The sequence below is a fragment of the Candidatus Nitrospira allomarina genome, assembly GCF_032050975.1.
GTDB classification, from domain to species: Bacteria; Nitrospirota; Nitrospiria; order Nitrospirales; family UBA8639; genus Nitrospira_E; species Nitrospira_E allomarina.
Genome location: NZ_CP116967.1, coordinates 3978900 through 4094242, shown reverse-complemented (window position 1 = coordinate 4094242; position 115343 = coordinate 3978900). Strand labels below are relative to the sequence as shown.

At 52.6% G+C, this 115343-nt stretch carries 73 protein-coding genes, 1 pseudogene and 1 riboswitch (2 of these 75 cut by a window edge); of the genes and pseudogenes, 31 read left to right on the top strand and 43 right to left on the bottom strand.

Annotation, left to right across the window (positions count from 1 at the left end):
* On the bottom strand, positions 1-219 hold the 5' end (the start) of the coding sequence (locus PP769_RS17920; RefSeq protein ID WP_312642811.1) for a hypothetical protein. The gene continues 1521 nt to the left of window position 1, outside the view; the window shows 219 of its 1740 coding nt (coding positions 1-219); its start codon is at positions 217-219; the stop codon falls past the left edge of the window.
* A gap of 206 nt (positions 220-425) precedes the next feature.
* Positions 426-515: riboswitch (cyclic di-GMP riboswitch) on the bottom strand.
* A 475-nt stretch (positions 516-990) separates the two neighbouring features.
* On the opposite strand from PP769_RS17920, the gene PP769_RS17915 reads away from it, so the two are divergent.
* A complete protein-coding gene (locus PP769_RS17915; RefSeq protein ID WP_312642809.1) occupies positions 991-1683 on the top strand; it encodes a glycerophosphodiester phosphodiesterase in 693 nt (230 codons plus the stop codon).
* A gap of 44 nt (positions 1684-1727) precedes the next feature.
* Here PP769_RS17915 and PP769_RS17910 read toward each other — a convergent pair whose 3' ends face one another.
* Positions 1728-2537 (bottom strand): dioxygenase family protein, encoded by an 810-nt coding sequence (locus tag PP769_RS17910; RefSeq protein WP_312642807.1) that lies wholly within the window; start codon positions 2535-2537, stop codon positions 1728-1730.
* 309 nt (positions 2538-2846) lie between these two features.
* On the opposite strand from PP769_RS17910, the gene PP769_RS17905 reads away from it, so the two are divergent.
* Positions 2847-3287 carry an HIT family protein gene (locus PP769_RS17905; protein ID WP_376753386.1) on the top strand — a complete coding sequence of 147 codons (441 nt, stop codon included), beginning with the start codon at positions 2847-2849 and terminating at the stop codon, positions 3285-3287.
* Between the two features lie 56 nt (positions 3288-3343).
* On the opposite strand, the gene PP769_RS17900 is transcribed toward PP769_RS17905, so the two are convergent.
* The 7 genes from PP769_RS17900 to PP769_RS17870 all read right to left on the bottom strand — a co-directional run bounded on the left by PP769_RS17900 (position 3344) and on the right by PP769_RS17870 (position 11608).
* Positions 3344-3715 carry a hypothetical protein gene (locus tag PP769_RS17900; RefSeq protein WP_312642803.1) on the bottom strand — a complete coding sequence of 124 codons (372 nt, stop codon included), beginning with the start codon at positions 3713-3715 and terminating at the stop codon, positions 3344-3346.
* Between the two features lie 355 nt (positions 3716-4070).
* Positions 4071-4517, bottom strand: a complete 447-nt coding sequence (locus PP769_RS17895) for a Spy/CpxP family protein refolding chaperone (RefSeq protein WP_312642801.1) — start codon at positions 4515-4517, stop codon at positions 4071-4073.
* A 105-nt stretch (positions 4518-4622) separates the two neighbouring features.
* Positions 4623-5180, bottom strand: coding sequence for an ankyrin repeat domain-containing protein (locus tag PP769_RS17890; RefSeq protein ID WP_312642799.1), 558 nt, complete (start codon positions 5178-5180; stop codon positions 4623-4625).
* A 30-nt stretch (positions 5181-5210) separates the two neighbouring features.
* A complete protein-coding gene (locus PP769_RS17885; protein WP_312642793.1) occupies positions 5211-6581 on the bottom strand; it encodes a BamA/TamA family outer membrane protein in 1371 nt (456 codons plus the stop codon).
* Positions 6582-6614: 33 nt separating this feature from the next.
* Positions 6615-8888 carry an LTA synthase family protein gene (locus PP769_RS17880; protein WP_312642791.1) on the bottom strand — a complete coding sequence of 758 codons (2274 nt, stop codon included), beginning with the start codon at positions 8886-8888 and terminating at the stop codon, positions 6615-6617.
* Positions 8889-10522: 1634 nt separating this feature from the next.
* Complete coding sequence (locus tag PP769_RS17875) at positions 10523-10909, bottom strand: SET domain-containing protein (RefSeq protein WP_312642789.1); 387 nt, start codon at positions 10907-10909, stop codon at positions 10523-10525.
* A 267-nt stretch (positions 10910-11176) separates the two neighbouring features.
* Entirely contained in the window at positions 11177-11608 is a 432-nt protein-coding gene (locus PP769_RS17870; protein ID WP_312642787.1) for a hypothetical protein, read from the bottom strand.
* Positions 11609-11788: 180 nt separating this feature from the next.
* Between PP769_RS17870 and PP769_RS17865 the strand changes: the two genes are divergently transcribed.
* Positions 11789-12760: a DUF2891 family protein gene (locus PP769_RS17865; protein ID WP_312642785.1), complete on the top strand. Its 972-nt coding sequence runs from the start codon at positions 11789-11791 to the stop codon at positions 12758-12760.
* 36 nt (positions 12761-12796) lie between these two features.
* Here the strand turns inward: PP769_RS17865 and PP769_RS17860 are convergent, their stop codons facing one another.
* The 4 genes from PP769_RS17860 to PP769_RS17845 form a co-directional block, all read right to left on the bottom strand.
* Positions 12797-13681: a CoB--CoM heterodisulfide reductase iron-sulfur subunit B family protein gene (locus PP769_RS17860; protein WP_312642783.1), complete on the bottom strand. Its 885-nt coding sequence runs from the start codon at positions 13679-13681 to the stop codon at positions 12797-12799.
* 82 nt (positions 13682-13763) lie between these two features.
* Entirely contained in the window at positions 13764-14723 is a 960-nt protein-coding gene (locus PP769_RS17855; protein ID WP_312642781.1) for a succinate dehydrogenase/fumarate reductase iron-sulfur subunit, read from the bottom strand.
* A 115-nt stretch (positions 14724-14838) separates the two neighbouring features.
* On the bottom strand, positions 14839-16554 hold the full coding sequence (locus PP769_RS17850) for an FAD-binding protein (protein ID WP_312642779.1): 1716 nt from the start codon (positions 16552-16554) through the stop codon (positions 14839-14841).
* A 70-nt stretch (positions 16555-16624) separates the two neighbouring features.
* A complete protein-coding gene (locus PP769_RS17845) occupies positions 16625-17764 on the bottom strand; it encodes a citrate synthase (RefSeq protein ID WP_312642777.1) in 1140 nt (379 codons plus the stop codon).
* A gap of 191 nt (positions 17765-17955) precedes the next feature.
* On the opposite strand from PP769_RS17845, the gene PP769_RS17840 reads away from it, so the two are divergent.
* From PP769_RS17840 to PP769_RS17830, 3 genes are all read left to right on the top strand, one after another.
* A complete protein-coding gene (locus PP769_RS17840) occupies positions 17956-18555 on the top strand; it encodes a Spy/CpxP family protein refolding chaperone (protein ID WP_312642775.1) in 600 nt (199 codons plus the stop codon).
* A gap of 390 nt (positions 18556-18945) precedes the next feature.
* Positions 18946-19290, top strand: a complete 345-nt coding sequence (locus PP769_RS17835) for a hypothetical protein (protein WP_312642772.1) — start codon at positions 18946-18948, stop codon at positions 19288-19290.
* 237 nt (positions 19291-19527) lie between these two features.
* Entirely contained in the window at positions 19528-19695 is a 168-nt protein-coding gene (locus PP769_RS17830; protein WP_312642770.1) for a hypothetical protein, read from the top strand.
* 40 nt (positions 19696-19735) lie between these two features.
* Here PP769_RS17830 and lipA read toward each other — a convergent pair whose 3' ends face one another.
* The 6 genes from lipA to PP769_RS17800 all read right to left on the bottom strand — a co-directional run bounded on the left by lipA (position 19736) and on the right by PP769_RS17800 (position 40329).
* Positions 19736-20641 (bottom strand): lipoyl synthase, encoded by a 906-nt coding sequence (gene lipA / locus PP769_RS17825; RefSeq protein WP_312642768.1) that lies wholly within the window; start codon positions 20639-20641, stop codon positions 19736-19738.
* Between the two features lie 215 nt (positions 20642-20856).
* Complete coding sequence (locus PP769_RS17820; RefSeq protein ID WP_312642766.1) at positions 20857-21126, bottom strand: hypothetical protein; 270 nt, start codon at positions 21124-21126, stop codon at positions 20857-20859.
* A gap of 246 nt (positions 21127-21372) precedes the next feature.
* Positions 21373-23205, bottom strand: a complete 1833-nt coding sequence (locus PP769_RS17815) for a putative bifunctional diguanylate cyclase/phosphodiesterase (RefSeq protein ID WP_312642763.1) — start codon at positions 23203-23205, stop codon at positions 21373-21375.
* 235 nt (positions 23206-23440) lie between these two features.
* Positions 23441-25981: a hybrid sensor histidine kinase/response regulator gene (locus PP769_RS17810; RefSeq protein WP_312642760.1), complete on the bottom strand. Its 2541-nt coding sequence runs from the start codon at positions 25979-25981 to the stop codon at positions 23441-23443.
* Positions 25978-31824, bottom strand: coding sequence for a DUF4347 domain-containing protein (locus tag PP769_RS17805; protein WP_312642758.1), 5847 nt, complete (start codon positions 31822-31824; stop codon positions 25978-25980). Before PP769_RS17805 ends, PP769_RS17810 begins: the two co-directional genes overlap by 4 nt.
* A 579-nt stretch (positions 31825-32403) precedes the next feature.
* Positions 32404-40329 (bottom strand): DUF2341 domain-containing protein, encoded by a 7926-nt coding sequence (locus PP769_RS17800; RefSeq protein WP_312642756.1) that lies wholly within the window; start codon positions 40327-40329, stop codon positions 32404-32406.
* A gap of 770 nt (positions 40330-41099) precedes the next feature.
* Between PP769_RS17800 and PP769_RS17795 the strand changes: the two genes are divergently transcribed.
* Genes PP769_RS17795 through PP769_RS17780 form a run of 4 tightly spaced genes read left to right on the top strand, consistent with a single transcriptional unit; the run spans position 41100 to position 47356 of the window.
* Positions 41100-42878, top strand: coding sequence for a TolC family protein (locus tag PP769_RS17795; RefSeq protein WP_312642754.1), 1779 nt, complete (start codon positions 41100-41102; stop codon positions 42876-42878).
* Positions 42875-43732 carry an efflux RND transporter periplasmic adaptor subunit gene (locus tag PP769_RS17790; protein ID WP_312642751.1) on the top strand — a complete coding sequence of 286 codons (858 nt, stop codon included), beginning with the start codon at positions 42875-42877 and terminating at the stop codon, positions 43730-43732. Before PP769_RS17795 ends, PP769_RS17790 begins: the two co-directional genes overlap by 4 nt.
* A 48-nt stretch (positions 43733-43780) precedes the next feature.
* Positions 43781-45226: an efflux RND transporter periplasmic adaptor subunit gene (locus PP769_RS17785; protein ID WP_312642749.1), complete on the top strand. Its 1446-nt coding sequence runs from the start codon at positions 43781-43783 to the stop codon at positions 45224-45226.
* Positions 45227-47356: a site-2 protease family protein gene (locus PP769_RS17780; protein WP_312642747.1), complete on the top strand. Its 2130-nt coding sequence runs from the start codon at positions 45227-45229 to the stop codon at positions 47354-47356.
* A gap of 200 nt (positions 47357-47556) precedes the next feature.
* On the opposite strand, the gene PP769_RS17775 is transcribed toward PP769_RS17780, so the two are convergent.
* Both PP769_RS17775 and PP769_RS17770 read right to left on the bottom strand, forming a co-directional pair.
* Positions 47557-47814, bottom strand: coding sequence for a type II toxin-antitoxin system VapC family toxin (locus PP769_RS17775; RefSeq protein ID WP_312642745.1), 258 nt, complete (start codon positions 47812-47814; stop codon positions 47557-47559).
* A 79-nt stretch (positions 47815-47893) separates the two neighbouring features.
* On the bottom strand, positions 47894-48049 hold the full coding sequence (locus PP769_RS17770) for an AbrB/MazE/SpoVT family DNA-binding domain-containing protein (RefSeq protein WP_312642743.1): 156 nt from the start codon (positions 48047-48049) through the stop codon (positions 47894-47896).
* Positions 48050-48390: 341 nt separating this feature from the next.
* Here PP769_RS17770 and PP769_RS17765 point away from each other — a divergent pair, with 341 nt between their 5' ends.
* Positions 48391-55989, top strand: a complete 7599-nt coding sequence (locus PP769_RS17765; protein ID WP_312642741.1) for a DUF4347 domain-containing protein — start codon at positions 48391-48393, stop codon at positions 55987-55989.
* Between the two features lie 155 nt (positions 55990-56144).
* On the opposite strand, the gene PP769_RS17760 is transcribed toward PP769_RS17765, so the two are convergent.
* A complete protein-coding gene (locus PP769_RS17760; RefSeq protein WP_312642739.1) occupies positions 56145-57059 on the bottom strand; it encodes a CpaE/TadZ family protein in 915 nt (304 codons plus the stop codon).
* Between the two features lie 498 nt (positions 57060-57557).
* Between PP769_RS17760 and PP769_RS17755 the strand changes: the two genes are divergently transcribed.
* Together PP769_RS17755 and PP769_RS17750 are read left to right on the top strand one after the other, a co-directional pair.
* Positions 57558-72026, top strand: coding sequence for a tandem-95 repeat protein (locus PP769_RS17755; RefSeq protein ID WP_312642737.1), 14469 nt, complete (start codon positions 57558-57560; stop codon positions 72024-72026).
* Positions 72023-73537 (top strand): GGDEF domain-containing protein, encoded by a 1515-nt coding sequence (locus PP769_RS17750; protein WP_312642734.1) that lies wholly within the window; start codon positions 72023-72025, stop codon positions 73535-73537. The genes PP769_RS17755 and PP769_RS17750 overlap by 4 nt, the downstream gene beginning before the upstream one ends.
* A gap of 248 nt (positions 73538-73785) precedes the next feature.
* On the opposite strand, the gene PP769_RS17745 is transcribed toward PP769_RS17750, so the two are convergent.
* The 4 genes from PP769_RS17745 to PP769_RS17730 form a co-directional block, all read right to left on the bottom strand.
* Positions 73786-74505: a TIGR04255 family protein gene (locus tag PP769_RS17745; protein ID WP_312642728.1), complete on the bottom strand. Its 720-nt coding sequence runs from the start codon at positions 74503-74505 to the stop codon at positions 73786-73788.
* Between the two features lie 85 nt (positions 74506-74590).
* A complete protein-coding gene (locus PP769_RS17740) occupies positions 74591-75457 on the bottom strand; it encodes an HDOD domain-containing protein (protein WP_312642726.1) in 867 nt (288 codons plus the stop codon).
* A gap of 250 nt (positions 75458-75707) precedes the next feature.
* On the bottom strand, positions 75708-77105 hold the full coding sequence (locus tag PP769_RS17735; RefSeq protein WP_312642724.1) for a DUF3422 family protein: 1398 nt from the start codon (positions 77103-77105) through the stop codon (positions 75708-75710).
* 175 nt (positions 77106-77280) lie between these two features.
* Positions 77281-78219 carry a YheT family hydrolase gene (locus tag PP769_RS17730; protein ID WP_312642722.1) on the bottom strand — a complete coding sequence of 313 codons (939 nt, stop codon included), beginning with the start codon at positions 78217-78219 and terminating at the stop codon, positions 77281-77283.
* A 335-nt stretch (positions 78220-78554) separates the two neighbouring features.
* Here PP769_RS17730 and PP769_RS17725 point away from each other — a divergent pair, with 335 nt between their 5' ends.
* Positions 78555-79097 (top strand): c-type cytochrome, encoded by a 543-nt coding sequence (locus PP769_RS17725; RefSeq protein WP_312642720.1) that lies wholly within the window; start codon positions 78555-78557, stop codon positions 79095-79097.
* Between the two features lie 151 nt (positions 79098-79248).
* Here the strand turns inward: PP769_RS17725 and PP769_RS17720 are convergent, their stop codons facing one another.
* Both PP769_RS17720 and PP769_RS17715 read right to left on the bottom strand, forming a co-directional pair.
* Positions 79249-79779, bottom strand: coding sequence for an outer membrane beta-barrel protein (locus PP769_RS17720; RefSeq protein ID WP_312642718.1), 531 nt, complete (start codon positions 79777-79779; stop codon positions 79249-79251).
* A gap of 289 nt (positions 79780-80068) precedes the next feature.
* Complete coding sequence (locus tag PP769_RS17715) at positions 80069-80335, bottom strand: hypothetical protein (RefSeq protein WP_312642716.1); 267 nt, start codon at positions 80333-80335, stop codon at positions 80069-80071.
* A 446-nt stretch (positions 80336-80781) separates the two neighbouring features.
* On the opposite strand from PP769_RS17715, the gene PP769_RS17710 reads away from it, so the two are divergent.
* Together PP769_RS17710 and PP769_RS17705 are read left to right on the top strand one after the other, a co-directional pair.
* Positions 80782-81459: a hypothetical protein gene (locus tag PP769_RS17710; RefSeq protein WP_312642715.1), complete on the top strand. Its 678-nt coding sequence runs from the start codon at positions 80782-80784 to the stop codon at positions 81457-81459.
* A 647-nt stretch (positions 81460-82106) separates the two neighbouring features.
* Entirely contained in the window at positions 82107-83795 is a 1689-nt protein-coding gene (locus PP769_RS17705; RefSeq protein ID WP_312642713.1) for a glutamine--tRNA ligase/YqeY domain fusion protein, read from the top strand.
* Positions 83796-83814: 19 nt separating this feature from the next.
* Here PP769_RS17705 and PP769_RS17700 read toward each other — a convergent pair whose 3' ends face one another.
* Positions 83815-84441 carry a pseudouridine synthase gene (locus PP769_RS17700; protein WP_312642710.1) on the bottom strand — a complete coding sequence of 209 codons (627 nt, stop codon included), beginning with the start codon at positions 84439-84441 and terminating at the stop codon, positions 83815-83817.
* 909 nt (positions 84442-85350) lie between these two features.
* Here PP769_RS17700 and PP769_RS17695 point away from each other — a divergent pair.
* The 4 genes from PP769_RS17695 (at position 85351) to PP769_RS17680 (ending at position 91046) form a co-directional block, all read left to right on the top strand.
* Positions 85351-86091 carry a hypothetical protein gene (locus PP769_RS17695; RefSeq protein WP_312642708.1) on the top strand — a complete coding sequence of 247 codons (741 nt, stop codon included), beginning with the start codon at positions 85351-85353 and terminating at the stop codon, positions 86089-86091.
* Between the two features lie 111 nt (positions 86092-86202).
* Positions 86203-88788, top strand: coding sequence for a BREX system ATP-binding domain-containing protein (locus PP769_RS17690; RefSeq protein ID WP_312642705.1), 2586 nt, complete (start codon positions 86203-86205; stop codon positions 88786-88788).
* 282 nt (positions 88789-89070) lie between these two features.
* Positions 89071-90342: a hypothetical protein gene (locus PP769_RS17685; protein ID WP_312642703.1), complete on the top strand. Its 1272-nt coding sequence runs from the start codon at positions 89071-89073 to the stop codon at positions 90340-90342.
* A gap of 299 nt (positions 90343-90641) precedes the next feature.
* On the top strand, positions 90642-91046 hold the full coding sequence (locus PP769_RS17680) for a response regulator (protein WP_312642701.1): 405 nt from the start codon (positions 90642-90644) through the stop codon (positions 91044-91046).
* Positions 91047-91100: 54 nt separating this feature from the next.
* On the opposite strand, the gene PP769_RS17675 is transcribed toward PP769_RS17680, so the two are convergent.
* Positions 91101-91568: a helix-turn-helix domain-containing protein gene (locus PP769_RS17675; protein ID WP_312642699.1), complete on the bottom strand. Its 468-nt coding sequence runs from the start codon at positions 91566-91568 to the stop codon at positions 91101-91103.
* 96 nt (positions 91569-91664) lie between these two features.
* Here PP769_RS17675 and PP769_RS17670 point away from each other — a divergent pair, with 96 nt between their 5' ends.
* Complete coding sequence (locus PP769_RS17670) at positions 91665-92180, top strand: methylated-DNA--[protein]-cysteine S-methyltransferase (RefSeq protein ID WP_312642697.1); 516 nt, start codon at positions 91665-91667, stop codon at positions 92178-92180.
* A gap of 246 nt (positions 92181-92426) precedes the next feature.
* On the opposite strand, the gene PP769_RS17665 is transcribed toward PP769_RS17670, so the two are convergent.
* Complete coding sequence (locus PP769_RS17665; protein ID WP_312642695.1) at positions 92427-92996, bottom strand: NUDIX hydrolase; 570 nt, start codon at positions 92994-92996, stop codon at positions 92427-92429.
* Between the two features lie 315 nt (positions 92997-93311).
* Here PP769_RS17665 and ettA point away from each other — a divergent pair, with 315 nt between their 5' ends.
* The 4 genes from ettA (at position 93312) to PP769_RS17645 (ending at position 96155) form a co-directional block, all read left to right on the top strand.
* Positions 93312-94997 carry an energy-dependent translational throttle protein EttA gene (ettA, locus tag PP769_RS17660; RefSeq protein WP_312642693.1) on the top strand — a complete coding sequence of 562 codons (1686 nt, stop codon included), beginning with the start codon at positions 93312-93314 and terminating at the stop codon, positions 94995-94997.
* 10 nt (positions 94998-95007) lie between these two features.
* Positions 95008-95280, top strand: a complete 273-nt coding sequence (locus PP769_RS17655) for a hypothetical protein (protein ID WP_312642691.1) — start codon at positions 95008-95010, stop codon at positions 95278-95280.
* Positions 95273-95725, top strand: coding sequence for a hypothetical protein (locus tag PP769_RS17650; RefSeq protein ID WP_312642689.1), 453 nt, complete (start codon positions 95273-95275; stop codon positions 95723-95725). The genes PP769_RS17655 and PP769_RS17650 overlap by 8 nt, the downstream gene beginning before the upstream one ends.
* An 85-nt stretch (positions 95726-95810) precedes the next feature.
* Positions 95811-96155 (top strand): hypothetical protein, encoded by a 345-nt coding sequence (locus tag PP769_RS17645; RefSeq protein WP_312642687.1) that lies wholly within the window; start codon positions 95811-95813, stop codon positions 96153-96155.
* A gap of 382 nt (positions 96156-96537) precedes the next feature.
* Here PP769_RS17645 and PP769_RS17640 read toward each other — a convergent pair whose 3' ends face one another.
* Positions 96538-97173: a peroxiredoxin gene (locus PP769_RS17640; protein ID WP_312642685.1), complete on the bottom strand. Its 636-nt coding sequence runs from the start codon at positions 97171-97173 to the stop codon at positions 96538-96540.
* A gap of 250 nt (positions 97174-97423) precedes the next feature.
* Here PP769_RS17640 and purE point away from each other — a divergent pair, with 250 nt between their 5' ends.
* A complete protein-coding gene (purE, locus tag PP769_RS17635; protein WP_312642683.1) occupies positions 97424-97912 on the top strand; it encodes a 5-(carboxyamino)imidazole ribonucleotide mutase in 489 nt (162 codons plus the stop codon).
* Positions 97913-98089: 177 nt separating this feature from the next.
* Here the strand turns inward: purE and PP769_RS17630 are convergent, their stop codons facing one another.
* Both PP769_RS17630 and PP769_RS17625 read right to left on the bottom strand, forming a co-directional pair.
* Positions 98090-98332: a DUF1653 domain-containing protein gene (locus PP769_RS17630; RefSeq protein WP_312642681.1), complete on the bottom strand. Its 243-nt coding sequence runs from the start codon at positions 98330-98332 to the stop codon at positions 98090-98092.
* Positions 98333-98451: 119 nt separating this feature from the next.
* The gene (locus tag PP769_RS17625) at positions 98452-98964 is read right to left on the bottom strand and encodes a TrmH family RNA methyltransferase (RefSeq protein ID WP_312642680.1); all 513 of its coding nucleotides are present in this window, start codon (positions 98962-98964) and stop codon (positions 98452-98454) included.
* Positions 98965-99442: 478 nt separating this feature from the next.
* Between PP769_RS17625 and PP769_RS17620 the strand changes: the two genes are divergently transcribed.
* Positions 99443-100600 carry a GGDEF domain-containing protein gene (locus PP769_RS17620; RefSeq protein WP_312642677.1) on the top strand — a complete coding sequence of 386 codons (1158 nt, stop codon included), beginning with the start codon at positions 99443-99445 and terminating at the stop codon, positions 100598-100600.
* Between the two features lie 26 nt (positions 100601-100626).
* On the opposite strand, the gene PP769_RS17615 is transcribed toward PP769_RS17620, so the two are convergent.
* Positions 100627-101613, bottom strand: a complete 987-nt coding sequence (locus tag PP769_RS17615; protein WP_312642675.1) for an HDOD domain-containing protein — start codon at positions 101611-101613, stop codon at positions 100627-100629.
* 185 nt (positions 101614-101798) lie between these two features.
* The gene (locus PP769_RS17610) at positions 101799-103637 is read right to left on the bottom strand and encodes a TonB-dependent receptor (protein ID WP_312642673.1); all 1839 of its coding nucleotides are present in this window, start codon (positions 103635-103637) and stop codon (positions 101799-101801) included.
* Between the two features lie 242 nt (positions 103638-103879).
* On the opposite strand from PP769_RS17610, the gene PP769_RS17605 reads away from it, so the two are divergent.
* Positions 103880-105226: a POT family MFS transporter gene (locus PP769_RS17605; protein ID WP_312642666.1), complete on the top strand. Its 1347-nt coding sequence runs from the start codon at positions 103880-103882 to the stop codon at positions 105224-105226.
* A gap of 230 nt (positions 105227-105456) precedes the next feature.
* Here PP769_RS17605 and PP769_RS17600 read toward each other — a convergent pair whose 3' ends face one another.
* From PP769_RS17600 to PP769_RS17580, 5 genes and pseudogenes are all read right to left on the bottom strand, one after another.
* A complete protein-coding gene (locus PP769_RS17600; RefSeq protein ID WP_312642663.1) occupies positions 105457-106230 on the bottom strand; it encodes a DUF6445 family protein in 774 nt (257 codons plus the stop codon).
* Between the two features lie 996 nt (positions 106231-107226).
* The gene (locus PP769_RS17595) at positions 107227-107556 is read right to left on the bottom strand and encodes a hypothetical protein (protein ID WP_312642661.1); all 330 of its coding nucleotides are present in this window, start codon (positions 107554-107556) and stop codon (positions 107227-107229) included.
* 347 nt (positions 107557-107903) lie between these two features.
* Positions 107904-108851 (bottom strand): UDP-3-O-acyl-N-acetylglucosamine deacetylase, encoded by a 948-nt coding sequence (lpxC, locus tag PP769_RS17590; protein WP_312642659.1) that lies wholly within the window; start codon positions 108849-108851, stop codon positions 107904-107906.
* Between the two features lie 702 nt (positions 108852-109553).
* Positions 109554-110264 (bottom strand): annotated as a pseudogene (locus PP769_RS19850) (sigma-70 family RNA polymerase sigma factor); the annotation flags it as partial.
* A gap of 852 nt (positions 110265-111116) precedes the next feature.
* Positions 111117-111806 (bottom strand): potassium channel family protein, encoded by a 690-nt coding sequence (locus PP769_RS17580; protein ID WP_312642654.1) that lies wholly within the window; start codon positions 111804-111806, stop codon positions 111117-111119.
* 359 nt (positions 111807-112165) lie between these two features.
* On the opposite strand from PP769_RS17580, the gene PP769_RS17575 reads away from it, so the two are divergent.
* The 3 genes from PP769_RS17575 to PP769_RS17565 are packed head-to-tail and all read left to right on the top strand — an operon-like array spanning position 112166 to position 114352.
* Positions 112166-113065, top strand: coding sequence for a tRNA (adenine-N1)-methyltransferase (locus PP769_RS17575; RefSeq protein ID WP_312642652.1), 900 nt, complete (start codon positions 112166-112168; stop codon positions 113063-113065).
* A gap of 34 nt (positions 113066-113099) precedes the next feature.
* Positions 113100-113474, top strand: a complete 375-nt coding sequence (locus tag PP769_RS17570) for a response regulator transcription factor (protein WP_312642650.1) — start codon at positions 113100-113102, stop codon at positions 113472-113474.
* The gene (locus PP769_RS17565) at positions 113474-114352 is read left to right on the top strand and encodes an HD-GYP domain-containing protein (protein ID WP_312642648.1); all 879 of its coding nucleotides are present in this window, start codon (positions 113474-113476) and stop codon (positions 114350-114352) included. Before PP769_RS17570 ends, PP769_RS17565 begins: the two co-directional genes overlap by 1 nt.
* Positions 114353-114378: 26 nt before the next feature.
* Here PP769_RS17565 and PP769_RS17560 read toward each other — a convergent pair whose 3' ends face one another.
* Positions 114379-114798, bottom strand: coding sequence for a rhodanese-like domain-containing protein (locus PP769_RS17560; protein WP_312642643.1), 420 nt, complete (start codon positions 114796-114798; stop codon positions 114379-114381).
* 310 nt (positions 114799-115108) lie between these two features.
* Positions 115109-115343: the 3' end of an orotate phosphoribosyltransferase gene (gene pyrE, locus PP769_RS17555; protein WP_312642635.1), read on the bottom strand. It continues 341 nt past the right edge of the window; 235 of the gene's 576 nt are visible here — the last part of the coding sequence; the start codon falls outside the window, past its right edge; its stop codon occupies positions 115109-115111.

The window sequence follows — 115343 nt, the reverse complement described above, 5'->3', positions numbered from 1 at the left end:
TACTCGTGCCCGGTGGATTAACGGAAAGGGATTCTTAAAGGAGTTCAAAGCTCTCCTCAAAGAGAGAACGTGTTGTCGAAGTAAGCGAAGTTCGTCCTCGGTTTCGGTCGCAGCGACAGAGGGAGGTGGCGCTTGTGAAATGGCATGCGTTCGAATCGACACATGCGCCAAAGAAATAGGAGAAAACCCAGTTGCGAAAATATCATTGCTGACTTGCACGAACCGCTCCCCTTATGCATCGTGCTCCACCGGCCGAATGTCCCGGGCGAATGAGAAGACGGCCGTGAACTTTCCTCGGCGCAAAGTCCTGGATTCATTTGAGAAAGCCAAAAGGGGAAAGGATGCTCGACAGGCGCGCCAGGAACGCTGGCTACGGGCAGAAGAAAAGACATATGGTAGATGTTACCATGCGTTTTCTCGAACTTTTCGGCAATCCCGCTGCCATAAAGCATTTCACCCCTTAGGCCGGTAACTTTGCGCCCTCATCTTTTCAGACGAGGTTTCCTTTGTCGATTTTCTGGTACCTTTATCGGCATGATTCAAAAACCCTTTCCAAATCATCGCAGATCCTAATACAAGTTCATTTAAGTTAAGGTTAAGCGAAGGATCGCCAGAAAGTTCGGCATACACTTGTTTGAGGTTTTTGCCTTTTTTTGGCCAAATTTCTCAGTTGTCGGTGCGGAGAAATCCATTAAGATGAAAGGTATGACTCGCGGCGAAACTGAAATAAGCGCCCCGCCAGTCCAATTTACTGTCCAAGTTCTGAAACGATTTTCACCAGGAGCTGGTAATGTCATTACAAACTGATACAGATGATCAAACTAAGAAAGTAGATAGGAGATAAGTATGGATCATACTAGTAACGAAAGTGTAAAAAGGTGGCATGGTGGGTTGGTGGGGACAGCGTCAATTTCAGCATGGGCACTTCCATGGTCATAGCTCAGCAAGCTGCGGGATACAGTTCCTTCAACACCTCCAAATGATCCGCTTATGACCCAAGAAAGGGATCACATTCGAATGCCTCTTCGGATCGGACATCGAGGTGCGTCGGGCCATGCGCCTGAGAATACGCTGGCTGCTCTGGAGCTCGCGATCAAATATGGTGTCGATATGGTCGAGTTTGATATCCGGCGATCGGGAGATGGAGCCCTGGTGCTCCTTCATGATGATTCGGTTGACCGGACGACAAACGGGGAGGGAAAAATTGAGGAGTTATCGCGAAGCGTACTTCGGGAATTGGATGTGGGAGGGGACGAGAGGGTTCCTCTTCTGGAAGAAGCCCTCGTCTGTCTCAGTGGACGGGCCGGTGCCATGATTGAGCTGAAAGTGAAGGGAATCGCCGCGGATGTTTGTGCGAAAGTGGAGGCAACTGACTTTCATGGGACAGTGATTTATGCCTCGTTTTTTCATGAGGAATTGCTGACGGTGAGAAGATTAATGGGAGATGCTCTCACGTTGGCGCTAATCGAGGACGCGCCCATACATTCAACGGCCTTTGCCATCGAAGCTCAAGCAACTCATGCGGGATTGGCGTTGAATGTTGTGACGCCTGCGCTGGTGCAGGCGCTTCAGGCGAAAGATATCAAGGTGTTTGTCTATACAATTGACGAGCCTGAGGAAATTGCACGGATGAAGGGATTGGGGGTTGATGGAATTATTTCTAACTTTCCCGACCGGATCTAGCCGGTCTTGCGCTAAAAAGCCATTTCAGAAAAACCCTGGTTCTTCTAGTCTGGCACCAGAAAATCGTAGTGACCGATCAAGCCATCTGATACCTCTCCCGATGCATCCGGTGCATAGTCCACAATTACCCTTTCTAAATCGATTGTGGTGAGCCCGGCATCCAGAATGACCACATCCATTGGCAGTAATTTCTGGTTCAGTTCATTATTGGGGATTTGGTCGCCCCGGAAATAGAGCTGTGTGACCAGTTTCGGATGCTCTGGAGGGAACAGTTGAAAGTGCAGGTGGGAAGGGCGGTACAGTCCGGCTTCCAGGTCAATGGGGTAAAAGCCGGGAACAATGGTTTTGAACCAATAGTCTCCCTGCTCATTGGTGACTGCTCGTCCCCAGTATTGAAAATATCCGTCGTAGGTGCGGTGAATGATTTCTCCGGTCGTGGGATGGGGAAATTTCAACATACTGTCATCCTCTTTGTGGTTATACCGGCCGGAGGCTGAAGCACTCCACATGATGATCGCAGTGCGAGGAATCGCCTTTCCGGTTTTTGCGCTCAGGACTTTTCCTCTCAGATAGATGACCTGTCCCTTGGCTTTTCCCCTGCGGCCTTTGACAAACGTGAGATCCTGATCGTTCGCCTGACTTATGGGAATGCCGATCCCGTGATTTTCGCGAATGGCATCTATCGGGTCTCCCTCGTCGGGGAAAAATGGCCCCAGGGATTGACGTGGAGTTGGTTCCTTGAGAATTTCTGCAAGGCTGGATGAGCTAATAAAGCCTCCAGCTAACAAGCCGAAGAGGCCCATACCCCGCTTTAACAGGGTTCTTCTAGACAAGTTATGAGGTTCTATTATCATATAAATTCCTTCTCCAAATATGGAAGTGGCAAGGGTATGCCAACCCTAAGGCTGATGGCGGATGGGTGACAACTCCGGACAGTGGATGGACCATTCGCTTCCTCGGTCATTTTTTCATATATTCTCCGTACTTTCAAACACCATATGATGCAGGATGTAGCCTTTCAAGATGAAGGGAATGTGCGGTATGTTGTCCCAGAATAACAGAAGGTGTCATGGGTTCAATCGGCTTTGTCTTTTCCGTGTGGTGTCCCTGATATCTTTTCTCTCTATTGGTGAATTCTTAATCCCCTCGTTTTTTCTGTTGCCGTGACTGACCCATCTTGTAAGATATGTGTTGGAGCATGGCCGTTCAAGGATCATTTTCTTGTCGATTGTGGCCTGACCAGAGCGTTTGTGTTTGAGGACCAGTTTTTTTCGGGCTGGACCGTATTGGTGTTGAAAGACCATGCTTCCGAACTGTTTGATTTATCCGAAGTTGCGCGCGGGATGTTGATGGAGGAAGTCACCCACGTGGCGCAGATACTGAGACAGGTATTTGATGCCAAGAAGATCAACTATGAACTGCTCGGGAATCAGGTGCCTCACATTCACTGGCATCTGATTCCAAGGCTCAAGACCGATCCCGATCCGTTGAAACCGGTGTGGTGTGTGCCGCATGAGCCTGTCCGGCTTTCCGCTGAACAGCTGGCCGAACGGGTCCACCTTCTTCGATCGGTTTTGTGCATCGATCCCAATCAACCCCTCTAGGATGCTCAGCCTAGCGAGCATGAATTTCAGCTCACCTCGTGGCGCTTTCCGTGTGGTTACCCTGTTGTTTTTCCGTCCTCAGTTGCTTTGAAATCTTCGTTTGGAGTGGAAGAGGAAGAGGCGGATTCCGGTTCCAGTGAATCGATGAGAAAACGCGGGGGCGCCGGGGGACTCGTTTCGAACTGTGTATATTGGCAGGGAGGAATGTCATCCTTTAGCCGCCTTAGGAGCGTGGGGACTTTCATCTTGGGAGGAACATCACACAACCAGACGTGCATACCGGTTTCCAATTCTTCAAAGTGTCGTTTTAGAGTAAATCCTGGTTTTTCCATGAAATAGGCAGAAAGAAACCCCGTGATGCCCTGTACCACCCAGGGATGCTCTTTCACATATCGATAGCTGACCCGAATCTCTACCACCTCAAGCATGCCTTAATCTCCCTGTGCTGTCGAATAAATCCTGTTTGGAAAGTCATACCCTAACAATAATGGCCTCTATTGGGAAATTGAGAAGAGCCATTGGGAATTTTTTTCTGCCTTGTCAGACATGCTTGGCCTTATTTCTTCATTTGAGCCCCTCTCTTTTACGGATGGATAGTGGTGGGGATAACAGAGGGGTACACCTTTTATTATCGGGGGAATCGTCTAAAGGAGAGACAGTTTATGGTCTGCGGTTAATTTTGCGAGGAAGGATGGGAAGCAGAAGCATGCCGAAGGGATAGGGACGGAGGGACGGATATGCACCGGTTAGTGAATAGATCCGCCCTCCATTCTCAATTAAGGCTTAATCGTGCTTTTCGCCCTTGCCGTGCTTGCCTTTTTTGTCACAATCCTTGCCATGCTTTTCTTTGTATTCCTTCATCTTTTCCTGCCGTTCTTCTTGCATTTCTTTCCATTTCGCTTGTTGTTCCGGCGTCAGTTCGGCCTCAATTTTTCCCATGGCCTGTTGGCGCATCTCTTTCATTTGTTGGTGAAGCCCTTCCATCTTCTGGTGCTTTTCCTCAATGATGGGAAGGATTTTGTCCTGTTGCTCCTGCGTGAGCGACAGCTTCTGCGTGAGTTTCTCCAGCATGGATTTTGGATCATGTCCGTAACCATGCCCGTCTCCATCTGCCCAGGCTGCTCCGGCACCAAAAATCAACGCGCTGCTGAACAATCCGGCGATCATTAGTCGGCACAGCCATGGTTGTTGACCGGCTTGGGTAATCTGGTGTTCGAGTGAATGCTTCATACCTACCTCCTAGATTAAGAAATGATACACAGGGTGAACGGTTATGGGAAAACTATCCAGTATATCAGATCCGAAAGAAGTTGTGTGGTGGGTTTCCAATGATGATTAACAGACGTGTTGAGAAGATGCGGATATGAGAGCGTTATTTGTGACGAAATCCTGGGGTATGCAGGGCAGGGGATGGCGGCTTGCTACCGTTTGCCATTCAGCTTGTTTCAATAGAGGAATGATTGCCGTATATCCCAATTCCTCCGCCATGACCCACGGACTTTCCAAAAACCAGGTAGATGGCTCAGCGACCGCGCCTTTTTCAAGGAGGAGGCGAACGATTTGCATGTTGCCTTTAAATGCTGCGGCATGCAGGGGAGTCCACCCTGTCAAATCCTTCGCGTTGACGTCAGCTCCCCTTTCAATAAGTGCGCTGACCGTGTCCACATGACCGAATGCGGCCGCGACCATAAGTGCGTGGGTCCTAACAATGGGAAAGGTGGTGTTGACATCGATACCATCCTTGAGGAGGGCCAACACTTTTTCCGTGTCGCCGTTGGTGGCAGCGTTAAAATACGACAAGGAGCATCCCGAAAAAATTAAGGCCATGAACAGGTAGGCAAGGCGATAGACGTATCTGTTCATGATGGGTCCTGTGGCTGGATGTCTATTCATGCCCAATCGCTCAAGAAAGCATTGACCACCTTAAAAGGGATAATCCAATCCGGCATACACATTGACTCCATCCTTCCCATACGCCACATCAACCCGACCCACGATATGGGGGCGGGCTAGGAATCGGAATCCTATCCCAGGATTGACCTGAGGATGGAGGATGGTGTTGCTGATAAAATGGGATCCTACTCGACCGATATCGATGAATGGCGCAACTTGGAAGTCCAGAAGATATCCGAAGATTTTTTGTTGTCGAATCAGCACCCGTTCCTCCAGATTGATTACCAGGGCGGTGGAATCGATGAATCGGCTCCTTCCGAAGGCTCGAAGGGAATCCTCTCCTCCCAAGGTTGGGCGTTCATAAAAGGGCGGTGTTCCCCCATTAACAGTGTCTGCGTACAAATGGGATACAAAAACCAGACGGTTATGGAAATGTGGGACAAGATGGCGGGCATCAATGGTGGTTCGCCACCAGTCCGTCACAGGTTGTTGTTTGAAATTCTGATTCCATTCGACGGACACGTTCAAATAGGTTCCCTGCGTGGAGATTAATTGGCGGTCCCTTGTGTCATAACGAAAAGTCAGTTTATGTCCCAGAATATCTGCTCCGCCAATGCCGTTACTGTTTGGGAAATCCTCTTGAATGTCTGGCAGCGTATTGATGATTCCGTCGTCGACGCGTACCTGGTGGTACCGCTCACTCCACATTAGGGCGATATCCTGAGCCAAATGGATCCCGGCAGTGAGATCCACCAGAATTTCCTTTGACGTATAAGAGGTTTCATCGGATTCATTCGTTTGACTTCCGATTCCGAAAAATCGTCTGAAGGGATTTTTAAACCAGGAGGCCCGTCCCGCCAGGATATAACGCCCCCCTCCTGCCCCAACATTTTTGTAAGACAGATCGATATCACGCTGAACTTTGGTGGAGTAGGACAGGATCGCACTGTATTGCGTGGTATCAGAAGGATATCCATAGTAGTTCAAGGTCAATGTTTCACCGATATACTTATTATGCAAATATTGGGGAGCAATAATGTCTTCTAAATGGCCGTTCGCATTTGATCGGAGCATCGGGACGAGAAATCCGTAATAGGCCCCTTCATTGCGGCTGTAGGCGAAAGCCGGGACGGGAAACACCGTAAATTTTCCCTTGGTCGCAAGAGACCTGATCGCTTCCTCTTTGGCTTTTTCCTGTTTCGCTTCCCCTCTTTGTCCTTCCGTACCCTGTACGGGAAAATCCGGGTCGTGCTTGAATCGTTCCTGCCGCTTTTGAGAGGCCCGGTCGGGATCAGGAGCGTTTTGCCCCAGGGAGGTTTCTGGGTAAACACCCGCTCCGCACATCACAAAAATCACGAAGGTAACGATCTTGTTGAAAGACCCGGAAAATTGTCGGCGCATGGTTCATGGTTTTCGGATGAATAGTCATGATGTTCATTCAGATTGAAGAGAATGGGGTTCACCACGAGTCAAATCAGGGATGCGAGTTGTAGATTCGGCAATCAAGGCTCCGGGTGGGGTGAAGGATGAGTTGAATTTCCCCCACGACCAGATCCGATTGTGTTCGATGAGAGTATTGGCGGTGAGGTAGAGACCGATCATGGAACGGTAAGCGTGCGCCGCATCCATTTCATCAAGGGAGGGGTGCGTGACAGGTGTCTGCAGATCCAGATCGGTATGGTTGAGCAATCCCGTATCAAATGCATACCACCAGATCCCTTGATGATCGGCTATTCCAATCGCATCATCATACATATTGCTGAGGTACGCCAGGTTATCCGACAAACAGTTCCTGATAAGGAGGCAAGTTAAATCCCTTCCCATAAAAGGGGTGCGGTTCGGGGTCAGACCAGTGAGGGACAATATCGTCGGTGCGATATCTACCTGACTACCAACGGTTGTCACGGTGTGGGGCATGATCTGGAGTTGTGTTCTGAGTGCCTCATCCATCCAGATGAACAGAGGGGTCGAAAAATGTCCTGCCACGCGTTCGCCTTCCGTGAAGCCTACAGATTCATGTCGGCCATGGTCTCCCAGGACGAAAAGTATGGTGTTGGTCAACAGTCCGTCACGTTTGAGATGGGTAAACACCCGCGAAAATTCAAGATCAAAATGCCGAAGAGCCGCCAGATAGGGATCGGGCTGATCTGTTAATGCCCGAACTTCAGGGTGCCGCAAGGGAATCGTAAAAGGATGATGAGTCCCGGTTGTGAGGGCAGCAAGGAAATAGGGGGCTGGCTGCTGCTGCAATTCGGCGATTCGTTGGTACAGGACATCAAGCAATGCGCCGTCCGTGAGGCCAATGCCCATTCGCTTCAGCCCCGCGGGAAAGTCCTGACCACCGGAGATCTGCTCGAATCCATTTCTGGCTAAAAATGCACGTGAACCTGGAATATCGCTATCGATGCCCATCATCATTTCTGTCCGATACCCGGCCTTCTTTAACACAGAGGGAAAGCAAAGATACTCATGCGTGTTGCGAGTCTTGATGACGGCGGTTCCCTGCCTCGGAAACACTGAGCATAGGGTGGCCAGGAGGCCCCTGGTGGTTTGCACCCCATTGCTGAAAAAATGTTCAAAGTACACACTGTCTTGCCGCAGGGAATCAAGAAAGGGAGTGAGAGAGATTCTTGAGGGAAGGTTCGTCCCCTTCTCTGCCGGATTCGAAAGGGATAGGATTTTTCCAAGATAACGTCGATCCAGGCCTTCCACCAACAGTACGAGGATATTCACTCGTGAGGGAAGCATGAATGACGGGATGGTAGATTGTTCTTTGATCAGGGGATATTGAAGGGATGGCCATCGTGCCGATGGAGCGAGAATCTGATGGGTGACGGTTAATGCCTTGTGCGCACTCATGGGTCGGGAAAGCTGCGCCGGTGCCCACATTCCTTTGGATCGGATGTACTCTTGAAGCGGGCGAGAGGCAGAAAGGATTGGATTTTGAGCTAAGCTATGATAGGCCGTACTTTCAATTTGCAGGGTCAAGGCCTCTGGAAGCAAGGGACTCCATGCGGCAGCTCCAAGGGCAAATGGAACGGCAAACAGGATTGCCCGGAACTGAAAGTGAGTGGTGTGTGCGTAGGCGAATATCGAATGAGACCAGAGGCGATTCATGCCCCAGACTCCTGTCAGAATGGTCAAAGCGAGGAGCATGAAATATGTGATGAGATACCTGAGCCAATTCCCGGCTTCAGCCAATTCTGCGATGGTTTGGTTGGAGCCCTGAGATTCCGTGTGATGGCGGCTGGCTTGGAAGGCTTCATCCACGTATTCAAAGAATGGAAAATCCAGGTGATGGTGAAACAGACGATAGTATGAAATGTCCACCATAACGCTCATCAAGAACAGTACACCTATCAGTATGAGAGCCCACTGAAGGGTCCGTCGATAGACGGAGATCAAACGTTTCAAGCCAGGAGGTCTTTCCAGAAACACGCCTACCGGTATGCCAGCCAGGGCGAGGATCATAGCCAGAAGGATTCCCGCACTTGCTGTCACGCCGTCACTGAGGGCTCCCACGAGGAGAGTCTTGCCCAAGAGACTGATGGTCGGTGGTTCTTTGGCAATGACGTGAGGAAAGAGAAACCAGCGTTCGGCTTGTTGGATGCCGACAAGAATCACCCACCAGCAGCCCAATAGATAAGCGAGCGACCGGGGATACTTGAAAAGCCGGAAACGGTTATGTGGGCAAAGAAAACGATTCATAATTCCTATTCCGAAAGATGACCGGATGTTGATTCCGGGCCTTTCGTGCTAACTGGCTCTTGAGAAAAGCTGATCTCCCGCTATCTTCTGCTTGGGCCGGAAACAATGGCCGGTGTGTAGTCACCCCATTTTTGTTCGGCCGTCGAAACTTAGAATATATTGTGTTCTTAGAGCCCCCGCATGGATTCGCTTTTGCGGTTTCATTTCTTTATCCGACGAAAGCGGAAAAACAATGCGGGAAAATCGATTGTAGCCTTGTCGGAACAGGTTTTCGCCGTAATAAATGATGTGTATGGCTCAGCATCCTCCGTCATGGCTTGTTCTATCAGCGGACTCTTGATGGCCTTCTGCATGAGAGGATCCAATGTGGATCTCATCCAGAAAGCCCACATGTTCATTTCAGTATGATCAAAAGACCGGGTTTAGTCTGTTCAAAATTGCTCATAATCACCTCAGGCCATAAAGGTCTGAAGCGGGGAATATCGTGCGAGTCCCACCGATGGCTATAAGTGATGTCAATTAGGAAGGATCCCACCACAATGTAGACCGACAGATGGGCTAGAGCATGCTCACGGAAGGCCATTCAGAAAAGATGTGCCGTCTGGTGATAGGAGTCCTGAAGGGCAAACCAATGACATTCGCCAAACAGAGCACCGCATAAATTGATCCACAGACGACAGAAGATAAATACAGCATGGTGAGGATTGAAAATGTAGGCACACAATCGGCTTAGAAGCTGGTCCTTTTTCAATGGCTTCTGGTATGGACGGGTTCAGCACAAATTACGCCAGATTGGAAAACGGAAGGAATCGAGGAAAAATGTCATTATTTATGAATAATCAGACATCGAACGTACGATGGTAGAAATGAAAAAGTTTTGTATGAAAATGAAAATTATGAAGAAGGTTAAAATGCCTTCAGGATTGCAGCTGTCCGAGGAGAAAGTGCGGACTCTTTACTGTTCGGGGTTGTGGGGAAAAAAGATGAAAAGTCCTCGGGAATCTTCGCTGATAGTGCAGCGGTGAGGCGTCATGGAGCCATGCTCGGCCGACGAAGATTGGGAAGGGCGTCAAGAAGGATTTGGGCTTCCTGATGATTGTATTGCCAGTATCCCGATGTTCCTTCATCCAATGCCTGACGTTTCCGTCCTCGTCCTGATAGATTTCCTGTCCAATTTTCAGATACAGGTCGGCTAATTGTAAGAGCATGGCCGGGTCTGAAGAATTCTGACTGCCTTCGGCCAGAAGTCTTTGGAGTTGGGTCAAAGGGGATTGCGAAGAATCGGTTGTGAGGGGACCAGATTCCGCTCAACTACCCTGAATCCTTTTGGACAGCAGCAGCCCGACGAGCACGCATCCGAAAATTTTAGAAAAAAGGCCTGTGAGGCCTCGCGTAAAAGAATTGTCAGGGACCATGGTTGTCGGTGTGGTTCATGAGATTCCAGTGAGACATAGGACCCGCCAGAGATTTGGATTCAAGCACAGGTAAAATGCGGAAGTGGTCCAGGATGTGGATGAAAGGATGGACGATGGGTTATGGATTGCGAAAAACTCCATCCCGAAGATCCTGGGCTGAACAGCACTGGTCGAGGCGACCCAGTGGCAGGTATGTGAAATAAAAGCGTTTCAGCTTTTCTAAAGAAATTTTCGACATTTTCGGCTTCCACAGGTACAGGCCAGTTCCCCGTTATGGTGTGAGTCGCCATAGTCAAGCGTGAGTTCGGTTCCGGCCTTGATCGGGTGTAAGGCATAAAACTCAGCCCGTTCACCTATTATGCGCATAAAGGTATTGGGTGTGCAGGAATGGTTGATGAACCGGAATCCTGTTGTCTCTTCTGCCCCATCGATCGACTTCCCATTATTCACCTCGACAATGGCAATCCACTTTTGGATTTTCGCGCGCCTTCGTCCTTCTCTTTGCGAAATGCGTTCCCCTTCATACTCTCCAATTTTTTGTCTGGGTCGCAATGGCACTTTGGTGTATAGGCCGCGACCCTCAATGACGCTGGTCTTGACTTCCATCGGAATGGGCCATCTGGTTTTGCGGGCCGAAGTTCGATTAGTTGGGGACATGCGCAGAGGGAAACAATACGTTGGAATATTTATGGGGGAACGGATTTCAGGGAACTGTACAAAATGGGAAGTTGGTGAGGCAAGGATGAAGGAGAGATGGAGAAAGGAAAGACGGCACGTGTTTTCCGGCGAAGTTCATTCACTCGATCGGACGCACCGGAAGAAGGCCTGATTATTCTCGAAGACAGCGGCGAGTGCGCAGGGGATGTCTCAAGGTCAATCACCGCCCAGAAACGCATCCTCGTCATGTTCCGGCATGAGATCCTCTTCCTCGATGCCTAATCCGCCCTGAAACGATTCCCGGATGGCGACCACGTGTTGATGTGAGGGAGTGCCTTCAATTTGCTTCCCGAATCGATCGAGGAATCGATCGCAGAGGTCCAGCCCAAGTTGAAAATATCGGGGCAGGGGGCCTTCGGTGACTTGCTGCCAGGTAATGTAAATGAGGAACTCCTGCAGGTGTCGAGCCTGTGAAAGCTGTGCTCCCAATTCCTGAAGGGTATCAAACGCTCGCTTGGCTTGTGGTCCTTGATCGGTGGAAAATATCGCCTCGGCTTCTAAAATGTCCGATTCAAGACCGCCAAGTTCTCCTTGCTCTTCCGCTTGTTGAAGGGCGTGCAGGGCAGCGATAGCTGGATCAAAATTCATGTGAAACGCCTTTGTCTGTGAACATGAGGTATCTGAACGTCAAGGAGTGTAGCAGATTTACGAAGAGTTTGCGTATTCAAAATTTGGCAAGCGATAAACGAAGCCTTAAAAGGAACAGGACTCTCTAGCTGAGCCATGATGGTGTGATGTAGGTTACCATTTAAGGAGGGAAGGGGCTCAATGGTGGATGCACAACCCGATCAACACTATCCGTCGTGGGAGGTATTTTGCGGGGCCCGGCTGGACTATGTGAGGGCATTGGCTGAGACGGTGGAACAGAGTTTTCTCCGGCGGGATACGACTCATCCGACCTTTTGTGGGTGTATCGATTGGCATTCCAGTGTTCATGGCGCCTACGCGTTATTGACGGCTTCGCGGCTGACGAGTGAACCTCGGTGGGTCAGGGTTGTGGATGCTGCGCTGGCACCTGATTGCCTGGAAGGCGAATTAGCTGCGCTCAAACGAGGCGATTTGGATCATGAGTTGCCCTATGGTTTTGCATGGTTTCTCAAGCTCGCGCAGGAGCGTGAACACGGCTGTGGGAAAAATGAGCTCCAACCGTTGGCCACGGAGATCGCATTGCGTGTGGGACGCTGGCTCTTTTCTTTGTCGGATGAGGATCTTGCGAATCATGTGCAACGTTGCGAATACGGGAATCTTTCCTGGCCGCTGGTAAATCTCTGGCATTGGGGAAAATGGAAGCAGGATTCTGATTTGCTGAAAGAACTGGCAAATTTTACGCGGATTCGCCTGTTGCCGCTTAATCAGGAATGTCCTCCTTCCCTTGACCAGGTTACGGATGAATTTTTTCCAGCGGCGCTTCAGCGATGCCGGGCACTGCTCACGATCCTTCCACCTGAAGACTCTGGGAAATGGCTGGCAGCTCACATCCAGGATATCGGACGTCTTTCCCCTCTGACTTCTTTCCCCACGGTTCATTCAGCAGGCCTGAACTTCAGCCGGAGCTGGGGCCTGTGGACCGTGTATCAGCATACGAAGGATCCGGTCTTCCGCGATCTGTACGTGAACCATATTGCGACACATATGCACATGCCCCAATATTGGCGGGATGATTACCGAAAGCACGGGCATTGGGTTCCCCAATTCGGTATTTACGCCATTGCGTTAAGCTTCGATGAGGCGCCGTTCTAACATGACAGACCTCTCTTCTTATCAGGAAGACTGTGGTTATCCGCCGACACCAATTTTGGCCAGAGCCGATTCAGGAGAAATAAGGTTTCGTTGTAATCCGAGGCTCTTGGCATCCAACCCCATGGCAAGGCCCAGTAGTTGCGGAAGATGGAGAATCGGGAGATCGATAGAAGTCTGTTCCTGGTTGGCGGCTTTGGTCTGCATGCCGTCGAGGTTGAGATGGCAGAGCGGACAGGGGGTAACCATAATATCGGCTCCGTGTGATTTGGCATCCCGCGTATGCGTGGCGACCATCGTGAGCGAGTTTTTTTCATTAATGGTCAAAATGGGAAACCCGCAACATCGGGTTTTCCCGGGAAAGTCCACGACCTCCGCTCCTAATATTTCGATGATCCGTTCAAGGGACTTTCCCCGATCAGGATGCCGGTCGAATTCCAGCGCATTGGTCGGCCGTTGAATATAGCATCCATAAAACGGCGCGGCACGAAGCCCCGATAAGGGACGGGTAATGTGGCGTCGCAAAGTGTCCTCCCCCACGTCTTCCAGGAGAATCCACAAAAAATGTTTGATCGTGGTGGTTCCGCGATAGGTTAATCCTTCGTCCCGGAGGAAGTCGTTAATTTCCTGAAGATAATGTGGTTGAGTCGTGAGACGATGGTTGGCTTGGCTCATCACCCCTTGGCAGGTACTACAGATGGTCATGATGGGGAGGCCTTGTTGTTCGGCCAGCGCAAAGGTGCGGGCATTCAGCGCATCGCCAAGCCGCAGGTCTTTTTCCTGCAACACACCCGCACCGGTACAAGAGGCGGTCGTCATTTCCGCAAGTTCGATTCCCAATTTGGGATAGACTTGCATGACGGATTGGTATAATTCCGGGCAGGCACCCTTTGAAACGCAACCGGGGAAAAAGGCATATTTCATCGCTGTCCTCCTTGCGTTTTTCTCGCGATATCAGGGAGGAAAGGTTTGTTCCCAGAACTACATAAGATGGTTTTGGCAGATGTCATCGTTTAATCCTGACCTGTTTAAAGAGCCGTTGGATATGTTGGATTCCAGGAATCGGGCGGTGAAGTGGACCCGAGAGGGGGACTTTGCCTTTGAGGACCGATTGAACAACCATTGGGATCATACCGAGTAATCGGCTAATATTTTTAAGGCCGAAGGTTCTGATCGCCAGCATCGGTTCGTCAAGAATTCCTTTGTGTTTGATGATGTCCGAAAAGACTTCGGCATGTCGGGAGCCACAGGTGGCAGGAACTTTTTCTGCCAGACCTTTTGCCCGCAACGCCATGATTCGGTCCATTGGGCCTACCCCTTTGGGGCAGACCTGAATACATTCCATGCATCGGGTGCAATCCCACATGCCCCCCGCCTGATTAAGGGAATTCAGTCGTTGGGAGGTAGCCGCATCCCGCGGGTCAGCGACAAACCGATAGGCTTTTGCCAGTGCTGCAGGCCCGACAAACGTCTTATCGACATCCAACACCGTGCAGTCGGAGACGCAGGCGCCACACATAATACAGCTCATGACCCCGGAAAGGTGGCTCATGGACTCCGGAGAGGCAGTGTATTCAGCGGCGGGAAGCGGCCCTTCCGGTTGGAGCCACGGCTGGATCTGTCGAATCTTTGACCAGAATGGCGCCATATCCGTGACCAGATCTTTAATGACCGGCATGTTATTCATGGGTTCAACCTGGATCGTCCCTCCTTCCGAGGCGACCGAAATCATCTTGGTTTTGCAGGCTAGTGTGGCGTGCCCGTTAATGCGCATGCCGCAGGACCCGCAAATAGCTCCGCGACAGGAACAACGAAGTGTTAAGGAATCATCGATGGTTTCTCGAATTTTAATGAGTCCATCGAGGACACTGTCGGAAGGATCCATTTCCAGATCATATTCCTGATAGTACGAGGAGGGACGATCGTGTTCCGGATTAAATCGGCGTATGCGAAGAGTGGTGTGCATCAGTGGGGATGATTCCTCGGCTTATGTATACAGTATACCTCCTTTGACCCGTTACCGGGTGGCTTCGCATCCCTCAGACGGTTCCGAGGAGACCATGATGGGGCCTTTGACTTCATTAATAGACGCGAATTTGAGGTTGCCATTGGGTGATTCGCACCGGGAGATAGTCGACGTGTGGAGGAGCATCGGGTCTATGATACAACAACACATGTTTGAGCCAGTGTTCGTCGTCCCGATCAAGGTAATCCGTCCGGAAATGGGCCCCACGGCTTTCCTGTCTGGTAAGCGCGCCCACAATGATGGCTTCCGCACAGTCCAACATAAACCCCAGTTCCAGTGCCGCGATCAATCCGGTATTAAACACCTGTCCTTTATCCTGGATGGTGAGGTCGGGCCAACGTGCTTTTAATTGGGTGATTTGGTGGAGGGCGGTCTCCATGCCTTCCTCCTCACGAAAGACTGACACATGCCGGTTCATGGTGGTGCCCATCTCCAGGCGCATCGCAGCCGCTCGTTCTCCCGGTCCTTTCCGTGCCACGATGCCGGCAACGAGGTTTTTGTCTGCGTCCACCGCGCTATCTGGAATGGTGGGAGAAGGGATCGTGCTGGCATACTCTGCGGCACATATTCCAGCTCGCCGACCAAATACCACGGTGTCCAATAGTGAGTTCGCGCCCAGCCTGTTGCCGCCATGCAAGCTCACGCAGGCAGTTTCTCCTGCAGCGAAGAGGCCTGGCACGCCGGCCCATTGGCCCTGGACATCCCAACATCGGCCTTCGGTATCGGTTTTGATGCCCCCCATTTGGTAGTGCATGCCCGGTCGAATGGGTAACGGCTCTTCGGCTAAATCGATATTGGCAAATGTTTTGGCTTCGGCATAGATTTGTCCGAGACGATCCTGAAGAAAAGCCCTTCCCAAGTGCCGGCAGTCAAGCAAGACGCAGCCTTTGATGCCACGTCCTTCATTGATTTCAATCTGTTCTGCTCGGGAGACGACATCACGCGAAGCCAGCTCAAGCATATTGGGCGCATAGCGTTCCATAAAGCGCTCCCCCTTGCTGTTGAGAAGGTAGGCCCCTTCTCCTCTGGCGGCTTCTGTTATCAAAAGGCCCTTCCCCTTCAGTGTCGTCGGGTGATATTGCACCATTTCCATATCCATTAATGGGGCCCCGGCCCGGTAGGCCACGGCCATGCCATCACCCGTACAAATCAAGGCATTGGTACTGGGTTCGTACACCCGCCCTAAGCCGCCTGTGGCCATGATCACCGCTTTGGCTCGAAAAAGCGCGAATGTTCCTGTACGAATTTCAAAGGCCACCACTCCGGCACACCGTCCCTGGTCGTCTTTTACCAAGGAGGTCGCAAACCATTCTTCAAAGACGGGAATGTTTGCCTGCAAAGTTTGTTCATACAGCACGTGAAGCAGCGCCTGCCCGGTAAAGTCGGACACAAAAAAAGTTCGTGCCCGTTTTTGTCCACCGAATCGGCGCGTTCCGAGGTGGCCTTCCTCGTTTCGGTTAAAGATAACCCCCATATGCTCCAAGGCGATAATATCCTGGCCAGCTTCCTGAGCGAGGACCTCAACGGCGTCCTGGTCGCTGAGATAATCACTGCCTTTCACCGTTTCGAAGGCATGATCTTCCCAGTGATCTCCCCGGTCTGTCAGCGCGGCGTTAATGCCGCCTTGCGCGGCATTGGAATGACTGCGTACAGGATGGACTTTCGTCATGATGGCCACAGAAGCCCCTTGGGTATGCGCGGCAATAGCCGCCCGCATTCCCGCCAGCCCGGCCCCAATGATAAGCACATCATAAGAAAAAGAGGAGTTCATTGCTTTTCAAGCAAAAATACGTGGCACAAAGATTCTCACAGCGATGACGTCGGCCGGGTTTGCGACTTGATTAACGAGTTTCACGCGTTTCCACTGATTGATAAGAACGATGACGGGGGCCCTCATAAATCTGGTCAGGCCGGAACAAGTGATTGTCCTGATATTGTTCAAAGCAGTGCGCTAACCACCCGGCTACCCTGGCCATCGCAAAGACCGGAGTGAATAAATCAGTATCGATGCCCATTCGATGGTAAATAATCCCTGAGTAAAAATCCACGTTGGGCCGTATGCCTTTTGGTCCCACGCGTTTTTCCATTTCCTGCTCAACCGCTCTGGCCAGAGAAAATAAGGAATTGCCATCCGGTCGGGTATCCAATTCTTGGGCGAATTCTTGTAACACGGTGGCGCGTGGGTCTTTGACCTTATAAATTCGATGCCCAAACCCCATAATTTTTTCCTTTAATGAAAACTTCTGATCCAGGTATGCAGGAATAGCCTCAACGGTTCCTATATCCTCCAGCATGTGAATGACCGCCTCGTTGGCGCCGCCATGTAATGGGCCTTCGAGGGTGCCAATGGCGGAGGCGATTACCGTAAACGGATCGGCCAGTGTGGAGGCCGTCACCAGTCCGCTAAATGTCGAGGCGTTCATGGTGTGTTCGGCATGGAGAATCAAACAGATATCAAACATCCTGGCAATATCGGGAGCAGGGACCTTTTCGGTGAGCATGTACAAAAAATTTTCGGCGAAGGAAAGGTCGTCACGTGGTTGGATCTGCTCATCACCATGGCGCAGGCGGGCAAACGCGGCGACAATGGTGGGCAGTTTGGCGATAAGCCGGACAGCGGTCCAGTATCGGGTGGCATCATCACGGACATCCGGCACCGGATAAAACATGCCCAGGGCGGCCACTGCCGCTTGAAGGGCATCCATCGGGTGTCCATGCTCCGGAAGGCATTTCAGGAGATCGGTGATGCGATATTTGATCCGGCGATGGTGAGTAAGATCCTCATGAAACCGGGAGAGTTCTGCTTGAGTGGGAAGCCGGTTGAATAATAACAAAAACGCCGTTTCGGTAAAGGTGCTTCGGGTTGCAAGTTCCTCAATCGGGATCCCGCGATATTCTAGAATTCCCTGGATTCCATCGACAAAACTGATCGTTGATTTCGCAGCAGGAACCCCCGCTAGGCCTGGCAAATAATCTTCCATGTCACCTTCTCTTTCTCTTAGTGGTCATCTCCGAATAATGGCTCATGATCCCAGTATACCTTGCTCATGATCTTCCCCCCAACTTTCCTGATGAATTTGCAATAGTTATTTGGGGAAATTAGTATGAAAGCAGGTGTGGACTTGGTTTCGGACGCGTGGGTAATTTTACTTTCCAGAAAGGGGATTTGAGTATGCAGGGTTTTAAACACTTCATGGTCGTCGTAGGTATGGTGACACTTGTCATAGGGGGAACAGGACCCTTGGTAGAAGCGAACCCCGGGAGTGCTCACGATCCCCATGGAAAACAACCTCATGCGGGAATGGGATATGCCGAAAGTGATCATGAAGGAATGGAGCATCATGGTGGTCTATCTCCATTAGACATGAAAGAAGAGTTGGGTCTTTCCGAGGAGCAGGTGACCCGGCTCCTCCCGCTTGAATTGGATTATCGGAAGACCATGATCCAAAATGGGGCTGATTTACGGGTGGCCATGGTCGATATGGGGACTCTCATGGATGCCAAACAAGCCGATATGGCTGCCATTCCCAGAAAAGTCGATGAAATCAGCCAATTACAAAAAAACATGATGATGTATCGTGTCGGGGTTTATCTCAAAGTCAAAGAGGTCTTGTCGCCCGTGCAATATGAACAGTTTCGGTCCAGGATTCGTGAACATATGGAAGGCATGGCCATTCGTGGAGGGCAGATGACTGAAGGAAAAAACCCTCATGCAGAGTATTCAGAAAAATCGCATGGTCATGGTGGTGGGATAGAGAAAAACCATCCATGATCATAAAAAGTTCCTCTTGAGAAAGGTTCTTTCGTTTTATGGGGACCTGAGAGGACGTATTAAGGTTTGGGCGCATGGGAGCGTTCGACCAAGTCATTCTTCGGGGCCCCTTCTTCATCAACAGGAGGAGGGGCTCGTCGTATTTCAGATACCAGCCCATCTGCATTTATCTCCCTACAGGGTTACTGGTGAAGTTGTAGGCGATTGCCTGCACCTCCTTATGTGAATCCTGTTGCGGTTTGCCACACGATAAATCTAACCACTTGATGTTGTTCATGAAAAAAAAGATGTCATGGTAGGGAATGAGCCTTGCAATATCTAATTTTATGTCGGCAACAAAACACGATAAGGTCCTCAGTCGCATTTAGTTGTCGTGGTAAGGAGGTTGAAATGAAACCATTGACCAAATTTTGTATCTTGATGGTGGTGATGGGTGGTTTCCAGGGAGTTCTCTCGGGGCTTGCCATGGAGGGAGAACAAATGTCTCAAGTACCTCAAGTTCGGCAGGAACTACAGACGAATTCGCCGACTTCGACGGCACGGTATGTCAATGTGGAAGGGACGCTTCAGGCCATCCAGGGGGACCTGTTTATCATTGAAGGGGCGTCAGCCGAAAAACAGATTAAAATTCAGGTGGGAAAAGATACCGCATTTCCTAATGGGCAAAAAGAACTCGGGCAACCCGTAAATGCCCTGGTCTCCGCCCAGGACGGACATGCGTTGATCATTCGATAACAGGAAGTGTGTTAATGCATTGCCTGAAACTGAAGGAATTAATTTTATGGGACGAGGACATCGCGGAAGGTAATTAGAGGAAGAAACCACGATGTCATGAATGCGGGAAGGGTGGACATTTCAGAATTATTCACTTTGTCACTTGGGGGAGATACGGTGTGTGATTCGAAGTGTTCGTCCTTCCGCTAATTTTAATTAATTTAGGTGCATATTAGCAAATTATTGGAGAGAAGGCCAATGATGAAATGTGAAACCTGTTGTCAAGAGTATACGCAATTCGATTTCGTCACTCTACGAAATCTCTGCGAACATGTGTATTTGGACTCTCTCGCTCAAAAGCAAAAACCCTCTCATTCCAAGTCAGACACGCCGGTTTCCCGAATAGATCTTCACCAACCGGTCTGATCAGGGTTTGAGGCACCGCAGATCGAATGATCTGGGAAATTCAGTGGAAATGGGTTTGCTCTTCTGCATGGTAAGAACTCCGGACGAGCGGTCCGGACTCTACGTGCTGAAAACCTAAAGCCGTTCCCTCCTGTTTAAATTCTTCAAATTCCTCCGGACTATAGTATCGAGAAACCGGCGCATGCTGAAGAGTCGGCTGAAGGTATTGGCCGATGGTCAGAATGTCACAATCCACTTTTCGAAGATCCTGCATCACCTGCCGAATTTCATCATTTGATTCCCCTAATCCTGCCATTAGTCCGGATTTGGTTCGTCCTCCCATGGTTTTAGCCCAAGCAAGAACCTGAAGCGAGCGTTGGTATTTTCCCTGTGGACGAATGGAAGGGAAAAGGCGGGGGACGCTCTCAATGTTATGGTTCAAAATATCCGGCTTGGCCTGCATGACTATTTCCAGATCAGTTTGTTGCCCCTGAAAGTCCGGGATTAATACTTCGACGGTGCATTCGGGATTTTCCTGTCGGATTCGTTGAATGGTCTCGGCAAACAGTGCGGCCCCTCCATCGGGGAGGTCGTCTCGATTGACCGATGTCACGACCGCATGCCGCAGTTTAAGAAGCTTGACGGCATCCGCCACGCGCTGAGGCTCTTCTCTGTCCACTGTGGACGGGCGTCCGGTGGTCACCGAGCAGTAATGACACCGCCTGGTGCAGATATCTCCAAGGATAAGGAAGGTGGCTGTCCGATTATTCCAACATTCCCATATATTCGGACATCGTGCCTCTTCACAAATGGTATGCAGGCGGTGCGTGTTCATCAGTTGCCGGATTTCCTGATAGTGGGGGCCCGGCCGGAAACGGACTTTAAACCAGGAAGGGAGGTTTCTCCTGCGTGAGGTCTTTCCGGAAGAAGAGACGGGAGTGATTTCTGAAGTAGGAATGAATGTCATGTTTGGCTTCGAGTGTATTGTGATCTGTGAACGTGTCCTGAGATGGCATCGAGAGAACCAAGCACCCGATAGCCATGTCCTATTCTAACACGTGAATATAGGGATGCCTACTTTCTCGAAAAGATCTGCCCAAGCGTCACGGAGCGAGGGGATTCTAGTAAGCGATGAGGGCTGAAGTTGGCGAATGTGAGCCTATGGGCGGTTTTATCAGCATGTCATGCGGGCTCATCAATCATAGGAGAGAAGTGGTTGGCCCAATCAATGGCTTGCACATAGAATTCCCGAATCGTGCCGGGGGTGAGTTGGAGTGATTTGAGTTGCAACCATTCCCCTTTTTCGTAGGCTTTCACGTTACTCAACGGGGCTCCCATTGTTCCTTTCTCCAGTATTAAGGCTTCAAGAATATCGTCCGGGGGCGGAAGGTTCCCCACAAGTTTTTCCATAGGAGATCCGTACAAGGCTTCCAAGACCGACAGAAGGCCCATGGTGAAATACTTTTCTGGAGAATCGGTGCCAAGCCGCTGTCCTAGGCTCTCACACATTTTCGACCAATGGTGTTCAGATTCGGGCCTAGGATGGGTTGGCGACCGACGAAGATATTTCTATAGTTGGCCGTGGTGATTGGAACGGGCCTCGGGTTATGGGAATGACGGCTCAACCGGATGACAGGATATGGCATCTGGGCGAACAGGCGTCGATGCCCAGTTAGATTCGAGATTTTCGGAGAACGTCTATGTCTTGTCTGAAAGGCATTGGGGATGGAGCAGAGTAGTCAGGGCCTCAACCCTGATTGGTCGGCTGAAGAAATAACCCTGATATTGGTCGCAATTCAAGGTGGTGAGAAGATCAAGTTGCTCCTGATTCTCTACCCCTTCGGCAACAACCGTCAGAGAAAATTCATGCGCCAAATAAATCATGGCAGAGACCAAGGCTCGGGCTTCAGGGTTATGGGTAATATCGCTCAAAAAGGAGCGGTCGATCTTCAATTCATGAATGGGGAAACGTTTCAAATAGCTGAGAGAGGAGTAGCCTGTTCCGAAATCATCCATAGAGATCTTTGGTCCCAAGGCCATCAGGTGGTTCAAGGTCTCCACGGCCTGCTCGGCATTTCCCATTAAGAGGCTTTCCGTCAGTTCGAGTGTTAAATACTTTGCATCGATCCCTGTGCTCTGTAAGGTCTCCCTCACCAACTGCACCAGATAGCCGTCATTGAATTGTTTTGCCGACACATTGACCGCCACCTGAAGCCGTATCCCCTGAGCCTGCCATTTTGCTAATTGCGCGCACGCTTCTTTGAGCACCCATTCACCCAGAGAGATGATCAAGCCGGTCTCTTCGGCCAAGGGAATGAATTGATCCGGAAAGATAAGCGTGCCGTCCGGTTTCTGCCATCGAACCAGCGCTTCGACCCCGATAATGTGACCACTTTTCACCTCAACCTTCGGCTGATAGTACAACAGCAGTTGGTCTCCCTCGATAGCATGGCGCAAGTCTGCTTCCATTCGCAGGCGCTCCAGGCTTTGAGAATTCAGTTCGCTCGAATAAAAATTGAAGCCTCCCTTTCCATGCAAGTTGGCCTGGGTGCTCGCACCAACAGCGCATTGAATGAGGGCTGTCACGTCTGTGGCATCCGCAGGAAAACTCGCAATACCAATACTTGGGGCAATATAGACCTCGGTCCCATTGGCATTAAATGGAGATTCCATGACCTTGAGAATACGAGAAGCTAACTTTGTCGCATGTTCGGCATGCGCCATTGTCGGGCACAATAAAGAGAATTCATCCCCATCCACGCGAAACAGGCTATCCAGCTCAGTCGAATCGGGTATTCCCCTCCCAAATACATCTGATCGGCGCATGCAGGAACTCATCCGCTCCGCGATCTGTGAGATGAGCTGATCCGAGATTTCCGGCCCGAAGGTCGTGGAGAGGCGCTTAAACTGGTTGAGAGTAATATGGAGCAAAACCAGGTTGTCATGATGGCGTTCCGCTCGCTGGATAAACCAAGCCAATCGGTCAAGAAACAAACTCCGGTTCGGCAATTTTGTCAAGGCATCATAGTAGGCAAGTTGGTTCTGATAGGCTCGGGCGGCGAGGGTGTTGCGAACCCGAAGCTTCAATTCACTGGGATCGACCGGCTTGGCGAGAAAATCTGTGGCACCCCGGTCAAGAGCCTGGAGTTTGGTCTCCGCGTCGGAGGAAGAGGTCAGGATAATGACAGGAAGATGCTTCAGTTTGGGATGGTCCCTCACAAGCTGCAGGATTTCAAATCCCGGGACGTTCGGCATCATCAGATCAAGTAACAGAATATCGGGTCGATACTCTTCAATCTGTTGCATGGCCCGAGAGGAATCCTCCACCAGCACAAAGTTCTGGTAACCGGCATCCTCCAGATAGGCCCGCATGATCTCCATGGTCGTTTCCTCATCGTCGACCATCATGATCGTGGCCTGAGTCAGAGAGGTTTCATCACACCCCAATTCATTAAGGACGGGTTTCGCCAGGAGTACCCCGTCGTTATGTTGTGATTGGTAAGCTCTCTGGTCTGACTGCTCGGTTTCCATGGCGCGATCACTTCAAAGCTTAAAAAAAAAGGCGGTATCTCCGGCTTTAGGGCAAGGGTGTTCTTTTTCTATGGAAACTTTTCGGTCTTCCGAAAGGGAAAATAAAGTGTAAAAAGCGAAAAGTCCGAAAAAAACGGTGGCCGACTCAATAGAGACACCCCGAGGCCACCTGGCATTTATTGAGCTGGAAGGTGAGCCGGGGGATCCCCCGACGTTGGAAAGGTCTGTCGGGGCTTTACCCGGCAGATTTTGATGCAGAGGACAGTCCCATTGCCACGGGCTCTGGGGTACCTTGAGTTCCATGAGCTATTCGTGTCGCCAGAAGGTGAATACGGTGAAGGTGCTGTTCGATGATGGCCAGATCGGCAGCCTTGGCCCCGGCTTCCAGGTCAGCAGCCGGCTTGTTCAACACATCGAACCCCACAGTGCCACCCGCACCCTTCAGCCAATGAGCCAGCTTGGCCAGGGTTTCCATATCCCGATTCGAGTAGGCAGCATCCATTGCCTGCAGTTGTTCACCCAGGCGACCCACAAAACGGGCAATCACGTTGGCGAATTTCGGATTGGTCGACCCTAACTTGGAAACGATGGGTGAGGAATCCTCAATCTGTGAGGCTTGATGGTGCGAGGACTCCGGGAGGACGGATTGTCTGGATGATTCACCGACTGGTTGACCATGAAGGAATTGCGCCAATTTGGCGAGGAACCGGTCGATGTCGATAGGTTTGGTGAGATAGTCGGAAAATCCGGCATCAAATAACTCCTGCTCGAAGCCTTTCATGGCGTTGGCGGTGAGCGAAATGATGGGGGTCTGCAGGCCTCTGTCGCGTAAGGTGCGAGTGGCAGTGAGCCCGTCCATCTCAGGCATTTGCATGTCCATGAGAATGACGTCATACTCGCTGGCCATAGCCTTTTCCACTCCAATCAGACCGTTTCCCGCTTCGTCGATGCTCAGCCCATAACCCTCCAGGACCACCTTTACGAATTCGCGGTTTTCCGGGCCATCGTCTACGACCAGGATCCTGGCCGATGGAAAGACCCAGTTGGTGAGTTCCTGCATCATGCCCGATTCGTCGATCGTTAAGGCCTGCTCGGGTGTGACCCAGGCCACTTCCACCGCACTGCCGGCATTCAGTGTGATCTTGAATACACTGCCGACTCCCGGCTGACTTTCCACCGTAATATCCCCACCCAGGGCGCGTGCGAATTTGCGGCTGATAGCTAGTCCAAGGCCGGTTCCTCCAAACTTTCGGGTCACCGAAGCATCGGCCTGGACAAAATCTTCAAAAATTCGCTGAGTGGCCTCCACATTCATTCCAATCCCGGTATCTGCGATATCGATATGAAATTGGATCAGCTCTCCGGCAACCTGCTTGGCGTGCGCGGTCACCGTGACCGCGCCGCGCTCAGTGAATTTCACCGCGTTCCCCACGAGGTTGGTAATGATCTGGCGAATCCGGCCCGGATCGCCGATTATGGTCTCCGGGACGTCAGCAGGTATCTTGAGCTCGAGTTCGATGCCCTTCTCGTGTGCCCTCACGCCCAGGACTCTAACGACATCCATGATTACGAGGTAGGGATTGAATCGTACCCGTTCGATTTCCAGACGCCCCGACTCGACTTTCGAGAGATCTAGAATATCGTTAATGAGGTCAAGCAAATGTTTCCCACTGGAATGGATGATTTCGAGGTGTTTACGGGTTTCAACCGAGTCACGTCCGTAACCACGTTTAATCAGTTCTGTGAAACCCAGTATGGCATTCATCGGTGTGCGGATCTCATGACTCATATTGGCCAGGAAGGCGCTCTTGGCCTGATTGGCCGCAACGGCCTCTTCTTTGGACTTCAGTAACTCGATTTCCGCTTCTTCCAATTGCGTGACGTCGTCAAAGCTGACCAGGACTCCGACATTTTTTGCCCCGCTGCCAAGGATAGGGGAGCAGTTAATCATAAACGTCAGCCGTGTGCCGTCGGGCAGAGTCAATCGGACGCGTTCGTTCTTTTGAGCTTCTCCCGAATTCAATGCGATATGCCAGGGGTGTGTCCCCGGTGCCAACGGATGGCCTTCGATGTCCGACCACGGAAACGCTCCGACCGCCTGACCCAAGAGCGCCTCAGGCGTTTTGGTTAACAACGTGGCGAAGGCCCGATTGGCCAGCATGATTTGACCTTTGTTGTCGAGCACCAGGAGCCCTTCTGCCATCGTATCCAGAGCGGATCGTACACGCTCAGGAACAGCCTGTGAGGGATCGAGTTGCTTCAACATTTTTCCCAAATACAGATAAAATCCGATGAAACACATCAGACCTACAAATAGCAGGAGTTGTGGCTGTGGGCCCGTGATAAACCCGAGCCAGCCTTCGTCAATTAACGGTGTAAATCGCAGTTCGACTTGGCCCCATTTGTCTTCCCCTTCCCAAATAGCGACCGTTACCTGGGTATTTGAAGAATAGTCCGAATTGTTGTCCCGCCAATGGGTCTCATGGTCACCTATTGTGACAAGCCAATCACCCGATTCAGTTCGCAATCCGGCAGACAACAGGTCTGGGTTACGGTCCACGACCAACTGCAAAATCCCCTCCAGGCGATCAACATCATCCTGGGTAATCAGGATCGTGCTATTGGCAGCAATGGACTCGGCCAAGGCCGCACGTCCCTGGCGAACCGCTCCGGTTCGATCCGGCATCAAGCCAAACAAGCTCGCTGTCAGTAACACACTGATAAGGAGACTGACTTGGCCGAAGGCCAGACGGGATTTTGTCGAAAGAATGTTCATCCCTTATTCCAATTGAACCAACGGGATCGAAGGGCCTTAGCGGGGCCCCCGGTCTTCTTCTCACCTATCTCGGCAGATATGGTGGGTTTCTCAAACAGGGACTCCACCGAATCGCCGTCCACGTCTTTCTGCCCCCGTTGTTGCTTCTTCTTCCCTTCGGCATCCAGGACCAACAGGGGGTTTACAAACTGCCAGGCAGGTACAGAGGAGAGCAGGGCGGTCAACAGCACCCCACTACGCAGGAGCCAGACGACATAGCCGATCGACAACCCGGTGGAGACCGCAATGCTGGAAGCCAAGTAGGTTTGTTCCGTGGCGGCGACCTCCTGAACATCGTCGCGGACCCTATCCAGGTCCTGAAGGAATCCTGATCGGTGCAGCAATGACCGGATTTCATTCTTAAAGGCTGTGATATCAAGAGACTTCCTGAGCACACTCCACATGTCATTCACTATCCCCACGATGCCTGTGCGTTCTCCATCCTCTTGCTTCGCCGGCAATTCCTGTCGTCCCAGTGTATTCTCCGTCACCGAATTTTTGGCGCCAGTGATCGTGGAGGCCTGGCCGCCGTCAGGGATATTCCCTGGCGAGCCAGGATCAAGACTGCCCCCATTACCGGGGGCCTGGTCCTCTGAAGTCTCTTCGCCGGTATCTCTGGGCCGGGGATCCGGTGAAGGCGGAGAGTCCGGTGGCGGTGGAATGAAAATTTGCGGCGGAACATTGACTTGGGTAACCGTGACGGCAAGGGCCTGCGTATCGACGGCGAGGCCGTCGGAGACCTGGACGATCACGTCATAGATATTATCGGCCCCGACATCGCCGGGTGCCTGGAAATCGGGGGCGGTGATAAAGGTGAGGACCCCGGTCACGGGATCGATGGTAAACAATGCCGCATCGGCACCGCCGATAATGCTGTAGGTCCAAGGGTTGCTCTCTGCATCTGTGGCATTCACATTAGTCACTGCCGTGGTGCCCGTGACAACGGAAACATTCGCGGTGGTTCCACCCCCGTTTGAGGTGATGACGGGGGCATCGTTGATCGGGCTTACGATCAAATCCACCCTGATGGTATTCGAGGTAAGGCCGGAGAGATCCCGGATTGTATACGTGAAGCTGTCGGCAAGGGTTTCGGAGCCATTGTGAGTGTACGTCACCGTCCCATCGGGATTAATGCTCGTGATGGTGCCATTAGCGGGTCCGGAGACAATGGTGATGCTGGTCAGATCCAGTCCGTCATCGGGATCGGTATCATTGTTGGAAAGATTCAGGATGGTGGTCGATCCTTCATTGACAGTAAAGGCGTCGGCCACCGCAATGGGCGCATCGTTGACCGGGGTCACGGTCAAGTCCACCGTGACCGTATTCGAGGTTAAGCCGGAGAGATCCCGGATCGTATATGTGAAGCTGTCGGCAAGGGTTTCGGAGCCATTGTGAGTGTACGTCACCGTCCCATCGGGATTAATGCTCGTGATGGTGCCATTGGTGGGGCCGGAGACAATGGTGATGCTGGTCAGATCCAACCCGTCATCGGGATCGCTATCATTGTTGGAAAGGTTCAGGATGGTGGTCGACCCTTCATTGACGATAAAACCATCCCCCACGGCTACCGGGGGATCATTGACGGGATTGACGTTGATGGTCGTGCGGGCTGCCGCACTGTCTGCGGTGCCGTCATTGACAAACACGTCGATTAATCGGTCCCCATCGGTGGGAGCGTTCGTATCTGTGTGCTGGTACTGAATCGCCTTGATCAACGTTTCCGTCTCGACCTCTGTAAACGTCCCGCCGCCTTGTTTGGTTATCGTGACAGTGGCTGTTCCGGCACCCGTGGCGATCGCCACATGATAGTTCCCGCCGGTGGTGTTCTGTCCGGCCACCGCGGTCCCTAGGGTAAAGGTATTGCCGTCGAGCACGAGTGTCTCGGCATTGCCGTCCAGCAGTCCGCTCACGCCCAGTTTCACATAGGCGAAGGAGGTATTGTCCGGGTCAACTAAATCCGTGTCACTATCGGCGATGCCAATCGGCCCGCCGCCTTCAGTGAATGTGAGGGCATAGTCGTTTCCCGTGGCCCCGGAGCTGTCGTTTACATCCAAATCGAGGGATGGTGGGTCATTGACCGCATTGATGGTGACGGTGATGGATCCCGTACCGCTCAGCGCGCCGCCGCTGCCTTGTCCGCCCGAGTTGCCGTCGTTAATCACAAAATCAACTTGCACGTTGGCCGGAGGGTTGCTGCTGCTATTGGCATAGGTGATCTGCTGCAGGGCACTGTTGACCAGGGCGGTGGTGGCGTTACTGTTGAAAGTGAGAACCAATGTCCCACCGCTGTTGGTAGTGACGGTGCCGATGGTCGTACCGCCAACAACCAGGCTGCCGCTTTCGGTCAGAGTACTCAGCGTGCCGCTTTCAGCGAACACATCCTCCGCATTGGCTCCGCCGTTCCGGGCCAAGGTGAGTGTGGCACCGTTATAATCATTGGCGGCATCCAGTTCAGCGTCGGCGATCGTGGCATTGCTGTCGAGCACCACCGCCGCACCGCCTTCAGTGAAGGTAGGCGTGTTGTCCAGACCGCCGAAGACCGGCTGATCATTGGCAGGATCCACGTTGATGGTCGTGCGGGCTGCGGCACTGTCGGTCGTGCCGTCATTCACCCTCACCTCGATCAGCCGGTCCCCGTCGGTGGGAGCGCCCGTATCCTGGTGCTGATATCGAATCCCCTTGATGAGCGTTTCCATCTCGATCTCAGTAAATGTTCCGCCGCTCTGCTTGATGATCGTCAAGAGGGCCGTGCCGGTGGCCGTGGATACCCGCACATGGTAATTGCCACCGGTGGTGTCCTGGCCTGGCGCATCGGTGGCCAGGGCAAACGTATCACCGTCGAGGATCAAAACCTCCGCATTGCCGTCCAGCAGGCCGCTGACGGATAGAGTCACGTAAGCGAATGTCGTGCTGTCCACATCCGCCAGGTTGGTGTCGCTGTCGGCAATTGCCGTTGGGACGTCGCCCTCGGTAAAGGTGAAAGCATAATCGTTGCCTGTGGCACCCGAACTGTCATTGGCATCCAGATCCAGAGTCGGTGAGGTGGTGGCCCCGTACTGGCGCGCAAAAATATCGGTTTGCGCCCCGTCGCTGCCGGTCCAGACGGCCACAAAGTTATCACGGTCCAGCATGGCTACCGAGGCGCGGTCCTGCACGTTGCCGGTAGTTTGATTAATCAAAAACTCAACACCGATTTTTTGACCACTGGCGTTAAATTTCTGGCCGAAAACACCGGCGTTGTCATTCTGCCCAGGGCGATCTCCGGCACCCTCCCACACAACGATGAACTCACCGATATCGTCCATGGTCACGGAGGGATTCGTCTGAGTGCCTAGAACCGAGGTGTTCACGATTTTTGGCAGGAAGAGCGCATTCCCTGCGGCGTCGAATTGTCTGGCGTAGACATCCACGCTCAGGATGGAAGCTCGATAGGCCACGGTGAACCGGCCGTCGCCACTCATATCCACTGCGGCGGCACCGGCACTGAGCTGTAAGAATACGTCAACCTGACCGCTGTTTTGTGGAACACCTGCGCTGTTGTAGAGTTGAAAGAAGACGTCCGATCCGTTATCCCACACGACGACGAAGTTTCCCGAATCGTCAATGCCCACAGACGGATCTTTAGCGGCAGCGGCGGTGTTCACGGTAATGTCACCGCCGACTAATCCTCCGCCAAAGCTGCCCAGGCGCACGAAGATGCCTTCATTGCCTCCGCCATCGCCTTCCCAGCCGATCACGAAATCCCCGGTACCGTTCATGTTCACGGATGGGTTTTGCTGAGTGTTGGAGGTGATCGTGTTGACTCGTACATCTCCAGCATCCACGGCAGTGCCGTTGGGCAGGAAGCGGCGCATGAACACATCGTTCCCTTGAGTCCAGGTGACGACGAAATTCCCGCTGTCGTCGACGGCGACATCCGTCCACGCGTTCGTCCCACCACCGATATTGACTTGAAACTGCGCGACCTTCTCATTGCCACCACCATCCAACACCTTCGCGAACACCTTGTCGTTTGAAGTTCCGTTCGTCCAGACCACCACGTAATCGCCGTTGGGCGCGATATCGACAGCCCTTTCGGCTCCTCGCACCGGGCCGCTGGTCATTTCGTTGTTTCCGGATGGATCGTTGACCGTGAATTCACTTTTTGAGACAAAGGCAGAGGATTTATATTCGTACGCGCCAATGTCCGGCGCCGCATCACGGGTGAATCCCCGCTGGTCAACGGCAGGCGCACCGGATGTCGTGCCCGCGTTGAGAGCCGGACTGCCGGCTTGCAGTGCATGGGTGTCCGTGGGGCCGCCGTTAGGAAGTAGAGCTCCGAGCATGGGGTCGGCACCATCCAATGGATCACCTAATCCCGCCGTGCCATCACTGTCGATGTTGTTCCCACCCGAGATTAACGTGCCAAAACTATTGGGTGATCCTGGATTATGAAGAATCGAATTGGTGATGGTGATCTCCATGCCATCCTTGTCATACACGCCACCGCCAAGGGGTGCCGTATTAAACGCAATCGTGGAATTCATAATCGTGATGGGATTCTCCGTCCAGATCCCACCCCCTTCGTTGGTCGCGGTGTTGCCGCTGATCGTGACGTTGGTCAGAGTGCCTCCAATGGCATTGTGAAAATAGATTCCGGCTCCCTTATTTGCCTGGTTATTATCAATGAGCACCCGGTTAAGATTCAGTGTGCCATGCACGTGGAAAGCTCCACCGTCGCCCCCCGTGCCGTTGTTATTCGTCAGGATGGCATCGCTCAGATTCAGAATGCTGGAGTTATTGACATACACCCCGGCCCCATTCCCACTTTCACGACCGTTTTGAATTGTGATCCCGCTCATGGTGGTCGTACTGCTTCCTGTGGTCTCAAACACCCGTTCATTTGCATTGCCATCGATGATGGTGGTGGTTGCGCCGGCTCCGGTGATAATCACATGGTCATTTATTTGCAGTTGCCCTGTGGTCAACACATACGTGCCTGTAGGAATGATAATCGTGTCGGTTCCGGGTGCGGCATTGGCGTCGATGATGGCCTGACGAAGTGACCCTGCTCCGGCGTCATTCGTATTGGTGACGGTAAAGGTCGCGAGGACACCCTCCCAGGCTTTTTGGGTGGCTTCGCCAATGACAATGGATGTTTCTATGGAGCCAACTGAGACTTCCAGTTCCCAGTTGGCATATTCGCTGACGTGGCCGGTCCGGTCCGTGCTCGCGGCAATATCAGCCCCTGTCAGTTCGGCTAGTGTTTGGATCGCAGAGAAGCCGGCCTGACCGCGTCCAAAGGTACAGCCATAGATCAACAGATCGGCGTCGGCAGACAGACTTTGCCCGATCTGACTCAACAGCGCCGCATAGTGATTGCTGATCGAATCATTGGTGAGAAAGGCCGTGCCTAAATGCAGTTCCGCTTCGGTGCCTTCTCCAATGAGATGAATGGCATCTACGGCATTCCGGCCCTCGAGTACCTCGGCAATTTGTTCAAGTCCGTCCCGCTCTGCATCCAGAAGAATGACTTCTGCGCTAGGATGGATACCTTTCATCAGGGTCTGGTAATCCTCAACCCTGGTATCGATGAAGACAATTTCCCGTCGACCTGATGGAGTGGGTGCGGCAAGTGAAAAGCTGTCGGCCCAATCGGCTTCACCGTCAGCGGCCATGACGGCATCGGAATTGGTCTCTACATGCCCATCGGTACCCGGCATCGTTTGATTTTGAGCGGTCTGATCCTGAGCCACTTCTGCCCCCGTGGAAAGGGCGGCTCCATCAAAGAGAATTCTTGGTTCGAGAGCTAATAGTGTTTTCATGCCCTTGGCCGCCTCCACCCCGTGTGCGTGGCCGTCCGGATGTGTGGTTCCAAATCCATGGGTCTCTGTAATCCTTGTCCAATTGAAAAGTTGCACGTCGTTTGGTCATTGGATTGACGTTTTACCGTAGGAACGGCAAATTTTGCCTGGTTCATCCTTTCTCCCTATTTGTTCTCTATGGCCAAAATAATTAAAGAAGACTTTCCCTTTCTTTTCGGCCATTTAGATAATTACTGGACGTCATCAGGAAAAATTTACCCATTCCCCAATTTTTCCTTATTCACGAATTGGAGGACTCAGGAAAAAACGAGAGGTCAGATTGAGCGAGCTGAGTCGGGTTTGTGATTTTCAACCGACCGCTTGGAGGAGCCTTATTGACTCAACGTGAAAAAAAGGAGGGAATGGCCCTTGAAATATCGTGGGGGTTTTCAGTTCAGATTAGGTGACATGGATAAATGGTCATGAAAGTTATTGGAGGTTGATCAACGTCCGGATAGAAACCTCATGGAAAAAAGAATTCAAATGTAACCTGGAAGCCGGCAAAACAAAAAACTTAGGCAAGATTTTTCGAAAAGATGTTTATGGTCTGTTTCGCTGGAACCACCGGGCTCGAGGATGCCTGGCGCGGTCCACGGTTTTCTCCTCACCTATCCCGGTAGACGCTGCGGATTTCTCGAACAGGAACTCAACCGAATCGTCTTTCACATCCTTACGACCCTTTTGCCGCTTCTTTCTTGCAGCCGAATCGAGCACCAACAGTGGATTCACAAACTGCCAGGCAGGTACAGAGGAGAGCAGGGCGGTCAACAGCACCCCACTGCGAAGGAGCCAGACGACATAACCGATCGACAGCCCGGTGGACACGGCAATGCTGGAGGCCACATAGGTTTTTTCGGTGGCCGAGACATCCTCTACCTCGTCGCGGACGCGATCCAGGTCCTGAAGGAATCCTGATCGGTGCAACAATGACCGGATTTCACTCTTCAGAGCTGTGATGTCAAAGGGCTTCTGGAGGAACCCTATTATGTCAATCAACATCTCTCCGGTACCGGTCCGTTCTCCCTCCACTTGCTTAGCGGACAAATCGTGTTGTCCCAGAGTAATCCCCGTGTCCGAATCTCTGGGGCCATTGGTGGTTAAGCCCTGGCCGCCTTCAGGTACAGTTCCTGGCGAGCTGGGATCAAGACTGCCCCCATTGACCGGCACCTGGTTTTCCGTGGTGTCTTCGCCGGATTCTCTCGGCGGGGGATCCGGTGTGGGCGTAGGAGAGGACGCCGGAGGCGGGGTAAATTGGGTTGGTGGGACGTTCGTGACGGTGATGGCAATGGCCTGTGTATCGACGGAGGTCCCGTCGGAGGCCTGGACGATCACGTCATAGACATTGTCGGCTCCCACATCGCCCGGGGTTCGGAAGTCCGGCGCCGTGATGAAAGTGAGGATACCGGTTGTTGGATCAATGCGAAAGAGCGTCGCATCGGCTCCACCAATAATGCTATAGGTCAGAAGATCCCCGTCGGCATCGCTGGCATTCACATCGGTCACCACCGTGCTCCCCTCAAGAACGGTCACATTAGCGGTGGGGCCACCTCCATTCGAGGTGATGATAGGGGCATCGCCAACAGGATTGATCGTGATAGCGGCGGTGACCTGTGCTGGACTGAATCCTGACGTGCCCCCTGGCGGGGTTGTAACGCCAATTGCCCCGTTGCTCCCATTAACCTGATCCCACGCGCGAAATCTGATCCCAGAGGTTACCGTTCCAAAATAGTCCGGATTCGGCTGAAAATAGAGACGGGTTACCCCATCGGCGGCTAACAGACGCGCCGCGTTGGGATTGACTCCGCTCAAAGCTAACCAGTTTGCCCCGTTATCCGTACTGTAGAACCACGCGCCATTCGCTTCGTCGACCTGAGTCACGGCCATTCCTGTTAGTGCGCCGGGATCCGGATCGGTGACGTTGTCGTGTCCGCCGGGTATCGTATCCAAATCCACCAGGCTTGAAACCAGCGTACCGACGGCTCCCACCGGCGGACCGCTATCTTCGGTTCCCGGATTCAGCGCTACCGGCACGTTTCTGAGTGTCGGCGAATTATTGATCGGCGTCACATTCAGGCTCACAGTCACGGTGTTGGACGTCGCGCCGCTCTGATCCCGGATCGTGTACGTGAAACTGTCGCTGAGGGTTTCTGACCCATTGTGCCTGTACGTGACCGTCCCATCGGGATTAATGCTGGCGATGGTACCATTGGTAGGTCCGGCGACAATGGTGATGCTCGTCAGGTCCAGGCCGTCATCGACATCGAGATCATTTCCGGCAAGATTCAAGGTGTTGGTCGAACCTTCGTTGACGGTAAAGCTATCGGCCAGAGCGACGGGTGGCACGTTCAGCAGATTCACCACCAGGCTCACGGTGACGGTGTTCGAGGTGGCGGCGGCCAAATCATTGATGGTGTAGGTAAAACTGTCCGTGATCGTGGCTGACCCATTGTGCGTGTACGTCACGGTCCCATCGGTATTAATGCTGGCGATGGTGCCGTTGGTGGGCCCGGAAATGATGGTGATACTGGTCAGATCGAGGCCGTCATCCGCATCGAGGTCATTCCCTGCCAGGTTCAGGATCGTGGTCGAGCCTTGAGTGACGGTAAAGCTATCGGCCACGGCCACGGGAGGAATGTTGGTCGCATTGATGGTGACCGTGATGGAGCCGGTATCGTTGAGGGCCCCGCCGCTACCCTGGCTGCCCGCGTTGCCATCGTCTATGGTGAAATCGATCTGGACCGTGGCGGGAGGCGTGCCGCTGCTATTGGCATAGGTGATTTGTTGCAGAGTACTGTTGACCCGGGCCGTGGTGGCGTTGCTATTGAAGGTTAAGACGAGCGCGCCTCCGCTGTTGGTGGTGACCGTCCCAATGGTGGTGCCGCTCACCACCAGGTTCCCGCTTTCCACCAGTGGATTGAGCGTGCCGCTGCGGTTGAATAGGTCCTCGGCGTTGGCCCCGCCATTGCGAACCAAAGTCAGTGTGGCACCATTGTAGTTGTTGGCGGCATCCAGTTCGGGGTCGGTAATGGAGGCGTTGTTATCGAGCACGACGGCCCCGCCGCCTTGCACGAAGGTGGGGGTCTGGTCCAATCCATTAAAGGTAGGGGCGGAGTTATTGGCATTGATGGTGACGGTAATTGAGCCGGTATCGTTGAGCGCGCCGCCGCTACCCTGGCTGCCGGCATTCCCGTCGTTGATCGTGAAGTCGATCTGGACCGTGGCGGGGGGCGCGCCGCTGCTGTTGGCATAGGTGATTTGCTGTAGGGTGCTATTGACGCGGGCCGTGGTGGCATTCCCATTGAAGGTCAAGACGAGGGTTCCGCCACTATTGGTGGTGACCGTCCCGATGGTGGTGCCGGCGACGACCAGGCTCCCACTGTCGGTCAGTGTACCCAATGTGCCGCTTCCGGCGAAGACGTCGTCCGCGTTCGCGCCGCCGTTGCGGACCAATGTGAGCGTGGCGCCGTTATAGTTATTGAACGCATCCAGTTCCGTGTCCGCAATCGTTGCGTTGCCATCCAACACCACCGCCGCGCCGCCCTCGGTGAAGGTCGGGGTATTATCCAGACCGTTGAATACCGGCTGGTCGTTTGCTGGAGTGATCGTGATGGAAAATACCCCAGTCGCAGGTGTGGCACCGTCCTCACCGCCGTCAGCCAGGGAGAAGCTGAAAGAGTCGGTCGTGGTCTCACTACCATTGTGGTCGTAGGTCACACGATTGGTATCGATGTCGTCCTGTGTGAACGTGTCGTTCAGGCCAAGTGCGGTGCCGGAGAGTCGTAATGTGCCGTTGGTCGTGACGGCGGTCACCGTATAGGTCAGACCGGTGCCGGCATCATCAGGATCTCCTTCGTTGAGCATCGCCGTGGTGATGGTATTGCCCGAGGAGGCTTCACTCACCGTGGTTCCCGTGTTGGTGGCAACAAGGGGAGCATCGTTCACGGGAGTGACGTTAATCGTGACCACGACCGTATTCCCGTCGACGGTGCCGTCGTTCACTTTATAAGTAAAGGTGTCGACGCCGGTGAAATTTGCCACAGGCGTGTAGGAGAAAGATCCATCCGCATTGAAGGTGAAGGATTGGGCATTGGCGGGGTCGGCGCTTACCTGGATGGCCGTCAACGGATCACCATCTGCGTCGGTGTCATTGGCCAGCACCCCGGCCGGACCTTCCGCCGCCGTGAACGTGACGAAGGCATCGGTCATCGAGAGATATTGTGCTTTGATCCAATCGGCGGAACGTATCGCAGTTTCAATCCGCGTTTCGTCCAATATTCCCTGGAACGTGCGGTCCGTTGCTCCCGATCGATTTCCGATAGACAGATCAAGCCCGGCATCGGAATTGGCTGTTCCGCTCGGTGTGCTCGATTCCGTAAGCCCTAGGGCCACGCCGTTCACGTAGATCGTCGGATCGTTGGCCGCTGAACTGCTATCATAGGCCACCGTGACGAGTTGCCATGTATCCAGCGAAATGGAATTGATGGATGACCGCCACCGTCCGGCGTTGCCGGAAAATCCGAGTTCAAAGATCAGTCGATTGCCGGTGTTTTCTACCTGGAGAGCCCAGCCGTTAGTGACCGCGACCGCATTACCCTTATCCAGGATACGGCCAAAGCCGCCCTCGCCCCAGCCGCTGGGGTTGATCCAGGCGGACACCGTAGCTCCACCCGTAAAGAGGTTGTCGATGCCCGCACCCGACGGAATGTCAATCCGGTCATCGACGCCGTCGAACGATTGTCCGTCACCAATGGTGCCGGTGATGTCCAAAGAGCCATTGTTGATACCATTGTGGGCGTTGCCGGTTGAATCTAAGAAATCATTGTGAAGATGTGAGAGGGCCTCGAAATTATTGGACCACACGCCCGCTGCGTTTTGGTTGTCGGTGGCACCGGCGTTGTCGTAATACATCCAGATGTAATCCGTGCCGGACGACGCATCGATTTGCGGCACTTTGACCCAGACATAGGATGTGCCCGACTCATTCCAACTTTCAATTTCGTAGGCCAACTCGGTGCCATCAGGATCGACAAACCGGAGGTCTTCCCCCGCGTTCTGCACCCTGGTGTAATCAATGTTCCCGGCATTCAGGGTGATCAGCACCGGAAAATCCGTTAAGTTTTCGGCCTGAGCGGTGTTGTTGAACGTCAACTTCTGTCTGCTGAGCCACGCCTCGTTAAACCAGGTCGGCTCAGTTGTCAGCGAAGTGTCTTCATCGATCGTGTAGCTGTCGGGAGCTGCCACGGGCGTTGCATTGGGATCAATGGTGACGGTGATCGATCCGGTATCGTTGAGCGCGCCACCGCTGCCCTGGCCCCCGGCGTTGCCGTCGTCAATCGTAAAATCAACCTGCACGGTGGCCGGTGGGGTGCCGCTGCTGTTGGCGTATGTAATCTGCTGCAAGGCGCTGTTGACCCGGGCCGTGGTCGCATTGCTGTTAAAGGTCAGGACCAGTGTGCCGCCACTGTTGGTGGTCACCGTCCCAATGGTCGTGCCGCCCACCACCAGATTTCCGCTCTCGGTCAAGGCACTCAGCGATCCGCTGCCGGCGAATCTGTCGTCCGGGTTCGCCCCGCCGTTTCGGACCAGCGTGAGCGTCGCACCGTTATAGTTATTGGCGGCATCCAGTTCGGGATCGGTGATCGTGGCATTGTTGTCGAGAACCACCGCCGGGCCGCCTTCCGTAAAGGTGGGGGTGTTGTCCAGACCACTGAATGCCGGACCCTCGTTGACCCCTCCAAGGTTGATGGTGATGGTCGCGGTGTCGTTAAGCCCCAGGCTGTCGGTGAGCTGAACGGTGAGACCAAAGGAAGGATTGGTTTCGTAGTCCAGTGCGGCGCTATTCACGACCGTGAGTTCTCCACTCACCGAGTTGATGGCAAATGCGCCTCCGGTGTTACCACCGATGATGGCATACGTTAAATTGGGCACTGCCGGCCCGATCGCCAGGCCGCTTGGCCAATTGCCGGTGGGTGTCACCGGCGGTAGAGGCGATCCAGCTAAAGTCGCACTTTCGATTCGGTCAGTGGTTGCGGCAGTCCAGTAGATTTTTCCCTGAACCAAATCCAGCGTCAGATCGCGCGGCTGGTTCGCTCCGGTGACAACGGTTTGGGCGGTTGCGCCGACCATCATGTCTGCGCGTTGTATTTCATTTAACGTGGCATCGCTCCAGTAGACCTTGCCTGCGCCAATATCGAGGGCGATGCCCCACGGGTCGTTGAGTCCGCTAACGATTGTCTCGATAGTGCTTCCATTCAGATTCGCCCGTTTAATGGTACCGGCTCCCTTGTCGGTCCAGTAAAGTTTTCCGCCGGCCACATCGACGGCGAGATCTTTGCTGTTGGTGATGCCGGTGATCAACGCCGCAGGACTGCTGCCGTCCAGATTGGCTTGCCAGATGGCCGTCGCGGCGGTATCGACCCAATAGATTTTTCCACCCGCCGGATCGACGGCGATCCCTAGCGGGCCGTTAAGTCCGGTCAGAAGTTGTTGCGGGTTGCCGCCATCAAGATCGGCGCGCCAAAGGGAATTTGTCGTGTTATTGGTCCAATAGATTTTCCCGTTCACATCGTCAACCGTGACACCGCGTGGTCCTGTCGCGCCGGTGCCGTCGAACTGCACGGCCAGTTGCTGGCTCCCGCTGCCATCCAGATTGATGCGTCGCACTTCGTCGGTATCAAGATCCACCCAATAGAGTTTGCCGTATCCCTTTTGTGGATCCGCATCTGTTCCCACCACGGTTCCGACACTCGTGCCGTTTGCGCTGTTTTCTGTAACCGGGAAAACCTGGTCATTGATCACCGGCGGGGTGTTACTAATCGACTCAAACGCGCCGATATCGACGCTCGCGTCGCGAGTCACGCCGCGCTGGTCGACGGCCGGTGCACCGGTTGCCGTGCCCGCGTCGATGGCAGGGCTTCCGGCCAGCAGGGCATGTGTTCTGGTTGGACCGCCGTTGTCAGTTAACGCTCCCAGCATGGGATCAACTGGACCTCCAAAACCTGCCGTTCCATCACTATCGATATTGAATCCCATGGAGGTTAAAGGAGTATTTGCGTTCGCCCCCACGTTGTCGAGAATCGAATTTTTCAGTTGGGTAATAGCACCCCCCCCTACCTGTGTGATGCCAGTTGAGTTGTTGGCGATTGTGCTGTTGAGAATGGTCACAGTTGTGTTGAAATTATAGAGCCCTCCGGCGTTAGCCGCGCTATTGCTGCTGATTGTGACGTTCGTAAGAGTCCCACTACCACCTCCTGAAAAATAAATGCCACCACCATTACTGGAAGCCGTATTATTGGCAATCGTCACGCGGTCAAGGCTGAGCGTCGCGCGATTGAAAATCGCACCACCGTTACTCGAGGAGACGTTTTCACGAAGCTCGACATCAATCAGATTCAGCGTTGTCCCTGTCTGAGTCTCAATGCCCGCCCCGGTTGTCCCAGATCCACCCTTGATCGTCACTCCGGATATCGTCGTAATTCCGGTCCGTATGTCGAACACCCGATCCGGTGTGGCTCCAAGACCTGAGGCATCAATTATGGTGCTACCCGCACCGTTCCCAATAATGTTGAGGCTTTCGGTGATATCCAGGTCACCTGTGGCGGCAGCATTTTCGCCCGTTCCGGTGAGGGTGAGCAGATAGGTCCCGGACCCGACGAAGGTGATGGTATCGGTGCCGGCATTGGCATTGGCATTGAGGATGGCTTGTCGGAGAGACCCCGCACCTCCATCTGTGGTCGTCGTGACGGTATAGGTGGCCAACACTCCTTCCCAGGCATCCTGGGTGGCCTGCCCAATGATGATCGAGGTTTCAATAAACCCGGTGGAGACTTCCAGGTGCCAATTGGCAAATTCGCTGACGTGTCCGGTGCGGTCCGTGCTTGCCGCGATATCAGCCCCTGTCAATTCGGCCAAGGTTTGCATGGCGGAGAAGCCGCTTACTCCACGGCCAAAATTACAGCCGTAGATCAAGAGATCCGCGTCCGCAGACAGACTCTGCCCAATCTGTGTGAACAGCTCGGCATACTGATTGGATATTGATTCGTTGGTGAGAAAGGCCGAGCCCACATGCAGCTCCGCCTCGGTGCCTTCCCCAATAAGGTGAATGGCGTCGATATCCCTCCGGTCCTTGAGGGCTTCCGCTATCTGTTCGATTCCGTCACGTCTCGCATCCAGGAGAAAAACCTCCGCGGCCGGATCGATGCCTTCTATGAGCGTCTGGTAATCCTCGACACGGGTATCGATGAAAACAATTTCCCGACGATCAGATGGAGTGGCCGGTGAGAGATCGGAGGACCAGACGGGGTCATGATCGGTGGCGATGTTTTGGCCGGAACTATTTTCCGCATCAGCATTGGCGTCTGGATTAGGTTGATCTTGGGTCGTGGTGTCCTGAACCACTTCTGCTCCCGTGGCAAGGGCGGCTCCATCAAAGAGGATTCTGGGTTCAAGCGCTAACAGTGTTTTCATTCCAATGCAATTCCTATTGCCGGTAAGCGCGGACGCAGCTGTTTGGTGTTACAGATATTCGCTCTGCCTGTGCTGGTTCCACTATCCGATGTCGCAATTTTTCTTGTCGTCTTTCACCGGCAGACATAATTCCAACCGATCTTCCATGGCGCATCTGACATCTTCTTGCCTCTGTTGACACAGGCCCATCATGGCCCGGGATTGCGCCATCTCCTTATTCGGTCATTGGTTTTGCTTTCTGTATGAAATAAGGAAAAATTTGCCTATAGACATTCCTTCTGATCGGGGATGCAAGGGATGTTCAGCAGGGAGGAGGGCGAATTTTCGCACTTGGTTGATAACAAACCGGGTGGGATCTGCTTCATAAGGATAGTGAAATCAAGACTTGAGGGGGAAATGAGGTAAATATGGAAATTTTTTTTGGAGTGGTATGGCTCTCAATAGATGATGATATAGGAGGTTGGGAGGAATTGTTGTGTATTGTTTCACCACTTTACAGAAATCTAATAACCAAAAAATTCCCGTTATTTAATCTTTAGAAAAGAAAAACCGAGAAACAGAACTGGAATGCCCCAAAGGGGTAATTCCGGTTTCTATTGTGAAAAAAAATGGTCAAAAGGCGGGGAGGGAAAGACGGACTTGAGTTGCGGAAGATTTGACATGCCGATCTGTGCAGTCATTCGGGTGGTGACGTTCCGCAGGCAAGTTCTTGGGGCCATGAGATCTGTGCCCAAATAAATTGTAGCAACTGGATCGTGCATTTTTTAACTATGGCATTACACATTCCAAAATTTCCGATCGGTGTGGTGGTGATCGGGTTGGTCCTGCTGGACTCCGGCTGTGCCGTTATGCCCACTCCACTCACTCAGGAAGAAATTCAACAGCGGGTCCAAGAGGACCTGGCGCAACTCACGCAATATCAGGAACCCGTGGCTCGTCCCATCACGCTCTTTGAAGCAATGGCGCGGGCGTTGAAATATAATCTGGAAACGCGGGTGCAGGGATTAAAGGAAATGGTCACGCATCGCCAACTGGATCTGGCGCATTACGACATGCTACCGAAAGTGGTGGCTGATGCGGCCTATAATGGACGCAGCAACTTTGCGGGAGCGAGCAGTCAGTCATTAGAAACAGGCCAACAATCCCTCGTGTCTTCCACGTCTTCTGACAAAAATATATACACGGCCAATTTAGCCCTAAGCTGGGATGTGCTGGATTTCGGACTGTCTTATGTCCGGGCGGAACAAGCGGCTAACGATGTGCTTATTGCCGAAGAAGATAAGCGTCGCATTGCCAATCGGGTTATTCAGGATGTCCGTTCAGCCTTCTGGAAGGCCGTGGGAGCGGAACGGGCGTTGGGTCGCCTGGCGTTTCTTCAGGATTGGGTGACGCAAGCGCTGGGTGAAGTTCATCTGATCCGGGAGCGGGCCTTGGCGGATCCACTCACTTCACTACAATATGAACGAGAACTTCTGAGCGCGCAACGTGAAATTCAACAGCTGTATCAGGAATTATCGCTATCCAGGATTCACCTCGCCGAACTCATGAACCTGGATCCCGGTGAGCCCTATGAATTGGCGGTGCCGGAACATCCACCCCTCGTGTCGAAGGTCTCCGAGAAGCTGGAAGATTTGGAATACCGGGCACTCATGAATCGTCCTGAACTCCGAAAGGTCGACTACCAAAAACGTATTAACGCCAAGGAAACCAAAGCCGCCATCCTGGAATTGCTCCCCAACCTTAATGTGTATATGGGGGGCAATTACGATAGCAACAATTTTCTGTTTCATAATAATTGGCTGAATTACGGAGCCAAGGTCAGCTGGAATCTGTTGAATGTATTCCGGCATCCCGTCCGCTTGCAGGTCATTGACGCCCAGGAGAAGGTGTTGGACATGCAAAGCCTGGCGTTGACGATGGCTTTGATGAGTCAGGTCCATGTGTCGGTGGCGCAATATCATGCGGCCATGAAGGATGCGGCCACCGGGAAGCGCTACCTCGAGACCCAAATGGCCATTGCCGATCAGGTTCAACGTGCCTGGTCCCTGAACCGGCTCAGTGAGCATCTGGTCATCCGGGAAAAAATGCAAGGTCTGGTAGCTGAATTACGGTATGAATCGGCATTGGCCAAATTGGAAATGGCCTATGCCAATGTGTTAGCCGCGATCGGAGAAGATCCCTTCCCCACGGACATCACGGGAGACGGGGTCGAAGAATTGGCTGTGGCCTTGCAAGAACGTTGGGAATGGCTGGAACGCCCGGAGGTCCTGGCGCAGGTTCATTCAACCGACGCTCGAACTCAAGCGCCAACCACTCAATCCCAAGGGGCCGAACCTCAACCCCTAGATACGGTCGGGCGATCCCAAGAGGATGCGCTATCTCAGGAATCTGAAGCCCGACTCCAAGAGACTGGCGCGCTATCTCAAGAACCTGAGGCCCAACTCCAAGAGACTGGCGTTCAACCTCAAAAGCCTGAGGCCCAGCCTCAAAACACTATCGCGCAATCCCAAAAGACAACCACTCAACCCCAAGAAAGAGTTAACCCATGATACATCGACACCCTATCACTATTCTGTGTTTAGCCCTGGGTCTGATCATGCTGCCTTCAGGCGTCAGTCTGGCAAAAAGCGGAGGACGCAGTAGTATGCCCTCATCGGATCTTCAGACGATTCGGGGGATCGTGAAACCCGTCGTTGAAGCGGTGCTGGCCAGTGAAATCCAGGCGTTAGTGAAACGGATGCCGTTTCGAGACGGTGATGCATTTAAAATGGGAGATATCCTCGTTGAATTTGAATGTGCCAAATACCGGGCGGAATTATCGGCCGCCCAAGCGGATTTGGATGCAAGGCAAAAGACCGTCATCAATAACGAGGAGCTGGCCGCTCTTCACGGGATCGGCCGGTTGGAAGTGGACATTTCGCTGGCCGAATTAAAAAAGGCTCAGGCGGTTCTCACCAGAGCACAAGTGATTGTTCAAGGTTGCCGGATTCCTGCCCCTTTTGCCGGACATGTGGTCAAGACGTTGGTCCACCCCTATGAAAGTGTCAATCCGTACGATGATCTGGTGAGTATTGTCAGTAATCAGGATCTGGATATTGAATTGATTCTCCCGTCGTCTTCGCTACGGTGGATCGCCAAGAACAGTCCGTTTTCATTTAGCATCGATGAGACGCAAAAGGACTATTCGGCGGAAGTGGTGGAAATTGGTCCTCGTGTTGATCCTGTAAGTCAAACCATTCGGGTCTTTGGCCGATTTCACAAACATCCCACAGGTGTCTTAGCGGGTATGAGCGGAAGTGCAAAATTTCCGGAAGGCACGTTTCCCACTCAATCAACATTTACGCCAAGCACGAAGCCTGCAGCCTCACCGACGTCCACGAGTAAACAGACTGCCAAACATTAACTCCTTCCCGGATCGACTTCTCTGTTGATCCACAGGAGGGAAACGAGCGTGGTGCAAACAGCAACTCAAACAGAGTCCCCTTCGCGAGGGACCGGGAAGGACTTTAGACCCTCCTCCGGTCTGGCCGGCGCCCCTTCCATTGCGTCCAAAGTCAAAACGGAAAAAGATTCAAATATTTTCCTGGCGCTTCTTCAACTGGAAAGTCAGGTTCGCAAGGCTCAAACGGTCAAAGAACTCTGTTTTCTTCTGGCCAATGAGACCCGGCGTCTCGTGGACTTTCGACAAGCCTGTATTTTTTCCATCACGCCGAAGGGGCGGATGCGGGGCAGGGTGGAAGCGGTGTCCAGTGTGGCCGTGGTTGACCGCAATGCGCCGATGATCACTTGGATCGAACGCATCATTTCAGAATTATGGGAGCAAGGCACCCTCAAAGATCCCGGTCCTCTCTCCTCCTCTCATTGTTCGGCAGAACTCCAACGTGATTGGAAGTCTTTTGCGTTTCCCTGTGTCCTCTGGTGTCCATTAATCCGCCAGGATCAGCAGGTGATTGGTGGCTTGTGGTTGACCAGGGAGGTACCTTGGCAAGACGGAGAAGTGCAAGTGATCCGGCGGTTTGCCGAAACGGTGGCTCATGCCTGGCAGGCGCTCGGGGGCACGAAACGGAGAGTAAAAAACTGGAAGGTTCTCAAAAACTGGCTATGGGGAGTACTGGTAGTCGTGATAGCCGCCATGTGGCTGCCCGTTCGATTGTCCACGCTGGCTCCGGTGGAAGTGGTGCCGCGGGATCCGTCGGTGGTGACGGCGCCATTGGATGGGGTGCTGGGAGAAATCCTGGTCCACCCGAATACCCTGGTTCAGAAGGGGCAAACCCTCTTTCGTTATGAGGACACCACATTCAGGAATCAATTTGAAGTGGCGGAAAAGAATCTATCCGTCACCTGGATGGAGTATCGCAAAGTGTCGCAGGGTGCATTTGTCGACCATGACACCGGTGCGGGTATGCCCGTGCAAGCCTCGGAAGTCCGGCTGAAAGAAGCCGAACGGGATTACGCCTGGGACATGTTACAGCAAGTGGAGGTCAAAGCTCCCCGGTCAGGCATCGTGATTTTCACGGATAAATCCGAATGGATCGGCAAGCCGGTGGCGGTGGGGGAACGCATTATGGAAGTGGCCGATCCCCAGGAATTTGAATTGAAAATTGATCTACCGGTAGAAGACGCGATCGTATTACGGGAAGGCGCCGAAGTCGAGGTGTTTTTGAATGCCAATCCCTTACGAGCCATTCCTGCCCAATTAATCCATGCCAGTTATCATGCGAGTATTCTCCCAACCAATGTCCTGGCCTATCGAGTGGAAGCCGAGTTCATGGACCCGCCCGAAGATATTCGAATCGGCTGGCAAGGCACCGCCAAAATCTATGGGGAACCGGTTACCCTCTTTTTCCATCTCTTCCGGCGCCCCCTCGGAGTTCTTCGACAAACGTTAGGTTTCTAAATGGGCCAGCCAAAGCCTCAAGAAGACGTTTCCCTTCCACCCTTGCGCGAAGATCTTCAGATCCTGCCCGGTACCCCCACGCCCGATGGCGTCCCTACCTGGACGATCGTGGACACAGTTCGAAATCAATTTTTCCAAATTGAATGGTCCGCGTTCCAACTGCTTTCACATTGGCAGGCGGGAACGGCCAAGGGACTGGTGGATCTGGTGACCCGAACCACCTCGGCCAAGGTCTCAACCGGGAATGTGATGGAGTTGGTCCAGTTTCTCTATCGGAACAATTTAACCCGGGATTCCATAGCCGGTGGAAGTCAGGGATTCTTAGGACAGGCCGAACAGGCGAAACACCATTGGCTGCTGAGAGTGCTCCACAACTATTTATTTTTCAGAATTCCCCTTTGTAATCCCGACAGATTCTTACGAACAACGCTTCCGTTCGTTATTCCGCTGTTTAGTCGCTGGGCCTTATGGTGTGTGGTTATCCTGGGTGTGATCGGGTGCATGGGAGTCGTGCGGCAGTGGGAATCGTTTGCCAATGTCTTTTTATACTTTTTCACGTTTCAAGGGATGACCGGTTATATCATCGGGTTGGTGGCCATTAAAATATTGCATGAACTGGGGCATGCCTATACCGCCGTTCGATACGGGTGCCGGGTCCCCACGATGGGCCTCGGATTCCTCATTATGGTGCCTGTCCTCTATACCGACACGACCGATTCCTGGCGGCTCACGGTCCGGAGGCAACGCGCGGCCATTGCCGCTGCGGGAATGGTGGTGGAACTCAGTGTGGCGATGATCGCAACCTTTTTGTGGAACTTTTGTCCTGATGGCATTGTCAAAAGCATGCTCTTTGTGTTGGCGACCACCAGTTGGGTGACGGGGCTGCTGATCAATTTGAATCCCTTGCTCCGGTTTGACGGCTACTACGTACTCTCCGATTGGCTGGGTGTTCCAAATTTGCAATCCCGGGCTTTCGGGTTTGGTCGTTGGAAATTACGGGAATGGTTGTTTGCCTGGGGAGATGCTCCTCCGGAACACATGCCCCCGCAACGGCAATCGGTGCTGATCGCCTATGCGTGGGCGGTGTGGGTCTACCGGGCCGTCGTGTTTGTCGGCATTGCGATCCTGGTGTATTACTTTTTTTTCAAGGTTTTGGGCGTCATCCTCTTTCTCGTAGAAATAGGCTGGTTTCTGGCATGGCCGGTCTATGAGGAACTGCAGGTCTGGTGGACACGTCGGGCGGCCGTCACCCAATCCTGGCGAGGGAGGGTAATCGGAGTCGCACTGGTGGGGTGTCTGCTGATGAGCGTGATGCCTTTGGATACGACAGTGGAGATTCCGGCGATCCTTGAGGCTCCGGAACGCACGACTCTGTTTCCACCGGCTCCCGCAATGGTGGTGGAGGTGTTGGTTGAGGAGGGAGATCGGGTCGAACACGGTCAAACGCTTTTGATCTTACAGTCGCCACAGGTGGAACATCAGATTGACATTATTGGACATCGCATTGCGGCGTTAGAATTGCGTGCAGAACGAGAAGTCGCCTATCAGGATGATCGGGATGATCATCTGGTCATTTGGGAGACGTTGGTGGGAGAACGAAAGGCGTTGGCCGGCCTGGTTACGCTCCGGGAGCAATTGATCTTGCGTGCTCCGTTCTCCGGCGAAATTACGGATCTGGCATCATCACTTCATCCAGGGCTGTGGGTGAATACCGACGTGGCGATGGCCCATGTGATTGGGGAACATCCATCCGTGATGCTGGCCCTCGCCACGGAAAAAGAAAAAGCCCGGCTCTCGGTGGGGAACGAAGGATGGTTTTTCCCGGACGACCCTATGCGACCTGCCCGACAGGGTCAGCTTCGGGACCTTCGTCATGTGGACGAATCGGAAATGGCGTTACCGTATTTAGCCTCGACCTATTCCGGTGGTGTGCCCGTGCGCCAGGATGCGCGGGGCAGATTGATTCCCGAGCATTCCGTGTACCGAGTGGAACTGGATGTGACGGACAGGGATCCATCCTGGGATCAGGTGGTGCGAGGGGTGGTCCATGTGAAGGGCAATGGGCAAAGTGTGATGGGGCATCTCTGGACGCGAGTGGCCTCCATCCTCATTCGGGAAAGCGGTGCCTGATTGTTCGAAGGAACAGTGGGGTTGGGGAGATGCGCTCACTTGAGCGGCCTTTTTTTTGGCTACGGCAAGAAGGAAAATTCTGGAGACTTCCCCGCCTCACGATCAAACGTCATAGTAGTGGTGCAATCCTGACCACGATTAATTCGGCTCAATAAATGGTCGGCAAAATCAGCACGGCTCTTTCGGTAATCGTCTAATGTTTACCAGACCACCTGAGGATCTTCCACTCGTAATTGGGCGACACGGAACACTTGTTCAATGGTCTTCACCCTCGTCTCCTTTGATTGTGGGTAACAGCCCTCCAGAACCCAAAGCGTTTCACATACCACCAAGTGGTTTAAAAAGCCGGGGTTTTCCTGAGAGCATGGCTTTTCAATAAATTGCGTCGCGGCTTTGGATTGGGCGGGATCGTCCTGAACGAGATAGTGGACGAGCACATTCGCATCGAGGCCCGCCATGGTCGGCCCCCTCGCTTTTTTATGGCAGCCCGCATGGCTTCGAGAGTGACTGGTTGTTTTGGCTTGGGGATCAGACCTGTTAAAATTGTGACATCTGAGGTAACCGGACAAACGGTAATCCGCCCATCAGTTCCCACAAGAACTTCCACGCGATCCCGGGTTGTAACTTTAATTGTTCCCGGATCTCCTTTGGGAGGGTAATTTGCCCTTTGCTGGTCAATGCCGCAACAGCCATGACATACTCCTTTCAATTATAGGAAATCCTTTCTATAGAGTAAGGACGTCTTGCAACTTTATTTGTGTGAGGTCGGTTCCTTCATCTTCCCCGACATTTGAAAACTTCTTTACTTCGATATCACGTCCAACTCCATTCCGTAGCTGTAACATAACCGGCCACAACATTCCCTAATCCGCATCAAGAGTCTTCCCTCAAGGTCCGACAAAGGAGATGGAGCCCCTCCTTCCGAGGGGATCGCTTTGTTGACCGAAAACCTCCTGGGATACCAAGGTTTTTTGAATAATTTGTGACCTCAAACGATTCGGCTTCATATTTTCTTCATGATTGAAAATCGTCACATGACACACCTGCACTGTAAGCCCGCAACACTCCAAGCGGGGAAAGACGGCAAGGTGGTGAAACCCGGCGCCCGAAAGAAGCGGAAGTCCCGTGCACCCCAAGAATCCCCCACGCCCCGATTGACCGGAACCTGTATTGCCTTGGAGCCACGGATCCTGTTTGATGGAGCCGCCCTCGCCACGGGAGCGGAAGTGGTTCAAGACACCACCACACAGGATCAACCGGGCGTTCCCGAAGGCAATGGGGAGACCAGTACGGATTCCACCACCAACGATTCTTCCCAGAATGATGCGCTTTGGTCATCGGGTCTTTCCCTCTTCGCGTCTTCCCACCGCAAAGAAATCGTCTTCATCGATACGCGTGTTGAAAATTACCAGACGCTCATGGAAGGCATCGATCCGGCCGCGGAAGTCATTCTCCTGGATGCGAGACGGGATGGGATCGAACAAATTGCGGAAGCCCTCAAGGGACGAAGTGGGATCGACGCCATTCATCTCATCGGGGAAGGCACCGAGGCCGAGATGCATTTGGGCACGGCCTTTCTCACCAATGATTCGATCAGCGGTCACTATGCCGAACTGTTTGAGCAAATCGGACAGAGTTTGGATGTCGACGCCGATCTGTTGATCTACGGCTGCAATTTTGGTCGTGGAGTAAGCGGCCTCTCCGCCATTCACACGTTAGCGGACCTTACCGGATCCGATATCGCGGCAAGCACGGACCGCACCGGGCACGTCAGCGAATATGCCAACTGGGAATTAGAAATTTCCACCGGATTCATTGAGTCGTCCATCGTGATCGGCCAGGCCACCCAGGACGCGTGGGAAGGCGTGTTGGCGACGTATACGGTGACCAACACCAATGATTCGGGAGTGAACTCCCTTCGGCAAGCCATCATTGATGCGAATGCCAATGCCGGTGCAGATACCATTACGTTCAACATTGCGGGTGCTGGCCCACATACGATCACTCTTCTGTCCGCCCTTCCTACGATAACCGAGGCTGTGCTCATCGACGGGTGGAGTGAACCCGATTTCGCCGGGACGCCGGTCATTGAACTCAATGGGGCGTCGGCGGGTGGCGGGGTACATGGGTTGACGATCTCCACGGGGTCAGGCAGTACCATCCGTGGACTTGTGATCAACCGCTTCGGGGGTGATGCACTCAACATTGACGCCGACAATGTGACTATCGTCGGGAACTACCTCGGCACCGATGTGACCGGAACGGTGAGCCTTGGTAATGGCGATGACGGCATTGATTACGACGGACATAATGCGATCATTGGTGGTCTCATCGCGGTGGAGCGGAACATCATCTCCGGTAATAACGATGATGGCATTAACTTCGGGAGTGGCTCCTCCGGGTCGGTCGTAATCGGAAATTATATTGGGACGGACGTAACCGGTACGCTCGCTTTGGGCAATTCCGGGAGGGGCGTGCTCATCAACGGCTCCAATACGACGATCGGAGGGACAACCGCTGTCCATAGCAACCTGATCTCCGGCAATAACGCAACCAATACCGCAGCATCGGCAGGTATCTATGTTACCGGCTCGGGGAACCTCATTCAGGGTAATCTGATCGGTACCGATATCAACGGCACTGCGAATCTTGGCAACGACGGTGCGGGCATTTCGTTGGACAGTTCAGCATCCACGAACCTGATCGGTGGAAGCGTCGCCGGCGCGGGCAACCTCATTGGCTATAACCTTGGTGACGGTGTGCGCCTCCTTACAGCTGCCGGCAGCGGAAATGCCATTTTGGGGAACCAATTATTTTCGAATGCCGGCAACGGTATTGATCTGAGAAACGACGGCGTGACCCCAAACGACACAGGGGATCCGGATAGCGGGACAAATAATCTTCAAAATTTCCCGGTGGTGACGTCAGCAAATTCAAATGCAAGCGGCACGACGATTGTCGGCACGCTCAACACGAATGCCAGTCTCACCTATCGTATCGAATTCTTTGCGAACCGGCCCTCCATTGCTGATAGTCCCAACGGAGAGGGAGAGCGGTATCTGGGGTTCACGACCGTCAACACTGATGGTTCCGGCAATGCGAGTTTCAACATGACCTTGAATGGCGTCTGGATTAATGCGGGCGACCTTGTCACGGCAACGGCCACCCGTGATCTGGGTGGTGGCAGTTATGGGGATTCCTCCGAGTTTGCGGCCAACGTCACAGCGACATCCACGGGGATTGTGGTTGTCGACACGACCAGCGATGTCAGCGACGGTACCACGACCTCTATCACCAACCTGGGCAACGCACGCGGCGCCGACGGTCGCATCAGTCTGCGCGAGGCCATAACCGCTACCAACAGCACAGCCGGCGCCGACAGTATCGTCTTTGCCATCGCTACCGGCGATGCCGGCTATGGCGCGGGCCGTGGTGTGTTCACGATCAACGTCATGTCGTTGCTGCCGGCAATCACCGATGCGCTGACGATGGACGGTAGCACGCAGGCTCTCAACATCGGCAACACCAATGCCGGGCTTCTCGGCGCCGGAGGCACCGTCGGGGTCGATGCACTGGTGTTGTCGCAAGTCGAGCGACCGGAGATTGAGATCGTTGACGGCGGCGGTCTTACCACCGGTCTGGCCATCAACGTGAGCAACGTGACGATCCGCGGCATGGCAATCTACGGCTTCGGCAGCAACTCGAGCAATGGCAACATCACCATCGGCAGCACCGCGAACAATGCGTTGATCGAGAACAACATCATTGGCGCGGATGCGACCAGTTTCAATGCGCCGGCGCCGGGAGCCAAGACCGAAGGCTCCAACATCTACTCGGCCGGTGGCGACACTGGCATTATCCGCAACAATCTGATCGGTTTCGCGACCGAGTCCGGCATCAACCTGCTCAGTGGTTCGAACAACTGGCTGATCACGGGCAACGAATTGCGCGGCAACGCCTTTGGCAGCAGCAACATGCGGGCCGACGCGGTCGCCGCCAATAGCAACAGTCTTGCGCTGACAGTCCAGGGCAACCTGATTATCGCCAATGCGGGGCCCGGCTTGGACCTGATCACCGCTACCGGATCGCTGGTAGACAATAATACGGTCAGCAACAACGGCAGCGCGAGCAATGAGTCCGCGGGCATCCGCGCCCGGTCGTCGAACTTGACGATCAGCAAGAACATCAGCAGCGGTAACGCCGGTGCCGGTGTGATGATCCGTTCGGGTTCCTCAACGGGCAATCTGATCACGCAGAACTCAATTTATGGCAACGGGACGGGCCCAGGAGGGGGGATTGGCATCGATCTTCTGACGGCGGGCGACCCGGGCGACTTGGGCACCGCGCCTTTCGTGACCCCCAATGATGCTGGCGACGCCGACACCGGCGGCAATAACCTGATGAATTTTCCGGTGATCTACAGCGTGCAGGTCTTGGGCACGACGGTCACGATCACTGGTGAGGCGGGGGCGGGTTCGACCGTCGAGTTCTTTAAAGCGGCGCCCAACGCGAGCGGCTATGGGGAAGGTGACACCTACCTAAACACCGGAATTATGAACGGATCGACACCGGGCAATTTTGACCCTGCCGCTCGTCAGTTCAGCATCAGCTTCTCGACTAACCTACTTGTCGCAGGTGATCGCTTAACGGCCACGGCCACCGATGTGTCAAACAATACCTCTGAGTTTTCCGCCAACGTCGTGACCAACCATGCTCCGGTCATTAGCAACTTAGGGGGCGACACGCTGGCCTACACCGAAGGCGACGGCGCGCAAGTCATTGACCAGAGCAGCAATGCGGCGGTGAGTGATGTGGACAGCAGTGACTTTGACACGGGGACGTTGACGGTGAGCTTTACGGCGGGCAGTGATGCGGCCGAGGATGTGCTGGCGATCCGCGATCAGGGGGCGGGCCCCAGCAATATCACCGTGGCGGGCAGTGCGGTCAGTTATGGGGGCACGCAAATCGGCACGTTCACGGGGGGCAGCGGCGGGGCCGCGCTGGTCATCACGCTCGATGCCAACGCCGATGCCGCGGCGGTGAGTGCGTTGGTGCAGAACATCACCTATGAGAACACGGACACGGCTAACCCGACCTTGGGCAGCCGCACGGTGCGCTATGTCTTGACCGATGGGGACGGGGGCACGAGTGCCAACTACGACACGACGGTGACGATGGCGGCGGTCAATGACATCCCGGTCATTAGCAACTTAGGGGGCGACACGCTGGCCTACACCGAAGGCGACGGCGCGCAAGTCATTGACCAGAGCAGCAATGCGGCGGTGAGTGATGTGGACAGCAGTGACTTTGACACGGGGACGTTGACGGTGAGCTTTACGGCGGGCAGTGATGCGGCCGAGGATGTGCTGGCGATCCGCGATCAGGGGGCGGGCGCGGGGCAAATTGGCGTCAGTGGGGCGACGGTGACGTATGCCGGCGTGACCATCGGCACGTTTACCGGGGGCAGCAATGGCACCGACTTGATTATTACGCTCAACAGTAATGCCGATGCGGCGGCGGTTAGCGCCCTCGTCCAGAACATTACCTATGAGAACACCGACACGGTCAACCCCACGCCGGGCAGCCGCACGGTGCGCTATGTCTTGACCGATGGGGGCGGGGGCACCAGTGCCAACTACGACACGACGGTGACGATGACGGCGGTCAATGATGCGCCGGTCAACACGGTGCCGGGGGGACAAGTGGTGGCGGAGGATACTTCGATAGCCATTACAGGCATCAGCGTAAACGACACGGATGGCAATCTCTCCACGGTGCAGTTATCGGTGACACAAGGGACGGTGACCGTAACCCTCATTGGGACGGCCACCATTAGCGCAGGGGCGAATGGGAGTAGCACGTTGACCCTCTCGGGTAGCCAAACAGACCTTAATGCGACGCTGGCCTCTCTCAGCTATCAAGGCAATTTGAATTATGTGGGTGCGGACACACTAGCGGTGTTAAGCACAGACAGCAATACGGCCACGGATTCCGATAATGTGGGAATTACAGTTACCCAAGTGAACGATGCGCCGGTAATCACAGCCAGCGGGGGAGCAACCAGTTATACCGAACAAGCCACCGCCACCGTTATTGACGGAGCGCTTACCGTAACAGATCCGGATGGATTTGATGGGGCTGACCCTTCGGATCAGTTCACTGCCACGGTCCAGGTCACGGGCAATTACCAAGCGAGTGACATTCTCGGGTTCACCAATACGGCGAAGATTCAAGGCAATCTGGTGGGTGATCTCTTAACCCTCTCGGTCATTGGCGGGCAGACCGCCACCATTGCCGAATTCCAAGCGGCATTGCGCAGCGTCACATTCTATAACGGCAGTGACATGCCCAGTGAGCTGGATCGGACGATCTCCTTCAGTTTTGATGATGGAGTAGATAGTTCAAATGTGCCGACCAAAATAGTTCAAGTCACCGCCGTCAATGACATCCCGGTCATTAGCAACCTGGGGGGCGACACGCTGGCCTACACCGAAGGCGACGGCGCGCAAGTCATTGACCAGAGCAGCAATGCGGCGGTGAGTGATGTGGACAGCAGTGACTTTGACACGGGGACGTTGACGGTGAGCTTTACGGCGGGCAGTGATGCGGCCGAGGATGTGCTGGCGATCCGCGATCAGGGGGCGGGCCCCAGCAATATCACCGTGGCGGGCAGTGCGGTCAGTTATGGGGGCACGCAAATCGGCACGTTCACGGGGGGCAGCGGCGGGGCCGCGCTGGTCATCACGCTCGATGCCAACGCCGATGCCGCGGCGGTGAGTGCGTTGGTGCAGAACATCACCTATGAGAACACGGACACGGCTAACCCGACGCTGGGCAGCCGCACGGTGCGCTATGTCTTGACCGATGGGGACGGGGGCACGAGTGCCAACTACGACACGACGGTGACGTTGGCCGCGGTCAATGATGCGCCGGTGAATACGGTGCCGGGGGCGCAGTTGGTGGCAGAAGATACGGCGTTGGCCATCAGTGGGCTCAGTGTAACGGATGTGGATGGCAACCTGAGCACGGTGCAGTTGGCCGTGACTCAAGGGACAGTGACGGTGACGGTGAGTGGCGCAGCGACCATCAGTGCCGGGGCCAATGGAACGAACACGCTGACCCTTTCCGGCAGTGAAGCCGACATCAATGCGACCTTAGCGTCACTCAGCTATCAGGGTAACCCGAATTACAACGGGTCAGACACCATGACGGTGACCAGTACGGACGGCAATACTGCGACGGATGTGGACATGGTGGGCATCACGGTGACAGCGGTCAATGATGCGCCCGTGGTGACCAGTAATGGCGGCGGCCCCACAGCCTCCGTGAATGCTGTGGAGAATCAAACGTATGTCACGACGGTGACGGCCACGGATGTGGATGTGCCGGCAGATACGTTGACCTATACGATTGTGGGCGGAGCGGATGCGGCCCGGTTCAGTCTGCATCCGACCAGTGGAGTGTTAACCTTCATCATCGCCCCCGACTTTGATGTGCCCGGGGATGTGGGTGCCAATAACGTCTATGACGTGGTGGTCCAGGTGAATGACGGCAATGGCGGTGTGGATACGCAAGCGATTACCGTGACGGTGACGGATGGCAACGATGCGCCGGTGATAACCAGTAATGGGGGTGGCCCTTCGGCGGTAGCGAATGCGGCGGAGAATCAAACGTATGTCACGACGGTGACGGCCACGGATGTGGATCTGCCGGCGGAGACGCTGACCTATTCGATTTTAGGTGGGGCGGATGCGGCGCTGTTCAGAATTGACCCAATCAGCGGTGTGTTGACCTTCACGGTGCCCCAAGATTTCGAGACGCCAGCCGACGCTGATGGGAATAATATCTATGAGGTTATCGTACAGGTGAGTGACGGCAACGGTGGGGTAGATTCTCAAATGATTCGGGTAACCGTCACAAATGTCCAGGAAGGCATGGCCCAAGCGCCTCCGCCGCGGCCGGATCCCACGCCCATGTCTTCCCCAAATCCTCGTCCGATTCCGGAGCCGGTGGCTGAGACGAATTCTTCGACGACGGATACACCCGCGGTCCCGTTTTCGAGTTCCTTTGGAGGGCCATCCATGGCGGGACGGGATCTTTCCAGTGGGCCAGATTCTCAGTTGCCCCGGGACTGGAGCCGGGTCTTAGAAGTCGCCCCCTTCCTGCGTGCAGGCGAGTCCGGCACCACCTCAGAACAAATTCGGGCGTACGCCCCGGCCCCGGTGCTGTTCTCAGGCATTGAGCTGGGCCAGGAATTTCTTCAGCAGTTGAATGCGTTTTCCGATCAGTTAGCAGAGGCCACCCAACAAACTATCAACGAACGGTCCTTCTTCGTCAAAATGATGGAATTCACCGGACTTGGTGTCTCGGGAGTCCTAGTGGCGTGGCTGGTAAGAAGTGGCACGCTGTTGGCGAGCGTATTAGCTTCCCTCCCGGCTTGGCGCAATTTTGACCCTATTGCGATATTGGATATGGATAAACAGGGTCGGGAGAGTTGGACAAAAAAGATGAAAGAAGCCTCACAAAAGGAGGCCGGAGAGCATCAAGGATTAGACCAGATGTTGGACCCGGAGGTTGGTACATCTCCTATGCCTTCCGTTTCTCCCCGCATACGACCTTCAAGAAGCGACTGACGCCCACCTGTTGGAGGAGTCTGGGGTTGGTTTCTCTTACCCGAGTATTTCCGTAAGTTGTGTTGTGCAAGGACCGGCGATATAACAACAGGCTGGAGGGGGCGGTTGTGTGAGGCCTTCTTCTCCAGAACTCTCCTTAGAAAGGGGAGAAGAGGTTACCAGACACCACGGTCTCGACGGTTGCCTTTCCGGCGGTCCCGGCCTCGTCGGTCTCGTTTGGGCTCCGGACCGTCTTCGGAAAAGGACCCGAGCAATTGTTCGCTCAGTTTGACAAACTGTAAGGCAAGGACGCTTTCGGGGTTGAAGCAGACGATCGGCAATTTTTTAATGCCGGCGGTATAACATAACTCCGGGGCCGTGGGGATGACGACCGGAATTTCATAGCCGATTTCTTCCTGGATACCCTGAACCCCGTCAGCTAATGGAATACCCGAGCGATTTACGAGGGTGACAAAAACGGGAGTTTCGCAGTGGCTACGAATAAACGCTAATTGGTTTTTCGCTAAATTCAGACCAATGGCATCGCTCTCCATTACGAGATCCAGGATCTGACATTGACCGAGAAAACACATGGACGGAAAAGAGGGTTCCAAAGGGAAATCAAGTATCAGATAGTCTGCGAGTCCTTTGAGTTCCCGGAATAATACTGTCAGGAATTCCGTGGAGATTTGTGCCCCCACTTCTTGATCCCAGGTGGATACACAGAGGACTTGCAGTCCTGTCGAATGTTGCATGAGCAGTTGGCTCACCACAGCTTCATTCATGTCTGTTAACGTTGTCGATGCATGGCTCAAAGGCGGTTGGGGTGCCATATGAAGAAGCCGCGTGGCCGTTCCCAAATGGGGGCTCAGCTCGACATAGATGACGCGGTGGCCTCCATGAACAAGGGTCATGGCGACATTGAGTGCCACCGTGGTCGTTCCGACTCCTCCCTTGGCACCGGCAAAGCCAATCACACGGCTGGGTGATGTCGCCTCGCTTGTATCGGCCGTATCGACTCCGGCCGCTTGGAGTATAGTTTCCTGTCCTTTCAATCGCTGAAACGCTTGCACGGTTTTTTGAATCTCCATCTCCAGTTCCCTCTCTATGGTAGGTTTCGGAATGTCTTTGGTTTGTCTCCCCGTCAAAGTGTCCGTAGTGGCTTGGTGTTGTGGTGAGAAGTCTGAATCTATTCACCGGTGATGTGAAGGTGTGTCTTTGTATCGGAAAACCCGTCCATGCTCTTAAGGAGAAAATGATACAATGGCAAGCCTTTTCCTCACGCATCCCTGAGAGGATGAAGAGACTGATTGATATCCGGAATGCTGTGGTATTCGACACCCTTTTCTGCAACTCAACCTGCAATATGTTTTCGATACGTGACAGAACCTCCACTAACAGTCAGTAGCCGGAAAATAACCCTCTAAAACGATTCCTAATCCGCATCAAGTGTCTTTCTCCAAGGTCCGACAAAAGATCTAGAGATTTCTCCATTTTGAGGGGACGACTCTGTTAATCGATGAAGTATGGGATATCAAGGCTTTTTCAACAATTTGTGACCTGAGACTACTTGTCATCCGATTTCTATCATGATTGAAGATCGTCACATCAAGCACTTACGCTGCAAGCCCGCGACGCTCGAAGCCCGGAAAGACGCCAAGATGGGGAAAATTGGCGCCCGAAAGAAGCGGAAGCTTCGTCCATCCCAAGAACCTCCCCCGACCCGATTGACCGGAACCTGTCTCGCCTTAGAGCCACGGATCCTCTTCGATGGAGCCGCCCTTGCCACGGGAGCGGAAGTCGTACAAGACACCACCACGCAAGATCAATCGGGTGCTCCCGATGTCAAGAATGAGACCAATACGGACTCCACCACCACCGATGCTTCCAAGAGTGACGCCCACTGGTCATCTGGTCTTTCCCTTTCGGCGTCTTCGGAACGCAAAGAAATCGTCTTCATCGATACGCGTGTTGAAAATTATCAGACGCTTATGGACGGGATCGATCCGGCCGCGGAAGTTATTCTTCTGGATGCGAGACGGGACGGGATCGAACAGATTGCGGAAGCCCTCAAGGACCGGAGCGATATCGACGCCATTCATCTCATTGGAGAAGGCACCGAAGCGGAATTGCATTTAGGCACAGCCTTTCTCACCAATGATTCGATCAGCAATCACTATGCGGCGCTGTTGAGTCAGATCGGGAAGAGTTTGTCTGCCGACGCCGATCTGTTGATCTATGGCTGTACCTTTGGACGCGGTCAGGCCGGGTTCTCTGCAATCCAAACCCTAGCCGAACTGACAGGGGCGGATATTGCCGCAAGCACGGACCGCACCGGGCATGTGAGCGAATATGCCAATTGGGATTTAGAAATTTCCACCGGGTTCATTGAGTCGTCCATCGTGATCGGCCAGGCCACGCAAAACGCATGGGAAGGGGTGCTGGCCACGTATACCGTGACCAATACCAATGATTCGGGGGCAGGCTCGTTCAGACAGGCCATCCTCGATGCCAATGCCAATGGCGGTGCCGATACCATCACGTTCAGCATTGCCGGTGCGGGACCCCACACGATAAGCCTCAGCTCTGCTCTTCCGACCATAACCGGTGCCGTGCTCATCGACGGGTGGAGCGAGCCGGATTTTGCTGGAACTCCGGTTGTTCGCATTGACGGGAATGCTGCTGGAGCGAATGTCGACGGTTTGACCTTTAGCAGTACCAGCGACAACAGTACGGTCCGGGGATTGATGATCACCCGTTTTTCCCGCGATGGGATTCTCATTCAGTCGGGAGCTGACAACATTACCGTTGTCGGCAACTGGATCGGCACGACTGGCACAGGGTCCACGGGTGTGGGCAACAGCGACGATGGGATTGATATCGCTGGGTCCAATGCGATCATCGGCGGCACGGGTGCCAATGATCGCAACGTCATCACCAACAACGCCGATGAAGGTATTACAATTGTCGGCAGCGGTGTTACGGGCCATCTCATTCAGGGCAACATCATCGGCCTGGATCCTGACGGTTCGACCAACAACGGACTGGGCGACGTCGGCATCGCCATCATCTCGGGAACTGGCAACACAATCGGTGGCACGACAACCGCCGCACGCAACGTGATCTCGAGGATGGTCGAAGGCATCGAGATCAACACGTCCAATAATATTGTGCAGGGAAACTACATCGGGACGGATGTCACAGGTACGCTCAACCGGGGAAACCGTTCCAGCGATGGCGTCGAGATTCAAGGCAGTTCGACCGGCAATCTCATCGGCGGGACGGCGGCCGGGGCGGGCAACCTCATCGCCTACAATGCGGCCAACGGCGTGGATGTGGTGAATGGCTCAAGCCATTCGATTCTCGGTAATCGGATTCATTCCAACACCCTGTTGGGTATCAATCTCGGCACGGCCGGCGTCACCGCGAACGACGCAGGTGACCCTGACTCCGGGGCCAACAATTTGCAAAACTTCCCGGTCGTCACGTCAGCGAATTCAAACGCCACCGGCACGACGATCGTCGGCACGCTCAACACGAATGCCAGTCTGAACTATCGGATCGAATTCTTTGCGAGCCGGCCGTCAATTGCGGATAGTCCCAACGGAGAAGGGGAGCGGTATCTGGGCTTTACAACCGTCACCACTGATGGGTCCGGCAATGCAAGTTTTAACCTGACCTTGAATGGCGTCTGGATTAACGCCGGGGATCGGGTGACTGCCACGGCCACCCGTGATCTGGGCGGCGGCAACTATGGGGATACCTCCGAGTTTGCAGCCAACGTCACGGCCACCTCAACTGGGATTGTGGTTGTCGATACGACGAGCGATGTCAGCGACGGCACCACGACGTCAATTACCAACCTGGGCAACGCGCGCGGCGGCGACGGACGCATTTCGTTGCGGGAGGCGATCGCTGCCGCTAACAATACGGCCAACGGGGGCACGCCGGACAAGATCGTCTTTAACATCGCCGCAAACGACGTCAATCACGTCTACTACCGCGATAACGCCACCGGGGGAACGTTCGCCGCCCCGGTGTCCACGACACTGGTGGATACCGAGATCACCGATTTCGATGCCGACTATCTAACCGGTACGGCGCGGTCCTGGTACCGCATTTCGCTCAGCGGTTCGGACCTCAACGTCACGCAGGCAGTGATCATCGACGGAGGCACACAGGCCGGCTACGACTCCGCGAAAGGGCCGATCATCGAACTCAACGCCGCTGGCATTTCCTCCGGCGATCCAAACGGGCTCACGCTGACGACCGGTGCCTCGACCGTGCGGGGCCTGGTAATTAATCGCGCGGGCGACGACGCTATTGAGATTGATGTCAATGCGGGGGGCTCGACCATCGTGGGCAACTACCTCGGCACTGACGTCAGTGGGTTGCAGACGACGGTCGGCAACCGCTACGGGATCACCGTCAAGAGCGACGGGAATACGATCGGTGGCACGACGAATGCTGACCGGAATATCATCGCAGGAAACTCCACAGGCGGTGACAGCTTCGGCATTGGATTCTGGCAGGATGCGGACAACAACACTGTTCAAGGCAACTACATCGGTGTAGGTGTCGACGGCACCACGGCAATGGGTAATCGTCAGGGCATCACCTTCCAGAACACGGCCCATGACAACATGATTGGCGGCGATGGGACCGATGAGGGCAACATCATTGCCAATAATTCGATGAACGGCGTGGATGTCATCGCCGGCACGAACAACGCGGTTATCCGTAACTCGATCCATTCCAATGGTTTGTTGGGCATCAACCTCGGCACGGCCGGCGTCACCGCCAACGACGCGGGTGACCCTGACTCCGGCGCTAATAACTTGCAGAATTTTCCGGTGCTCACCACAGCTGATGTGGACTCACCCACCCAGGTCACCATCGATGGGACATTCAATAGTACAGCCAGCACCTCCTTCCGGATCGAGTTTTTTAAAAACACCATTTCGACAGGACAAGATCCATCCAGTCATGGAGAGGGTGAGTTCTTCTTAGGTTTTACGACGGTCACGACGGACGGCAGTGGAAACGGGACCTTCAGCGCTATCCTGACAGCTGCCGTCACCGCTGGGGAGTTTGTGACCGCCACGGCCACTCGTGATCTTGGCGGGGGATCCTACGCATCCACTTCAGAATTTTCGCAAAATGTGACAGCAGCGGCTGTCAACGATGCGCCCGTTGCCGCGGATGATCGTCCCGGTCTGGTCTTTGATGGAACGGATGATTTTGTGCAGCTTGGAAGTGATACCAGTCTGGAAATGACCAGCACCCTGACGATGGAGGCCTGGTTCCGTCCGACGAGTTTGCCAAGTGGCAGTAGTGGAATCATTCTCAATAAAGAAGGGGAATATGAAATAGGAATTTTCCCTGATGGTACCCTCCGTTGGGCTATTGCCAACACGGATCCAGGATGGGCTTGGCATGACACGGGCTATGTAGTGCCCCTCAATGAGTGGACACACGTCGCCGTTACCTATAACAGTGGGACCGTCATTACCTATGTCAATGGATCAGCCGTCGACACATACAACGGTTCCGGTTCCATAGGGGATGCTCATGCGTCCCTGGATGATCTTCTTATCGGTGGTCGTTCAAACAATCCAACGGGGCAGTATTTTGAGGGTTCAATTGGTGAGGTGCGAATATGGAACACGGTAAGAACGGCGGGCGAGATTGCGACTAACTACGACCTCTTATTGGCAGGAAATGAATCAGGACTAGTCGGGAATTGGCGACTGAGAGAGGGCTCAGGTACTTCTGTTACCGACCTTTCATCCTCAGGAAACGATGGCACCCTTGGAGGAGGCACGCCTTCACAGGAACCTACCTGGGTTGGCTATTCAACGGACCAGGACAACATTCTGAATATTGCAGCCTCAGGCGTCCTAGTTAACGATGTGGATGCCGAAAGCGACCCCCTTGTGGTGAGTGAGATCAACGGGAGTGCCGCAAATGTGGGCAATCCTGTTGCCCTGGCATCCGGTGCCTTGGTCACGCTTAACGCTAATGGAGGTTTTACCTACGACCCCAATGGACAATTCGACAGTCTGACAGCCGGTGAACAGGCATCGGATCAATTTAGTTACACCGCAGATGACGGTAATGGGGGAACCGATACCGCAACCGTTTATGTCACGATTAATGGCGTCAATGACATCCCGGTCATTAGCAACTTAGGGGGCGACACGCTGGCCTACACCGAAGGCGACGGCGCGCAAGTCATTGACCAGAGCAGCAATGCGGCGGTGAGTGATGTGGACAGCAGTGACTTTGACACGGGGACGTTGACGGTGAGCTTTACGGCGGGCAGTGATGCGGCCGAGGATGTGCTGGCGATCCGCGATCAGGGGGCGGGCCCCAGCAATATCACCGTGGCGGGCAGTGCGGTCAGTTATGGGGGCACGCAAATCGGCACGTTCACGGGGGGCAGCGGCGGGGCCGCGCTGGTCATCACGCTCGATGCCAACGCCGATGCCGCGGCGGTGAGTGCGTTGGTGCAGAACATCACCTATGAGAACACGGACACGGCTAACCCGACCTTGGGCAGCCGCACGGTGCGCTATGTCTTGACCGATGGGGACGGGGGCACGAGTGCCAACTACGACACGACGGTGACGATGGCGGCGGTCAATGACATCCCGGTCATTAGCAACTTAGGGGGCGACACGCTGGCCTACACCGAAGGCGACGGCGCGCAAGTCATTGACCAGAGCAGCAATGCGGCGGTGAGTGATGTGGACAGCAGTGACTTTGACACGGGGACGTTGACGGTGAGCTTTACGGCGGGCAGTGATGCGGCCGAGGATGTGCTGGCGATCCGCGATCAGGGGGCGGGCCCCAGCAATATCACCGTGGCGGGCAGTGCGGTCAGTTATGGGGGCACGCAAATCGGCACGTTCACGGGGGGCAGCGGCGGGGCCGCGCTGGTCATCACGCTCGATGCCAACGCCGATGCCGCGGCGGTGAGTGCGTTGGTGCAGAACATCACCTATGAGAACACGGACACGGCTAACCCGACCTTGGGCAGCCGCACGGTGCGCTATATCTTGACCGATGGGGACGGAGGCACGAGTGCCAACTACGACACGACGGTGACGATGGCGGCGGTCAATGACATCCCGGTCATTAGCAACTTAGGGGGCGACACGCTGGCCTACACCGAAGGCGACGGCGCGCAAGTCATTGACCAGAGCAGCAATGCGGCGGTGAGTGATGTGGACAGCAGTGACTTTGACACGGGGACGTTGACGGTGAGCTTTACGGCGGGCAGTGATGCGGCCGAGGATGTGCTGGCGATCCGCGATCAGGGGGCGGGCCCCAGCAATATCACCGTGGCGGGCAGTGCGGTCAGTTATGGGGGCACGCAAATCGGCACGTTCACGGGGGGCAGCGGCGGGGCCGCGCTGGTCATCACGCTCGATGCCAACGCCGATGCCGCGGCGGTGAGTGCGTTGGTGCAGAACATCACCTATGAGAACACGGACACGGCTAACCCGACCTTGGGCAGCCGCACGGTGCGCTATGTCTTGACCGATGGGGACGGGGGCACGAGTGCCAACTACGACACGACGGTGACGATGGCGGCGGTCAATGACATCCCGGTCATTAGCAACTTAGGGGGCGACACGCTGGCCTACACCGAAGGCGACGGCGCGCAAGTCATTGACCAGAGCAGCAATGCGGCGGTGAGTGATGTGGACAGCAGTGACTTTGACACGGGGACGTTGACGGTGAGCTTTACGGCGGGCAGTGATGCGGCCGAGGATGTGCTGGCGATCCGCGATCAGGGGGCGGGCCCCAGCAATATCACCGTGGCGGGCAGTGCGGTCAGTTATGGGGGCACGCAAATCGGCACGTTCACGGGGGGCAGCGGCGGGGCCGCGCTGGTCATCACGCTCGATGCCAACGCCGATGCCGCGGCGGTGAGTGCGTTGGTGCAGAACATCACCTATGAGAACACGGACACGGCTAACCCGACCTTGGGCAGCCGCACGGTGCGCTATGTCTTGACCGATGGGGACGGGGGCACGAGTGCCAACTACGACACGACGGTGACGATGGCGGCGGTCAATGACATCCCGGTCATTAGCAACTTAGGGGGCGACACGCTGGCCTACACCGAAGGCGACGGCGCGCAAGTCATTGACCAGAGCAGCAATGCGGCGGTGAGTGATGTGGACAGCAGTGACTTTGACACGGGGACGTTGACGGTGAGCTTTACGGCGGGCAGTGATGCGGCCGAGGATGTGCTGGCGATCCGCGATCAGGGGGCGGGCCCCAGCAATATCACCGTGGCGGGCAGTGCGGTCAGTTATGGGGGCACGCAAATCGGCACGTTCACGGGGGGCAGCGGCGGGGCCGCGCTGGTCATCACGCTCGATGCCAACGCCGATGCCGCGGCGGTGAGTGCGTTGGTGCAGAACATCACCTATGAGAACACGGACACGGCTAACCCGACCTTGGGCAGCCGCACGGTGCGCTATGTCTTGACCGATGGGGACGGGGGCACGAGTGCCAACTACGACACGACGGTGACGATGGCGGCGGTCAATGACATCCCGGTCATTAGCAACTTAGGGGGCGACACGCTGGCCTACACCGAAGGCGACGGCGCGCAAGTCATTGACCAGAGCAGCAATGCGGCGGTGAGTGATGTGGACAGCAGTGACTTTGACACGGGGACGTTGACGGTGAGCTTTACGGCGGGCAGTGATGCGGCCGAGGATGTGCTGGCGATCCGCGATCAGGGGGCGGGCCCCAGCAATATCACCGTGGCGGGCAGTGCGGTCAGTTATGGGGGCACGCAAATCGGCACGTTCACGGGGGGCAGCGGCGGGGCCGCGCTGGTCATCACGCTCGATGCCAACGCCGATGCCGCGGCGGTGAGTGCGTTGGTGCAGAACATCACCTATGAGAACACGGACACGGCTAACCCGACCTTGGGCAGCCGCACGGTGCGCTATGTCTTGACCGATGGGGACGGGGGCACGAGTGCCAACTACGACACGACGGTGACGATGGCGGCGGTCAATGACATCCCGGTCATTAGCAACTTAGGGGGCGACACGCTGGCCTACACCGAAGGCGACGGCGCGCAAGTCATTGACCAGAGCAGCAATGCGGCGGTGAGTGATGTGGACAGCAGTGACTTTGACACGGGGACGTTGACGGTGAGCTTTACGGCGGGCAGTGATGCGGCCGAGGATGTGCTGGCGATCCGCGATCAGGGGGCGGGCCCCAGCAATATCACCGTGGCGGGCAGTGCGGTCAGTTATGGGGGCACGCAAATCGGCACGTTCACGGGGGGCAGCGGCGGGGCCGCGCTGGTCATCACGCTCGATGCCAACGCCGATGCCGCGGCGGTGAGTGCGTTGGTGCAGAACATCACCTATGAGAACACGGACACGGCTAACCCGACCTTGGGCAGCCGCACGGTGCGCTATGTCTTGACCGATGGGGACGGGGGCACGAGTGCCAACTACGACACGACGGTGACGATGGCGGCGGTCAATGACATCCCGGTCATTAGCAACTTAGGGGGCGACACGCTGGCCTACACCGAAGGCGACGGCGCGCAAGTCATTGACCAGAGCAGCAATGCGGCGGTGAGTGATGTGGACAGCAGTGACTTTGACACGGGGACGTTGACGGTGAGCTTTACGGCGGGCAGTGATGCGGCCGAGGATGTGCTGGCGATCCGCGATCAGGGGGCGGGCCCCAGCAATATCACCGTGGCGGGCAGTGCGGTCAGTTATGGGGGCACGCAAATCGGCACGTTCACGGGGGGCAGCGGCGGGGCCGCGCTGGTCATCACGCTCGATGCCAACGCCGATGCCGCGGCGGTGAGTGCGTTGGTGCAGAACATCACCTATGAGAACACGGACACGGCTAACCCGACCTTGGGCAGCCGCACGGTGCGCTATATCTTGACCGATGGGGACGGGGGCACGAGTGCCAACTACGACACGACGGTGACGATGGCGGCGGTCAATGACATCCCGGTCATTAGCAACTTAGGGGGCGACACGCTGGCCTACACCGAAGGCGACGGCGCGCAAGTCATTGACCAGAGCAGCAATGCGGCGGTGAGTGATGTGGACAGCAGTGACTTTGACACGGGGACGTTGACGGTGAGCTTTACGGCGGGCAGTGATGCGGCCGAGGATGTGCTGGCGATCCGCGATCAGGGGGCGGGCCCCAGCAATATCACCGTGGCGGGCAGTGCGGTCAGTTATGGGGGCACGCAAATCGGCACGTTCACGGGGGGCAGCGGCGGGGCCGCGCTGGTCATCACGCTCGATGCCAACGCCGATGCCGCGGCGGTGAGTGCGTTGGTGCAGAACATCACCTATGAGAACACGGACACGGCTAACCCGACCTTGGGCAGCCGCACGGTGCGCTATGTCTTGACCGATGGGGACGGGGGCACGAGTGCCAACTACGACACGACGGTGACGATGGCGGCGGTCAATGACATCCCGGTCATTAGCAACTTAGGGGGCGACACGCTGGCCTACACCGAAGGCGACGGCGCGCAAGTCATTGACCAGAGCAGCAATGCGGCGGTGAGTGATGTGGACAGCAGTGACTTTGACACGGGGACGTTGACGGTGAGCTTTACGGCGGGCAGTGATGCGGCCGAGGATGTGCTGGCGATCCGCGATCAGGGGGCGGGCCCCAGCAATATCACCGTGGCGGGCAGTGCGGTCAGTTATGGGGGCACGCAAATCGGCACGTTCACGGGGGGCAGCGGCGGGGCCGCGCTGGTCATCACGCTCGATGCCAACGCCGATGCCGCGGCGGTGAGTGCGTTGGTGCAGAACATCACCTATGAGAACACGGACACGGCTAACCCGACCTTGGGCAGCCGCACGGTGCGCTATGTCTTGACCGATGGGGACGGGGGCACGAGTGCCAACTACGACACGACGGTGACGATGGCGGCGGTCAATGACATCCCGGTCATTAGCAACTTAGGGGGCGACACGCTGGCCTACACCGAAGGCGACGGCGCGCAAGTCATTGACCAGAGCAGCAATGCGGCGGTGAGTGATGTGGACAGCAGTGACTTTGACACGGGGACGTTGACGGTGAGCTTTACGGCGGGCAGTGATGCGGCCGAGGATGTGCTGGCGATCCGCGATCAGGGGGCGGGCCCCAGCAATATCACCGTGGCGGGCAGTGCGGTCAGTTATGGGGGCACGCAAATCGGCACGTTCACGGGGGGCAGCGGCGGGGCCGCGCTGGTCATCACGCTCGATGCCAACGCCGATGCCGCGGCGGTGAGTGCGTTGGTGCAGAACATCACCTATGAGAACACGGACACGGCTAACCCGACCTTGGGCAGCCGCACGGTGCGCTATGTCTTGACCGATGGGGACGGGGGCACGAGTGCCAACTACGACACGACGGTGACGATGGCGGCGGTCAATGACATCCCGGTCATTAGCAACTTAGGGGGCGACACGCTGGCCTACACCGAAGGCGACGGCGCGCAAGTCATTGACCAGAGCAGCAATGCGGCGGTGAGTGATGTGGACAGCAGTGACTTTGACACGGGGACGTTGACGGTGAGCTTTACGGCGGGCAGTGATGCGGCCGAGGATGTGCTGGCGATCCGCGATCAGGGGGCGGGCCCCAGCAATATCACCGTGGCGGGCAGTGCGGTCAGTTATGGGGGCACGCAAATCGGCACGTTCACGGGGGGCAGCGGCGGGGCCGCGCTGGTCATCACGCTCGATGCCAACGCCGATGCCGCGGCGGTGAGTGCGTTGGTGCAGAACATCACCTATGAGAACACGGACACGGCTAACCCGACCTTGGGCAGCCGCACGGTGCGCTATATCTTGACCGATGGGGACGGGGGCACGAGTGCCAACTACGACACGACGGTGACGATGGCGGCGGTCAATGACATCCCGGTCATTAGCAACTTAGGGGGCGACACGCTGGCCTACACCGAAGGCGACGGCGCGCAAGTCATTGACCAGAGCAGCAATGCGGCGGTGAGTGATGTGGACAGCAGTGACTTTGACACGGGGACGTTGACGGTGAGCTTTACGGCGGGCAGTGATGCGGCCGAGGATGTGCTGGCGATCCGCGATCAGGGGGCGGGCCCCAGCAATATCACCGTGGCGGGCAGTGCGGTCAGTTATGGGGGCACGCAAATCGGCACGTTCACGGGGGGCAGCGGCGGGGCCGCGCTGGTCATCACGCTCGATGCCAACGCCGATGCCGCGGCGGTGAGTGCGTTGGTGCAGAACATCACCTATGAGAACACGGACACGGCTAACCCGACCTTGGGCAGCCGCACGGTGCGCTATGTCTTGACCGATGGGGACGGGGGCACGAGTGCCAACTACGACACGACGGTGACGATGGCGGCGGTCAATGACATCCCGGTCATTAGCAACTTAGGGGGCGACACGCTGGCCTACACCGAAGGCGACGGCGCGCAAGTCATTGACCAGAGCAGCAATGCGGCGGTGAGTGATGTGGACAGCAGTGACTTTGACACGGGGACGTTGACGGTGAGCTTTACGGCGGGCAGTGATGCGGCCGAGGATGTGCTGGCGATCCGCGATCAGGGGGCGGGCCCCAGCAATATCACCGTGGCGGGCAGTGCGGTCAGTTATGGGGGCACGCAAATCGGCACGTTCACGGGGGGCAGCGGCGGGGCCGCGCTGGTCATCACGCTCGATGCCAACGCCGATGCCGCGGCGGTGAGTGCGTTGGTGCAGAACATCACCTATGAGAACACGGACACGGCTAACCCGACCTTGGGCAGCCGCACGGTGCGCTATGTCTTGACCGATGGGGACGGGGGCACGAGTGCCAACTACGACACGACGGTGACGATGGCGGCGGTCAATGACATCCCGGTCATTAGCAACTTAGGGGGCGACACGCTGGCCTACACCGAAGGCGACGGCGCGCAAGTCATTGACCAGAGCAGCAATGCGGCGGTGAGTGATGTGGACAGCAGTGACTTTGACACGGGGACGTTGACGGTGAGCTTTACGGCGGGCAGTGATGCGGCCGAGGATGTGCTGGCGATCCGCGATCAGGGGGCGGGCCCCAGCAATATCACCGTGGCGGGCAGTGCGGTCAGTTATGGGGGCACGCAAATCGGCACGTTCACGGGGGGCAGCGGCGGGGCCGCGCTGGTCATCACGCTCGATGCCAACGCCGATGCCGCGGCGGTGAGTGCGTTGGTGCAGAACATCACCTATGAGAACACGGACACGGCTAACCCGACCTTGGGCAGCCGCACGGTGCGCTATATCTTGACCGATGGGGACGGGGGCACGAGTGCCAACTACGACACGACGGTGACGATGGCGGCGGTCAATGACATCCCGGTCATTAGCAACTTAGGGGGCGACACGCTGGCCTACACCGAAGGCGACGGCGCGCAAGTCATTGACCAGAGCAGCAATGCGGCGGTGAGTGATGTGGACAGCAGTGACTTTGACACGGGGACGTTGACGGTGAGCTTTACGGCGGGCAGTGATGCGGCCGAGGATGTGCTGGCGATCCGCGATCAGGGGGCGGGCCCCAGCAATATCACCGTGGCGGGCAGTGCGGTCAGTTATGGGGGCACGCAAATCGGCACGTTCACGGGGGGCAGCGGCGGGGCCGCGCTGGTCATCACGCTCGATGCCAACGCCGATGCCGCGGCGGTGAGTGCGTTGGTGCAGAACATCACCTATGAGAACACGGACACGGCTAACCCGACCTTGGGCAGCCGCACGGTGCGCTATGTCTTGACCGATGGGGACGGGGGCACGAGTGCCAACTACGACACGACGGTGACGATGGCGGCGGTCAATGACATCCCGGTCATTAGCAACTTAGGGGGCGACACGCTGGCCTACACCGAAGGCGACGGCGCGCAAGTCATTGACCAGAGCAGCAATGCGGCGGTGAGTGATGTGGACAGCAGTGACTTTGACACGGGGACGTTGACGGTGAGCTTTACGGCGGGCAGTGATGCGGCCGAGGATGTGCTGGCGATCCGCGATCAGGGGGCGGGCCCCAGCAATATCACCGTGGCGGGCAGTGCGGTCAGTTATGGGGGCACGCAAATCGGCACGTTCACGGGGGGCAGCGGCGGGGCCGCGCTGGTCATCACGCTCGATGCCAACGCCGATGCCGCGGCGGTGAGTGCGTTGGTGCAGAACATCACCTATGAGAACACGGACACGGCTAACCCGACCTTGGGCAGCCGCACGGTGCGCTATGTCTTGACCGATGGGGACGGGGGCACGAGTGCCAACTACGACACGACGGTGACGATGGCGGCGGTCAATGATGCGCCGGTGAACACGGTGCCGGGCACGCAGACCGTGAACGAAGAAACCCAAACGGCTATTGCCGGCATTAGTGTGGTAGACGTCGATGCGGGGGTGGGTACGATCACCACACGGTTACAAGTGACCGCTGGCGTGGTAGATGTCACCCTTTTTGGCGCGGCTACGATCAGTGCCGGGGGGAACAGCTCGAACGACTTGACCATTCTCGGTACGGTGGCAGACGTGAACGCCACATTGTCAACCCTCCTCTATACCGGTAACACCAATGTCACGGGCGTGGCCGCGGACACCCTGACCGTGACTACGGATGATGGGGGCAACACCGGTACGGGAGGCGCTCAGCAAGACGTGGACACAATCCAGATTAATATCAGCCCGGTCAACGATGCGCCGGTGATTACCAGTAATGGGGGAGGGCCGACCGCAGCCGTCAATGCACCAGAAAATCAAACGGCCGTGACGACGGTGACGGCGACCGATGTGGATGTTCCAGCGGACACCTTGACCTATAGCATCATCGGTGGGGCGGATGCAGCATTGTTCAGCCTGGATCCCAACAGCGGGGTGTTGAGGTTTCTTGTCGCCCCCGACTTTGATGCGCCGACCGATGCGGGCACCAACAACGTCTATGACGTGGTGGTACAGGTGAGTGACGGCAACGGAGGTGTTGATACGCAAGCGATTGCCGTCACGGTGACGGATGCCAACGATGCGCCGGTCATCACCAGTAATGGAGCAGGGCCGACCGCGGCGGTCAATGTAGCAGAAAACCAGACGATCGTGACGACCGTGACGGCCACGGATGTAGATATGCCGGCAAATACGTTGACCTATACGATTTTAGGCGGGGCGGATGCGGCGTTATTCAGCATTGATCCCGCCAGCGGGGTGTTGACCTTCACTGTGCCCCCGGACTTTGAGACGCCCACCGATGCCGATGCGAATAATATCTATGAGGTCGTGGTACAGGTGAGTGATGGTAACGGCGGAGTGGATTCTCAACTGGTTCTGGTGACCGTCACAGATATCCAGGAAGGCATGCCCCAACCGCCCACGCCGCAGCCAGGTCCCACGCCCACGCCGGCACCAAGCCCTCGCCCAACTCCGGAGTCGCCGCAGGATACCAATACTCCGTCCCCAGGAACACCCCCGATCGGGTTTTCGGATTCATTCGGTGGTCAACCTCCAGCGGGGCGGGATCTTACCCGTAATCCTGAACCTCAGTCAGTTCCCAACTGGAATAGGGTCCTGGAGGTCGCCCCATTTCTTCGTCCAGGGGCTTTTGGAACCACCTCAGACCAAATTCGTGCGTATGCTCCGGCCCCGGTGCTGCTTTCCAGCATCGAGCTGAGCCGGGATTTCCTTCAGCAGCTTAACTCTTTTGCCGATGATTTAAAGGAGACCACCCAACAAACCATTGATGAACGGTCCTTTTTCATCAAGATGATGGAATACACGGGGCTGGGCGTATCAGGAATTCTTCTGGCGTGGCTGGTGAGAAGTGGCACGCTCGTGGCGAGCGTGTTAGCGACGCTCCCCGCCTGGCGGAACTTTGACCCAATTGCAATTTTGGATATGGATCAAAAGAGTCGGGAAATCTTGACAAAGAAAATGCGGGAAGCCGCAGAGCAAGAGACCCGAGAGCATCAGGGATTAGATCGGATGTTGGACAAGAAAATTGATCAATCGGTTCGCCCTTCCTCCACGTACTCCTCCGGATCCTCATGAAACGACTGACACCCATTTTCTGGATGAGCCTGGGTCTGGTATCCCTTACCCTGAGTATCCTCTTAATCAGTGACCTGATGGTGGGCCTGATTCCGGACCAAGCTGCTCAAATCTTTACCTACCGGCAAAAGTATAGCGAAGCCATGGCCGTCCAGTATTCCATCCTGGCGCAGAGGGAGGATGACCAGGCTATCCAGCAGGCATTGGATCTGTTGGTTGAACGGAACGCGGACATCCAGTCAGTGGCTTTGGTCTTGGAAAGTGGGGAGATTATGGCCATGGCCGGGCCCCATCATGCTCTCTGGACGCCACCATCAGGGGACCACTCTACGGCTGATCATATTCAGATTCCTATTTTTAACGGGGAACAGCATTGGGGAACATTACAACTCCGGTTTCTTTCCCTGGATACTGGAACCTGGACCCATGTTTTCGATAATGCCTGGGTGCGATTTCTTGCCCTGGTCATGGTCTACGGGTTTGTGGGCTATTTTCTGTATATGAAGCGAACGTTGCGGCAACTCGATCCCAGTTCAGTGGTGCCCATGCGAGTGCAAGCCGCGTTCGATGTGTTGGCAGAGGGTGTGGTGTTCCTGGATGGGGAGGACCGTATTGTGCTCGCCAATCGCGCCTTTAGCCTCATTGTCGATGTGGCTCCTCACGACCTGATCGGGAAAACCCTGGATAGTTTTGAATGGACGTCTCCCGACACTGTTGACCAGCTGAACCTCTACCCCTGGAAGACGGCGCGACAGGGAGAATGCACGAAATTGGATGTGCCCCTGGTTTGGGAGAGAATGGGAAAAACCGTGAAGAAGTTTCGAGTCAATTGCACTCCCATTTTGGGTCAACGCAAGCAGGTGCGAGGCATTCTGGTGTCTTTCAATGATGTGACAGTACTGGAAGGCACGATTCGGGAGTTAGAATTGTCAAAAACCGAACTGGAAAAATTGGCTCACCGAGATCCCTTGACGGGGTGTTGCAACCGGAGAGCGTTATTCGAGGCATTTGAAGAACAATGGGAGAGAGCTCACCATGAGGGGAGCGATTTGGTCTGTATTATGGCGGATATCGACCATTTCAAATCGTATAACGATCGGTTTGGTCATGCGGTGGGGGATCAAGTGATTCAAATCGTGGCAAATTTGTTATCAACAACTTTGCGTCCGTTGGATATTATTGGCCGGTATGGGGGAGAGGAATTTTGCATTCTCCTGCCTGGGCAGACTTGCGTCGAGGGCATGTTGGTGGCCGAACGGTTACGTGGAACCATTGAACTTTCTGCCAGTACCGCTATTCGCACGACGTCCGGCCAGAAAATTACGATGAGTTTTGGTGTGTCAGCCGCCACCTTAGGAGCTTCTGATTATTTGGAATTGGTGGCCCAAGCCGACAAGGCCTTGTATGTGGCCAAAGAGAATGGGCGAAATCGGGTGGAACAGTGGACGGTTGATGAAGCGGTCGTAGCGTTAGCTCAAGATGAGAAATCAATGAGTCACTCAGTATCCTAGCGGGAGCGGAGGAGGAGGTCGCTCCCCAAATAGGGAGTGTTGAGCAACGCCACCAGCGGCGGTCTCGCCACTTGGTCGTGCTCGTATACTCCTCCGTAGGCTTCATTAGTCCAAGCAGCTACGGCCTTGCTGGACCAGGCTTTTGGGGTCACTCCCTTATGTGAAATCGCGTGCTGATGGAATAAAGCAGTTGGTGCGACGTGCGGTTTGTTTTCTTTTGAGCGTGTTCAGCAGATGGGCGTCTTCCTTTAGGAGATCTGCGGTTTCATGGCCTGATGCAACATATCGGTGATCCATAATTTGAAAAATCGTTGTGCGGCTTGATGATATTCTGTCAGTTTCCCTGCGATCTCTGTCATGGCAAATTGTCCATTCACAAAGAAATCATGATCGATGAGATAGCCCATTTCTTGTACAGGTTGCGCGATCGGAACGAGTCCATGTCGCACGCACACCAGGTCATCTCCACTATTCAGTCCCATCACCACCTCACTGTGCGTGGCTTTCATGGCTCCGGCCACCTCAGCCCAGGCGAGATCTCCTGTCCATTTGTTCTGTAGCAGTTGATTCCAATCTTTGCCCGTAAGCCCGAGGGCGGACCTCCGGATGATATTTCTGAAACGTAACCCGATACGGGAGAGATAGGGTGGGGGATATTCGTTCTCCACTGCGTTCGACGCCAACCGGATATGCGTCTGAAAGGCGTCCCAGCCTTCATAATATCTGGCGACCACCGCAAGAGATCCCGGGCTTAAGACCAGTTGCCAGCGCTGATCGGCACTGAGGAAATTATACGATGCTTTATCCTGCGTCAAAGAGAAATTTGAAAAAAGATTTTTGACTCTGCCTTGAAAATTGACCGGCGGAGCAGAGGATATTTGTAAATTTTGTGGGAAGGTCATTTGGAAGGTGACATCGAGTAAGGGAGTCTTTTGGTACATGACGGAGGAGTGCGTTTTTGTGGTCATAGGACTCAGCCTTTTTTGAGTTGAGGGTGCGTTCCCGTGTCCGGATTTTCCGTTTGACCCGTTGACAATCAGGTCTCTCTTGTTTTTATGAGGCTCCAACGGGTTGGCGTGCTTCTTCCATGAGGGTTAACATGCCGGAAAGCTGTTTGCCTGCTTCCAGCATGCATTCTTGGAGGCCTTCCTCATCCAGTCCTGTTAATTTCCACGATTCAGGAGCCACGAGATTTTGCCATTGGGCATGTCCCTTTGGTGATTGGAACCCTTCCGTGAGGGCGCCGGCCATATTGAGGAGCGCCGCTTCAAATCCGTGCTCGCTGGTCCCGGATGGATTGTTCTGATATCGAATCGCAATCCCGAAATTTTTTGGCAGTTGCCATTCCTCAATGAGTGTCTGACCCACTTCGGTATAATCGAAGCCCAACAATTGTTGTTCCAATATATGGACGGGAGAGCCATCTTTGGCCGACTCCCGTAACACCTGCTCAGACGGTTCGGGAAGTTGGTCATAGAGGAGGAGATGTCCAATATCTCTCAATAGGCCCTCTACGAACATTCGTTCACTATCCACCAGAAAACATTTTCTTGCCAATTCCCGTGCCACCAGTCCACTAAAGAAGCTGTTGGACCAATAGACATTCATACTCATCACGTGTTGATTGAGGCCTGAGAAGGTTTTGGTGACCGAGATGGCGAGCGTCAAATCATGGAGCGGTTGCATACCGAGAATTCCGACAGCCCGCGAAATGGTCTCGACTTTGCGAGGCATGGCATAAAATGCGCTATTCACTAATTTAAGGACGGCGACGGTCATGCCGGGATCAATGCTGATTGCCCTGGACAGGTCCGCCATGGTGGAATCTGGATTATCAATGACCTTTTTGACTTGTAGATAGACCTCTGGAAGGGTAAAGAGTTGTGTGAATTTTTTTACCAGTTCCTCGGCTGTTAGCATGGTGATCCCTTCTGGTGCAGCTCTGGGGTTGAATGGCCTAAACGTCGACCTTTTCTTATCTTTCTCGGATATTTCCCTGGGGTACTTAAAATGAATCTTTTTTTGTCACGGGTTGGCTGTTGGACCGTGGAACTCGGGGGTGGTTCCCAACCTGTTGGTTTGTGAAGAATGCCGGAGAGAGCCTGTTTCTGGTTTGGCGGATCAGGCTGCGGTCATGTTTGTGAAGGAACGAGAAATGTGGGAGGAATGATCAGGCATGTTTGGAAGGATGCGAGGCGGAGGCCGGAGGCATTGCTGTAATTTTTTTTTGGATACGGTTTCTTCCCCATGTGATAATGGCAAATGAGAGGCCCAGAGCGATGGGCACGAAGATTCCAGAGGCCAACTCATACTTGTCTAGCCAACCGAGTTCATGCAGGGCCTTAAAGAGGTAGTTGGCTAGGCCACTCACGTAATAGGCAATCACGATCACAGAGAGGCCTTCCACAGTATGTTGCAGGACGACTTGGCTTTTTGTGGTTTTATCCAAGCTGGCCAGGAGGCTCACATTTTGATCTTGTTGCGCCAAATTTTGCTCTTGTAAAAGGAGTTCCACCTTGGTGCGCAAGACGGCAATGGTGCCTTCAAAGTCCTGCTCTAAGGCCTGCACACGTGAGAGCAATTGCTGGTAACCATCGGCTACACCTGTAATTTTCCATTGAAAATAATCGATGAGCGTTCGACCGTAGGGCAGCGATTGCTCTTGGAGGGCCAGGGTATTACTGTGCACAATTCGATCATAGGGGACCGAAGCCGAAAGGCGATAACGCAGCGAAGCGGTCAACCGCCCCACTTCAAGAAAATCATGGGTTAACCCTTCCAGCCATTGTTGAAGCGTGCTATGCGTGGCTCTGTTCAGTTCTTTCGTGATTAGGGTCCGTTGATAGAGATGACGCTGTTCGAAGATTTGAACCTGATCGACCGACCGGGAAAAGGCTGGATAGGGCAGTAAAATCAGATGGGTATAATTTTCTAGAGTCGTCACAATCGTCATGAGTCTGGCTAGTTTTTGCCGAAGCAAAACAGGATCAGGAGCCCAAATGAGATATCGTTCCCGATCATGTTCGTCTGGAGTAAAGCTGGTGGCCACGCAGATGTCCTCCCCCAGAACCTTGCTGGCATACAATTGTGGTCCGGGGAGAAGGGTTCTTAATTCTTCCTGGTCGTAAGTACGCGCGGGGATGACTAAGAGATCCAACGCGTTGACTTGGATGCCCAACGGCGAAAAGGGAAACACATATTCGGAAAATCCCAACGGTCCGAATCCCAATGGCTGGGAGGCGTGAGAGGGGATATGCCAAACCTGATAGCTGTAATATTCAGTATGAGCCTCCCAAATGACAATGAGTTTGTCCCCATTCGTGCCTTTCTTTACGCCGAATCCAACCTTGTCTTCCATGACGGCGTGGGCGGAATCGATCTCTAAGCAGGCCAGAAGCTGTTGAAACTCTTTTCGACTTTGGGGACGTTCAACTGCCGGGTTCGCCATACGATAGGCTGTGTGATGCACATGGGCGGGAACATCCAACCAGCCTTCCAAGTATTTTTCTTGCGCCTTATGCATTTGGCGAAGAATGCCTTTTCCTGGGGATCCGGGTTTTAATTTCATGGACGTGTGAAAACGTGTGATGGGACTCGTGACGGAAAGGATTGGCTACGCATTTGAACAGAGTTCTACCTCACCTGAGAGGTCTCAGGCAAGTGGAGAATAGGCGTGAAGGCGATGAGTGTTGAAGGGGGTTTGAATGGCGTTCAAAGAGTGTGAGTCCAGGAACCGATCGGGGTCATGCTGAGTTGAGTTGAGCATGAATCCAGTCGCATAGACGATTTTCGGCCCAAAAATGATCCTCATACTTATGGTGCCGTTGAAAAAATCCGCAATGGCCCCCATGAGCAGGCGCCTCAAGTTGGATGAAGGGATTAGCGTCGAGAGCAGGGTCGGCAAACATGTGGTAGGGGATAAACGGGTCATCTTGGGCCGTGATGACGAGGGTCGGGATGGTGATGGAGGACAGCGTGTTTCTGGCGGCGCTTTGTTCGTAATACTCTTTGGCATTTCGATACCCTCCGTCTGGAGCGGTATAGATTTCATCAAATTCCCACATGGTCCGTATATGAGAGAGGTGTGAGAGATCCCACCGACCTGGAAAGAGGCGGGCTTTGTTGCGTAATTTTCCTGTTAAGCTTTTTAGGAAATACCGATGATAAAGCCAATTGGAAGGATGTTGCAGGGCGCGGACGCAGGCTGCGGGCTGGATGTTGGGACAGACGGCTGCGACTCCACGAAGAGAAGGGAGGGTGGTTCCATGCTCGCCAGCTAATTTGAGGGCGAGATTGCCTCCCATGGAATATCCGATGAGCCACACCGCGGTGCAGCGATCCTCTTCGGTAATTTCCTGAATAATCCTGGCGTAATCCTGGCTGAGCCCATTGTGATACAGGGTGGGTGTGAGATGTTCGGATCCGCCACAATTGCGTTGATTGATGCGAATGCAATTCCATCCCGCATCCCAACATTTCCTGGCCAGACCCCGCATATAGTGGGATTCGGTGCACCCTTCGAGGCCATGAACCATCAGGATGGTGGGGTGCTGTGAGGGGCAGGGTTGCCAATGACATTTTGTGAGTAAGCCCACCTCGGGAGAGACCTGAAAGATACGGTCTTGTGGGGGCAGTAACGATAGGAAACGACCACGGGGCCACCAGCGGGGGAGAAGGGTCATGCGGTGTGGGCCATCTAACCACGGGTGTGGAATAAATGGTTGGGACGGCCACAAACAATGATTAACCATGTGTGCGCGGGGTGAGCCTTACGATGGCGGCTTTTCGTTTGTCTCTCATATTTGGGATACCAAAACTCCTGTGCGGAAGACAAGTCAGGTTAAGGGCATTAGACAGGGAGTGGCCGATCGGATGGGTGTGATCATCTTGCACGGAGAATGACTATTTGACAGGGCAGGGGAACTTTCGGTAGACCACCTCAGGTTTTTATACGTCGTTGGCTCATCGTGTTTGGCCGTACTCTGTCAATCTTTACCGTAGGATCGTGAAAGCGTCTATGAAAAAACCGAAGTCTTCACAATTTTCAGGAAGCCGGGAAACCTTTCTCATTTTTATTGTGGTGGCCTGCGGGATTATGGCGACCCTTTCTGTGAATCTGTTCAATCAATCGCCTTCGGATCCTAGCGAAGCCCGCGTGGGGGAATCCACCAGTCCGGACCAACCAGATTCCCCTTCCACCAAAGTCCCGTCTGTGGAGCTGACCGATGTGCCACTGGCCACGGGGACCGAGCCGCTGGAAAAGTTGTTTGTGCAATCCGGCTGCGCAGTGTGTCATACCATTCCAGGTATTGCTCCTGCTCTGGGGCGTGAGGGTCCTCGGTTAGTTCTAGGGACGAATGGACCCCTTCGATTGGCAGACCCTCAATATCAGGGGACGGCGACCACAGTTCGTGAATATGTCCAGGAATCGATTTTGAATCCAGGCGCCTACGTGGTGCCCGGATACGCCGATCGGGTGATGCCCCGATGGTATGGGAAGCGACTTAATGCGATGGCGTTGGATCGAATGGCCGAGTATTTAGAAAACGTGAAGGAGTAACTACCCTTTGGCTGCTTCACACAATGGGGAACGCATCCATTCATCTTTTTTTGGGGGTGGGCTTTCCCAATCCCTGTGAGCACGTCGTTCCCATGGTAATGGTCATCCAATGGTACGACCGCCTGCCATCTTGAAGGATGATGTGAGGGTATTAGGGTTGGAACCGAAAGCCGAATAACATACCGATGTTGAAATTGTCGCTACTTTTCCGATTATTCAGATCAATATCTTGGAAAGTAAATATGAGTGTACTTGACAGATCAACGGTCCGATTGATCTTGAAGGCTGCGGTAGCCCCAAAAGGAAAGCTATAACTGACATCGCTGTCATCACGACGGCCGTGTTCCAAATCTGCATAGACAAAGCCGATTCCGCCAAAAGGAATGATGGTGACAGCACCGACGGGAATGTGATACCGACCGATTCCGGCGAAGGTGACTTGGGTGAGGTCGCCACCGGGAGAAAACAAGAGTTGCGGGCCAACAGAGACCTGTGAGTTGAGAAAATAGTCTCCCTGGAAACTGAGTGTGAACACGGTGTCGTCGGTGGTATCTGACAAAAAACCGATATCCGTTCCAAACGCCCACTTGTCGTCTGCCCGTGCGAAAGGATTGCCCACTGAGAGCACAAAAAGGAGGGCTAAGACGGCCAAGATCGTTTTTATCCACTTATCGATCATCATGTCTCGGTTTCCTCTTGGTTCAATAGGTTGTGTGAGCGATGGGACTTACCCTTCCCTTATGTCGGAATTACTCACTGTTCTTTGGGCTGGTCCTGCCGTTTTACCTTAAACTTGTTTTCACAACCCCCTTTTTCCCTTGGTTCTGTGGTATGCCCTCGGCCCCCTGAAGGCCAGAGAACAAAAGGAAGATGAGATTTATTGCCCATCTCCTCCCGGCGGTTGCCATCACGAATTAGAACATTTGAGAGGGTGTTTTGCCCCTCAGAGACCTGAGGTCAGAAAACTTTTTTTAATGTTTCGCGGTATCCTCTGCCATTTTCTCGGTACTTTCCATTGCCTCCTCGAGAGCTTCTCCTGTTTGTTCGGCTGCGTTGTCCATGGTTTCCCCTGTGCTTTCCATAGCATTATTGACGGATTCGGTTGTATTTTCTGCCGCTTGATCAAGGGTCTTCCCAGCTTTTTCGGCAGGCCCTTCCGTTTCTCCGCACCCTGAGAGAGAAGCCATCAGTCCGAGTGCACAGACGAGACTCAGCCCTAATAGGGATAGTCGATTCATAGCAGAAACCTCCTGTTAAAGTTGGGAAACACTTTGCTGTCCATCCTTTTGGTCCCTCGTTCCAGAGGGGTCTTCGAGTTTGGAGAAAGGGTTGAATGGGATTCGAGGACCAATTTATGCGTGAATGAACTTAATCTATTGTACTCTAATTTGAAGAAAGATCAATGATAAGTAGGTAATTTTTTTCTCGTGAATGTCTTTCCTGACCATTGCCCTGATCCCGGAACATCCACGGATGGCTCAGGGCCGCGGGCGTTTTGGATAAGCTCTTCTGGGAATCTGGCTATTGTGGTGCCGGTCGGTTATGACAGGGTAGGGGACGGTTCATAAGGAGGTGGTGTCTTATGTATTTTGTGTCTTAACTTTTTTGAATACCTGTCGATAAGACTAGTACGTCTCATTGAAGTAGTAAGTAGAAAACAACAATTTTTTTTGTTGAGGTTGTTATGGCAAAACCGGTTGGAAAGCTTCGAAAAATAAATTTGAGTGAAGTGTGGGGAAATGAGGCCGACGGGTTTGCTTCATGGCTTCAGCAGGAGGAAATCTTAGACATATTAGGAGAGACGATCGAGCGCCCCCTCAAGCCGGCTGGAAGTGACATTCCTCTCAGTATTTTGGCCGGAGGCGTTCTCGCCAAAGATGTGAAGACCGGGAGTTACGTGATTGTGTTGGGTCATTTGGAGGGCATTGATCCCGACGCGCTGGGTAAACTGATTATGTATGCGGCGGGCCTCGATGCGAAAACGGTGGTGTGTGTGGCCCAGAGTATTTCTGCGGAGATTCGCCAAACCTTGGATTGGCTGAATGGCGTTTCCCGTGATGAAGTGACATTCTATGGCGCTGAACTTGAGTTATGGCGCATTGATGATTCCGTCCCTGCTCCCAACTTTCACCTTGTTTGCCAGCCCAACCTGTGGGCCAGGCAATTGAAAAAGGGTCAGGACGAGGGTGGGGAATCGAAAGCTGCGAAGGGTTCTGAGTTCGCTGAATCGAACGCGAACCATGAAGAAGGCGCGAAAGGGCCAAAAGAGAAAGGCGCAGCTCCACAGGGAAAATCCGCTGCCGTGGGCAAAGATGGAGTCTCCGTCCGTCAGAATTTTGTGTATACCAAAACCTTCTCCTAAAATCCGGTGCGGTCCGTTCGCTGTTGGTTGTTTTGTAATCCACCTCATCTCCAATACATGTAATAGGCAATGGGTCTTCTGAGGGGGGTTGCAGTACTCTTCATTCCCTTGCATTCCTTCCCTACCCTAACCCAAGGTTCTTGATCCGAATCCACCATATGAAACGATGAAGCCCCGGGGAGTGGCTTGCCGATCTATTTCCGGAAGCCGAATTAAATCTGTCCCGTGCCAAAAACAAGGGATTCCTCATTCTTTTCTGAAATCCGAACCAGAAGAAGACGGCAGATTCAGAATGGAATCCTCATTTTCGCTCTAGCCGTCATGCCTGTTCATTTAAAGATTTGCGACGCTCATGCCTTCTCTGTCTGGATCCGGTTTGACGGGTTTTGGTAACCCTGAAGGATCGAATATTGTCTTGCTCGTGTTGAGAGTTGGCGCGACTCATGGTAGCGTGGGGGCAACTGTACTCTCCAAGCCTGGCGAATAACCCACAGGTCGTTTGGAAAAGTTGTTTGGAAAGGCCGTTCTCGGACCTTTTCGGACATTCTCTATGCCTAGGAACGGGAATCACACGGCCCGAGTCTTGTTTTTGGAAGATGCGAGACGCTGAAACTTTTTGCATTTAATTTTCTGAAAGCTTGTTCATTATGTCATCACCAGACCAACATGTTCCCATCGACTTTATCAGAGCCAAAGTTATTGCAGATCTGGAAAACCAGCCTATTGGCAAACGAGTGCATACCCGTTTTCCCCCTGAACCTAATGGGCATTTACATATTGGTCATGCGAAATCCATCTGTTTGAATTTTGGCATTGCCGGAGAATTCGGTGGGCTGTGTAATCTTCGTTTCGATGATACGAATCCGACCAAGGAGAACATGGAATATGTCTCTTCCATTCAGGAAGATGTCCGGTGGTTGGGTTTTGATTGGGATGATCGCCTCTTTTTTGCCTCAGACTATTTTGAGCAGTTGTATCAATTTGCGGTGCGACTGATTCAATCCGGCCATGCCTATGTCGATAGTTTAACGGCCGAGGAGATCCGGGTGTTTCGAGGGACGCTGACTGAGCCAGGGAAGGATAGCCCGTACCGGAATCGTACTATTGAAGAAAATTTGGCCTTATTTGCCCGGATGCGGTCCGGAGAATTTGAGGACGGGGCCCATGTGTTGCGTGCCAAAATTGACATGGCCTCGCCTAATATTAATCTGAGAGATCCTGCCTTGTATCGTATCCGACATGCCACGCACTATCGGACCGGTGATGACTGGTGCCTCTATCCGACCTATGACTTTGCGCATCCTCTTTCCGACTCGTTGGAGGGCATTACGCATTCGTTGTGTACGCTGGAGTTTGAGGATCACCGTCCCTTATATGATTGGTTGCTCCGGGTGTGTGAAGTCTCGTGTTATCCCCAGCAAATTGAATTCGCCCGTTTGAATCTCGGGCATACCATGATGAGTAAACGCAAGCTTCACCAGTTGGTGGAAGAGAAACATGTGGACGGGTGGGGGGATCCCCGGTTGCCCACCTTGAAAGGGCTTCGGCGTCGGGGTTACACGCCTGAAGCGATTCGAAATTTTTGTGAGCGGGTGGGGGTGGCGAAACGTGACAGTGTGATTGAAATGGCCTTGTTGGAGCATGCTATTCGAGAAGATCTGAACCGGTCGGCGCCGCGGGTGATGGCGGTATTGCATCCTCTGAAGGTCATTATTGAAAATTATCCGGTTGGGCAGGTTGAGATCTTACAGGCGATCAATAATCCTGAGGATCCCACCCAGGGCAAACGGGAAATCCCTTTCTCCCGTGAGCTGTATATTGAACAGGATGATTTTCGGGAAGATCCACCTAAAAAGTTTTTTCGGTTATCTCCAGGGCAGGAAGTACGTCTTCGCTATGCCTATATCATTCGCTGTGTCGGTGTTGAAAAGGATCCCGAAACCGGAGAAGTGGCGGCTCTACGATGTACCTTCGATCCTGAGACGAAAAGTGGCGGAAGTCAATCAAGTCGAAAGGTAAAAGGGACTCTCCACTGGGTCTCTGCTCAGCATGCCCTTCCTGCCGAAGTAAGATTGTATGAGGCCTTGTTGACTCAACCGAATCCCGGTTCGGGGGGTGACACTCAGGACCTGCACCATCTGCTCAATCCACATTCCTTAACCGTGTTATCTGATTGCCAGGTCGAACCCGGTCTCAGAGGGGCGTCATCAGGTAGTCGGTTTCAGTTTGAGCGGCAGGGATATTTTTGTCTTGATCCGGATTCTACTCAGGACCATTTGGTCTTTAACCGGACGGTACCTCTTCGAGATACTTGGGCGAAAATTGATAAGAAATGAGGGCGCTTTCACCACAGATTCAACCCCGAGGTATTGATATTTTGCAAATAGCCAACAATTGCGTCTCCTCGTCGGGTGTTGAAAATCTCCATGTTCCTACCGGGATATCCAAGGGCAAAGGGCCGATTTGTACGCGTTTGAGATCGAGAACTTTGAGCGGCGTTTGAAATTTTGGATCTTTCAGGGCATGAAAGATTCGACGGAGATGCCGGTTTTTCCCCTCCCGTAAGACGACCTCAAGCTGTGTTTTGGGTCCGACTTCTCTTTTTTTTGTAACCCTGTGTACTTTTAATATTCCGATGGAAGTGGAAACTCCCTGTAATACAAGGGATAAGTCATCGTCTGAAATTCTTCCCCGGATCTCAACATCATAGGTTTTTTCGCATCCGCCTGGCGCGGTGAGTCGGTCAACTATTGTTCCATCTTGAGTGAAGAGGAGGAGGCCACGGGAGTCTTTGTCCAATCGGCCGATTGGTACCCAGCCTTCCTGCAATAGGAAAGGCGGTAGGATATGATAGACTGTTTTTCTCTCCCTCTCATCCTTTCGAGTCACCAGATACCCTTTGGGCTTATGAAACAGGATGACGCTGGTTTGCGCCAGAGGAGAAGGTCCAGCTCCAGCGCCTAATCCCTTGAAGTCAGGCATGGTTGTTTTTTTTTGTTGAATCGACACTGGCGGAAGAATTTAAGATCTCTGGTGGTTCTTGTCGCAGGACACTCACAAGTTCTGGCTCCTTCTTTGCCAAATGGCTGGTTCTTTGAGAGAAATGTCTCAACTAATCGGTTCTGGGACCCTGATCCAATCCCACTGGTCCCGATGATGGGTGTGCCAACCAACCGGGCTCTGTATTTATAAGTTTTTTTCTACTCTCCGGTTCAATGGAGTAGTGGTTTGCTCAAAACCTTGGCTGAACCGGGAATCTGAACTCTGAAAGGTGTTGTGGACTTGAAAACGCCCCCTGAGGAGTTTCCCAATAGAAATTTTTCTATAATTCATTGTTTTTTAAAGAAAAAAGAGGCAAATTGCCGGGAAGAAAGTCTTGCCCATTGTTTTGTAGAATTTTTGGAGTTATTTTCTTTAAAGAAAGGGTATGTTTTTTTAGGCATCGAGTAAAGACCTGTAAAAACCCTGCCGATACAGAGAGTAGAGGCAGGAATGAAGAACCGCTATCCTGGGGGTCTTCGTCATGTTAGGGAAAATTTGTTTTGTCTTGGCCATGGTTGCTTTAGCTTGTTGTGTGACGGTGCTCTCCTGGTTTGGATGGGTCCATGGAGTGTCTTGGTCAAGGCGCAAAACCTGTTCTCCTCATCATGAGTAAAGATTACTCAGCTCATCTCCCGACACCTGCCTCGTTTGTTCGTATGGTAGTTTGAGAACCGAATCCATTCTTTTTTTGACCGTGCTATCAGTATTCCTGAGTCCTTGCGGTTTTGAGGCTGGTTGCTGGAATGTCGCGTAAGACGGGATTGACTGTCTTTGGCTCTCTTCGGATCCGGCACGTACCTCATATCCCGCGATCCACTTTGAATACTCCCGAACAGGAGGTCCGGCGATATGTCGAACAGTAAACGACCGCCCAAGGAAATACACCGGCATCCACGAATAGTAGGGCCCGTTCCCAACTGGCAACGTGAGGAGACCTATCCCTGCGCCCAGAGTTTAAACGATACCTTTTGGCGGTGGGAGTTTCTCCGGCGTCGTTCAGATTACCGGAAGGATTGGGAACAACACTATCTGCAAACATACGATTTTGATCTGTCTTGTGCCAAAGATCCTCAGTATCCCACTCGGTATCGCAAAAAAGTTTTTACGCCGGATCATCCGGCATTTAAAGCCCGGATGCCGAATTCATTAGAAAAATATCATCTCAGTGGCCTTCCGAATCCCTCCATTGCCAAACCCTGGATGTTGTCATTTGATTCGAATTACGGTCGGATCTATTTCGGACAGGGACCGGATTGGCTGGGGGGAGGTGAAGAGGTCACCCTGTGTTTGTCGGAATGGCGAATGGCGGCGGTGTTTGATCTGAAAAAGCCGTTGTCGGGGCAAATTGAAAAAGTGAAGGCAGATCTTCTGGAATGGCAAAAACATCAAGTCGGTCGAAATCTCGAACGGCGAAAATGTCGGGATGAATGGCCGATGTATCTCCGCGTGCTGGATGCCGTGGATCTCGGCGTGCCGTTTTATGAAATCGGGCGAACGTTATTTCATTTACACGATGATGACATATGCGAAGCGCGAGCCAATCAATTGTATAAACGTGCCTGTCAAATCAGTGTGCATTTTCCTGTGTAAGAGGTGCAAGGTTACGGGAGCCCGGCAGCGTGTGGGCATGGTCATTGAAACAGGTGCGAAGTGGGAGAAATCTGAAAATTTCAGAATGAACATGGGGGAAGGAACCGTACGATGAGCAAATTAATTGAGGCCTTAAATCGCTTACAATCCGTGAGAACAGAAGAAGGTCTTCCCTCCTCCCTTTCTTTGCTCTCGGACTCCTGTCCAGAGAAGCCGGAATCTGTGCAACAACATCGGTCGGATATGAAACCATCGCCCAAGCACAATATTCACTCCGAGGAGGAGCCCCGATTTAACCTGGCTCTAAGCGAATGGCTGGGAATTCTTCACCATGAATATCTTGGGAGTTTTGTTCGTGAGGGGGGTGGAGCAGTCAAATTTGCCGTGTTCACGGGTGAAGACGGATTAAAAACCTGCCAACAAGAATTAGAGGGACTGGCCAAACGTGAAGGATATATCTTGGCAAAAGTCGACGCGCGATTCACAAAAGCCCACATGATCGAGCGACTGTTTCAGAAAATTGCCAAACAAATAGATTGGGATGAACTCGCTTATCGGTTTCTCCAAAGGTTACTCGAAGAGCATGGGCACCAAATTCCTTCAGACCGACAGGAATTCTCGTTGCGGCAGGTTGCAATGGTGAATGAACGGAAGGAGCCGATGCTCCGCCGGGATATTCAAACATGGATGGAAAAAGCGATTGAAGGCGATTCGGGCCTGTGCCGTGAATTTCGCATGGCGATGATCCGGCTGTGTATGGCTCAGTTGGATGCGGGCGATGCCGATCGTGTCTTGGCCTCAGCGGTGAAAGAATGGTTGTGTGGAGACCTTCGACTGGTGGGTGGAGTTAAAAAGGCCCTGATCTATCAAAAAATTTCGCGTCATAATGCACGGTACATGCTGTCTTCTTTAACGCGCTGGCTTCGTTTAACGGGACAGGGAGGCCTCATTCTTTCGCTCGATATCTCTCGGTATCTTATGAAAAAGGATGGCTTGCCCAATGACGGCTCTCTGTCATTTTCGCCTTCAGCCACCATAGATTTGTATGAATTGCTTCGTCAATTTATTGATTCGGCTGATGAAATGGAAGGCTTGCTGATGGTGGTCATGGCTCCACAGGAGTTCCTGACCGACTCCCGCCGTGGTGTGGATCGGTACGAGGCTTTAAAATTGCGAGTGTGGGATGATGTTCGTCCGAAACACCGTCAGAATCCATTGGCCTCGTTGGTCCGAATTCAGGATCATCAGCAGCAGGTTTCTGAAGAAGAGCATACTGCTTCCACCGCCACGCCGAGGAGAATGGTGCCTGATGGAGAAGCCCGTCGTGTTATTGAAGGTCTTCGGGCGGGGGTTCCGAACCGGCATGTGGTAACGACGCTTGGATGTCTTCAGCCCGAGGTGGAGGGACGTTTTCGGCGGTTATTAGAAGCCACACAGCAAAATATTACTACGGGTCCGTGCCCACGTGGTATGGTGATCGAGGGCGCGTTTGGCAGTGGAAAATCGCATATCCTGGAGTATCTTCAAAACCTGGCGCTGGATGCCAATTTCATCTGCAGTAGGATTGTGATCAGTAAGGAAACGCCTCTGTATCATCCTGTCCGTTTGTATTATTCTGCGATCGAAGCTGCAGTGATTCCTGACAAACGAGGGGAAGTGTTTTCGGAAATTGCGGGTCAATGTGATGTCTGGGCACCGCGCTATAAGGATCTTGTGACGTGGGTGAATAATCCGGAAAGTCAGATTGATGCCAGGTTTGCCGCTACGTTGATGCTGTATGAACGATTGAGCTCCGATATGGAATTGGGCCACCGGATGACTCGATTTTGGACGGGAGACCCCATCGGAGTCGGGGATTTAAAAAAGTACCTGCAAGAAGCCGGATTTGGAGAGCGGTATGCGTTTGGAAAAATATCGGCTGCAGAATTGGCGCTTCAGCGCTTTCAGTTTGCTGCTCGTCTGATGCAAGCCGCGGGATATGCCGGGTGGATTTTGCTGATCGATGAAGCCGAACTGATTGGCCGGTATTCGGTGAACCAGCGTGCGAAATCTTATGCCGAAGTGGCACGCCTCATGAATTTAGATGGCGGTCCTACTCTGCCAGGATTGGGTGCTGTGCTGGCCTTAACCAATGATTTTCGGGAAGAAGTCTTAGAGAAAAAAGGTGACAAGGTCAAACTGTTGGAGAAACTTCGAACGAAGCAGTCGGAAGCCGAACGAATACTCGCCGACAAAGCGGAGAAAGGTATGGGCTTATTGGAGACCCAACGTATTCCCCTAGGACAGCCACCGAACGATATTATTCAGGAATCCTATCAAACGATTCGATCGCTTCATCTGAAGGGGCATGGGTGGCATATGTGGGAAAATGCGGCAAATGATCCGGCCCAAATTATTCCAGGAACCAGTATGCGGAAATATGTGAAAAGTTGGGTGACACATTGGGATTCACTTCGTTTCTATCCCGGGGAAGCGTGTGAAATAGAAGCTTCGACATGGAAGCCGTCTTGTGTGGACCAGGAAGAGGTGCAGGAAGCCAACGCGAAAGGGGATAACCAGGAGAAAAGCCATGGGGGGCGTTTTGCGGTGGAAACCGATTCGACCATGGCGGGAAAATCTGAAAACCAGGAATTTGTTGCCCCCGGGACTCCACACACCTCTGGCTCCTTCACGAATGGCCCTAAAACGACTTGCTAACTCAGGTTCTGACCTTTTGGCGAACACCTCGCGTTCATGATAAGGTAGGCTCATCACGAAAGGGCGGTTCCCTTTCGTGCAAGACGCCCTACTTTACTTTCCCCTAATGATGTAGCCGCATCCATTTGCCAATGAACCTGTTTTCCTTTTTGCCTCCTCTCAGGCTTCCTGTCCATTTTGGACAGTGTGCATTTGGGTTCCTTTTGATCCGCTTGTCGTTTCGTGACTGCTAACACGCAGGCCCTACCTGCCCCTCCTTCTCCGTTCCTCACGATTTTCCGCATGTGGTGGCCCTTGGCCGCGAGTTGGATGCTCATGGGTCTGGAGTTTCCACTGATCACAGCCACGGTTTCCCGCTTGGCCGATCCTGAGGTCCATTTAGCCGCCTATGGTGGGGTGGTTTTTCCTCTCTCATTATTGATCGAGGCACCCGTCATAATGATTCTGGTTGCCTCTACCGCCTTATGTAAGGATTGGTTGGCCTACCGGCTTATTCGAAATTTCATTGTGGTCTTGGGAAGTCTTCTAACCGTCGTTCATGTCGTCGTGGCTTTTACGCCGGTGTACGGGATGATCGTACAAGACGTGTTAGGTGTTCCAGATATTATTGTGGAACCGGCCAGAATCGGTCTTCAATGCATGACGCCATGGACGCTCTCGATTGCGGTGAGAAGGTTTTTTCAGGGAGTGGTGATTCGGGCAGGACAGACGCGCCTGATTGGGCTTGGAACCTTGGTCCGTTTATTTGTAAGCAGTTCGGTCTTATTTTGCGGAATAGTTCTACAGAGTTTCCCGGGGATTGTTGTGGCAACGGTCGCGATGTCTTCTGGGGCAATGGTCGAGGCTGGCTTTATTCTGTTTTTCGTGCGTCCGATCCTCACCAATCTTCAAATGAGTCCTGTGCATCCATCGCCTCTCACACTGAATCAATTACGGGTGTTTTATTGGCCTCTTGCATTTACTCCACTCATTTCCCTTGGGAATTTACCGATTGTCAGTGCGGCCATCAGTCGGATGCCAAACGCTATAGAGTCCTTGGCTGTCTGGCCGGTGTTAGGTGGCCTCTCATTTGTGTTTCGGAGTGGAGGATTAGCGATGCAGGAGGTGGTTGTCGCTCTGTATGACCGACCGCATTTTCTCGGCCCTTTGAAGAAATTTGTGACAATGGTTTCAATCTGTACGAGCGGAATCCTTTTTCTGATTGCTGCCACTCCTCTCTCCACTCTCTGGTTTGAATGGGGCGCGGCTCTGACTCCTGAACTGACCGTGTTGGCCTCCACAGCGCTCTGGCTCATGGTAATTTTTCCCGCTTTGAGTCCATGGGAGAGTTTTTTTCAAGGCCAGTTTGTTCATCGTGGGAAGACTTCTGTTATTACTCAAGCCGTGTGTTTGTATCTGTTTGGAAGTTCCATCTTTTTATTGGCGGGAGTACTTTATGGAGAAGTGACCGGATTATATGTGGGCTTGGCCGCGATGCTTAGCGGCTTAGGATTTCAACTATTCTGGCTATGGAGAAACAGTCGCAGGTTGGATGTCCCCTTACACAAATTTTAAGGATTGTTCGTGGGTTGTTCGGATTGCTCCAGGACCAGTCCGGTGGTTTGTAAGGTGCATTAGGGATTATGGAAAATGGTGAATGATGATCCCTGCATATTGCATGTTTCCTCCTTCATGTCGGTCACTTAACCATTTTTGAGATAATGGACGTAACGTTTTGATTTTTAAGGGAAAATTTCTTTGACAGACGATTTTAAATGGGAAGGAACATAAATTGCTTTTTTAATTTGCGAAGAAATTGGGCCTTTTTCACTAGCGACCAGCATTTTTATTGGTGAATAACTTTTGGTTAACACATGAATAGGATTTTGGTGATAGACAATGATATCCAGGTGAGGGAGTCCGTTTCTCTTTCTTTGGAAACAGCCGGGTATATGGTTATGGCCGCAAAGTCCTGCCAGGAGGGGCTTCAAAATCATGAAAATTTCCAAGCGTCCTTGATTATTATGGATGTGTTGGCGATGGAAGAGAGAGAAGCCGAATTCACTCCACCCGTTAATAAACAATCTTCTAGCATTCCGATGATCACTCTGACGGGAAATATTCCTAGATCTGGTGGACCGATGAAGGGCCCTCATCAAATATTCCAGCCGATCTGCACCCTGCAAAAACCCTTTACTGTTGATGAGCTTCTCCAAACCGTGCAAAGGGCTCTGGTAGGTTACGCTAGTTCTTCTCCCGTTCCTGTCCCATTTTCATAACAGCCAATTCTTTCTTTGGTTCAACTCAACCTTTGAGTGAGAAGGTGTGGGTGGTTAATCGTTGGGAGGTTCGAAGTGTCCTGGAGGTCTCGACCCCCAGGGGACAGTGGTGGGGCGCACCTGCTTGAAAAGGCTTTGGAGGTTAACCTGAGCGGCGCGAATTAATTTTGGATCACCGTGGTGCAGCAGGCTGGTGAGCAAGACGAAGAGATCTTGGTAATCACGGCTGGTTTGGATAATTCGTTGAAATAGGGGATCGGGAGAAGAGGTGCTCGGAAGTTCCGGATTGTCCTCGTCAGATTCATTCCACAATCGTAGAAGGGTTCGGGGATCATGATGGAGCCAGGATTCAGGCACATTCAAAGATTCGGCAATTAACGACATCGTGGACAACGGAGGGTCCCAGTTGCCCTTTTGGAAATCCTGAAGTTTCGCCAGGGCCACGCCCGTTTGTTGACTAAGGTCGGCCAGAGAGAGTCCTCTGGTTTGACACCACTGACTTAAATGTTGCTGAATGGACATGGTTTGATCATAGGGAAATGTTCGTCAGCCTGTCCATCTCCAATTTCGGCCGCACCCTAGACGGTTTCACCTTCGATAATCTGGAAGGTCAGGATAATGAAGCCACCAGTGCCAAAAAAAGCCTCCAAGGATTCCGGGGTTTTTTACTGGATTAATCCAAGTCCGGTTGGCCGCCTTCTCTTGGTGGGAAACTCAGATGGGTTGCAGGGCCTGCAGTTTCAAGATGGAGCCCACCCTCTGGACATCCAGCCGACATGGAAACAGTCACGTGAGCCGTTTCACGAGGTGATTGAGCAACTGGATGAATACTTTGATGGCTCCCGGACACGGTTTCAGGTCGCATTGAACCTTCAAGGGACCCCCTTTCAACGTCATGTCTGGAAGGCTCTTCAACGTATTCCCTATGGCCGAACGGTTTCGTATGGGGAAATTGCTCAACAGGTTGGCAACCCGAAGGCCTCACGAGCCGTGGGAGCCGCTAATGGCCAAAACCCTGTCTCTATTATCGTGCCGTGCCATCGGGTGATCGGATCCAATGGAAAACTGGTTGGCTACGGAGGTGGACTACCCATCAAAACCGCCCTATTAGCATTGGAACAGTCGAGGCATTAACCTCCTGTGCTTTTCGCCCGTCCCCTCTGCCCTCGTTGACCTCAAGCCTGGAGCAGAAAATTTGCCTTGATGTAAACCCTTTGTCAGGCTATTTTGTCCAATTAATTATTGGATATGCCGGTGTGAAAGCGGACATTACAGGAAGACAGTGCGACCTTCCTGGCGTTCAATCAGGGCAAAGTAATTCCCGCCACTTTCCTTTTCGTCTATTCGTTTTGATTTGAGAACTTCATCGTCGCTCGACGGTTAGGATGAATAAAAGGACGGAGGCTTTTGGATGGGGACGACGGAAGAATGGGTTTGAGAGGTGGAGGTCTGGATATCCTTGACGTATCGAGTTAATGATTCATGGATGACGGGGAAGGCCAGATGTTTCCAGGGGATGTCGGCCAGGGAAATCAGTTGGACATCCAGGCTTTCCGGACCCGGTTTAAAGTTCAGGTTTTGTAGATGGGCCCGGTAAACCACATAGACTTGAGAGACATGTGGAAGGCTAAATATACCGAATAATCTATGAATGGTGATTTCCGCGTGTGCTTCTTCAAGGGTTTCCCGGGTTGCAGCCTCTTCGGTGCTTTCGCCTAATTCCATAAATCCAGCCGGGAAGGTCCAGAGGCCTAAACGAGGTTCGATGGCCCGTCGGCATAGGAGAATTTTGTCTTCCCATTCAGGAATACTGCCCGCCACGATCTTGGGGTTTTCATAGTGGATGGTATGGCAAGATGGACAGACGGCTCTGAGAAGGGATTCACCCGAAGGAATTCTTTCTTCAACGACGCTTCCACATTGAGCACAGTATTTGATGTTGTTGGGCAAGGTGGTAGATCTACATGTAGATGGACAAGATGTTGAGCGAGATATTTGAGCGTGTTTCACAATCTGAAGGACCTGGGTCATGAGGGCTTTTATTTATCATACTCTGTCTCGCCTGTAATTCAATGGCGTGTTTCCATGACGGATCCTTTCCTTTATGGGCAGCATATCCCAGTCCCATTTTGTAAGGAAAGAGGGCCCATTTGCCGCCCTGCATTGTGAATCTTCGTATTCCTTTGGTAAGGTTGACATCTGCATGTGCTTTCTTGCAACCCTGACAAATCTTGGATCGTGTGAGAACTGATTGGAGCGAACGGCATGAGTACGAATGATCGACAAATTATATTTTCTCTGGTGGGTGTGGGCCGCATCCATCCCCCGAAAAAGCAGGTCTTGAAAGATATCTATCTCTCATTTTTTTACGGGGCAAAAATCGGGGTTTTGGGATTGAATGGATCGGGAAAGAGTACCCTTCTCAGAATTATTGCCGGCGTGGATACCAACTATATCGGGAAAATTACCTTCTCAAAGGGGTATTCCATAGGACTGTTTGAACAGGAGCCGTATTTGGAGCCTGGAAAAACGGTGAAAGAAGTCGTTGAAGAAGGGCGGGCCGAGGTTGCCAAATTGCTTCGAGATTACGAAGAGATCAGTCAGGCCTTTTCGGGAGATGTGAGTCCTGAAGAGATGGAAAAGTTGCTCGAACGGCAGGGCAGACTGCAAGAGCAAATCGAAGCGGTCAACGGGTGGGAATTGGAGCATCAGTTGGAAATCGCCATGGATGCCCTCCGCTGTCCACCACCGGATACCAGAGTTGACCACTTGTCCGGGGGCGAACGTCGTAGGGTGGCTCTGTGCCGGTTGCTGATCCAGGAACCCGACATCTTGTTGCTTGACGAGCCCACAAACCATTTAGATGCGGAGACGGTGGGATGGTTGGAGCAGCACCTTCAGGAGTATAAGGGCACCGTGATTGCGGTGACCCATGACCGGTATTTTTTAGACAATGTGGCTGGTTGGATTCTGGAGTTGGACCGTGGACAAGGGATTCCCTTCCAGGGCAACTATTCTTCCTGGTTGGAGCAGAAGCAGGCCAGACTGGCGCAGGAAGAAAAATCCGAGTCGAAACGACAAAAAACGTTGGAACGGGAACTGGAATGGATTCGCATGTCTCCCAAAGGCCGCCAGGCTAAGGGGAAAGCCCGCGTCACGAAATATGAACAATTAGTGAGTGAAGAGCAGAGCCAACAAACAGACGATTTGGAGATTTATATCCCTTCCGGCCCGCGTCTTGGTGATGTCGTGGTGGAAGCCACCAATCTCTCGAAGAGCTATGGGGATTCCCTGCTGTTTGATACTCTCTCGTTTTCTTTGCCCAAAGGTGGCATCGTTGGTGTGGTTGGGCCAAATGGGGCGGGAAAGTCCACTCTATTTAAAATTATTGCCGGGCTGGTTAAGCCGGATACCGGCACTCTGACTTTGGGTGAAACCGTTACACTGGGCTATGTTGATCAGAATCGCGAGATTGATGGTAATTTGAACGTCTGGGAATGTATTTCTGATGGAAAAGAAACCGTTACATTAGGAAAGATGGAAGTGAATTCGCGTGGGTATGTGTCCCGATTTAATTTTTCAGGGTCTGATCAACAAAAAATGGTGAAGGATTTATCCGGTGGAGAACGCAACCGTGTGCATTTAGCCCGCACGCTGAAAGAGGGTGCGAATCTGTTATTACTGGATGAGCCGACGAACGATCTGGATGTCAACACTCTGCGGGCTTTAGAGGAGGGATTGAATCATTTCGGAGGATGTGCGGTGATCAGCAGTCATGACCGATGGTTTCTGGATCGTGTGGCCACCCATATATTAGCCTTTGAAGGAAACAGCCAGGTGAGTTGGTATGAAGGCAATTACAGTGAATATGAGGCTAATCGCAAAAAGCGATTAGGGAAGGCTGCAGAACGTCCCCATCAAATTCGTTACAGAAAACTGACCAAATCCTAATGGAATAAGGATGGCAAGAGAACCTGTCAATAGTCCTTCTTCCTCAGAGAAGTCTCCTCCTGTTTCAACATCGACCGGGAAACGCCGTTCCGTTATGATTGCCAGAGTCATTGGGATTCTGTGTGTCGCGGTAGGATTTATGCTGGGTATTCATGGATTAGAACATCCTGGCTCTCCCATGCTTCCGACCGCTTTAGGGATGATTGCGACGGGCTTAGTCGCACAAGTGTTTGCATTAGTGAAAGCCTGTTTTGCGGGTTCACAAGGCAAGGGGGATGACTGAATCATCCGGTAGTGCGATGGCTCATCGTCTTGTTGTGCACCAATTGAATCCATGGGTAGTTCTTATGCTCTGTCTCGTACTTGCAGCCTGTTCTCATTGGCGTGATAGCTATTTCGACGATGGCGTGGGGGTGTTAACGCAGTCGGATATCAAAGGGAAGCTAGGAAAACCTCATATAGTTAAAGATCCATTGCTTTCGGACAAGACCACTTGGACGTACAGGTTTGCCGTGTCCGAAAGTGAATTGGATCCGTCCGGAGTCAAAGCCTTGGGTAAGCAGGCTGGAAGCCTGATGGGTGGGGCTCAAGGAGGTCCACGTGAAAAAGTATATTGTTTTATGTATGTTTTGACCTTTGACAAAGAAGAGATCCTTCGCCATTGGGAGCGGGAGCTCTGCCAAATTCCCCAACCCCCCGATCCGTTTCAACGGGGACTTTCCGGCTAGGCATGATTTATTTCACAGAAGTCAGCAAGAGATACTCACAGTAGTGATGGGAATTTTCACACCAGAGAATTGATGGATTAACCGTATGAGCGTGCATAAAAGCGGAGCGTTTCTTCAGCAATGTTTCTCAGTACATCCGCTTTGTCTGAATGTGAAGCTGGTTTCTCCTCCGCAAATTGTCGGGGTGCTGTGTACAAATTGTCAGATGCGCCATCGCTTAACCCTTCCGCAGGCCCTCGTATCCACGGAGTCGGGTACCGAAATCGCGAGTCAGGAACTACTTCGGCTTCAAAGATGTGTTCAGAATCATCCTCAGGATGTCCGGGTCAGCTTGGTCCATATCGAACAGTCTGCGGTAGACTTCAAATGTGGCTCCTGTCATCATACCTATGAGTTGGAGGTAGCCCTGTTTGAGACCCATCAATCTTGACTGATATTTTCCTGCCATTCGTTCTTGTCCTTTTTCAACTTTTCTCTTGAATGCCTACAGGTGTTTCTCGATTTTCAAGCGTCTTCTGAGGAGAGTTGAACGGAAGCGAGTCCTGAGGGGGATATTTCACTTGTCTGTCCGCGGTCTACCCCGTGCAGAACTTGAGTGCATTTGTTCTTCCGAATATGTGTGGTCCTTGGGCGCATGCGATTCTGAGGTACCCCCCTGTAATCCGTGAAATAGTCGTGATGAAGGTGTATAGGGCTAGAAGGCATGTGAGAACCTGACGACTTCAGCAATTGGGAGGGGATGGGGAGAGGAAAGGTTGATGTGTCAGGCAGCGCCACATGTGTATGGCGCTGCCTCAATTTTTTCAGAAGCTCTAACGGTTGGGTTGCGGGGTAAAGCGCAGATAAGGTTTTACTGCACGATGACCTTTCGGGAACAGTGCGGGGATTTCTGCATCCGTTACGGCTGGTGTGATAATACAATCCTCTCCGTCTTTCCAGTTTGCCGGTGTGGCAACTTTATGTTTGGCCGTTAATTGCAGTGAGTCAATGACGCGAAGAATTTCGTTGAAATTCCTGCCAGTTGATGCGGGATAGGTAAGGGTTAATTTGACCTTCTTATCCGGCCCGATTACGAACACCGAGCGAACGGTCATATTATCAAGGGCATTGGGATGAATCATATCATAGAGGTTCGCGACCTTTTTTTCGGGGTCCGCAATAATGGGATAACTCACCGTGCAGTGTTGAGTTTCATTAATGTCTTTAATCCAACCTTTATGGGAGTCGAGCGGATCCACGCTGATAGCCAACACTTTCACATTTCGTTTTTTAAACTCTTCCGTCATGTTCGCCATGGTTCCCAATTCCGTGGTGCACACGGGGGTGAAATCCTTCGGATGTGAAAAGAGTATGCCCCATCCGTCACCGAGCCATTCATGGAAATTCACGGTACCTTGCGTCGTTTCTGCTGTAAAATTCGGTGCCTCATCTCCTAGACGAATTGCCATAATTTTTCTCTCCCATTATGAATGAGGTGAATAATGCATCTCTCCGGTATATAAAATCCCGCGAGAAAATTTTTTTAGCTCCTAAAGAAAAATCTTACAAAAACAGAGGAAATTTAGTGTAAGACAGTTCCTGTTATATGGTCAACTTGGGTCATGATGCGGTATCGTAAGCCCGTTTAAGAAACCATGGACCTTTCGCCCATCCCTCGTCATCTACGAATAGATAAGGTAAGAAGGAGTACAAGAGGTTATGGCTGAGTCATCATTTCGGGTTGCAATTCTCATGGGCAGCAAATCGGATTGGGATACTATGCGGTTAGCCGGTGAAATGCTTACTAAACTGGATATAACTCATGAGAATCGGGTGTTTTCTGCGCATTGGGCTCCAGATGCCTTGGGGGATTATATTCGTGAGGCGGAAACTGGTGGAGTGCAAGTGTATATTGCCGGGGCTGGAGGGGCGGCCCATTTGGCCGGGGCAATTGCGGCCAAAACTCAATTGCCGGTGTTGGGTGTCCCCCTGCAATCAAAGGCTCTGCAAGGCCTCGATTCCCTCTTGTCCATTGTGCAGATGCCCAAAGGTTTACCTGTAGGAACCTTGGCGATAGGGGGTGCTGGAGCGGTGAATGCGGCGTTGTTGGCTGCTGCGATTTTAGCCTTGGCAGATGTTTCTCTCTCCAAACGGTTGAATGCCTATCGAGAAGAACAAACGCGTGCGGTGTTGGCAGAACAGTTGTGAGAGTCGATGGAGAATTCTATAGATTGTTTTTCAAACAAGGTGCATGGCAGGCACGGTCTTTGACTGGGGAAATTCACACGAGCCTCCCGAAGCCAAATCATAAATGAGGTGTCTGGCCGGGCTGGCACGCAAAATGGAAGGCGGCCTGTCAGATCAGACGGATTCCGGTTACCCTTCTCAGGGTTTGGTCGTGGTGTCTGTACCGGCGTTGGCACCGTCGATCCATTCAAATCTGAAGACGAGTTTTCCCCCTATTTCAATTTTTTCCCTAAACATCTTTTCCGGTCTGACCCAAAGGCCGAATTCGCCATAGAGTGCCCGATAGACCACGAGATCTTCTTCAGTTTCGGAATGTTTGGCGACGCCAATAACCTGGTATTCTTTCCCTTTATAGTGACGATATCTGCCTGGTTGAATCATCGTAAGACCCTGATCCTGAAGCGGCTATGGTGTGTGGGTAAGATGTGTGGATGTTGCTCTGTTTGCATGGTGCTACCACTAGGGACGGAGTGCCTCATAGTTGGTGGGATCGCAATTGGTTAGGGCGGTGAGTGGTGTTGGCGATACGCATAGAGGGCGATGCTGCCTGCGACTGTCGCATTTAATGGAATCGATGGATGGATTTGAGGAATACACAGGCGTTCCAAAAACTGAAAGGGTGGAAGACCTACGCCTTCTTCGCCAATAAGTAATCGAACATGTTTAGACCATTGTACCGTAGACAAATTCGTGCCGTGTAAATCTAATGCGGTAATCCATTGCAAGGTTTCCGGGGTATCCAGGTCGGTGATGGAGCCTGCCCACTCCAAGGACTGGACAAACACCGCACCGCTACTGGCACGAATGACCTTCGGGTGGAAGGGGTGTACGGCTTCCTGAAGCAGCACGACCGTTTGCACGTCAAAGGCTCGACAGCACCGAAGTAAGGCTCCAAGGTTCCCAGGGTCTCCAATTGGGCACAGGACTTCCAATCCATTGGGGGCCTGGCTGAGATCTCTTCGCGACATTTCGGGGACACCGCAGACCAGGAGCGGTTCTTTCGTCCCAAACACGTCCAACTCCTGAAACAGGGAATGTGATAAATCATACTGGAGGGCCTGAGAAGGAAGGTCATCTCTGGAGGTCCAAGATGGCGGAAGTAAGATTTCGTGGACAGTTACCCCAGAATGCGTTCCGATTTCCTTCCGGAGTTTATTCCCGGAAACGAGACAGAGGCGATGACGTTTAATCCCATGAGAGTCAAGTAACGATACCCATCGTTTGAAATGGGAATTTTGTCTGCTGGAGATCGCGTAACGTTGATTCACGGGTGTAGGGAAAAATGCGCGTGAACGATGAAATGGAATATCAAGGTAGTCATTTACACATGGTGTTTTGTAACTCTTGGCGAAGAGCATAACAAAAAGTGACTCAAGAGACATAGAGGAATTGCCGATAACGGAATCAAACCGTTACCCCACTCTCTCCATGCATTCGCTGGATGGTCACCGACACAGGCAGAGGCAGAAGTGAATAGAAGAGGAGGAAGGAATGTTAGGATCTTGGTCCATTGGGAAAAAAGATCACTCTAATGAGAATAGGGGCCAAAAAGAGCCGGTCGCCAACGGGTCTCGGGCCACAGAGATCTCCGAAGAGTCCGACAAGGCCTTTGAAGCCTTAGCCAGGGTTTTGCGATGTCTCGGCCGTCATGCATTTGAACTCGATCAATTGTCGGAAGAGGATATAGAAAAAGAGTTTGAACGGTGGGCGAGACATGTGTTGGTGGGCACTCAGATTGATGCGGATGATTCCAAAAAACCCGAGGCCAGCCCACGCCGTGATTGGGGGGCGCTCACGCAATTTGTTAATGGACATCGTCAACAGGAAAAATCCTATGTGACCCGAAATCTCCAAGATATGCGAACTGTTCTTTGCGAATTTACCAATATTATGGGGCGCGCGTTTGTCGAGGATCAGGAAACTGATCAAAAAGTGACCAATCATCTCGTTCAATTGCGCACGGCAACCGAGGACGGTTCTTTTCACGATGTGAAGCAGGCCTTATTGGCTGTAGTGGAAGGCATCAGTGCTCTTGTGGATGAACGAAAAGAACGCCAGCAACAACGATTGGAAAATCTTGGAGAAAAATTACGTCTTGTTGAGGAGGAACTGGGAGGCGCGCGAAAGCAAATGACGCTGGATGCTCTGACGCAGCTGTATAATCGTGGAGCCTTGGATCTTCAATTAGAACGAACGGCCAGTATGAGTTTTTTCTCTGGGACATCGGCCTGCATTTTGATGGTTGATATCGATCATTTTAAGCTTGTGAACGATACCTATGGCCATCCGGCCGGGGATGTGGTGCTACAGCAGGTGGCGAAACGTCTGGTATCGACTTTTCCCAGAAAAACTGATTTTATTGCCAGATATGGAGGGGAGGAATTTTGTGTCCTGCTTCAGGGAGCCGATGGGGAACTGAGTCAACGACTGGGTGAGCGGTTGCTGGATGCCGTGAGAGGAGAGGGATTTTCTTGCCAAGATATCACCATTCCGGTCACGGCATCGATCGGTTTGGCGGAGTTACTTCCTGGTGAAACCGTGCTTTCCTGGCTTGAACGTGCAGATCGTGCGTTGTATCGGGCAAAAGACAATGGTCGGAACCAACTGTGTCTGGCAACTGAGAATGACGGGGTGGGGAAGAACGGCTGAGTCAGAGTGGCGGGAGTTGGCTCTGGTTAGTTGAATAATTGAGGATCAGTGGAGTTCAACTGTTGTAAGGCTACTTGCTGGATGTGGGCGATGTCTTCGAAGTTCCCAATCCGGCTGTGAAAAAAACTGGCAATTTGTGGAATTCCCGTCATCATGTGCCCAAGGATCGGTTCCCAATCTTCCGGTTGCACGGATAAGCGACCCTGACTATTTTTACGGGCTGAGGCAATGGCCGCTTCGGTATCGGGATTAATCCAGATGTCCGCGATGATACCGGAGAGTGCAACGGTATCCACCAGAGATTGAAAGTCCGGCGGAGTCTCAAATAATTCAGGAGTATGACTATAGAGGATGGCCACCTGAAACTCCTCAGGAAGTTGCCAATGTTGGGCCAACCAGGCTCCTACCTGTGAATGATCAACTCCCAAGTTTTCAAGTTCATACTGGTGTAAATTGGCATGATTGTCCTGATTGTAATCCTGGAGTGAGGCAATTTCCCTTGAAGCCACCTCGTTTAATGCTAGTAGTCCGATGTCCTGAAGCAGGGCACCAAGAAACATGAGCTCTACATCAGAAAAGGCGAAGTGTGTTCCAATGGCACGAGCTGCGACACTGGCCAGAATGGATCGCCGCCAGAATTTTACGTGGTCAATCCCGGATGTTGAGACCTCTTTCATGTCTTTAATTAAACGATAAAAACAAAAAGATAGAGCCAGATTGGCGATCGTTGAAAATCCAAGCAATGTCACGGCCTGTCCGATGCTGGTTACTTTGTGCCGGGACCCGCCGTAATACCCCGAATTCGCCATAAATAAAATTTGAGCCGCCATTCCTGGATCCTGGCTTATGATCTCGGCTAATTCGGAGGCATGGGTTTCCTCATTTTGGCACATCTTTAGAATGGTCGAGGCCAAGGGAGACAGAATAGGCAAAGATTTACAGCTTTTAATTCTGGCAAAAATCGTGGAACGCTCTTCGTCCTGAACCGGATCTAACGGAAGTATGAGTTGCATGGAAGATTCCCAGTGAAATGTAAGGTAGGAGGCGATGTTTCACATCTTCGCCTGCCTCTTTTCAACGCCTTTTCCTTTTTCGGTCAAAACACGACCTGGCTTAAGCAGATTTCTGCGATAGCTTCATGGAGAAAACTTGATTGATGATGTCACCCATGCCTCCTTTGGAGAAATACTTTCTGACCTTACAATTCTGGCCGGTATTCCAATCCTAAACGAAAGGTCAAGGGCGGAGCCGGGAATCCGGCAAACTGTTCATATGAGGAGTTGGTGACATTTTCGAGGGCTGCATAGCAACTCCACTCGGTAAAGGGATGGTAATTGACCGTGATGTCTGCCTTGGCAAATCCCCCTACTCGTGTGGTTTGGGTTGGAACTTGAAAATCAAAACTGGAACTGACCCATGTGACTTGACTTTTGACATTGAGGGTCGAAGATAGCTTCATCGTAACCCCCACCCATCCGCGCCATTTGGGGCGGTTTCTTAGTTGAGCTCCGGTTTCCGTCACTCGAGTGGTGAGGTGGGTGAGACTAGACTGGAAAGAAACAGCAGGGATTGGCGTGAGGGACAGGGAAATATTCCAACCATGAGTTTTTGCCTCATCAATATTGGCCAGGCGAATAATTCCTTGATTGAGAAGGTCGGGATCGAGGTCAATAAGGTTCCTGAACCGGTTGTGAAAGTATTCTATCGTTGCGGTAAATCTTTCATCGAATGTGTGATAGTCTAGGCCGAGATCCCACCCGACGCTGGTTTCGGGTTGTAAGGAAGGGTTCCCAATTAAGGGGTCTCCTAAACTGGATAAGCTGGGCAATTTAAATCCCCTTCCATAGCCACCACGAATCTGGATTGAGTTTAACAGCTGATATTTCGCTCCAATTCTGGGGCTAATCTTCGGCTGGAACCCTTGTGAGATATCGGCTCGAACACCCGAATTCAGGGTCAGTTTTTGCCACCAGACGGACGTTAGTTCCGCAAAGGCTCCTCCGAGTGTCCGCCGGATGGCAAAGTCATCTGGCTGGTCAGAGGAGCCTCCGAAGGAACTCAGGTCTTGAGTCCCGTTCCGTCTTCCGCGTTCATGAGTCAGCTGTTCACCAAGTGAAAATTTCCATTGGGGGCTGATCGTCCATGTTGTCGTCATGCGTGTTTGAAAACGGGTATAAAGAGTTTCAAAGTCAGCCGGAGGCAGGGTATAGGTGGTTGGAGTCGCAAGAATTCCCGGGTTTGACACGTCTTGAAGTCTTCGGGTCACACTCAGAAATACCTGATGCTGCCAACCCGAAGGAATGTGAAATGAGGCTGACAAACCGGTCAGAAATTCTTGGGTCTTTCGTCGTTCGGTTTCCCGGAGTAAAGCCAGTTTTGACCCACCACTGCCTTCCGGAAAACTCCGGACCGTTGAATCTGTATATTGCCCGTTTAGTTGAATGTCGAAATTGGGATCTGTCTGAATGGAAAAATTCCATCCAGCCGAGTCCATCAAAAATGAATCTTTCTCGATTTGCTCTCCATTTTGGGTATGGGACAGCGTCAGATTGGCGGACAATGGTCCCAGTGATCCTCCGGTTTGGGCAAGCCCTTTGAGATAATCGTATCGGCCTCCTTCGCCCAGGAGGCGAAAGGAGGGAGCCGTGGTAGCTGATTTGGTAATGAAATTGATTGCGCCCGCCATGGCTTCAGAACCATAAAATGCCGAGAGGGGTCCCCGAACAATTTCTACGCGCTCGATCCGATCAATAGGAATAGTGGAAAGATCAACTGATCCGCCTCGCTGGTTGGTTGAGTCATTCATGGGGACCCCATCCAGCATAATTAAGGTGAAGTTGGGATCGGCACCTCGGAGATACACTGAGCTGATTCCACTTCTCCCGCTCATCTCATCGGTATGGAGTCCTGGGATTTGCTGGAGGATGGTGGTCACCCGATTGGGCTGAAGGGGGGCAATCTGTTCAGCATTGAGGGTCGTAATGCTTTGAGTTGATTGGTGGGGTTGGGTGGGTTGGGCGGAACCTGTGACAATCATCGTATCAAGAGTCGGAACCGATGATTCCTTGGACTGTACCGGCGGGGGAAGCCATATTCTTATAATTGAAAGACTGACCAAGAGGATTATGCCTGGGAATGGCAGGAATGGGGTCGGCATTATACAATGACATTCCGGTGGGGACGGAGGTTTGCTTGTCGGACTGACACAGCCGTTCTCACCGGATAGGATCTATACGAATTTTCAACGGTTGTCCACTTCTTACAGATGAAAGTTGTTTCATGAAAAAACATGAATATCGAACAGAACCTATGACCACGGCTTCCATGCCATCGGGAGTCCTGCATTTGGTTGTCAATGAAGGCGCTGAGCGATTTAGTTACTATGGGATGCGTTCGATTCTGGTGGTGTTTATGACGGGGATGTTGCTGAATACACAGGGAAGCTTGAACCCTATGGGGGAGGCAGAAGCGAAAAGTTATTTCCATCTGTTTGCCTCGGGAGTGTATTTTTTCCCTTTTTTGGGGGCGATCTTGGCCGATGCCTTTTGGGGAAAATATAAAACCATCATTCTCCTTTCTCTGGTGTATTGTGGCGGCCATGTCGTTTTGGCTTTAGATCACACCCGATTCGGCCTGCTGGTTGGATTGACTTTAATCGCAATAGGCTCCGGGGGAATTAAACCCTGTGTCTCAGCTAATTTAGGTGACCAGTTTGGTTTGGCCAATGGACATCTTTTAACCAAGGCCTTTGCCTGGTTTTACTTTGCCATTAACGTGGGGGCATTTGGGTCTGTGATGCTCACCCCTTGGCTATTGGAACATTTTGGTCCTGGCCTGGCATTTGGGGTGCCTGGCATCTTGATGTTTGTGGCGACCATCATTTTTTGGTCTGGCCGGACCCACTATGCACATATTCCTCCTGACCGTTCAGGTGTATTTCAAGCGCTTTCTCGTCCACAGACCTGGCGGGCGATTGGGAAGTTGGCCGGTATTTATGTGTTTGTCGCATTTTTTTGGTCCCTCTATGACCAAACCTCTTCAGCGTGGGTTCTTCAAGCGCAACATATGGATCGGGTCTGGATGGGTGTTGAATGGTTGCCTTCGCAAATTCAAGCAGTGAATCCGGTCTTGATCATGGTGTTTATTCCTTTGTTTACCTATGTGGTCTATCCGGTTTTGAATAAAATGGTTCGCCTCACATCTTTGCGAAAAATTGCTATGGGCTTTTTTATGGCGGTTGGGGCGTTTCTGATCTCAGCCTATATTGAGCAACAAATTGAGTCGGGGATGGAACCGGCGATTGCCTGGCAGTTATTGGCCTTCGTGGTGATTACGGCGGCGGAGGTCATGGTGTCGATTACCTGTCTCGAATTTTCCTATACACAGGCTCCACTCAAACTCAAATCGCTCCTGATGGGCTTATTTTTGCTTTCCGTGTCTTTAGGGAACGGATTTACCGCCTTTGTAAATTATTGGATTCAGAATTCAGATGGGACTGTTGCGTTGATCGGCCCAGACTACTATTGGTTTTTTGCAGGCATCATGTTTCTTGTTGCCTGCCTGTTTCTTCTGGTGATGAAAGGTTACGAGGAAAAAGCGTACTTGCAGGGAACTGGACCGGGATGATCTGAGCAGAGCATCAATGGCCTGGATCTATATGCGTTCGGAGATCGCCTTTTTCTTTTTTCACCGGTGGTTGAGATGAATATTCTTTCCTATTCTGTAAGCCAGATGTAGACAAAGAACCCTTAGGAAGTTTTGATATTTGTTCAAGCTTGGACAAGGAGGAGTAGGAAATCTCATAAAAACAAAAGAAGATTTGTTGGGCGGGGAGGCGGGGCGGAGGTATTAAAGAATCAGAGCATTTTTTCCTTTTGACTGAGGTACAGGATTTGGTTCACCCGAAAGGCCTGGTTGTAGTGGCCGGATTGGATGTACTGAGAATGAAAACATCGTCCATCAAACATCATCAATCTGTTTGGCCGCATCTCGATAAGTTTCAGTAATTCCCAATATTCATTGCCATCGTTGATATACCTATTGTCACGACAAGCGAAGAGTGGATTAAAAATCATGCTATTTTGGAAGTTTTCATATCCTTCCGGGCTGGTAAAAAACTCGTCGCTGAGTTCCAGTCGATTCGCAAGTTGTTGGATTGTCCCGTCGGGTATAGGTGGTACACGTTCGAGTCCTGTCGGTCGGTGGAGATATAAGCCGGTTCCACCCGTACATGAATCTGCAGGATTCAAATAGACCATGGCGGTAATATCCTGATCGATGTGAGGTTGCCGTTGCCCAACGTTTAGCGCGTAGTTGTCAGTTTTAATACCTTGAAAGACGACTGGTTGGGGAGAAAAAAATGTGAAGAGAGGGCATCCCCAAAGTGCACTGAGAGATTCCACAAGTTCCCGGTGCTCATAATTGAGGCGGGCTCGGACTCCCGGAAAATTTCCCACGATTTCGAAGCGGTCGGTATAGGGGAGGCTCAACGCGACCTTCAGAATTTCATCGGGGAATTGATAGAAATTATCTACAATTACGACCTGATGATGGCCCATTCCAACGCGCTGAATTGAAACCGTTTGATGGGGATTGAGGGCGAGAAGATCCGAGCGAATGTGATTGGACATGGAGTCCCTATTGGTATTCGGCTAGGATAACGTTAAAAAACGGACCTATAGTGAACCTTGTTTTAGGATGAGTCAAGGGCTTTACATGAAATTTTGCTGGAGAGAGGAAAGATTACATACGAGGCCAGCAATGCATTGAGGGGAGTCCGGAGGCATCGGAGCTATATTTGGAACAGTATGAAAGCAGATTTGAATGGCCTTTCCTCCATTATCAGACCGAGTCCATGACTCCTCTTTTACCCCTAGCATGTTGAGGTCGATTGAAGTCATGGATGCCATGAAGAGTGCTCTTTGAGTGTGGTGAATTGGGTTACACACGGCTAAGCCTAGAAGGTAGGTTGGAGAGGACAGGAGTGAGGAGGCTGTCATCCCGGAATTAGTTCAGTATCGTTCAGGGCTCACTGTAATGGGGCATACCCGGAAATGCAAAAAGTGTTGTTCCCCCCGTTGCGATCGCTTTTCTTAATGGTGCCTTGCTCGCTCCACTCTATGACCCGAGTTTAGTGTGGGGTGAATTTAGTCATGGGGTCGGCTTGGCCGAGCTGGAAGTGGTCGGCGCGATGCCTCAATTATGAGGCTAAGATCACAACCAAGTAGACGGTGGTAATCTGGGTTAACTTTGGCCCGGGCATTTTTCTTTGGATGTATCCCGAAGGAGTGGACACTTTTTCAGATTAAGGAAACCGAAATGCATGAGTTAGCATTCCGTGACATTCTGTTAAAACGCAATGCTTTCAATTGGGAAATTCTCTAATTTTTTGTATCAGGAAGTTATGACCGGGGGTGAAGTAATACTTTTTAAAACCGATTGTTGTTGCCACCTGGAGTATGGAGAGCCAATTATCGCCTTGAAATCATTTAATCTTTGGCCCTCGTCCTAATTGAGAGAAGAGGTAAACCGAAAAGAAACACATGATTGCCTCCATGCGAGGTCTGCGGAGAATTATCACAAGGTCTGATGTTTTATTGTTAGTGATCGCGAAGGAAACTCAACTATTAATAGGAATTCTCAGAAAGTGTGTCAAGAAACAATGGGGCATAGATCCGACCCTCGACAGTTAAAGTTCCCCGCTCTCGAAATCCATGGTAGGTAAGGGTGATTTCGGTTTCTGGTCCGCGCCAATTGTACTGTTGGTTTAACCCTCGGATAGTGGATCCATACGGGTCGTTTGTTTTTCCAAACTCATTTCTCAGGTACTGAAGGATGGCTTTGTGGGTAGCTTCCCCCTGGTAATGAAAGAGGGCCCGAGCATACTTTCCATCCAAGGTATAAAGTTTGACGGATTCCAACTCAGTGGATCCAAGCCGGGGTGCCCCGCGCTTCATCGTATAGATATGCAATGAATCTATGGAATCGATTTTTTTTAGGTCTGAGCGATCTTGAAGAGAATGGCCCCAGAGGCTGCCGAAGAATCCTTTGGGATCATTTTCTATTGGTGTAGCGCTTAAGACGGGGGTCCACGGGAAAAGGCAGGCGCAAATAATGAAAAGTAATTTAAGCCTGCTTGTTCTGTAAGGGCGGACAAATGATTGGAGTTTCATGGTTATGCCAGACGCTACCACGCGTAGGGGATGAAGACAATGGAGAAAAGGATTTCTTCTTTGTTATTAGATAGGCAGATAGCAAACGCATTATTAGTTGAGGGCACACAGCGGAGAAAGAGAGAGAGGCGTTAGAATGCGTGAAAAGCAGGTTGGAGTTCAGGTAGGTGAATCGTTGGATTGGAGGAGGACTGTCCGTTCAAGATGCCATCCTTTCCGGATTCTCCCGCGTTTAACATGATCCACTTGTCAGGATTATGCATGATGGCTTGGACCAATTGAGTATGGAGTGCGTGCCCGGCGCATTTTGCGAAGAAATGACCAATAACGGGGATTCCTAATAATGACAAATCGCCAATAAGGTCGAGCACTTTATGTCGAACACATTCGTCCGGGAAGCGTAGGGCATCATCATTAACCAATCTCGTATCAGCAAAGACGACCGTATTGTGTAGTGAACCACCAAGCCCCAGTCCTCGCGACCATAAAAATTCCACCTCTTTTTGAAAGGCGAATGTACGGGCTCCGGCAATATTTTTGCCATAATCTTGGGGCGTGCAAAAATGGTGATATTCCTGTTGTTGTATAAGGGGATGAGGAAAATCAATGAAATAGGTTATTTGTGGGAGTGCGGAGGGAAGAACACTGATTGAGCGGTGCCCGTCTTCCACGGTAATGGGTTGAATAATTTTAAGGTATTTGCGTGGTTCTTCCTGGGTGAGAATCCCGCTTTGGTAAACCAAATCGACGAATGGAGTGGCACTGCCGTCTGCTGCAGGGATTTCACTGCCAAGCAATTCCACGTACGCATTATCGATTTCCAGGCCAGCTAGTGCACTTAACACATGTTCAACCGTCTGTATGTCAAAATCACCCACTTGAAGTGTGGTGCAATGATCGGTTTGTCCTAAAAAGGCGATGCTGGCTGGGCATGACTGGATTTGATCAGCTACATGTTTCACAAAGACCACCCCGGTGTTAACCGGAGCTGGATGAATGGCAATTGAGGCTGGGTTACCAGAATGGAGACCAATGCCAGAAAAAAATGATGATGTTTCAAGTGTTTGTTGATGACGCATAAGTTCCTGTGAATCTTTAGTATTAAACCATGCAAAATTTGTACTACGTAATAACTTAGAGAAAGGGCGAGTTTTTAGTTGAAATTAGGCCTTTTTGTTTCTGGGTGTTGCAGAAACCACCCAAATGTATACTTTTTTCACTAAATGGTAACTAAGAATTGGTCAGTGGGGAAGGATTGGCTGCGGCGGTGGTTGATTTACTGTGGATTTTTGCGAGTTTGTTTGAAAATTTTGAAGGAAGCGACACGATTCAGGTGCATCAACTAAAGTCGTATAATGAGAATGAGCTAATTGTTGAATGATTCCTCGATGCTTTTTATGTAAGCCAGAGGCTAAGAAAATTTCCTGAAAAACAGTCCATTTTTTTGACGCATCTTGTAGCAGTCCACGGGAGAATTCTTCAGGTCTTGTTCTGAGCGTATTGGAAAAATGTTGAACCGCTTTTTCAATACTATGGTATGGCGGGGCCAGATTCAGATGGGTGTAGAATTCTTGAAGGTGGCCTCTGAATTCTTGTCGAAGTCTGTAAATAGGGTCTGATGGCAACAAGTGCGCTGGTCTTTGTTCATGAATGAAACAAGCACCGAATAGCCCTATGGTAAGGCGGTGATTGGCTGGTTGACAAGTCCTCGGTCAGAAAAGGCAAGTTCACCTAAAAGAAATGGTTGAATGCAAAGGGTGATGAGGGAATGAACACAACTTTTACTTAATGGAATATAACATATCCTTCATAGCAGGCTCCTTTAATTTTTGAAGGGCTTTGGCTTCAATTTGGCGAACACGTTCTCGAGTAACCGACATACTTTGTCCGACTTCTTCAAGGGTCCATGGCTCGTTTTGGCCAATTCCAAAACGCAGGCGGATCACCATTTGTTCCCTTGGAGTCAGCGCATCCAAAATCCGTTCGACTTGTTGGTTCGTCTCCTGGCGTGAGACAGGTCCATCGGGCGTCAAAGTTCCCATATCGGGAATAAAGTCTGTGAGAAAGGTTTCTCCATCTCCAACCGGAGTTTCTAACGATATAGGATCTTGAAAGGCTTGAATGGTGTCATGAATTTTTTCCACACTCAATTTGAGCGCCTCTCCAATGTCATCCAACTGAACTGGGCGGGCATACTGTTGTGTCAACCGTTTGGAGGCACGAACAATCTTATTGGAGATTTCATTTAAATGGACGGGGACACGAATGGTTCTAGATTGGTCGGCAAGTGATCGCGTAATCCCTTGTCGAATCCACCATGTGGCATAGGTGCTGAACTTAAACCCTTTGCGATATTGAAATCGTTCTGCCGCCTTCATAAGCCCGATATTCCCCTCTTGGACTAAGTCCAAAAAGGCCAATCCATGCCCCGTATATCGTTTCGCGATGTCTACAACCAGGCGAAGATTTCGCTGAACGAGTTCAGATTTCGCTTTTTCTAGTTGAAATTTCGCTTTTTGAAGTTGTTGGCAGAGCTCCTGAATGGATGAGGATATGGAGGGATACGTTTTGCCTAAGGTCAACAGAACGGATTTCAATTTTTCAATGGCGGGAGTCGAAAAACCACTTAAGGCAAATGTTTCCTTGAGTAAAGCAATTGTTTCTTCTCTCTCTGGTCCCTTTTTTAATGGCTGTGTGAGGTGAAGGCTTTGTTTGATAATGACCCTGATTGTTCTGGACGCTTGGTCAATCTCCTTCGCCAATTCAATCTCGGAATCTTTACTGAGAAGAGGGCGGCTTCCAAATGATCGGAAATATAATGATTCGAGAGCTGGCCCGAATCCTCTGATAGAAGGTTTGACTCCCTCAGTCTTTATGGTTGCGAGTTCGGTTTCTGTGGGCTCATCCAAAACAGTTTGGTATTCCATGATAGTTTCCCCTGTGGGTTCAGGTTCCGTTTGCCGATAGTTCAACATCAATTTGAATCTTAAATTATGCTCTAAAAGCAAAAACCAAGCCAATGATATATTTCAGTCCTTATTCATCAATGGAAAGGGATTTTAATGCTCTTTATGCCATTTTTTTGAAAGGATGAATTTCTTCAATTACGTTGGTATGAAGTGGAGCTTTCATTTCATCAAGGGATAACAGTATGAAAACAAACGATAAAACTGCTCTCTGTGCTATTTCTCCTATCATTTATAAATGATAGGATTGCTATTGAAGAAATCGGTAGCCCGTCGCATTCCCTGGATAGTGCAAAAGGGGAAAAACGTACAATTTTTAGGAGAGAGGCGGTGAGGGGTTAAAAAGTGCAGAGGTAATTGACGGAACTGTTATATTTCTTACACGTTATTGCAAAAACGGTCCAAATCTTCTTCGCGACCAATCATGACCAAGACATCACCTTTCTCAATGACGTCATCGGGTTTTGGTGTGAAATTAAATATTTCTTCTTTCATCATACGCCCCTTGACCATTCTGGTAACTTGTTTTTTTATCCCAATCACATTCAAGTTATGCTTTCCGCGTATCTTAACGTCCTCAAGACTTAATCCGGATAAGCTCTCTGAAACGGACACCTCTTCCACACTAAAGCCTGGAGCCAATTCTAAATATTCAAGTACGCTCGGTGAGACCAGCCTGTGTGCGAGACGGATAGCCGCATCTCGTTCAGGGTAGATGACCTCATCGACCCCTAGGTTCATTAATATTTTTCCCTGGATTGGAGCCACGGCCTTCGCCACAATGGATTTTACCCCCATTTCTTTGAGTGTTTGCACAATAAGAATACTGGCTTCAATGTTTTCGCCGATACTGACGACTGCCACATCGACGTTTTGAGCACTGACTGCTTTTAACGCGCGTTCATCAGTCGCATCGCATTGGACGGCAAATGTCGCAATGTCACTGATCGCCTGGATTTTTTCCTCATCCTTATCGATGGCAAGTACTTCGCATCCTTTGGTAACCAATCCTTGCGCCACGCTATAGCCGAAGCGCCCAAGCCCTATAACTGTAAAAAGGCGTTTCATGGTAAATTGGCAACGACCCTTATTTTCATCATGCGACTATTCCTGCATCAAGAGTAGCCGAGGTTGCTGGGGTTAAGGAAACTCTTCTGATCCGTTCCAGAGCCGGTGTTCGGTTTCTGTATATTGAGAACTTTCGCACAAGTGCCACTTGCAAAATTAAAGGATCTAAAAAATTTGGAGAATTTGGTGGCGATAGGTATGTAAAGACTGAAGTTGGTTAATCATACGTCTGAATGGGGAGGGTGTCAAGAATGATCCCATTGAAATGTCGATTAGTTGTCGAGTTGGTTCACTTAAGAAGTCTCCACCATTATGGTGGGTATCAAAGCGGAGAAAAGCCTTGCTAGAATGCGTGCCTTATGAAAACATTTCAATCGGGAGAACGAGTTCATTTAATCGACAAGAAAGAACGGCCTTATGCGGTCACTCTTAAAGCCGGAGAAATCTTTCAGCATAGTGGAGACCGGATTAGTCATGATGACATTATTGGAAAACCGGATGGGACAGTGGTGCAGTTTTCCAATGGAAAGTTAATGGTAGCCGTTCATCCAACGCTAGCTGAGTATACCTTGAAAATGCCTCGAGGAGCTCAGGTGATTTATCCCAAAGATTTAGCCGTCATTCCAATGTGGGCGGATATTTATCCAGGAGCCAGGGTCTTTGAGGCCGGGGTGGGCTCTGGGGCATTAACGATGGCTCTTTTGCGTGCAGTGGGGGATCGTGGGTGTGTGGTGAGCTATGAAATGCGAGAGGATTTTGCGGCCACGGCCACGAAAAACATTGAACGGTTCATGGGAAAGGTACCTAACCATTTCCTTCAGATTCGAAATGCATACGAAGGTATCGAGATTGGGGAAGGGGCGTCTTCCTGGATGTTTGATCGGGTGGTATTGGATATTCCAGAGCCCTGGCGAGTCGTTCCGCATGCGGCACGGGCATTACGGTCCGGGGGTCTGTATTTGAGTTATGTCCCGACGGTGCCGCAGGTGATGCAAACGGTACAGGCTTTGGAGCAGAGCCGAGTTTTTACCATGGTTCAAAATTTTGAAACGTTGTTGCGGACGTGGAATATTAAAGGCCGGAGCGTTCGACCCGATCACCGAATGGTTGCCCATTCCGGTTTTATTACCGTGGCCAGAAAAGTCGAAAATCATAATTGGAATTCTGAGCAATACAACGCTATTGAACCTGCGTCTCAGCAAGACGATCATGTCATCAAGGAGGATGAATATGTCGGTGATGGATTAGATATTCCCTGAGCCCTTTCGGGCCAACCAGCAGGAAATGTTCACCATGGTGGGTCCTGTGAAAACGATCCTCATTGCCGATGATGAGGAAGATCTTAGGCTCCTGGTCCAGGTTACTCTCGAACATCCCTCGTATCGGATTCTCACTGCTATAGATGGTTGCGCGGCGATGGAGGCCGTTTGCACCCACATTCCCGACCTATTGATTCTTGATTGGATGATGCCGGGTTTAAATGGGTGTGAGGTGGTACGAAAGCTTCGCCTATACTCCGATACGGCTAAAATTCCAATTGTCATGTTAACCGCCAAAGACGGGCTTGATGCACGTAAGCAGATAGCTTCTCTTGATCTTGCGGGGTATTTGGTCAAACCATTTAGCCCATTAGAGTTGATTCATAAAGTTCGGGAAGTACTTGCCTAATGCATGAGGATAAACCCAAGGAGGAAGATGGGATTTCTCTTTCATCATTTATGCCGTATTCAAAGGCCGAAGCTTCCCAAGCAGCTGCCACAGGGGAAATCCAGGCGGCCCGCTCGCAACTCATGGCCTATGCCAAAGATCTCAAGCAGATGTTGGAGCAGGAAGGCCAGAAAACTCAACTGCTTAAAAAAGCTCATGCCCAAATGCTTGTCTACGCCCGGGACCTTAAGCTCTCCTTGGAGGCAGAGCAACGGAAAAATTGTGAATTGGAGCAGGCTTATGCCGATACTATTCTACGCTTAGCCCGTGCGTCACGCTATAAAGACGAGGAAACAGGGGCACATATTGAACGGTTAAGCCATTACTCGCAATCGCTTGCTCTGGCTATTGGCTGGGATCAGCCACGGGCTCGTTGTTTATTCGCCGTTGCGCCAATGCATGATGTGGGGAAAATCGGGGTTCCAGATGCCGTTCTTGGAAAGCATGGCCCGTTGACGGAAGAAGAATGGCAATCGATTAAACAGCATCCCCTTTTGGGAGCGAGTTTATTGGATGGCTCGACGTCTCCCTTGCTAGAGATGGCCAAGGAAGTCGCGCTGACTCACCATGAACGTTGGGACGGAAGTGGATATCCTCGAGGGCTGAAGGGAACACAGATTCCCATCACAGGCCGAATTGTGATGCTGTGCGACCTTTACGATGCCTTACGAAGCCAAAGGCCATACAAACCAGCCTTTACCCATGAGAAAACATGCGACATCATTTTAAACGGGAGTGACAGAACAAAACCGACACATTTTGATCCACACCTTTTGGAGGCTTTCCGGGAAATGCATCAGGACTTTAACGGTATCTATTCCACTGTAGCCGAAATCTAACAATCTTTGCCGCAGGCTGTTCTCGATTATTTGGGGTGTTCGATAGGGTACCCCGCTTCGGTCCAGGCATTCATACTTCCTTCCACATTATAAACATGCTGATACCCTAATCCCATTAAGGTTTCAGCAGCAATATTGCTGCGGTGTCCAGATTGGCAGTACACCACGATGTGCTGATCCAGTTGTGCATTGAGCTCTTGGTGGCGTCCTTGCATTTCCCGAAAATCAATATTGAAATCCGTTCCGGGAATGAAGCCACTCATATGCTCGTCTGGACTCCGAACATCGACGAGCACAAATCCTTTTTGTTTGGGCTGGGAGGCTTTCTCCAGTCCTGCTTTGAGTTGCTGAACCGTTAAAAGGTAGGGCTCAGCAGTAACGATGGTGGGGTTCCCCCATCCAAGAAAAAGAAGAGCGATTGTTAAGGAAAAAGATAAGCGTTTCATGGTTGTCCTCCGTAGTATTGGAAATGGCTTTTTTTGCTTGAGAAAGTTAAGGCAGATGGCATTGTCCTCTCTGAATAGGGATAGCCCAGACAATCGTTGAATAATTGTTTTAAAATTGTATGGTTGGTCAGAAGGGACGGTCAAGTGAGTCATCCGGAATAGGGAAAGTACCGACTGAGGTTGTGAAGAAGTTGAAATGGTCATCAAAGATCAATTTGGACTGGATAATTTTTTAAAATAGGATGCCTATCCGTTGTGGCTGTAAGAACCGATTAAGGTTTTGAATCGTGGCGGGAAATATTCCGAGGACTTACCGGACGAAGGGAGGCGTTTGTCTTAATTCTTCCAGGGTGAGAAGAGGCAGCAATTGAATGTCCATCTGAGCCAGATTGCTTTTTCCTTCATCTTCAGATCGATCCACCACCACTAATCCATGCGTCACAATTAAGCCCTGGGCCCTGGCTGCTTCGGCGGCCTTTATCAAGGATCCGCCTGTTGTTAAAACATCGTCGACCACTAAAGCTGTTTCCCCGGGATGAATAGTG

Bases quoted from the DNA above. Each gene is read 5' to 3' on its own strand.
- PP769_RS17915 (WP_312642809.1), top strand. From the start codon at position 991: ATGACCCAAGAAAGGGATCACATTCGAATGCCTCTTCGGATCGGACAT.
- PP769_RS17910 (WP_312642807.1), bottom strand. From the start codon at position 2,537: ATGATAATAGAACCTCATAACTTGTCTAGAAGAACCCTGTTAAAGCGG.
- PP769_RS17900 (WP_312642803.1), bottom strand. From the start codon at position 3,715: ATGCTTGAGGTGGTAGAGATTCGGGTCAGCTATCGATATGTGAAAGAG.
- PP769_RS17895 (WP_312642801.1), bottom strand. From the start codon at position 4,517: ATGAAGCATTCACTCGAACACCAGATTACCCAAGCCGGTCAACAACCA.
- PP769_RS17890 (WP_312642799.1), bottom strand. From the start codon at position 5,180: ATGAATAGACATCCAGCCACAGGACCCATCATGAACAGATACGTCTAT.
- PP769_RS17885 (WP_312642793.1), bottom strand. From the start codon at position 6,581: ATGCGCCGACAATTTTCCGGGTCTTTCAACAAGATCGTTACCTTCGTG.
- PP769_RS17880 (WP_312642791.1), bottom strand. From the start codon at position 8,888: ATGAATCGTTTTCTTTGCCCACATAACCGTTTCCGGCTTTTCAAGTAT.
- PP769_RS17875 (WP_312642789.1), bottom strand. From the start codon at position 10,909: ATGGAAGTCAAGACCAGCGTCATTGAGGGTCGCGGCCTATACACCAAA.
- PP769_RS17870 (WP_312642787.1), bottom strand. From the start codon at position 11,608: ATGAATTTTGATCCAGCTATCGCTGCCCTGCACGCCCTTCAACAAGCG.
- PP769_RS17865 (WP_312642785.1), top strand. From the start codon at position 11,789: ATGGTGGATGCACAACCCGATCAACACTATCCGTCGTGGGAGGTATTT.
- PP769_RS17860 (WP_312642783.1), bottom strand. From the start codon at position 13,681: ATGAAATATGCCTTTTTCCCCGGTTGCGTTTCAAAGGGTGCCTGCCCG.
- PP769_RS17855 (WP_312642781.1), bottom strand. From the start codon at position 14,723: ATGCACACCACTCTTCGCATACGCCGATTTAATCCGGAACACGATCGT.
- PP769_RS17850 (WP_312642779.1), bottom strand. From the start codon at position 16,554: ATGAACTCCTCTTTTTCTTATGATGTGCTTATCATTGGGGCCGGGCTG.
- PP769_RS17845 (WP_312642777.1), bottom strand. From the start codon at position 17,764: ATGGAAGATTATTTGCCAGGCCTAGCGGGGGTTCCTGCTGCGAAATCA.
- PP769_RS17840 (WP_312642775.1), top strand. From the start codon at position 17,956: ATGCAGGGTTTTAAACACTTCATGGTCGTCGTAGGTATGGTGACACTT.
- PP769_RS17835 (WP_312642772.1), top strand. From the start codon at position 18,946: ATGAAACCATTGACCAAATTTTGTATCTTGATGGTGGTGATGGGTGGT.
- PP769_RS17830 (WP_312642770.1), top strand. From the start codon at position 19,528: ATGATGAAATGTGAAACCTGTTGTCAAGAGTATACGCAATTCGATTTC.
- lipA (WP_312642768.1), bottom strand. From the start codon at position 20,641: ATGACATTCATTCCTACTTCAGAAATCACTCCCGTCTCTTCTTCCGGA.
- PP769_RS17820 (WP_312642766.1), bottom strand. From the start codon at position 21,126: ATGGGCCTTCTGTCGGTCTTGGAAGCCTTGTACGGATCTCCTATGGAA.
- PP769_RS17815 (WP_312642763.1), bottom strand. From the start codon at position 23,205: ATGGAAACCGAGCAGTCAGACCAGAGAGCTTACCAATCACAACATAAC.
- PP769_RS17810 (WP_312642760.1), bottom strand. From the start codon at position 25,981: ATGAACATTCTTTCGACAAAATCCCGTCTGGCCTTCGGCCAAGTCAGT.
- PP769_RS17805 (WP_312642758.1), bottom strand. From the start codon at position 31,824: ATGAAAACACTATTAGCTCTCGAACCAAGAATTCTCTTTGATGGAGCC.
- PP769_RS17800 (WP_312642756.1), bottom strand. From the start codon at position 40,329: ATGAAAACACTGTTAGCGCTTGAACCCAGAATCCTCTTTGATGGAGCC.
- PP769_RS17795 (WP_312642754.1), top strand. From the start codon at position 41,100: ATGGCATTACACATTCCAAAATTTCCGATCGGTGTGGTGGTGATCGGG.
- PP769_RS17790 (WP_312642751.1), top strand. From the start codon at position 42,875: ATGATACATCGACACCCTATCACTATTCTGTGTTTAGCCCTGGGTCTG.
- PP769_RS17780 (WP_312642747.1), top strand. From the start codon at position 45,227: ATGGGCCAGCCAAAGCCTCAAGAAGACGTTTCCCTTCCACCCTTGCGC.
- PP769_RS17775 (WP_312642745.1), bottom strand. From the start codon at position 47,814: ATGGCGGGCCTCGATGCGAATGTGCTCGTCCACTATCTCGTTCAGGAC.
- PP769_RS17770 (WP_312642743.1), bottom strand. From the start codon at position 48,049: ATGGCTGTTGCGGCATTGACCAGCAAAGGGCAAATTACCCTCCCAAAG.
- PP769_RS17765 (WP_312642741.1), top strand. From the start codon at position 48,391: ATGACACACCTGCACTGTAAGCCCGCAACACTCCAAGCGGGGAAAGAC.
- PP769_RS17760 (WP_312642739.1), bottom strand. From the start codon at position 57,059: ATGGAGATTCAAAAAACCGTGCAAGCGTTTCAGCGATTGAAAGGACAG.
- PP769_RS17755 (WP_312642737.1), top strand. From the start codon at position 57,558: ATGATTGAAGATCGTCACATCAAGCACTTACGCTGCAAGCCCGCGACG.
- PP769_RS17750 (WP_312642734.1), top strand. From the start codon at position 72,023: ATGAAACGACTGACACCCATTTTCTGGATGAGCCTGGGTCTGGTATCC.
- PP769_RS17745 (WP_312642728.1), bottom strand. From the start codon at position 74,505: ATGACCACAAAAACGCACTCCTCCGTCATGTACCAAAAGACTCCCTTA.
- PP769_RS17740 (WP_312642726.1), bottom strand. From the start codon at position 75,457: ATGCTAACAGCCGAGGAACTGGTAAAAAAATTCACACAACTCTTTACC.
- PP769_RS17735 (WP_312642724.1), bottom strand. From the start codon at position 77,105: ATGAAATTAAAACCCGGATCCCCAGGAAAAGGCATTCTTCGCCAAATG.
- PP769_RS17730 (WP_312642722.1), bottom strand. From the start codon at position 78,219: ATGACCCTTCTCCCCCGCTGGTGGCCCCGTGGTCGTTTCCTATCGTTA.
- PP769_RS17725 (WP_312642720.1), top strand. From the start codon at position 78,555: ATGAAAAAACCGAAGTCTTCACAATTTTCAGGAAGCCGGGAAACCTTT.
- PP769_RS17720 (WP_312642718.1), bottom strand. From the start codon at position 79,779: ATGATGATCGATAAGTGGATAAAAACGATCTTGGCCGTCTTAGCCCTC.
- PP769_RS17715 (WP_312642716.1), bottom strand. From the start codon at position 80,335: ATGAATCGACTATCCCTATTAGGGCTGAGTCTCGTCTGTGCACTCGGA.
- PP769_RS17710 (WP_312642715.1), top strand. From the start codon at position 80,782: ATGGCAAAACCGGTTGGAAAGCTTCGAAAAATAAATTTGAGTGAAGTG.
- PP769_RS17705 (WP_312642713.1), top strand. From the start codon at position 82,107: ATGTCATCACCAGACCAACATGTTCCCATCGACTTTATCAGAGCCAAA.
- PP769_RS17700 (WP_312642710.1), bottom strand. From the start codon at position 84,441: ATGCCTGACTTCAAGGGATTAGGCGCTGGAGCTGGACCTTCTCCTCTG.
- PP769_RS17695 (WP_312642708.1), top strand. From the start codon at position 85,351: ATGTCGAACAGTAAACGACCGCCCAAGGAAATACACCGGCATCCACGA.
- PP769_RS17690 (WP_312642705.1), top strand. From the start codon at position 86,203: ATGAGCAAATTAATTGAGGCCTTAAATCGCTTACAATCCGTGAGAACA.
- PP769_RS17685 (WP_312642703.1), top strand. From the start codon at position 89,071: ATGTGGTGGCCCTTGGCCGCGAGTTGGATGCTCATGGGTCTGGAGTTT.
- PP769_RS17680 (WP_312642701.1), top strand. From the start codon at position 90,642: ATGAATAGGATTTTGGTGATAGACAATGATATCCAGGTGAGGGAGTCC.
- PP769_RS17675 (WP_312642699.1), bottom strand. From the start codon at position 91,568: ATGTCCATTCAGCAACATTTAAGTCAGTGGTGTCAAACCAGAGGACTC.
- PP769_RS17670 (WP_312642697.1), top strand. From the start codon at position 91,665: ATGAAGCCACCAGTGCCAAAAAAAGCCTCCAAGGATTCCGGGGTTTTT.
- ettA (WP_312642693.1), top strand. From the start codon at position 93,312: ATGAGTACGAATGATCGACAAATTATATTTTCTCTGGTGGGTGTGGGC.
- PP769_RS17655 (WP_312642691.1), top strand. From the start codon at position 95,008: ATGGCAAGAGAACCTGTCAATAGTCCTTCTTCCTCAGAGAAGTCTCCT.
- PP769_RS17650 (WP_312642689.1), top strand. From the start codon at position 95,273: ATGACTGAATCATCCGGTAGTGCGATGGCTCATCGTCTTGTTGTGCAC.
- PP769_RS17645 (WP_312642687.1), top strand. From the start codon at position 95,811: ATGAGCGTGCATAAAAGCGGAGCGTTTCTTCAGCAATGTTTCTCAGTA.
- PP769_RS17640 (WP_312642685.1), bottom strand. From the start codon at position 97,173: ATGGCAATTCGTCTAGGAGATGAGGCACCGAATTTTACAGCAGAAACG.
- purE (WP_312642683.1), top strand. From the start codon at position 97,424: ATGGCTGAGTCATCATTTCGGGTTGCAATTCTCATGGGCAGCAAATCG.
- PP769_RS17630 (WP_312642681.1), bottom strand. From the start codon at position 98,332: ATGATTCAACCAGGCAGATATCGTCACTATAAAGGGAAAGAATACCAG.
- PP769_RS17620 (WP_312642677.1), top strand. From the start codon at position 99,443: ATGTTAGGATCTTGGTCCATTGGGAAAAAAGATCACTCTAATGAGAAT.
- PP769_RS17615 (WP_312642675.1), bottom strand. From the start codon at position 101,613: ATGCAACTCATACTTCCGTTAGATCCGGTTCAGGACGAAGAGCGTTCC.
- PP769_RS17610 (WP_312642673.1), bottom strand. From the start codon at position 103,637: ATGATTGTCACAGGTTCCGCCCAACCCACCCAACCCCACCAATCAACT.
- PP769_RS17605 (WP_312642666.1), top strand. From the start codon at position 103,880: ATGAAAAAACATGAATATCGAACAGAACCTATGACCACGGCTTCCATG.
- PP769_RS17600 (WP_312642663.1), bottom strand. From the start codon at position 106,230: ATGTCCAATCACATTCGCTCGGATCTTCTCGCCCTCAATCCCCATCAA.
- PP769_RS17595 (WP_312642661.1), bottom strand. From the start codon at position 107,556: ATGAAGCGCGGGGCACCCCGGCTTGGATCCACTGAGTTGGAATCCGTC.
- lpxC (WP_312642659.1), bottom strand. From the start codon at position 108,851: ATGCGTCATCAACAAACACTTGAAACATCATCATTTTTTTCTGGCATT.
- PP769_RS17580 (WP_312642654.1), bottom strand. From the start codon at position 111,806: ATGAAACGCCTTTTTACAGTTATAGGGCTTGGGCGCTTCGGCTATAGC.
- PP769_RS17575 (WP_312642652.1), top strand. From the start codon at position 112,166: ATGAAAACATTTCAATCGGGAGAACGAGTTCATTTAATCGACAAGAAA.
- PP769_RS17570 (WP_312642650.1), top strand. From the start codon at position 113,100: ATGGTGGGTCCTGTGAAAACGATCCTCATTGCCGATGATGAGGAAGAT.
- PP769_RS17565 (WP_312642648.1), top strand. From the start codon at position 113,474: ATGCATGAGGATAAACCCAAGGAGGAAGATGGGATTTCTCTTTCATCA.
- PP769_RS17560 (WP_312642643.1), bottom strand. From the start codon at position 114,798: ATGAAACGCTTATCTTTTTCCTTAACAATCGCTCTTCTTTTTCTTGGA.